Annotated in this window: 86 protein-coding genes, 1 tRNA gene and 8 pseudogenes (2 of these 95 running past the window's edge); 50 read left to right on the forward strand and 45 right to left on the reverse strand. The window is 71.5% G+C overall.

All coding sequences use genetic code 11. From position 1 onward, the window contains the following. The 3 genes from Sfr03f_RS07025 to Sfr03f_RS07035 all read left to right on the forward strand — a co-directional run. On the forward strand, positions 1-1000 hold the 3' portion of the coding sequence (locus Sfr03f_RS07025) for a LacI family DNA-binding transcriptional regulator (protein ID WP_108952796.1). The gene continues 113 nt to the left of window position 1, outside the view; only the last 1000 of its 1113 coding nucleotides appear in the window; the start codon falls outside the window, past its left edge; its stop codon occupies positions 998-1000. 242 nt (positions 1001-1242) lie between these two features. Beyond that, positions 1243-1761, forward strand: a complete 519-nt coding sequence (locus tag Sfr03f_RS07030; RefSeq protein ID WP_245967433.1) for a protein-tyrosine phosphatase family protein — start codon at positions 1243-1245, stop codon at positions 1759-1761. A gap of 131 nt (positions 1762-1892) precedes the next feature. Beyond that, a tRNA-Leu gene (locus tag Sfr03f_RS07035) sits at positions 1893-1977 on the forward strand. Here Sfr03f_RS07035 and Sfr03f_RS07040 read toward each other — a convergent pair. Further along, the gene (locus tag Sfr03f_RS07040; RefSeq protein ID WP_108952798.1) at positions 1942-2358 is read right to left on the reverse strand and encodes a hypothetical protein; all 417 of its coding nucleotides are present in this window, start codon (positions 2356-2358) and stop codon (positions 1942-1944) included. The two genes, Sfr03f_RS07035 and Sfr03f_RS07040, sit on opposite strands and share 36 nt — an antisense overlap. After that, complete coding sequence (locus Sfr03f_RS07045) at positions 2355-3443, reverse strand: integrase core domain-containing protein (protein ID WP_108952799.1); 1089 nt, start codon at positions 3441-3443, stop codon at positions 2355-2357. The genes Sfr03f_RS07040 and Sfr03f_RS07045 overlap by 4 nt, the downstream gene beginning before the upstream one ends. 306 nt (positions 3444-3749) lie before the next feature. Here Sfr03f_RS07045 and Sfr03f_RS07050 point away from each other — a divergent pair, with 306 nt between their 5' ends. Further along, on the forward strand, positions 3750-4067 hold the full coding sequence (locus tag Sfr03f_RS07050; protein ID WP_108952800.1) for a nuclear transport factor 2 family protein: 318 nt from the start codon (positions 3750-3752) through the stop codon (positions 4065-4067). 163 nt (positions 4068-4230) lie between these two features. Here the strand turns inward: Sfr03f_RS07050 and Sfr03f_RS30905 are convergent. Further along, positions 4231-5329: pseudogene (locus tag Sfr03f_RS30905) on the reverse strand (integrase core domain-containing protein). A 129-nt stretch (positions 5330-5458) separates the two neighbouring features. Here Sfr03f_RS30905 and Sfr03f_RS07060 point away from each other — a divergent pair. After that, positions 5459-5758 (forward strand): hypothetical protein, encoded by a 300-nt coding sequence (locus tag Sfr03f_RS07060; RefSeq protein WP_245967434.1) that lies wholly within the window; start codon positions 5459-5461, stop codon positions 5756-5758. 260 nt (positions 5759-6018) lie between these two features. Here the strand turns inward: Sfr03f_RS07060 and Sfr03f_RS07065 are convergent, their stop codons facing one another. Beyond that, on the reverse strand, positions 6019-6576 hold the full coding sequence (locus Sfr03f_RS07065) for a hypothetical protein (RefSeq protein WP_159105572.1): 558 nt from the start codon (positions 6574-6576) through the stop codon (positions 6019-6021). Between the two features lie 134 nt (positions 6577-6710). On the opposite strand from Sfr03f_RS07065, the pseudogene Sfr03f_RS07070 reads away from it, so the two are divergent. Continuing rightward, positions 6711-7520, forward strand: a pseudogene (locus tag Sfr03f_RS07070) (IS5 family transposase). Between the two features lie 211 nt (positions 7521-7731). Here the strand turns inward: Sfr03f_RS07070 and Sfr03f_RS07075 are convergent. Genes Sfr03f_RS07075 through Sfr03f_RS07090 form a run of 4 tightly spaced genes read right to left on the reverse strand, consistent with a single transcriptional unit; the run spans position 7732 to position 13842 of the window. After that, positions 7732-8043 (reverse strand): DUF6881 domain-containing protein, encoded by a 312-nt coding sequence (locus Sfr03f_RS07075; RefSeq protein ID WP_108952802.1) that lies wholly within the window; start codon positions 8041-8043, stop codon positions 7732-7734. Between the two features lie 3 nt (positions 8044-8046). Continuing rightward, a complete protein-coding gene (locus tag Sfr03f_RS07080; RefSeq protein ID WP_108952803.1) occupies positions 8047-12768 on the reverse strand; it encodes a putative T7SS-secreted protein in 4722 nt (1573 codons plus the stop codon). 2 nt (positions 12769-12770) lie between these two features. Beyond that, positions 12771-13433, reverse strand: a complete 663-nt coding sequence (locus tag Sfr03f_RS07085; RefSeq protein WP_108952804.1) for a hypothetical protein — start codon at positions 13431-13433, stop codon at positions 12771-12773. Then, entirely contained in the window at positions 13423-13842 is a 420-nt protein-coding gene (locus Sfr03f_RS07090; protein ID WP_108952805.1) for an SseB family protein, read from the reverse strand. Before Sfr03f_RS07090 ends, Sfr03f_RS07085 begins: the two co-directional genes overlap by 11 nt. 889 nt (positions 13843-14731) lie before the next feature. Between Sfr03f_RS07090 and Sfr03f_RS07095 the strand changes: the two genes are divergently transcribed. After that, on the forward strand, positions 14732-16405 hold the full coding sequence (locus Sfr03f_RS07095; RefSeq protein ID WP_108952806.1) for a DUF262 domain-containing protein: 1674 nt from the start codon (positions 14732-14734) through the stop codon (positions 16403-16405). Positions 16406-16615: 210 nt separating this feature from the next. Here Sfr03f_RS07095 and Sfr03f_RS30755 read toward each other — a convergent pair. Next, a pseudogene (locus Sfr03f_RS30755) lies at positions 16616-17707 on the reverse strand (ADP-ribosylglycohydrolase family protein); the annotation flags it as partial. 939 nt (positions 17708-18646) lie between these two features. Here Sfr03f_RS30755 and Sfr03f_RS07105 point away from each other — a divergent pair. Together Sfr03f_RS07105 and Sfr03f_RS07115 are read left to right on the forward strand one after the other, a co-directional pair. Continuing rightward, positions 18647-19705: an EcsC family protein gene (locus Sfr03f_RS07105; RefSeq protein ID WP_108952807.1), complete on the forward strand. Its 1059-nt coding sequence runs from the start codon at positions 18647-18649 to the stop codon at positions 19703-19705. Between the two features lie 461 nt (positions 19706-20166). Continuing rightward, positions 20167-21207, forward strand: coding sequence for a hypothetical protein (locus tag Sfr03f_RS07115; protein ID WP_159105573.1), 1041 nt, complete (start codon positions 20167-20169; stop codon positions 21205-21207). Between the two features lie 96 nt (positions 21208-21303). Here Sfr03f_RS07115 and Sfr03f_RS07120 read toward each other — a convergent pair whose 3' ends face one another. From Sfr03f_RS07120 to Sfr03f_RS07125, 3 genes and pseudogenes are all read right to left on the reverse strand, one after another. Beyond that, complete coding sequence (locus tag Sfr03f_RS07120) at positions 21304-23325, reverse strand: GmrSD restriction endonuclease domain-containing protein (protein WP_245967435.1); 2022 nt, start codon at positions 23323-23325, stop codon at positions 21304-21306. 29 nt (positions 23326-23354) lie between these two features. Further along, the gene (locus Sfr03f_RS31780) at positions 23355-23477 is read right to left on the reverse strand and encodes a hypothetical protein (RefSeq protein WP_435841930.1); all 123 of its coding nucleotides are present in this window, start codon (positions 23475-23477) and stop codon (positions 23355-23357) included. Then, positions 23451-23821, reverse strand: a pseudogene (locus Sfr03f_RS07125) (transposase family protein); the annotation flags it as partial. The gene Sfr03f_RS31780 and the pseudogene Sfr03f_RS07125, both read right to left, overlap by 27 nt. 164 nt (positions 23822-23985) lie before the next feature. On the opposite strand from Sfr03f_RS07125, the gene Sfr03f_RS07130 reads away from it, so the two are divergent. Next, complete coding sequence (locus tag Sfr03f_RS07130) at positions 23986-24201, forward strand: hypothetical protein (protein WP_108952810.1); 216 nt, start codon at positions 23986-23988, stop codon at positions 24199-24201. 316 nt (positions 24202-24517) lie between these two features. Here the strand turns inward: Sfr03f_RS07130 and Sfr03f_RS30180 are convergent, their stop codons facing one another. Beyond that, complete coding sequence (locus Sfr03f_RS30180) at positions 24518-24835, reverse strand: hypothetical protein (RefSeq protein ID WP_159105574.1); 318 nt, start codon at positions 24833-24835, stop codon at positions 24518-24520. A gap of 313 nt (positions 24836-25148) precedes the next feature. Here Sfr03f_RS30180 and Sfr03f_RS31090 point away from each other — a divergent pair, with 313 nt between their 5' ends. The 4 genes and pseudogenes from Sfr03f_RS31090 to Sfr03f_RS31655 form a co-directional block, all read left to right on the forward strand. Then, on the forward strand, positions 25149-25358 hold the full coding sequence (locus Sfr03f_RS31090) for a hypothetical protein (protein ID WP_245967436.1): 210 nt from the start codon (positions 25149-25151) through the stop codon (positions 25356-25358). Positions 25359-25361: 3 nt separating this feature from the next. Further along, positions 25362-26254, forward strand: a pseudogene (locus Sfr03f_RS07140) (integrase core domain-containing protein). 323 nt (positions 26255-26577) lie between these two features. Continuing rightward, positions 26578-26859: a hypothetical protein gene (locus Sfr03f_RS07145; protein WP_108952812.1), complete on the forward strand. Its 282-nt coding sequence runs from the start codon at positions 26578-26580 to the stop codon at positions 26857-26859. Positions 26860-26880: 21 nt separating this feature from the next. Then, a pseudogene (locus Sfr03f_RS31655) lies at positions 26881-27222 on the forward strand (HNH endonuclease family protein); the annotation flags it as partial. Here the strand turns inward: Sfr03f_RS31655 and Sfr03f_RS07155 are convergent. The 5 genes from Sfr03f_RS07155 to Sfr03f_RS07170 form a co-directional block, all read right to left on the reverse strand. After that, entirely contained in the window at positions 27176-27709 is a 534-nt protein-coding gene (locus tag Sfr03f_RS07155; RefSeq protein WP_108952814.1) for a hypothetical protein, read from the reverse strand. The pseudogene Sfr03f_RS31655 and the gene Sfr03f_RS07155 sit on opposite strands and share 47 nt — an antisense overlap. A gap of 61 nt (positions 27710-27770) precedes the next feature. Next, on the reverse strand, positions 27771-30059 hold the full coding sequence (locus Sfr03f_RS07160; protein ID WP_108952815.1) for a DUF6571 family protein: 2289 nt from the start codon (positions 30057-30059) through the stop codon (positions 27771-27773). Between the two features lie 24 nt (positions 30060-30083). Further along, on the reverse strand, positions 30084-30584 hold the full coding sequence (locus Sfr03f_RS07165) for a hypothetical protein (protein WP_108952816.1): 501 nt from the start codon (positions 30582-30584) through the stop codon (positions 30084-30086). Positions 30585-30871: 287 nt separating this feature from the next. Continuing rightward, the gene (locus Sfr03f_RS30185; protein ID WP_159105575.1) at positions 30872-31186 is read right to left on the reverse strand and encodes a hypothetical protein; all 315 of its coding nucleotides are present in this window, start codon (positions 31184-31186) and stop codon (positions 30872-30874) included. Positions 31187-31238: 52 nt separating this feature from the next. Next, a complete protein-coding gene (locus tag Sfr03f_RS07170) occupies positions 31239-32279 on the reverse strand; it encodes an integrase core domain-containing protein (RefSeq protein WP_245967437.1) in 1041 nt (346 codons plus the stop codon). A gap of 239 nt (positions 32280-32518) precedes the next feature. On the opposite strand from Sfr03f_RS07170, the gene Sfr03f_RS07175 reads away from it, so the two are divergent. Further along, positions 32519-33076, forward strand: coding sequence for a hypothetical protein (locus Sfr03f_RS07175; protein ID WP_159105576.1), 558 nt, complete (start codon positions 32519-32521; stop codon positions 33074-33076). 199 nt (positions 33077-33275) lie between these two features. Here the strand turns inward: Sfr03f_RS07175 and Sfr03f_RS07180 are convergent, their stop codons facing one another. From Sfr03f_RS07180 to Sfr03f_RS07230, 11 genes and pseudogenes are all read right to left on the reverse strand, one after another. Beyond that, a complete protein-coding gene (locus Sfr03f_RS07180; protein ID WP_245967438.1) occupies positions 33276-33761 on the reverse strand; it encodes an integrase core domain-containing protein in 486 nt (161 codons plus the stop codon). A 541-nt stretch (positions 33762-34302) separates the two neighbouring features. Then, positions 34303-34962 carry a Tse2 family ADP-ribosyltransferase toxin gene (locus Sfr03f_RS31095; RefSeq protein WP_245967516.1) on the reverse strand — a complete coding sequence of 220 codons (660 nt, stop codon included), beginning with the start codon at positions 34960-34962 and terminating at the stop codon, positions 34303-34305. Positions 34963-34995: 33 nt separating this feature from the next. Continuing rightward, a pseudogene (locus Sfr03f_RS31100) lies at positions 34996-35264 on the reverse strand (RHS repeat-associated core domain-containing protein); the annotation flags it as partial. Between the two features lie 43 nt (positions 35265-35307). Then, the gene (locus tag Sfr03f_RS07190) at positions 35308-36132 is read right to left on the reverse strand and encodes an alpha/beta fold hydrolase (protein ID WP_108952819.1); all 825 of its coding nucleotides are present in this window, start codon (positions 36130-36132) and stop codon (positions 35308-35310) included. Positions 36133-36292: 160 nt separating this feature from the next. Beyond that, positions 36293-39052: an ATP-binding protein gene (locus tag Sfr03f_RS07195; RefSeq protein WP_245967439.1), complete on the reverse strand. Its 2760-nt coding sequence runs from the start codon at positions 39050-39052 to the stop codon at positions 36293-36295. 319 nt (positions 39053-39371) lie between these two features. After that, positions 39372-39978: pseudogene (locus Sfr03f_RS07200) on the reverse strand (low temperature requirement protein A); the annotation flags it as partial. A gap of 55 nt (positions 39979-40033) precedes the next feature. Continuing rightward, the gene (locus tag Sfr03f_RS07205; protein WP_108952821.1) at positions 40034-40393 is read right to left on the reverse strand and encodes a putative antibiotic biosynthesis monooxygenase; all 360 of its coding nucleotides are present in this window, start codon (positions 40391-40393) and stop codon (positions 40034-40036) included. 372 nt (positions 40394-40765) lie between these two features. Next, positions 40766-42223, reverse strand: a complete 1458-nt coding sequence (locus tag Sfr03f_RS07215) for an aldehyde dehydrogenase family protein (protein ID WP_174721539.1) — start codon at positions 42221-42223, stop codon at positions 40766-40768. Between the two features lie 385 nt (positions 42224-42608). Beyond that, positions 42609-42932, reverse strand: coding sequence for a hypothetical protein (locus Sfr03f_RS30530; protein ID WP_170145021.1), 324 nt, complete (start codon positions 42930-42932; stop codon positions 42609-42611). Between the two features lie 43 nt (positions 42933-42975). Continuing rightward, positions 42976-43515, reverse strand: a complete 540-nt coding sequence (locus Sfr03f_RS07225) for a hypothetical protein (RefSeq protein ID WP_159105577.1) — start codon at positions 43513-43515, stop codon at positions 42976-42978. Positions 43516-43870: 355 nt separating this feature from the next. Then, positions 43871-45232, reverse strand: a complete 1362-nt coding sequence (locus tag Sfr03f_RS07230) for a COG1470 family protein (protein WP_245967440.1) — start codon at positions 45230-45232, stop codon at positions 43871-43873. A 215-nt stretch (positions 45233-45447) separates the two neighbouring features. Here Sfr03f_RS07230 and Sfr03f_RS07235 point away from each other — a divergent pair, with 215 nt between their 5' ends. The 4 genes from Sfr03f_RS07235 to Sfr03f_RS07250 all read left to right on the forward strand — a co-directional run bounded on the left by Sfr03f_RS07235 (position 45448) and on the right by Sfr03f_RS07250 (position 52773). Then, positions 45448-46179: a helix-turn-helix transcriptional regulator gene (locus Sfr03f_RS07235; RefSeq protein ID WP_372514283.1), complete on the forward strand. Its 732-nt coding sequence runs from the start codon at positions 45448-45450 to the stop codon at positions 46177-46179. Between the two features lie 194 nt (positions 46180-46373). After that, a complete protein-coding gene (locus Sfr03f_RS07240) occupies positions 46374-49625 on the forward strand; it encodes a DUF11 domain-containing protein (protein ID WP_108952825.1) in 3252 nt (1083 codons plus the stop codon). After that, positions 49622-50329, forward strand: coding sequence for a Pvc16 family protein (locus tag Sfr03f_RS07245; RefSeq protein WP_108952826.1), 708 nt, complete (start codon positions 49622-49624; stop codon positions 50327-50329). Before Sfr03f_RS07240 ends, Sfr03f_RS07245 begins: the two co-directional genes overlap by 4 nt. Then, the gene (locus Sfr03f_RS07250; RefSeq protein ID WP_218028128.1) at positions 50326-52773 is read left to right on the forward strand and encodes an AAA family ATPase; all 2448 of its coding nucleotides are present in this window, start codon (positions 50326-50328) and stop codon (positions 52771-52773) included. The genes Sfr03f_RS07245 and Sfr03f_RS07250 overlap by 4 nt, the downstream gene beginning before the upstream one ends. 22 nt (positions 52774-52795) lie before the next feature. On the opposite strand, the gene Sfr03f_RS30865 is transcribed toward Sfr03f_RS07250, so the two are convergent. Further along, positions 52796-54736 (reverse strand): eCIS core domain-containing protein, encoded by a 1941-nt coding sequence (locus Sfr03f_RS30865; protein WP_176586657.1) that lies wholly within the window; start codon positions 54734-54736, stop codon positions 52796-52798. A gap of 256 nt (positions 54737-54992) precedes the next feature. Here Sfr03f_RS30865 and Sfr03f_RS07260 point away from each other — a divergent pair, with 256 nt between their 5' ends. From Sfr03f_RS07260 to Sfr03f_RS30910, 13 genes are all read left to right on the forward strand, one after another. Further along, positions 54993-56537 (forward strand): phage tail sheath family protein, encoded by a 1545-nt coding sequence (locus Sfr03f_RS07260; protein ID WP_108952827.1) that lies wholly within the window; start codon positions 54993-54995, stop codon positions 56535-56537. Positions 56538-56584: 47 nt separating this feature from the next. After that, positions 56585-57025, forward strand: coding sequence for a phage tail protein (locus Sfr03f_RS07265; protein WP_108952828.1), 441 nt, complete (start codon positions 56585-56587; stop codon positions 57023-57025). Next, positions 57022-57516: a zinc-ribbon domain-containing protein gene (locus Sfr03f_RS07270; protein WP_108952829.1), complete on the forward strand. Its 495-nt coding sequence runs from the start codon at positions 57022-57024 to the stop codon at positions 57514-57516. Before Sfr03f_RS07265 ends, Sfr03f_RS07270 begins: the two co-directional genes overlap by 4 nt. Next, positions 57513-57671 carry a DUF6760 family protein gene (locus Sfr03f_RS30535; RefSeq protein WP_164540787.1) on the forward strand — a complete coding sequence of 53 codons (159 nt, stop codon included), beginning with the start codon at positions 57513-57515 and terminating at the stop codon, positions 57669-57671. The genes Sfr03f_RS07270 and Sfr03f_RS30535 overlap by 4 nt, the downstream gene beginning before the upstream one ends. 2557 nt (positions 57672-60228) lie before the next feature. Next, entirely contained in the window at positions 60229-60684 is a 456-nt protein-coding gene (locus tag Sfr03f_RS30190; RefSeq protein WP_159105578.1) for a hypothetical protein, read from the forward strand. 110 nt (positions 60685-60794) lie between these two features. Further along, positions 60795-61220 (forward strand): phage tail protein, encoded by a 426-nt coding sequence (locus Sfr03f_RS07280; RefSeq protein ID WP_108952831.1) that lies wholly within the window; start codon positions 60795-60797, stop codon positions 61218-61220. A gap of 76 nt (positions 61221-61296) precedes the next feature. Further along, entirely contained in the window at positions 61297-62019 is a 723-nt protein-coding gene (locus Sfr03f_RS07285) for a CIS tube protein (protein WP_108952832.1), read from the forward strand. Then, positions 62016-63839 (forward strand): VgrG-related protein, encoded by a 1824-nt coding sequence (locus tag Sfr03f_RS07290; RefSeq protein WP_108952833.1) that lies wholly within the window; start codon positions 62016-62018, stop codon positions 63837-63839. The genes Sfr03f_RS07285 and Sfr03f_RS07290 overlap by 4 nt, the downstream gene beginning before the upstream one ends. A 67-nt stretch (positions 63840-63906) precedes the next feature. Then, positions 63907-64215: a PAAR domain-containing protein gene (locus Sfr03f_RS07295; RefSeq protein ID WP_108952834.1), complete on the forward strand. Its 309-nt coding sequence runs from the start codon at positions 63907-63909 to the stop codon at positions 64213-64215. Further along, the gene (locus Sfr03f_RS07300; RefSeq protein WP_108952835.1) at positions 64215-64637 is read left to right on the forward strand and encodes a GPW/gp25 family protein; all 423 of its coding nucleotides are present in this window, start codon (positions 64215-64217) and stop codon (positions 64635-64637) included. Before Sfr03f_RS07295 ends, Sfr03f_RS07300 begins: the two co-directional genes overlap by 1 nt. Beyond that, entirely contained in the window at positions 64637-66598 is a 1962-nt protein-coding gene (locus tag Sfr03f_RS07305; protein ID WP_108952836.1) for a putative baseplate assembly protein, read from the forward strand. The genes Sfr03f_RS07300 and Sfr03f_RS07305 overlap by 1 nt, the downstream gene beginning before the upstream one ends. Continuing rightward, positions 66595-67161 carry a phage tail protein gene (locus Sfr03f_RS07310; RefSeq protein ID WP_108952837.1) on the forward strand — a complete coding sequence of 189 codons (567 nt, stop codon included), beginning with the start codon at positions 66595-66597 and terminating at the stop codon, positions 67159-67161. The genes Sfr03f_RS07305 and Sfr03f_RS07310 overlap by 4 nt, the downstream gene beginning before the upstream one ends. 569 nt (positions 67162-67730) lie before the next feature. Continuing rightward, entirely contained in the window at positions 67731-68516 is a 786-nt protein-coding gene (locus Sfr03f_RS30910; RefSeq protein ID WP_245967441.1) for a zinc ribbon domain-containing protein, read from the forward strand. A 30-nt stretch (positions 68517-68546) separates the two neighbouring features. Here Sfr03f_RS30910 and Sfr03f_RS07320 read toward each other — a convergent pair whose 3' ends face one another. Next, positions 68547-69851: a phospholipase D-like domain-containing protein gene (locus Sfr03f_RS07320; protein WP_108952839.1), complete on the reverse strand. Its 1305-nt coding sequence runs from the start codon at positions 69849-69851 to the stop codon at positions 68547-68549. Between the two features lie 300 nt (positions 69852-70151). On the opposite strand from Sfr03f_RS07320, the gene Sfr03f_RS07325 reads away from it, so the two are divergent. Next, complete coding sequence (locus Sfr03f_RS07325) at positions 70152-70862, forward strand: SDR family oxidoreductase (RefSeq protein WP_108952840.1); 711 nt, start codon at positions 70152-70154, stop codon at positions 70860-70862. Between the two features lie 91 nt (positions 70863-70953). Here Sfr03f_RS07325 and mhpA read toward each other — a convergent pair whose 3' ends face one another. Genes mhpA through Sfr03f_RS07360 form a run of 7 tightly spaced genes read right to left on the reverse strand, consistent with a single transcriptional unit; the run spans position 70954 to position 77884 of the window. After that, complete coding sequence (gene mhpA / locus Sfr03f_RS07330) at positions 70954-72567, reverse strand: bifunctional 3-(3-hydroxy-phenyl)propionate/3-hydroxycinnamic acid hydroxylase MhpA (RefSeq protein ID WP_108952841.1); 1614 nt, start codon at positions 72565-72567, stop codon at positions 70954-70956. Then, the gene (locus Sfr03f_RS07335; RefSeq protein ID WP_108952842.1) at positions 72564-73352 is read right to left on the reverse strand and encodes an HpcH/HpaI aldolase family protein; all 789 of its coding nucleotides are present in this window, start codon (positions 73350-73352) and stop codon (positions 72564-72566) included. The genes mhpA and Sfr03f_RS07335 overlap by 4 nt, the downstream gene beginning before the upstream one ends. Next, complete coding sequence (locus Sfr03f_RS07340; RefSeq protein WP_245967442.1) at positions 73349-73822, reverse strand: nuclear transport factor 2 family protein; 474 nt, start codon at positions 73820-73822, stop codon at positions 73349-73351. Before Sfr03f_RS07340 ends, Sfr03f_RS07335 begins: the two co-directional genes overlap by 4 nt. A gap of 6 nt (positions 73823-73828) precedes the next feature. Beyond that, positions 73829-74623: a 2-keto-4-pentenoate hydratase gene (locus tag Sfr03f_RS07345; protein ID WP_108952843.1), complete on the reverse strand. Its 795-nt coding sequence runs from the start codon at positions 74621-74623 to the stop codon at positions 73829-73831. Further along, positions 74620-75528: an alpha/beta fold hydrolase gene (locus Sfr03f_RS07350; RefSeq protein WP_108953509.1), complete on the reverse strand. Its 909-nt coding sequence runs from the start codon at positions 75526-75528 to the stop codon at positions 74620-74622. The genes Sfr03f_RS07345 and Sfr03f_RS07350 overlap by 4 nt, the downstream gene beginning before the upstream one ends. Positions 75529-75533: 5 nt before the next feature. Beyond that, the gene (locus Sfr03f_RS07355; protein ID WP_108952844.1) at positions 75534-76469 is read right to left on the reverse strand and encodes a 3-carboxyethylcatechol 2,3-dioxygenase; all 936 of its coding nucleotides are present in this window, start codon (positions 76467-76469) and stop codon (positions 75534-75536) included. Positions 76470-76519: 50 nt separating this feature from the next. After that, positions 76520-77884 (reverse strand): MFS transporter, encoded by a 1365-nt coding sequence (locus Sfr03f_RS07360; RefSeq protein ID WP_108952845.1) that lies wholly within the window; start codon positions 77882-77884, stop codon positions 76520-76522. A 220-nt stretch (positions 77885-78104) separates the two neighbouring features. Here Sfr03f_RS07360 and Sfr03f_RS07365 point away from each other — a divergent pair, with 220 nt between their 5' ends. Then, positions 78105-78797 (forward strand): TetR family transcriptional regulator, encoded by a 693-nt coding sequence (locus Sfr03f_RS07365; protein ID WP_159105579.1) that lies wholly within the window; start codon positions 78105-78107, stop codon positions 78795-78797. Between the two features lie 64 nt (positions 78798-78861). Here Sfr03f_RS07365 and Sfr03f_RS07370 read toward each other — a convergent pair whose 3' ends face one another. The 4 genes from Sfr03f_RS07370 to Sfr03f_RS07385 form a co-directional block, all read right to left on the reverse strand. Further along, positions 78862-79386, reverse strand: coding sequence for a hypothetical protein (locus tag Sfr03f_RS07370; RefSeq protein ID WP_159105580.1), 525 nt, complete (start codon positions 79384-79386; stop codon positions 78862-78864). A 172-nt stretch (positions 79387-79558) separates the two neighbouring features. Then, entirely contained in the window at positions 79559-80989 is a 1431-nt protein-coding gene (locus Sfr03f_RS07375) for an MFS transporter (RefSeq protein WP_218028130.1), read from the reverse strand. A 335-nt stretch (positions 80990-81324) separates the two neighbouring features. Beyond that, positions 81325-81738, reverse strand: coding sequence for a hypothetical protein (locus tag Sfr03f_RS07380; protein WP_108952848.1), 414 nt, complete (start codon positions 81736-81738; stop codon positions 81325-81327). 326 nt (positions 81739-82064) lie between these two features. Further along, positions 82065-82643, reverse strand: a complete 579-nt coding sequence (locus Sfr03f_RS07385) for a TetR/AcrR family transcriptional regulator (protein WP_108952849.1) — start codon at positions 82641-82643, stop codon at positions 82065-82067. 93 nt (positions 82644-82736) lie between these two features. Here Sfr03f_RS07385 and Sfr03f_RS07390 point away from each other — a divergent pair, with 93 nt between their 5' ends. Then, positions 82737-83345, forward strand: coding sequence for an NAD(P)H-dependent oxidoreductase (locus Sfr03f_RS07390; protein WP_108952850.1), 609 nt, complete (start codon positions 82737-82739; stop codon positions 83343-83345). 207 nt (positions 83346-83552) lie between these two features. Here Sfr03f_RS07390 and Sfr03f_RS07395 read toward each other — a convergent pair whose 3' ends face one another. After that, a complete protein-coding gene (locus tag Sfr03f_RS07395) occupies positions 83553-83963 on the reverse strand; it encodes a RidA family protein (protein WP_108952851.1) in 411 nt (136 codons plus the stop codon). A 78-nt stretch (positions 83964-84041) separates the two neighbouring features. On the opposite strand from Sfr03f_RS07395, the gene Sfr03f_RS07400 reads away from it, so the two are divergent. From Sfr03f_RS07400 to Sfr03f_RS07435, 8 genes are all read left to right on the forward strand, one after another. Continuing rightward, positions 84042-84422, forward strand: coding sequence for a winged helix-turn-helix transcriptional regulator (locus tag Sfr03f_RS07400; protein WP_108952852.1), 381 nt, complete (start codon positions 84042-84044; stop codon positions 84420-84422). 304 nt (positions 84423-84726) lie between these two features. Beyond that, positions 84727-87297 (forward strand): FG-GAP repeat domain-containing protein, encoded by a 2571-nt coding sequence (locus tag Sfr03f_RS07405; RefSeq protein WP_159105581.1) that lies wholly within the window; start codon positions 84727-84729, stop codon positions 87295-87297. 182 nt (positions 87298-87479) lie between these two features. Then, positions 87480-87794 (forward strand): DUF7336 domain-containing protein, encoded by a 315-nt coding sequence (locus Sfr03f_RS07410; protein ID WP_108952854.1) that lies wholly within the window; start codon positions 87480-87482, stop codon positions 87792-87794. Positions 87795-88051: 257 nt separating this feature from the next. Then, positions 88052-88789, forward strand: a complete 738-nt coding sequence (locus Sfr03f_RS07415; RefSeq protein ID WP_108952855.1) for an ABC transporter ATP-binding protein — start codon at positions 88052-88054, stop codon at positions 88787-88789. Beyond that, positions 88786-89613 carry a hypothetical protein gene (locus tag Sfr03f_RS07420; protein ID WP_108952856.1) on the forward strand — a complete coding sequence of 276 codons (828 nt, stop codon included), beginning with the start codon at positions 88786-88788 and terminating at the stop codon, positions 89611-89613. The genes Sfr03f_RS07415 and Sfr03f_RS07420 overlap by 4 nt, the downstream gene beginning before the upstream one ends. Continuing rightward, complete coding sequence (locus tag Sfr03f_RS07425; RefSeq protein WP_108952857.1) at positions 89610-90398, forward strand: hypothetical protein; 789 nt, start codon at positions 89610-89612, stop codon at positions 90396-90398. Before Sfr03f_RS07420 ends, Sfr03f_RS07425 begins: the two co-directional genes overlap by 4 nt. A 17-nt stretch (positions 90399-90415) precedes the next feature. Then, on the forward strand, positions 90416-91792 hold the full coding sequence (locus Sfr03f_RS07430; RefSeq protein WP_108952858.1) for a sensor histidine kinase: 1377 nt from the start codon (positions 90416-90418) through the stop codon (positions 91790-91792). Further along, positions 91789-92466 carry a response regulator gene (locus Sfr03f_RS07435; RefSeq protein WP_108952859.1) on the forward strand — a complete coding sequence of 226 codons (678 nt, stop codon included), beginning with the start codon at positions 91789-91791 and terminating at the stop codon, positions 92464-92466. The genes Sfr03f_RS07430 and Sfr03f_RS07435 overlap by 4 nt, the downstream gene beginning before the upstream one ends. Positions 92467-92646: 180 nt before the next feature. Here the strand turns inward: Sfr03f_RS07435 and Sfr03f_RS07440 are convergent, their stop codons facing one another. Then, on the reverse strand, positions 92647-93273 hold the full coding sequence (locus tag Sfr03f_RS07440; protein WP_108952860.1) for a transglycosylase SLT domain-containing protein: 627 nt from the start codon (positions 93271-93273) through the stop codon (positions 92647-92649). 636 nt (positions 93274-93909) lie between these two features. On the opposite strand from Sfr03f_RS07440, the gene Sfr03f_RS07445 reads away from it, so the two are divergent. The 7 genes from Sfr03f_RS07445 to Sfr03f_RS07475 all read left to right on the forward strand — a co-directional run bounded on the left by Sfr03f_RS07445 (position 93910) and on the right by Sfr03f_RS07475 (position 115207). Continuing rightward, on the forward strand, positions 93910-96531 hold the full coding sequence (locus tag Sfr03f_RS07445) for a metallophosphoesterase family protein (RefSeq protein WP_108952861.1): 2622 nt from the start codon (positions 93910-93912) through the stop codon (positions 96529-96531). Then, entirely contained in the window at positions 96528-100346 is a 3819-nt protein-coding gene (locus Sfr03f_RS07450) for a DUF6603 domain-containing protein (protein WP_108952862.1), read from the forward strand. The genes Sfr03f_RS07445 and Sfr03f_RS07450 overlap by 4 nt, the downstream gene beginning before the upstream one ends. Then, positions 100343-105583, forward strand: a complete 5241-nt coding sequence (locus Sfr03f_RS31485; RefSeq protein WP_108952863.1) for a DUF3892 domain-containing protein — start codon at positions 100343-100345, stop codon at positions 105581-105583. The genes Sfr03f_RS07450 and Sfr03f_RS31485 overlap by 4 nt, the downstream gene beginning before the upstream one ends. Positions 105584-105867: 284 nt before the next feature. Beyond that, positions 105868-110712, forward strand: a complete 4845-nt coding sequence (locus Sfr03f_RS31490; protein ID WP_108952864.1) for a hypothetical protein — start codon at positions 105868-105870, stop codon at positions 110710-110712. A gap of 79 nt (positions 110713-110791) precedes the next feature. Next, positions 110792-112462 carry a hypothetical protein gene (locus tag Sfr03f_RS07465; RefSeq protein ID WP_108952865.1) on the forward strand — a complete coding sequence of 557 codons (1671 nt, stop codon included), beginning with the start codon at positions 110792-110794 and terminating at the stop codon, positions 112460-112462. Positions 112463-112678: 216 nt separating this feature from the next. Further along, positions 112679-113509 carry a DUF4097 family beta strand repeat-containing protein gene (locus Sfr03f_RS07470; protein WP_108953511.1) on the forward strand — a complete coding sequence of 277 codons (831 nt, stop codon included), beginning with the start codon at positions 112679-112681 and terminating at the stop codon, positions 113507-113509. A gap of 57 nt (positions 113510-113566) precedes the next feature. Next, entirely contained in the window at positions 113567-115207 is a 1641-nt protein-coding gene (locus Sfr03f_RS07475) for an ABC-F family ATP-binding cassette domain-containing protein (RefSeq protein ID WP_108952866.1), read from the forward strand. 59 nt (positions 115208-115266) lie between these two features. On the opposite strand, the gene Sfr03f_RS31785 is transcribed toward Sfr03f_RS07475, so the two are convergent. After that, a protein-coding gene (locus tag Sfr03f_RS31785; RefSeq protein ID WP_372514310.1) for a pectate lyase crosses the window boundary here: on the reverse strand, positions 115267-115343 show its 3' portion. 721 nt of this gene lie beyond the right edge of the window; only the last 77 of its 798 coding nucleotides appear in the window; the start codon falls outside the window, past its right edge; it ends in the stop codon at positions 115267-115269.

Genomic DNA, 115343 nt, shown 5'->3' on the forward strand with positions numbered 1-115343 from the left:
CGAGATCAAGCGGATTGCCCGGGAGATCGGGTGGCGGCCCAACAGTGCGGCCCGCGCCCTCACCCGGGCCAGGGCCGACGCCGTCGGGCTGGTCTCCTCCCGGCCCGCCCAGCTCCTGGGAGCGGAACCGTTCTTCATGGGCCTGATCAGCGGCATGCAGGACGAACTCGCCGCCCAGGGCAAGGCGCTGACCCTGCAGTTCGTCGCCGACGCCGGGCAGGAGATGGAGGTCCACCGCCGCTGGTGGGGTGAGGGCCGGATCGACGGCGTGCTCCTGACCGACCTGCGCACCGACGACCCCAGGATCGCGCTGATCCGCGAACTCGGCCTGCCCGCCGTGGCGATCGGCCACCCGGACGCGGCCGGCGGGCTGCCGGCGGTGTGGTCCGACGACGCCGCCGCGCTCGGCCAGACCCTGCGGTACCTGCACACGCTCGGGCACCGCTCGGTCGCCCGCGTCGCCGGACTGCGCGACCTCGACCACACGGCACGCCGGGACCGCGCCCACCGGGCCGTCTGTGCCGAACTGGGCATGGGGGAGCCGGCCATCGTGCACACCGACTACTCCGGGGAGGCGGGAGCCCGGGCCGCCCGCGGCCTGCTCATCCGGCCCGACCGGCCGACGGCGATCGTCTTCGACAACGACATCATGGCGGTCGCCGGGCTGTCGGTCGCGGACGAACTGGGGCTGAGCGTCCCCGGCGAACTGTCCCTGGTCGCCTGGGACGACTCCCAGCTCACCCGGGTCGTCCGCCCGGGGATCACCGCGCTCAACCGGGACATCCCCGCCTACGGCAGGCACGCGGTCCGCACCCTCCTCACGCTGGTCGAGGAGGGGTGGGCCGAGTGCCTCGAGGACGGGCCCGCGCGACTGTTGCCGCGGGGCAGCACGGGGCCGGTGGTGGGGGCGGTGGGGGGCGTGGCGGGTGCCGGGGCCTCCGCGGCCGTCGCGACCTCCGTGGCCGTCCGCCCCGAGCGGGTGACCGCGGATCCGGCGTGACCTGGCGGTGCGGTAGGGAGTGGGGGGAGTGGGGGAGTCCTGGCCCGCCCCGGTCCGTCCCCGAGCCCTCTTTTTCCCGCCGCCCCCGGCCTGTCCTCGTCGCGCACCGTCGTCGTCCTCGTGCTCGTGGCCCCTTGTCACCCCTGGTCGCGCCCTCGTCCTCGTCGCTCCCCGTTGCCCCTTGTGGCCCGCTCCGGGAACGGGGACCGGACTCCGCCCGTTGTCCACGCAAGGGGGAACGGATGAAGAAGACACGCCAGAGGGACCGTGACATGCCGGGGCCGGACTCGCCCTGGAACGAGATCCGCCCGGGGCTGTGGATGGGCGGCCACCACTGGACCGACCACAGGGGTGACCTGATCCCCGCCGTCCCGGACCGCGAGTTCGACCTGGTCGTCAGCCTCTTCACACTGCCGGGCCACGGCCCGCACCCATCCGTCGAGCACGTGATCGCCGAGGTCCCGGACGGCCCTCTCACCCCGGAGCAGATCCACTCCGTCCAGCTGGCCGCCGACCACGCCGTACGTGCCGTCAAGGCCGACAGGACGGTCCTGGTCCGCTGCCACTCCGGCTACAACCGGTCCGGCCTGGTCACCGCCCAGGCGCTGATGGACCTCGACCGCCACAGCCCCGCCGCCGCCATCGACCTCGTCCGCACCAGACGATCACCCTGGGCCTTCACCAACGAGACCTTCGTCCAGTACCTCACCGCCGGCCTCGACACCGCCCGCCTCCTCACCGGCCTCCAGGCCCCCACCTGACCGACTCACTCTCCGTGCCCCTCCCGCTGCACCCCGCCCACCAGCGGATACGCAGGTGAAACCCACCCCGGATCCTTGGTATGGTTATCCACGTCGCCGAGGGGAACGCCCCGAACGCGACGCAACACCTGGTCCGGGTGGCGGAATGGCAGACGCGCTAGCTTGAGGTGCTAGTGCCCTTTATCGGGCGTGGGGGTTCAAGTCCCCCCTCGGACACACACTCCAACGATACGCATGCGAGGGCCTCGACCTGACGGTCGCGGTCCTCGTTGCGTTTTCGTAGCGGACAGTGACGCCCAAGGCCTCGTAGAGCGCTGCTTTGGCCGTGGCTTCCGCGCTCTGTAGGCGTCGTGCGACATCTCCGAGGCTCTTGGCGATCTCGATGATCTCTTTCTCCGTGAGTGGCTTCTCGACCCTCAGGTTCTTGTTGGCCCCGCCGGCTGCGCTCGTCTGCGGTTTTTCGGCTTCTTCGAGTCTCGCGAGGGCGGTGCGTTTGTCGTTCTGGGCGTCGTTGATCCATTGGGTGACGACGGTGGGGTCGGCTCCGGCGGCGAGTGCGGCCCTGTAGGTGCCGAGAACCACGTCCATCCAGGTCACGCGGCATTTCGGTATTCATGGAGAATGCCGCCGAGACGGTCGCGTCTGCGGATGTCGAGGTGGACGAGTGCGTCGGGTTCGAGTGGTTCCGGGAGTGGGCGTAGGGGAGCGGCGGCTGTGAGGGACCGGTGGGGTCGGTGCTGGTTGTAGAACTCCTCGTACTCGCCCAAGGCGTGTACGAGGTGGGCTTGGTTCCAGATGAGCGTGCGGTCGAGGAGTTCGCTTCTGCAGGATCGGATCCATCGCTCCATGAGCGCGTTCATGCGGGGCATCCTCACTCCGGTTTGATCGACCTCAATGCCCTCGCCGGCGAGCACGGCGTCGAACCCTGCCGGGTAACGCGCGTCGCGGTCCCGGATCAGGTATTTGATCTCCACTCCGGCGTCCTTGAGGTCCATGACGAGATTCCGGGCGACCTGAGTGACCCAGGCCGCGGAGGGGTGAGCGGTGACCCCGAGGATGCGGACGCGTCGGGTGGCGTGTTCGATCACCGCCAGTACGGTCAGGGTCGTGCCGGAGAGGGTCTTGGTTTCGAAGAAGTCGGCGGCCAGGATGGCTTCTGCTTGGGAGCGGAGGAAGGTGGCCCAGGTGGTGTGCTGCCGGTCTGGTACGGGTGGGATGCCGTGTTCCTTGAGGATGCTCCATACGGTGGAGGCAGCGACCTTGATACCGAGGGCGGCGAGTTCGCCGTGTACGCGCCTGTATCCCCAGTCGGGGTTTTCCCTCACGAGGCGTAGGACCAGGACGCGAATGGAACGGATGGTGCGGGGCCGTCCCGGGTGCTTGGGGCGGGATGCCCTGGCGTGTCGGCGACGCAGGAGTTCGCGGTGCCAGCGCAGCAGGGTGTCGGGGGAGACGACCAGGTGGAGCCGGTGAAGCCGTGCCCGAGGCAGGCGGTGCAGCAGCGCGGCGAGTATTGCCCGGTCGGGCCAGGTCAGCCGGGGCTTGTCCGCCTGACGCTGCAGTACGGCGAGTTGGTGGCGGAGGGCGAGGATCTCCAGACTCTTCGCCCGCGCACTTATGGGCAACAGGCGCATGAGGCTGAAGAGAGTCGACCTGGCGAGGTAGAGCAGTCGTATCACCACAACCTGACATCCTCTCAGCGGACCGAAGCTGCTCCAACCAGTCCTTCCCGTGTGCTACGGGACGGTTGGCTGACTGTGGATCGCTTACCTCCTATCGGGCTGTGAGCAGCGCGGATGCAATATCCGGCACGCACAACGCCCACCGCACCTGAGAAACTGATGGCGAGCCGAACCCCGGAGCCAACTATGCGTAGAAGCCAGGCATTTGCGGTCACACTGGCAGCCGCAACACTCGTTGCCGCCTCGGCGTGCGGAGCCTCGGACGCGGGATCTTCCAGCAGTCCACCGCCGGGCGCGTCGGACACCGTGCGGAGCTATGTCAAGGCCCTCAACGACCGTGATCCGAAGGCCCTGATCGCGGTGGGCGCCGCTCCCGACAAGCCGTGGTCGCGCCGGCAGGCGAGCAAGATCATTGATACCAAGGGAGGGAAGGGCCTCACCATCAGGAAGGCGCCCATCGAGTACGAGCAGATGGGCGACTACACGGGCAAGGCGACACTGACCGCCTCCGACAAGGGTGGGAAGACCGTGCGCGAAACGGTGGAGCTCATCCACGAGGACGGCCACTGGCACGTAATCCTCTTCGAGTGGCCGCAGAGCGACAAGGCCACCTCCGCGCCGTAGCCCTGCCGCAAACGCATCGCCCGACCCTCGTCACTGAGGGTCGGGCGATATTCGTTCCCCGGCCCGGGGCGCAGGGTCATTGCGTGTAGTCGGTCTGTCCGGGTTGATCAACTGATCCCCAGGGCCGTGAGGGTGTGCCTGCCGAAAACTTCATCCGCGGAGGTCAAGCGGCATGGTGGTATTCGTGGAGGATGCCGCCGAGGCGGTCGCGCCGTCGGATGTTGAGGTGGGTGATCTGTTCTGGATCGCTGATCGGGGTCGGTAGCGGCTGGAGTGGTCGTGCGTTGGCGATGCCTTGGTGGGGGCGGTGCGAGTTGTAGAAGTCCTCGAACTCGCGCAGGGCGCGGAGGAGGTGCTGCTGGTTCCAGATGATGGTGTGGTCCAGCAGTTCGCGTCGGCAGGTCTGCACCCAGCGTTCCATGATCGAGTTCATCCTCGGCATCCGAACGCCACTGAGCATGACTTCGATCCCTGCGTCCTTCCGGATTGGCGTCGAACAACGCGGGGAACTTGCCGTCCCGGTCCCGGATGATGAAGCGAGCCTGGCAGCCTGCGTCCTCGAGGTCCATGACCAGATTCTTGGCGACTTGCGCCATCCAGCGCGTGGTGGGGTGCGCGGTGGCCCCAGGACACGGACCCGACGGTTCGCGTGCTCGATCACCGCGAAGACATACAGCCGTGCTCCGGACTGGGGTGACCGTTTCGAAGAAGTCGCAGGCCAGCAGGGCGTCGGCCTGGGAGCGTCGAAAGGCCGCCCAGGTAGTGGGGCTAGGTTCGGGTGCCGGCTCGATCCCGGCCTGTTGCAGGATCTCCCACACGGTGGAGGCGGCGACCTTGATGCCCAGAGTGAGCAGTTCGCCGTGTATGCGCCGGTAGCCCCAGGTGCTGTTCTCCCGTGCGAGGCGGAGTACGAGGACGCGTATGGAGTGCACGGTCCGCGGGCGACCAGGGCGCCTGGGTCGAGACCGTACGGCATGTTTCCGGGCGACCAGGTCACGATGCCAGCGCATGACCGTCTCGGGGCGCACCAAGAGCCGCAGCCGGCGCAACCCGTCCATCGGGAGCCGGTGCAGCAACGCCGCCAGGAACGCCCGGTCGGGCACACCGAATCGCGGCCGACCGGCGCCCAGTTGTCGCTCGAGCACCGTGATCTGATGCCGCAGGGCCAGGATCTCGATGTCCTTGGCCCGCTCGCTCATGGGTAGGAGGCGTAGTAGCGCCAGCGCATTGCTCACGCCGAGGTAGGCCAGTCGCAGGAGCACGAGGGTTAGGTTGCCGTCCCGCTCAAGTGCAGTGGAAGGTCTTGCCCCGGCACCGACCGTGAAGTTCCGTGGGGCGAGCCATCGGTCTCCTACCTGGGCGGATGAGGTTTTCGGCAAGGGCAGATCCACATGCTCAGCGAGTCAATCCGGCTGCAGTTCGCCGGCACCTCGGTCAAGGTCGTGGAACTCGTGCCGCCGGCCGTGCGCACCGCTCTGCGGCCGGGACATGAGGACAACGAACTCGCCATGCCACTGGCCGAGTTCGTGGCCGAGACCGTCGCTCTGCTGGAAACGCACCCCGACGCGAAGGAGATCCAGGTCGAGCGGGTGAAGTTCCTGCGCTACGGCGAGGCCCGCGGCGACTACGACCAGGTCGTCGCGACGATCAACGCCTCCGAGCCGCACGGCAAGCAGCCCGGCGGGGTCTGACCTCCGACATCCCCGGCCTTCGGCCGAGTCACCCGCCAGGACCACGGGCTCACGGGCCCGGTCCACCCGGTGTGGTACGCGCAGCCCACCGAACGAGGCAACTCCGCCTTCCCGTGGCGGTCTTGGCGGACCGCGAGGCGTCCGCCGTACGGACGGTGCCCACGCCCGTCCGTACAGCGGTCACGCCTGCGTACGGCAAGCCGCCACATCACAGGCCACGAGGGCTGTGGCGGCCGCTGCAGGAAACCGGTGGGCGATCGTCAGACGACGGGAGTCTTGGTGATCCTCAGGTCGTAGGCGAGGGCGTTGTCGCACTGAAGGGGTGCCCTCTCGCCGAAGGCCTTGATGGTGAGGCGAGTGCTGATGTCCTGATGTGTCCCTGTCGTGACGATGCGATATCCCGCGTCGTACATCTCGTCGCTGTACGGCGTCGGTTCGCCAACAGGAGCGTAGCGACCGTGGACGACGGCACTGCTGGCGGACTCGACACGCCCGTCGACAGGCGAGATGGGCACCACGGTCCGGATCGCGCCATGATTGAAAAGCTTCTCGGGCTGGGCAGCGCCCGCGTACTCCGACTCGGCGCTGCTGATCACCACTTGGGTGTGGTTGCCGTGCACGGAGTTGCTGTACAGCGACACATATACGGTGCCGTACCGCTCCAGCTGCGCGGTGCACTCCACCACATGCCCCTTTTCGTAAGTGGTCACCGGCTCGGTGCCTGAAGCCTGCGGTGCTGCTTGTGCGGCCCCCGTGAGGCCGAGCGAGAGGAGCGTCGCGCACGCCCCAGCCACTGCACGCATCCGGCTTCTGGTCATGAGCAACTCCCCCATAGTGTTCAACGCTTCACCCAGGTAGACGATCGGCGGGCCGTGAAGTTGTAGAGCAATGAGATCTCAACTTTGGAGCACGGCAGTTACAGGCATCTCATTTGGCCGAGTAGGCTGCTGCCGTGGCGGGGATTGTTGAGCGGCTGGTGCCGGATGAGCTGTTGGAGTTGTTCCTGCGGGTGGTGCCGGAGGTGCCGTCGCGGCCGCAGGGTGGCGGCCGGCGTCGTCACGGCGACCGAAAGGTCCTGGCGGCGATCGTGTTCGTGGCGACATCGGGCTGCACGTGGCAGCAGCTGCCCGCAGCGTCGTTCGGTCCGTCCGGTGCAACGGCCCACCGCCGGTTCACCGAATGGACCAAGGTCCGGGTGTGGGCCAAACTCCACCGCCTGGTCATCGACGAACTCGGCTCCCGCGGCGACCTGGACTGGTCCCGTTGCGCGATCGACTCGGTCAACATGCGGGCCCTGAAAAGAGGGACCTGACAGGTCCGAATCCTGTCGACCGGGGCAAGTACGGATCGAAGATCCATCTGATCACCGAGCGGACCGGTCTGCCCCTGTCCGTCGGCATCTCCGGCGCCAACGTCCACGACAGCCAGGCCCTGATCCCGCTCGTGAAGGGCATACCCCCGATCCGATCCCGCCGAGGACCCCGCCGCCGCAAGCCCGGCAAGCTCCACGGCGACAAGGGCTACGACTACCGCCACCTGCGGCAATGGCTGGCACGGCGAGGCATCCGGCACCGCATCGCCCGCAAGGGCGTCGAGACCTCACAGCGTGCTGGGCCGACACCGCTGGACGATCGAGCGGACCATGGCGTGGCTCGCCGGCTGCCGCCGACTTCACCGCCGCTAGGAACGCAAGGCCGAGCACTTCCTCGCCTTCACCAGCCTCGCCTGCACCCTCATCTGCTACCGCCGACTCGCCAAATGAGATGACTTGTTAGGAGCTGACGTTGCTGAACGCGGCCGACGCGGCTATCGCCCGCAGCCGGCGCACCGGCCGCGGTGTCCTCCTCGTTCCCCAAGGGACGAGGTTCCCGACGAGCAACACCCAGGGCAAGTGGGCCAGTAATACCCGGATCAAGCTGTGAGCAGCGCGGACGCATTCGGCACCCACTAGGTTGGAGAGAGCTCCTGGAGTGCTAGTTACTCCTGGCGGGACCAGCTGCATGTGGGGTCGACCAGACTGCGTCGCGCCAAGCCTGCTCGAATTCTTCCTCGTCGATGACGTGTGCGGCGAACTCCGGTTGCGCCGCTACATCCTCGATGTTGCCCATGGGGATCTCGCTCAGACCGATCTCGCCGGTCTCGTGGAATGCGTCAGCTTTCAATTGCCGACCATCCCGGTAGTGTTGGATCTTGCGGACCTCGTATCCGGTGTCGTCGATCTCGCTGTACAACCTAGTGGGTTCCTCCTGAAAGTCGTGCAGCCAGTCAACTTTCCAGTGCTTCATTTCTCAGTTCTTTCCGTGGTTCACGATGCGTCCCGTCAGGTCGAGCGACCCATCATTGGGGATCAGGAAGACGTCGGGGCGCTCAACTCCTCGCAGTACTTCAAGCCCTCTGACGTCGATTTCGATGAAATGGGTGTATTTGTGGCCCGCGTAGGGGACTCGAAGGAAGGCGTACGAAAGCTGGCCAGCAGTTTTAGTTCCTGGCTGAATATCGGAGAGGTATTGACCGTCTCCAAAACGCGCATCCTTCGGATTCTCAGCTTTGAGTGACGCGTATAGCTCATTGCTTTCGAGTATCTTCTCGTACGAGCTTTCTCTTGTGTAATGGTACAAGGTGCCCAGTTCTTCTTCGGGCACGCGTTGCACGCGGTAGGGGCACTCGTTCGGTGCCAGGCCGAGCGGATCGCTCCACGTGTTCGGGTTGTCCACGTAGGTGACTGGGTTCGGTGCGGGTGCGAGGCCTAGCGGGTCGGGAGTCGCGTAGCGGCCTGTCTCCGGGTCGTAATGACGAAACAGGTTGTAATGAAGGCCGCTTTCGGGGTCGTAATACTGACCGGGGAAACGGAGAGGGGTGTAGGCGCTACTGTCCCGGGTCCAAGCGGTGGCACCCCAGAGGGTCGAGCAGGTGCGCCAAACTATGCCTCCAGACTCGTCGATGAGTTCTGTCGGAGCGCCGACCAGATCGGTGGCTATGGCGAAGAACCGTCGGTCGATCTCCTCCTGCCTGCTGTCGGAGGTCAAGAGGCGTTCGGTCTGAGTCAGGGGTGCGAGGCCCTGATGGTCCCACGTGAGTGCGACTGTGTGCGGGATATCAAGACGTTGTTCCGTCTGTTCGCACAGAGTGAGGCCGTCCCAGGTGAACCGCACCTCATCCACCACTGTCGTGCCGTCGTCCGCGAGGCGTTGCTTTGCGGTGCGGCGGCCCAACGGGTCGTATCGATAACGCCAACGCGTTCCGTCGGGGGTTATGACGCATGTCAGGCGGTTCTCGGTATCCCACTCGTAGCGCCAGGTGTCCGGTTTGCGGGACAGGCGGGTCTTCTGCCTCAGGATGATGCGGCCGAGGGCGTCATGTTCGAATCGGACGCCTCCTGCATGGGTGATGGTGGTGCCGCTGTAGTTGCGGGAACCAGTGGCCTCGCTGGAGGGGTGCCATTGCGGCCAGGATGCAGAGGTCTGGTTGCCCGTGCTGTCGTACGCGTAGTGCTCCGTCCAGCCCGGGGCCCGGACGGCAGTTACCCGGCCAAGAGGATCGAGGTCGAAGGCGCGGGGACCGTTCAGCCCATCCGTGACGGAGAGTAGATGTCCGTCGGCGCGGTAGGCGTAGGAACGGCTGTTGACGGTGTGCCCCTCGGAGGTTATGCACCGCATGACGAGCCGCCCGGTCTCGTCCCAGGCGGACGTCATCTGGATTGCGTTCCCAAAGGCGCGGACGACTTCTCGGCCCTCGGCGTCGTAGGAGAAGTCGATCTCCCTGTCGCCCGTGATCAGTTGTCTGGTAAGTCCGTCTGGGGCGTACGTGTACCGAGTGATGTGGCCGGTGGGAGTGATACGGCGGGTTCGTCGCCCGAGCTTGTCGTACGAATAGGTCAGAGGGCGCCCGTCCACCAGTTCAGTCTTGACCTGCCCTGCACGGTCGTACTGGTAGCGGAGCTGAGAATCCGGACCGAGCGCCTCCACGAGCCGGCCCGCGCGGTCGTAGCCGAAGATCGTGACCTGACCTCCGGCCTCCTTACGAATGACCCGGCCGAGTTGATCGTGTTCGAAGGCGACGGTGGCGCCGAGGGCGTCGGCCCGGGTGGTCAGTTGTCCGGCCGCGTCGAGACGGTAGCTGATGGTGCGTCCGTCGAAGTCGGTCTCGGAGGTGAGTCGGCCTGCAGCGTCGTAGTCGTAGGTCCAGGTGAGCCCCTGCGGGTCGGTGACCTGGGTGAGGCGCAGGTCGGAGTTGTGCCGGAACTGATAGCGGGCACCGTCCGGACCGGTACGGGCCGTGAGCAGGTCGAAGTGGGTGTATTCGAAACGTGCGACACCGCCGTTCGAGTCGGTGTGTGTGAGGCAGTTGCCCTCGCCGTCGTAGGTCCATGACTCGGTGGTTCCGGAGGGATTGGTCCGGCTCACCAATTGGCCGTCGGCGCTCCACGTGAGACGGGTGGTGCCTCCCACGGGATCGGTGACGCGGAGCGGGCGGCCGAGTGCGTCGCGTTCCAGGCGGCTGGTGCTGCCGACCGGGTCGGTGACCTCCATGGGCAGACCGAGTGGGTTGCAGCGCACAGTGGTGGTGGCGCCGAGTGCATCGGTGACCGAGGTGAGGCAGCCGGCGCGGTCGTAGGTGTAGCGCGTCGTGGAGCCGACCGGGTCGGTGACGGACGTGCGGTTTCCGTGGTTGTCGAACGACTGCTGGATGCGGGCTCCGTCCGGGGCGGTGATCTCCACGGGCAAACCGAGCGAGTCGCGCAACGTGCGGAGCTCGCTTCCGTCTGGTCGGGTGACACCGACCGGCCGGCCCTCCTCGTCGTAGTTGAAGGTAGTGGTCCGGCCCAGGGGGTCGGTGCGACTGAGTAGCTTGCCGTGGTCGTCGTAAACGAAGCGCGTGGTATGGCCGAGGGGGTCGGTGGTGGCGATCACCCGGCATCGGTGGTCGATCAGGTGGCGGGTGGTGTGGCCTTCGGCGGTGGTGAGCCTGGTGGTGCGGTGGCCGGTGTCGGGGTCGGGCTCGGTGTAGGCCAACGTGACCTGGAGATGGCCACCACTGCCGCCTTCGGCGACGACGCGGTCGTGGTCGTCGTAGGTGTAGTCGTAGCGGCTGTTGTTGGAGTCGATCCAGGCGGTGACGCGGCGTCGGTCGTCATAGAGGAAGGTGGTGGTGGCGCCGGAGGGCTTGGTGACGGCGGTGAGGTTGCCGTCGGGGTCGTAGCCGTAGGACATGAGCGGCAGGTCGGAGCCGTCCTGCCCGGCTCCGGCGAGGGTGAGGGCGGTGATCCGGCCGTCGGCCAGGGCCAGCTTGACGTGGTAGCCGCCGGAGTGGACCAGGGCGAGGGGGAGACCGTCGTCGGTGCGGTCGATGGTGATGGTGTGGCTGTTGCGGTCGGTGAGGGAGGTCAGCCAGGCGGTGCCGTCGCCGCCGGGCTCGCTGTCGTGCGGGGCGGTGAAGCGGCGGACCAGGCCGGTGTCGGGGTCGGTGAGCGTGTAGTCGCCGTCGCCTTCGCGTTCCAGCAGGGTGCGGGCCGTGCCGGAGTCCGGGCGGGTGGGGGAGCCGGGGACGGGGTGGGGGTAGGTGATCAGCAGGCCGTCCGGGGTGGCGTGGACGACACCGATCGCGTCGACCGTCAGGCTTTCGTCGGCGGTGCAGGTCCATGCGGGGCCGAGGAAGCGGCCTGACGGGTTGCCGGACTCGGTGCGGCGGGTGAACGTCAGGGGCAGGATGCCGGGCAGTGCGACGTCGGTCTGCGGGAGGAACATCCGGCCCGAGGCGAGGTCGACGGGGTCGGTGCCGTCGGTGGTCCGTGAGTGGTCGGGGCGGTTGTGGGTGCCGTCGGGGACGTCGTCGAGCAGCCGGCGCAGCCGCGCGGCCTTCGAGGCGTCCGCGGCTATGCGCACGCCCTTGACCGCCGCGCCTCCACCGCCGGTCGCTGCGGTGAGCGCCAGGTCGGGTATGAGCCTGCCGAAGCCCTCCGAAGGGTCCTTCATGAAGTCGCTGACCATCTGCTTGCCGGTGCCGACGGGGTCGTTGACGGCGACCACGAGACCGGCGGCCAGACTGTTCAGATTGGTGGTGTACTCGGCGGGGTGGGTGATGTTGTACGGGTCGAGCGGGTTGATGCCGCGGACGAAGTTCACCAGCCCGGCGGTGCCCTTGATGATGCCACCGCCGACGTGGTCGCCCATGATCTGCATCTCCTGCAGACCGGACAGCGCCTGCTCCGCGTAGGACGGCTTCTGCGGGGCGGTGTCCCGGGCGGCGCGGACGGCACTGCGGGCCGTCTCTGCGGCGGTGTTCCGCTGCTTGCGGGCGTCGGCGAGGATGTCCTGCGCGTCCTGCATCAGCTTCTTGCCCGGATCGGCAAACGTCGGCGAGGGGCGCGGGGGCAGGCCGCCGGCCGGGTACTTCTCCGGGTCGGCGTTGTGACGGTCGACGGCCTTGTTGAAGTCGTCGATCTTCTTGCGGTGGGCGTCGGCCGCTTCTTCGGAGGCTTTGACGCCTTCCTTCCACTTGTCGATCGCGGTCTGCGCCTGCCCCTGTGCCCAGGTGACGGTCCCGGCGAACGCCTCGAGTGCGGCGGCGGCCTTCTCGCAGGCGTCCGCGCCGGTGAACCACTTCGGCGGCTGCGTGCTCACCGCCTTGCGCAGCGCCTCGGCCGCCTCGCCCTTCAGCTTGGAGGAGTCCAGGCCGCGCAGGCCCTCGCCGGCGTTGTCGAACGCGCTCTGGAAGCCGCGCAGCTTCTCGGCCGTGGAGCGGATCTTGTCGGCGCTGCCGTAGATGAGCTTGGTCTTGTCCTCACTCTGTCCGAGGTCCATCTCGTCGACCTCGGCGCCCATCCGGTTGGCCACCGAACGCGACTGCTCACGCACCCAGTCCGCACCGGACTCCCAGCCGACGTCGTCGAGCCGGTCGGCGGTCCAGTCGCCCGCGCCCTCGATCTTGTTGCCGGCCCACTCGACGCCGTCCTCGACGGCGTCCTCCACCGAGTCCGGCGTGATGTCCCTGATGAAGTCGCCGAAACCCATGCTCAGTTCCCCCCGTGCTCACCGCTCTGCTGCTGTTGTTGCTGCTGGGCGCGTTCCTCGGGCGACGGCCCGAACGTGTCGTCGAGTGCCTGGTTCCACTGGTCGTCGGTGATGCCGAGCGCCTGGTTGAGCATGTCCGCCTGGCGGCCGCCCTGCCCCTCCGTCATCACCGTGCGGCCGGTGTCCTTCCAGGTCTGCTCGATGTCCTGACCGGCTTGCTCGAAGGACTCCTTGCTCCAGTCCGGATCCAGGTAGTCGGGCGTGAAGACCTCGCCCCAATCCTGCTGGGCGATCTCCTCCTCCGTGGCGTGAGGATTGCCGCCCGCCAGCGCGTTCACCCCCACCTTGAGCGTGCCCTCGACGTACTGGTCGTGCTCCCACTGCGTGCCCGCCGCCAGGCCCAGACGGTTGGCGATCGCGGACGCGTCGCTCACCAGGGCCCGCACACCCCACTCCCACCGCTCGCAGAAGTCCTCGAAATCGACGGACAGGCCGTGGTGGCCGGCCTCCATGCCGGTCATCGCCAGCGACGAGAAACCCTTGCCCATCACCGACCCGGTGGCCCCGCCGAGGTCGCCGAGCTGGTCGATGGTCGCGCCCACGCCCTGCGTGAACTTGGCCACCGACGCCTTGTCGAAATTGAGGTCCATGCCGTCACCGCCCACGGCCGTCCTCCTCCGCATTGGTGTCCACGGCTGCGGCGTCGGGGACGATGCCGGTCACCGGCGGAAAGAACATCGACCCGTCCTGCGTCGCGATGTCGACCGCCAGCCCGGCCGGCTCACCCAGGCCCGGCACGATCTCGTCCACGATCCGCGCACCCAGCAACGCCGCGTACTCCAACGGCCGGTCACCCGCACCGCGTTCCCGCGCGAACCGCGCCAGCGCCTCCTCATCGGTGAAGGCACAGATCCACCGCACACCACCCGAATGCGCCGACCACAAACCGCCACCGCCGTCGGACGGCACCAGCAGAACCGACCGGCGCATCTCGCCGACCAAGGCCCGCGGATTCCCGGCACCCGCTCTGTGCTCCGCGATCCGCTCGGCGAGCGCCGTCCTCGCCTGCTCCATGGCCCCTCCCACGTCCTGGATCACTGCTGGCACCGTAGAACAGGACGCATGTTCGGAAGAGCCGGTTCGGTGCTGCAGTCGGAGTTGTCTCAATCTCGATTCCCGCAGTGGCTAATCGGAATGAGGCCCGCAGGTCAACAAGTGCTGCGAGCCGTCTGCCTTTGAGGCACGCCTGCCATCTCTCATCCCTCCGCAGTGGTGAGCCCGGAACGCTCACGGCGATCCGCTTGGCGTATTCGCTGCTTCGCCTCGTTGGGCGGAATCCTGACCTGGGGGTCGGGCGTCCGTCAAAGTCGCCATGACGACGTCCGCCCCGCTGTCTGTTGCGGCGCGTCAGCCCTTCTTTGGCAGGGGGGAACGTCTGTAGGCCCTCCCGCCGTTGCTTGAGTCGGCGCGCTCACTTACAGAAGAAGCTGTCGCTGGGCGACCACGAGCGTATCGTTGGCGGGCGACTCACCCCTCGGACACACACTCCAACGATACGCATGCGAGGGCCTCGACCTGACGGTCGCGGTCCTCGTCGCGTTTTCGTAGCTGACGGTGACTCCCAGGGCTTCGTAGAGCGCCGCTTTGCCTCGGGATCGGCGCTGGCGCTCTGCAGTCGGTGTGCGACCTCTCCGAGGTTCTTGGTGATCTCGGTGATCCTTCTCCGTGAGCGGCCTCTCGATTTCGCGCGCAGCTTTGTCCCCGGTGGCGGTGATCCTCTGAGCTCCGCCTTTGTGAGACTCGTGAGGGAGGCGAGCGCTTTCTTGTGTCCTTGCCGGTTGGCAGGGCCGATCGTCTTCGCTGGGGGAGGACGGCGGTGGCCGACCGCCGGCACTGCAGGATCTTCGGGCAGTTGACGTGATCGAGTGACGCGAAGTGCCGTTATTCAGACATCATCGACTGTATGCAGAAGCTCGAAGCGCACGAGATGCCCTTGCACAAGGTGTTCAGCAGTGACTACGACTTCCAGATCCCCGATTATCAGCGTCCATACGCATGGCAGGAGGAGCAAGCGGTACAGCTGCTGACGGACCTGCGGGAAGCTCTGGACAGGAAGCCGGACGAGCCGTACTTTCTCGGGTCCATCGTGCTCGTCAAGAGCAGTGGAGTCCCCAAGGCTGACGTCATTGACGGCCAGCAGCGCCTCACAACATTGACGATCGTTCTTTCGGTCTTGCGTGACCTCACAGAGGAGCCCGAACTCCGCGACGAGTTGGACCGATTGGTCATGGAGCCTGGCGCCAAGATCCGCGGACTGGCCCCGAGGCCCCGACTCACCCTGCGCAGTCGCGACGCCGACTTCTTCGAGAAGTACGTTCAGACCAAGGGCGCGGTGGGCACCCTGCTCACCCTGAAGGAGGAGGCCTTGCGCACGGATGCGCAGAAGGCCATCCTCCGTAACACCACCGTTCTGCACCGCAGTCTCACCGAGCTGACCGAGGAAGAGCGCCTGGAGTTGGCGCAGATGCTCGCAGGCCGGACCTTCTTGGTTGTCGTCAGTACTCCCGACCTCGAGAGCGCGCACCGCATCTTCAGCGTGATGAACTCGCGCGGCTTGGACCTGTCGCCGACGGACATCTTCAAGTCACAGATCATCGGAGATCTTGACGCCGAAGCGTCCGAAGCGTGCGCCATCGTATGGGAGGACGCCGAGGAGATGCTGGGGCGGGACGGCTTCGCCGAACTCTTCCTGCACCTGCGGATGATTTACGCCAAGAAGCGAGGAGAGCAGGAACTGCTGAAGGAGTTCCCCGACCAGGTGCTCAGCCGCTACCTGCCCGACAGGGCCGAGGTCTTCGTCAACGAGGTGCTCCAGCCCTACGCAGAGGCATACGCTCAGATCCGGGAGGCTCGCTATGAAGTCGCCGCCGGCGCCGAGTCCGTGAACGCTTGGTTCAGGAGGCTCCTGCAGCTGGACAACAACGACTGGCGCCCTCCGGCTCTGTGGGCACTGCGTCACCACGAGGGTGACGTTGAGTGGCTCAACGCCTTCATGCGTGCCCTGGAGCGGTTGGCCGCCAGTATGTTCGTCCGCCGCGTCTACACGACACCCCGCGTCACACGCTACGCGGAGCTGCTCCGCCAACTCGATGACCGCCAGGGCCTGGACTCCCCGGCTCTTGAGTTGAAGGACGACGAGAAGAGGGACACCAAGGCAAGGCTTGACGGTGATCTCTATCTGGTCGGCAAGATCCGCAAGTACGTCCTGCTCCGTCTCGACGAGTTGCTGGCTCGTGGCCAGGGTGTGAGGTACGACCATCCCCTCATCACCGTTGAACACGTCCTGCCGCAGAACCCGAGGGAGAACTCGCAGTGGATCGAGCTGTTCGACGAGGACCAGCGTGCACACTGGACACACCGCTTGGGGAACCTCGTACTGCTCAACCGCGCCAAGAATTCAGCGGCGCAGAATTACGATTTCGCCCTCAAGAAGGCCAAGTACTTCACCGGTCGTGGGGGAGTGGTCCCGTTCGCTCTGACCAGCCAGGTACTCCAGCACAGTGAATGGACCCCCGCAGTACTCAAGGCCAGGCAGGACGAACTGATGGGGGTGCTGTCCAAGGAGTGGTGCTTGTGATATCCGGACGGTACCCGGCTGGGTTCGGGAGCGTCCTGGCCGCGCGTGCTCGACACGGTGTTGTCTGGTGATGGCGCACCAACCGGGATAGCGCTCGGACCAGTAAGGGTCCCACCCCGAGCTGTACTCGTAGCCGGCGGGCGAGTCGGCGAACTGGGTGAAAAGGTCGCCGGCCATCCGATGCAGGACCCAGGCCAGTTCGTGGCGGCTGACCAGGTCGACAGGCAGTGCCTCGAAGCCGTGTGCCGCGCCGAGCAGTGCGCCGGTCACACAGGCGACGGAGTCCCCGTCCGGTGCTCTGGCGGCGAAGCGCAGGGCGGCGGCGACCTGGTCCCGGCCGGGGAAGGACGCGGCCACGTAGAGGCCCCCGAGCAGGGCCGACGGGGCGGTCACGTCCGGGGCGAGCTTCGCGAGCCGTCCCGGCTCGACGGGATGGGCCTCGGCACTCTGCAGCGCGGTCTCGAGCTGGTCCAGCTCATGGCCGGTCAGGCGGCCGTCGGACTTGACGAGCGCTCGGATGCCTGCCCGCAGCGCTTCCCGCGCTCCGCCCCGCCGGTTGTGAGCCGATTCATCGGCGTGGGTCAGGCAGTGACCGACCAGCACGACCGCGTGAACGGTGGCGGACTGAGCGGCCTGGTCCCCGTGGGTCAGGCCGGCGATCTCCCGAGCCAGTTCAGCCGACGTACCCAGGCCCTCGGCGGCATGGACGACGGCGACGGGGAGAGTACGGGTGAGCGCGTGACACCCGCGACTGGCCGTCGGACTACCCTGCTCGATCTTGGACAGCGCCTTCACGGTCGACGGTGCCGAGCCGCGCCGCTCGGCCAACGCGGGCACCCGGGCGAGCCATCCGTCCGGCCATAGCTCCGCGCTGTCGGCCCACCGCTTCCGCATCCGCTCGACCTCGAGCCCCTGCAGAGCCATCCACCGGCTGCAGGCGTGCCACACCACCGACGGCGGGTGACAGACGCCTCGCAGCTGCCCGCGTACCCACGCCCGGATGGTGCCCTCGGCGGTGAAGCAGGCCAGCTGGGTGCTCACCCCGGCCTGCAGCGGTCCCTCGTCCGGCAGCTTGCCGCCCGCAGCGCCCAGCGTGTCGCCCAGCGCCAGCCCGAGCATCATTCCGCGGACCCGGGACACCGCGTCCTTCCGCCGCACGAACTGCGTCGGTTCCACCGGCTCTGAATCCAGCAGCTCCTGCCGCTGCCCGGCAGCGGTGTCCTGCGAGGGGACGGCCCGCTCGCTCGCCGCTCGCCCGGGCGCGGCGTATCCGGCGGTCAACTCGTGCACCGCCTCCTGCATCTCCGGGTGGTACGGCAGTGTCCAGCCGGCGTGCAGCGCCTCGCGCAGGTCGTTCAGCGCGGACGCGGACGCGGAGTCGGTGCCGGTGGCCAGGCAGCTGTAGAGCGCAGCCACGGCCGGCGTCCGGCTCTGCCCGGCGAGACGGTGGAGCAGGACCCGCTTACCCTCCTCGCGCAGCCGCAGCACCTGACGGGCGGCCTGATCCAGGACGTAGTGGGGGTTGGCGTTCTCTCCCTGACTGTCGACCAGCCAGACACGGACGTGCTCGATGTCGTTGCCGGGCAGGACCGGGTCGGTGCCGACGCGGCACAGCGAGTCCACGGCGTCGACCGAGACCGGCTCGGACCCCTGGGCCAGGGCCAAAGGTTCCCCAGCACCACCCGGGATCGTGCGGGTGCGGGACCGCGAAAGCGGTATGAGCACCCTCGGGCATCCGCGACACCGAGGGCCACCCCTGCGGGTCGTCTGCGCCGCCCCTGGCGGTGCGGACCGCGAGTCCGACCAGGTCGGGCGCGGTGAGGCCGGGCCATCCGCTCACGTCCTGCTGCCACTGCAGCGGAATGCCCGAGCAGCCCCAGCGCGCGCCGAGCAGGGCGCCCGCGATCGCGGGATGGCCATGTGCCATGCCTAGCACGCACGCGGGCATCTTGCGGGCCCCTGACCGCCCGGTTTCTCGGCGAGCCGCTCAGGAACCGCCCCGGAAACCTCCACCGGGCGCGCCGTCTGCGTATTCTGCAACGCGGTGAAGCTCCCCCAGGGGGCAGCCGGCACCACATGTCGTGCCGGCTGTACGGGGGATCAGCGGCACCACCGTTGCACCGCGACTCGCCGGGTGGCGAAGCTCTCGGCGCACCACCGACCACAGTCCCGCGTCCGGCACAAACGAGCAGCCGCAACGTACGGGATGGCTCACGACATACCCAGACTGGGGGCAACGACATGACTCTCTCTGCTTACGAACAGAAGGAGTGGGACCGGCTGCAGAACCGGAAGGAGGACGCTCTGGGCAAGCAGGCGCGGCAGCTCATTCCGCAGCAGGCCAGGGAACGCTTCGCCGCGCTCGGGGAGAAGGCCAAGAACGTCCCGGGAGCCGACAAAGTGACGGCCGCGTACCACGGAGCGGCGAGAGGGGTCGGCAAGGCCGTCGGAGACACCGCGAGCCGGACGGTGAGCAAGAAGCGCGTCATCGCCCAGTACCAGCGAGCCGGGCACGAGATCACCGAGCTGGACGAGATCCGGCGTCTGGATCTCCGTGTGGTCGACGCCGTGGCGAAGCAGAACCTGGTGCGCTACGGCCATGCCCTCTCGGCTGCCGCGACCGGCCTCACCTCCGGCGCCGTCGTGACCGGTGGGGAACTGCTTGCCGGAGCCGGGTCGGTGGCCGGAGCCGGTGTGGCGGCCGCGCCGGGAATCGGCACGGTGGCGGGTGCGATGGCCGCGGACGCGACGCTCATGCTCGGTCTCTCGACGCGGACAGTCTCTTCGACCGCACTCTGCTACGGCTATGACCCGCGCGATCCCGAAGAGGAAGTCTTCGTGATGTCCGTGATCGCCCTCGGGCTCTCCGTGGGCACGTCGGCGAAGGCCGCCGCCTACGCGGAACTCTCGCAGCTCACCCAGATGCTGGTGAGGAACGTGCCGTGGGCCAAGCTGAACGAGAAGGTGCTCGTCAAGATCGCCCAACGCTTCGCGGAGAAGTTCGGGCATAACTTGGTCAAGAGGAAGCTGGGTCAGTTCGTCCCCGTCGCGGGCATGATCGTCGGCGCGGGCCTGAGCTACAGGCTGATCGACCAGATCGCCGTCGCGGCGCGTGACGCGTACCGCGAACGCTTCCTTGTGGAGAAGTCGGGTGGCGACCTGATCGTCGACCTCGATTTCGACAAGGCCCGCGACGCCGAGGACGACCAGGAGATTCGCGTGATCCAGCTGCTCCGTGAGGAGGACGCACTGCCGACCTCTTCGCCGTCGCCCGACGACCAGGATGAGTCGCTTGCCTGAGCCGCGTACACCGCCACCGGATGCCGCTCTTCGGCTTCGGCGGCGGTGCGCAACGCTGCCTTGCGCGTCTCCCTCTGTCCGGCGGCGAGAGCCCGGGGGCGGGCGTCCGCCCAGGAGGAGCACAGGAGTGCGAGGGGCCCTGGGCGTGTAGACCGTACGGTCATGGGGGATTCAACGGGTCTGGTGACTGGCCACGAGGATGCGGTCAGGTGGGGGGGATTATGAAGGCACACGCTTCAGTGCCATGGGGGACCAAGATTCTGGAACGTCGGCCCGCACGCTCCGGTTGGGCGCTGCTTCGGCTTGCAGCCCCCTTCTCATTTGTCTGCGAGCGGTGCCGACGACAAAGCGCCGATACCACGGTTGCGGTTGAGTCCGGAGCCGGCGCCGACAGCCGTGTGTGCTGTCTGCGCTGCTACGAACTGGGCGACGCCGGGGTACCAAATGTCGAACAGGACCGAGTGGCAAAGGTACCTGAGCGACTGAATAAGGCGAACGAAGTCCCGGACATCCGTGGAGAGTTCGAGGGTGATCCTCCTGGCCAGGACGACGTCTTGCTGATCGAGGGATGTGACCCCGGGGAGCCGCACGATGTACTCGAAACCCGGTCCGGGATCAGGTGGACGTTCGTGCTCCGCGAGCACCACCTGGAGCATGCCGTGTGCCCACTGCCTCCAGAGGCGGCACCGCACCTCCGGAAGGCCACGGTAGTCCGCGTCCACGACGGCCGGGCATGGCCCACGGTCCTGCTGGACGTACGTCGTAAGAAGGCGGTGCAGGAGAGCATCTCCGGCGTGCGCTGGCCCCGGGCGCAGGTCATGCCCGGAACCAGGATCATGGCAGAGTTGAGCAACGGGCAGGTCGAGCTGCGCGTGACACCGTTGGAACGACCCGTCTTCATCGCGCGGAGGAAGTTCCTCCACGCGTACGACCCTCAGGTCGTCGTACGTGAGCTTCCCATGTCTTCGAAGAGCGCCCTTGACGCTCCCCTGGACAGAGCAGTGCTGGAGACGATTCGCAAGTTGGGGTATCTGGACGAGAACGGTCGAGCACTCCTGCCGATGTCCAACCTGATCGCCAATGTCGGACGGCTGCACGGCCACGGACGGCCGGTGCCGGGTGATGCCGTCCGAGCGGTCGTTGACAGGCTGGTGATAAGTAAGCGCCTGACATGGCAGACCGGCAGTCGGAGCCCTGAAGGAATCCTCGCCTTCCCCGCACGGCAGGGTGAGAAAAAGGTCCGACTCGTGTGTTATCGACCGTTCGAACTACCCAGGGGCGACGGCGATCAGAAGTCGCAGCGGGTCATTCACCTGCCCGGTCCCTCCTCGCGGCATGGAGTGTCCGGCCACCTGATGAAGATCGACCACTTGGGCAAGGAGGCCAGCGAAGAGGCCCGAGCGGCATATGCGGATGCCCACCGACGTGCCGGCCTCGCGGGGAGTCACAAGCTGCCGAAGGGCCATACCTACGTCAGACCTCACGACCGTGGAGGGAGATAACCGGGACGTGCCTCGCGAAGGCACGGCAGTCCTGCTCAGAGGTGATGGCTTTCACGGGCTGGCCGCATGCCCGCAGCCGGGCGCGACGAGTCGACCTCACCGGATGCTTTGCAGGAGCGCTCCCGTTGCCGTGACGGTCCAGAACGACCACCCGTTGCGGTTCGGGTTGACGTGTGGGTTGAGGGCTCGTACCACGGCTACCGCCGCCCCGCTGGGGGACTCGTACACGCCGCGGCCCGGGCCGGAGGGGACCGTCACCGTGCGGGACGGCGGGTCGTAGTAGGCGGTGGTGCGCCGACCTTCATAGATGGCGTGCAACTCGACGCCCTGCTCCGTACGCAGCGCTTGAACGTCTGCCTTCACCAGCGCGGGCGCGGAGGTATCCTCTGCGATCACGGACTCGTCAGCGGGAAGCTCGTCGGCTTCCTGGCGAGTGCTCTTCCCGTCGTAGGTGGGCAGCCCCAGGAGCCCGTTAAGGACGTTGGCCAGCAAGTTCCGGCGCGCAGCCAGGAAGTCCGGGAAGCGGTCGAGGGACCGCAGCTCCGAGTCGCTTGGGATCCACTGTTCAGCCAGGCGTTCCGGCGCGACGCCCTCCATGTATTCGGCGGGCAGCCTGGAAGAGATCATCTTGTTGGTCTGGCCGGTGACGAAGGCCAGATTGGCGAGGCTGTTCCACTCCTCCTTCGCATACGTGCCCTGGACTTGGGCGCGAGGGAACACGTGGTGGAACTCGATCCTGGAGCCGCTGTTCATCGGCTGATCGTTGATGGCGATGTTGGTCGCCCAGTCCCGCGCCCTGCCCCGCAGCGCGGCGATGTAGAGCAACTTGAAGAACGCGTGCGTGGAGTACTTCTGCTCGAGGTCCCTTGGATGGAGGGCGCTGTCCAGGGAGCGAGGGCCGGAGGCTCGGCGAATGAGCTCGGCGAACAGGTCCTCCCCGGAACGGGACCTGATCAGCCGAGCCTCCGCGTCGAGCTTGCCCTCGACCTGCAATGAGTAATGGCTGAAGGCCATCGCCGTGTAGACCCAGCGACGCAGCAGTTGCGCCTCTCCCGGACGCAGCTTGCCGCTCCGGTGGTGTAGCAGCAGAGCAGGCACGATCGTGACGTTCGGCGAGGAGAGAATCTCGGACCTGGGGATCGAGCACTCGCCCTTCAGAAAGTCGATGGCGAAGCGCAGGGCCTTTTCGGTGGCATGCCACGCCTCCTTCAGCGCGGTCTCGTCCACCTCCGCTCCGATGAGCTTGATGTGCTGGGCGCCGGTGCCCGCGAGGAGGCTCATGAGGCGCAGGACCGCTTCCCTGTTCAGGTCGAAGTCGCTGTCCCGCAGTTCCTGGTGGAAGGCATCCATGGTGTCCAAGCCGGCGTTCCAGCGGGCCGCGATCGCGCTGTACACGAGATCGCCCTTGGACAGTCGGCGGCCGCCCTTGTTCAGTCGGGCGAAGAGCTCGGCGACCTCCTCATAGTCGTCGGACTCGTAGGTGATGACGGCGATCTGGTGCTGCCGAATGTTGTTCACCTTCTGCAGCCGCTGGGTCCATATGTCGAAGTTCGGATCGTCGTACGGCACCCCGGCCTTGTGGAGGACCTGATAGAACTGGGCGTTCTCCTGGAGAAGCGTCGACACCGGAATCAGCAGCGGATCCTTGCGTTGCACGGCGCTCGGGGTGACGAACTCCTCGGTGCGCACGTTGAAGCGGAGGTCGATGAGCCGACCATCGGCCTTCGACTCCGGTCGGTAGACCCAGGCAAGGGAGGTCAGCCGCTGCTGCCCGTCCAGTAGATAGAGAGGCTTATGTGTCGTCTTGTCGGTCTGCACGACGGCGGCAGTTTTGAACGGGACGTTCAGGCCGGTCTTCCAGAGCAGCAGGGCGCCGACCGGATAGCCCCGGTAGAGGGAGTCGAAAAGGTCACGTACGTCAGGCCGCATCCAGACGAAGTCGCGCTGGATGGAGGGAATGACGACCCTACCCCGCAGCAGGTCCTCCACCTGAGAAATGATCTTTTCGTTCGCCAGTCCCATGCCGCCCCCAGCATCCGCGTGATCCGCCACATCCACGGTAACCGCCATCCGGATGCGGTCGGCCGGTTTCGGATCTTTGCGTTTGGTGACCCCCACTGTCGGCTTCAGACCTTGAGCTCTTTCCATCATCGGCCTGAGCTGGCCAGATGCAGGGTCAGGACGGCCCGGACCAGGCTGGTGATGCGGGTGGTCGAGCACCACCGTTCGCGGAGGAGTCGCTTGGGCAGCAGGGTGCAGTCCAGCAGCACGAACGCCTTCGTTGATGCCGCTCGGGCCCTTCCACAAGGGTCGGGGCGAGTGTGGCTAGAAGGTCGACGGCCTCGGCGACGTACCGGTAGGTGGTCGTCGTGCCGATGCCGATGACGAATCCGACCGCGAGCTGGGCGCAGGGGCGGCTGTTGCGGAGGTGGGCGCTTGTGAGCAGGGCCTGTTGCCCGTGACTCAGGCACTGCCACCAAGTGCCGAGCTCCCGGCGGTGCCGGCGGAGCTTGGCGGATAGAAAGCGCAGGGCAGAGCTGGACACGGCGACGCCGGAAGGGTGACAACCCACGAAGCCTCTGGTGGAGATGGGCTTTCTTGGTCGAAAGCCCATCTACCAAGGGCTTCACCTATCTGTCAGGTTAACCTGGCCTACCTGGCGACAGGTTGGAGCGGGTTCACTGCCGCCCGACACCGAGATTGGCGTCCGCAGCTAACCCATCGACCACCGGCCCGCCCGCACCAGGGCGGGCCCGCTCACCGACCAAGGAGCATCCCATGGCAGACGCCTGCCAGAGCATCCTCATCTCCCCGTCCGGCTACGCCCACCACCCCGGCTGCCACCACATCGCTCCCGAGTACTTGGACAACCCGGAGTGGGCGCGCCTCGCCCTCCACGGGGTGTCTTTCCCACCCGTCGACGAGGATCGCCCGCTGACCGTACAGATCGGAGACCGCACCTGGACGGCCAAGCGTCGCTGTCCCGACTGCTGACTCCCTCCCGTCTGCCGCTGTAGGGACCTCCCGGAGGGGGAGAGGCGTGCGCCGGCGTCGCGCGGGGGTGCGGCGTCCTGGCCAGATGCTCAATCCGAGTCATGCCGCGTATCGAGTGCCCGTCGCCGGCAGCTGGAGCACCCGGCATGTTCCGCCTGTCTCGGCACGACGGGCCTGGGCGGCCGGCCACGATCAACGGGCTCCTGTCGTGCGTCGGCTCCCTCGCTGTGACGCCCCGCCCGGAGGGGGTCGAGGCGCCCTCCCCTGTCCTGATCCTTCGTGACGTCACCACCTCCGAGAGTGTGGGTGCCGAGAATCATGTCCGAGCACGCAGTATGTTGGAGCGCACGGACCATGCCGCCGAAGTAGTCGCGTCTGCGGAGATCCATTGGGTGACGACGGTGGGGTCGGCTCCGGCGGCGAGTGCGGCCCGGTAGCGGGCGAGGCGCTTGTCGCACTCCTTCAGTGTTCGCCGTGCCTGGTCCTCATCGGGGGTGCCGGCGGCAGCGGCCTTAGCTGCCGCTGCGGTGGCGTGGGCCAGCGCGGTGAGAGTGGTGGTGAGCCGGTCGGGGGTGAAGGCGTGGGCGATCCACCGGTCGAGGCGCGGGGTGATGGTGTCTTCGCGGAGGTACACGGTGCGCGGGTGGTCGAGGTCGAGTGCCTGAAATCCGTCTCGCGGAACTCGCACCGGTAGTAGACGTTGTCGCGGATGACGGCGGGCTGCATCTTCCTCCCGCACAGTGCGCACCGGATCCTCCGCGCAGGGTGTAGGGCCGGTTGCCGGTGGCGGTGTCGCGTTCGGGGCGGCCGCCGTGCCGGAGGGAGCGTTCGCGGCGGGCTTTCTGCGCTTCTTCGAAGAGGCGGGTAGTGATGATCGGCTCGTGGGCGGGCTCGTTGGACCTGTGGGCTCGTAAAGTCATAGCCGGAGGTCAGGGCATAGAGCCCTCTTGGCTGGGATTATGTCCGCCGTGATCCTCTCGATGCTGTACAAGGTGACCCGCGGGCTGCTGTCCGTCCCCGGTGTGCTGCTCCGCCGCAACACCGCCAGGGACGCAGAGTTGCTCGTGCTCCGCCACGAGAGCGCGGTGCTGCGCCGTCAGATCACCGGCCCAGTTCGCTACGAGTCCGCAGATCGGTTCTGGCTGGCTTCACTCTAGAGCCTGATACCCCGGCGCCGCTGGCGCGAGGTCTTCCCGATCACGCCGGGGACCCCATTGGCGTGGCACCGCAGGTTCATCGCCGCGAAGTGGGACTACAGCGCCCGGCGCGCCCGCACGGGACGGCCTCCGACCAAGGCAGCACTCAAGAAGCTGATCCTCCAGCTCGCTCGCGAGAACGCACAGTGGGGTCACCGGCGGATCCAGAGCGAGCTCGCCCGACTCGGGCACCCCATCGCCGCCTCCACAGTTTGGGAGATTCTCCACGCGGCCGGCATCGATCCAGCCCCGCGCCGTACCGGCCCGACCTGGAAAGAGCTCCTCGCCAACCAGGCCCAAGGCATCGTCGCCGTCGACTTCTTTCACCTCGACACCGCCCTCGGACGCAGGCTGTACGCAATGGCGTTCATCGAACATGCCACCCGACGCCTGCACATCACCGGCGTCACCGCCAACCCCACCCGCGAATGGGCGGTACAGCAGGCCAGGAACCTCGCCGCCGATCTGGGCGCGCGCATAGAGTCCCTGTGCTTCCTGCTGCGTGACCGCGACGGCAAGTACGGCCAGCCCTTCGACGCTGTCTTCGAAGCCGAGGAGATCGAGGTCCTCAAGAGTGCGCCGCGGGCTCCTCGGATGAACGCCCACTGCGAGCGAGTGATCGGCACCATACGGCGCGAGGCCCTGGACCATGTCCTCATCATGGGCGAGGCCCACGCCCGACACGTCCTGGCCACCTACGAGCGGCACTACAACGAGCACCGCCCCCACCGGGCCCGCAACCAACTACCGCCAGACGCAGGCCAACAACCCGTCGCCGTACACGAATCCGCAGGCCGCGAACTCCTACGCACCGAATTCTGGGCGGCGTCATCAACGAGTACCGATATGCGGCTTGACCTGCAGCGACGAATTTCCGAGCTCCACACGCTTCACCGAGATGTGTGGTCGCACCTGGAGACGCCGCATTGGCGTCGGGAGGTGCGACAGGGGCGGTTGAAGCGCCCGGCGTTGGATGTCTTCCTCACCTGTGAACTCGCGGAGGAGGTACAGGCTCCCGAGCTCTTCCTGACGTTCCGCAGGCTCCTTCGTGAGACCGGAACGGGCTTGCCTGTGCTGGTGCGCCACATGGTGGACCAAGCCGCGGTGTATCAGCGGTGTATGGCTGACCGCCGAAGAGCAGGCAGAGACGCCCGAGGGACGCTTCCTGAGCGTCCTGCGTGTGCTGGACGCCAACACCATCATTCCTGTCCGCATGTGGCTGGTGACCAGGTACAGCGAGGACGATCGTGCTGAGGCGATAGCCGCTCTGGACTCCTACCTGGTTCGGCGCATGGTCAGTCGACTGACGACGAAGAACTACAACCGGCTATTTCTTGACCTGCTGCAGGAGCTCAAGACCAAGGACGATCCGGGAGCAGTGGGGGCGTTCCTGCTTCGGCAGGACGCGGAATCCGGATTCTGGCCTCGGGACGAGGACGTGCGATACGTCCTGCGCACGTAGCCCCTCTACAAGCAACTCACCAGGGCGCGTCTACGACTCGTGCTTGCCAAACTGGAGAGCACGTCGTACACGGGCCGGACCGAGCGTGTCGTCCACCACGGCAAGCTGACCATCGAACACCTGATGCCGCAAAGCTGGGAAGAGCACTGGGCAATGCCTGACGGCCATGACCGCACCGAAGCAAGGGAACTGCGACAGGCACTGCTCCATACGGCGGGCAACCTGACCTTGCTCACCCGAGTACTCAACCTGGAGGGTATCGCCCGCCGGCGTCACTCCCGCTGCCGGGCTGTGAGAGTTGCCGGCCGTCGCTCGGTCAGTCGCACTCCTCGGAGGCCTCGACCGCTTTGGTGTACGCGGTGACCAGCTTCTCCACGGCGGCCGGATCCGCCCTGTCCGGATCGAACACCTGGATTGCCGCGTACAGGTTTTGCTCGGGGTGCTCGGCGGACGTGCAGGAGGAGGTCTTGCCGACCCCGCCGGTGCCCGAGTGAACGAAGCGGGCGTCGTCGGACATCTTGGCGCCCTTCATCCCCCAAAATCCACGCGCCACCGAAGAGGCAGACTCCCCGCGCGCCCACCAGGTACGGGTCTGGCGCAGAACGGGGTCGCCGTCGACGAGTACGCTGCACTGCGTTGTTCCGCTGTTCGGAGCCGTCTCCTTCGTGGTCAGGACCTTGCCACCGGGAAGGAAAGGCTCCAGGTACTTGGGGTCGAGCGCTATCCCGCACAGCGCACCCGGAACCTCGTATGCCCGCTTCCCAACGGTGCCGTCCCCATCGGAGCAAGCTGTGAGGGCGAGGGCGCCGAGAAGGACGGTCACTGTGGTGAATGCGAAGGTGCGGTACACGGGGGAAGTCCTTCAGTGAGGGGTGGTCGGGAGACCGGGAGAACGGCTTGGGAACGGAAGGTCACTCGATCTCGGTCTTGAGATGGGGGGCCATGAAGAGGACGTCGGTGCCTCCGTTCCTGAACCCCTGCTGCGAGGCCGTGCGGGCAGTCTCGTCGATGCCCATGTCCTGGAGGTCTGTGCGATGGTGGGCTTGGGCGGCGAGTTCCGCGGCCTTCTCGGTGTATGCGGAGTTCTTGAACAGCCCTTCCTCCCACGCCGCTGCCGACTTGGGACCGGCCTCCTCCAGGTCGGTGGGCTCGAACTGCTGGAAGAACATCTCCACGATCGCCCCGCTGATGGTGCCCGCGGCACCGCCTGCCACCGCGCCGACGGCCGGGGTGGCGGCGAACGAGGTGCCGACCCCGATGCCCGTACCGATCACCCCGCTGGTCACGCCCTTCCACACGTCCACCGAGTTCTTGAAGTCCTCGGCCTTCTGGTGGGCGGGACCCACGATGGCCTCCTGCTGGCCGACCGAGAGCATGCCCGATATCTGACCGGAACCCTCCGCAATATTCGTGACGGTCTGTACGAGATTCTTGGAGTACTCCGGCGGAGTGTCCGGATTCAAGTGGTAGTCCATCAGGTTGGCCATGTACGCCTTGTTGGCCACCTCGATAGCCGCGTAGCCCTCCGGGTTTTGGCCCACGGAGACCATGAGCGCCGCCACGTCCGCGTGCTTGAGGTCGGCCGCCGTGCCCGCGACAGGGAAGAGCGCGTCGACGTCCCCGTCCGAGTCGTTGGCGACCGCGCGGTTGATGTCCGGCAGGTACTCTGAGGTGATCTGCCCCAAGCTGTCGCCCATGACCTGGTGGTTGGTGAGCAGCTCGGGCTTCTCGGCGATGGAGGTGACCATCCTCTCCATCAGGCGTGCCTGGTCGGCGGTGTGCGGAGGAGCCTCCGAGGCCACGGGCAGCTCGCCCGCCGGGTGCCCGGTGATCGCGGCCTCCAGGGCCAGACCCAGGTTGTTCCTGGCGCCGACGATCTCCTTGTTGTCGGTGCTCTCCTCGGGCCACCGCTCCCCGAAGATGTAGTCGAAGTTGGAGAGCGCGACGTTGCTCTTCTTACCGTCCTCGCCCTCCTTCTCGAAGGGCGAGTCCTCCTTGGAGACGAACTCCTGGTGGAAGAAGTCGGTGGCCGCATCGGGACTGTTGGAGAGGGCCTTGAGGTAGCCGGAGAGCGGGTCGCGGCCGCTCTCCTCGCCGAGGTGGTTGAGCCAAGGGCCGTCGCCGACGTGCGCCCAGGCCAACTCGGACTGGTCGCCGTTCCCGGACCGCTCGCGTTCGGTCCGCATCAGGGCGGTGCCGTAGCTCTTCAGGAAGTCGTCGTCGTAGTCGCCCGTGCGCAGCAGGTTTCCCATGACCTGGAAGCCCATGTACTGACGGCCCGAGCCGACGAAGTCGTCACCCATGGCGACCATGCGGCCCTTCCAGGACGCCATGTCGGCCGACTGGCTCTGGGTGGCCTCCGCCAGCGTCATGCCGAGGTTGCGCTGCAGGTCGTCGAGCTTGTCCTCACGTTCGTACAGCAGTCGGCCGGTCTGGTTGGAGTCGTGGAGACCGGTCCAGAAGTCCATCAGTCCCTTGGGACCGAGCGAGGTGGTGAACCGTTCGGCGAAGAGCGGGTCGTCGGAGTACTGGACGAGGCTCTTGTTGAGTCGGTCGATGTCGGCGGTGGTGAGGTCGGTCGGCTTCTTCTTCGCGATGGCGGCGAGTTCCTCGGCCTCCTTCAGGGCCGCGGCTGCGGCGTCACGGTCCTTGTAGGTCCGGTCGGAGAAGCCGTAGGCGGTCTGCTTGGCGAGTGAGCTGAGGACCTTGCTCGCGGAGTTGTCGCTCTCCGTGGCAGCGGTGAGGATGTCCGTGACCTCCTTGCACAGTGCGGTCACGTCACTCTGGCTGTGGGAAGGCGGCGTGTATCCCTCCGCGGCCCGGTCGGGATGGATGTTCATGGTGACGGTGAATGTGCCGTTCCCGGTGTCCATCACGGTCAGGTTCTTCTTCAGGCCGTTGTCTATCGCGGTCTTCAGCTTCGTTTGACTGGACCGGAGCTCTGCGGCCGTGTCGCTCAGAATGGCGTGTATGGACTTGGCCTGCGTGTGCGCGTCCTGGATCTCGCCTGACGTCTTGTAGATGAAGGCCTTGGTGACCTTGTGGTTCTCGCCGGCCCAGTTGGCCTTGGTGGCCGCTTGGTGCAGGCCCTTGTCGGCATCCTCGGCCAGCTCCTTGAGGCTGCGCACGATCAAGTCCCAGTCCTCGACCGCCTCATCGAGGAGTTTGAAGTTGGCGAATCGCAGTGCGTCGAGATCCATCGGTCGGCCGCCCCCGTGACGTGGTTACTTCTTCTTGTCGCCGTAGATCGGATTCTGCCCGCCGGGCGGGCCGGACCGCTCGTCGAAGCCGGCGTCCAGAGTGTCGATGCTGCTCATCTGCCGGTAGATGTACGCCTCGTCCCCGGCATGGATTTTCTTGGTGACCTGCATGTGGTTGGAGATCTGGGCACAGGCGTCGAGCACCGAATCCAGCTGCTTGGACCACTGGTTGTACACCTCTTGCAGCCCGGAGCCCAGGGCGAAGCCCTGGGTGCTCAGGTCACCCGCAGCTTTGCCGACACTGGTGTTGTCGAGCCTGGCCCGGTCCCACAACTGGTTGTGGAGGGTGTGGGCGTGACTGCCGATCTTGGCCAGGTCCTGTTGCGTGACCTTGAGGTCACCGGTCTCGCTGGGTAACGGGGGCGCTCCGCCCGGCCCGGCATCGGCTGGATACTGGTTGAGCTGCATGCCCTGCTGGCGCTCCAGCGCTTCGCCCTTGAGCTGGTCCCACTCTTCCCACGCCACCGTCCTGCTCCTTCCCGGGGTGCATCTACGACCGGCCGAGCCGATGGTAGCCACTCGAACCGGTGTACAGGCTTTCTGCGCGAACTCTTTGCGAGACGCGACGGCGCCGATGTCAGTTGCGTGTTACCGCGATAAGGACGGTCGCGTCTGCGGACATCGAGGAGACGAGCGGGTCGGGTTGCCAGCGCCGGAAGGAGAACAAGGGGCGCCCGTGACGGACCGATGAGGCGGCGCCGGCTGCAGACCTTCGCGTGTGCGCGCAGACCTCCGGTTCGCCCGGAGTTGGATCACCGCAGCGTGGAACCGGCTGCCGTTGGTTTGAGGTCGAGATGTCCTTGTACGACCGCGAGCGTATCGTTGGCGCGCAACTCAGACCTCGGACACGTACTCCAACGATACGCATGCGAGGGCCTCGACCTGACGGTCGCGGTCCTCGTGGCGTTTTCGTAGCGGACAGTGACGCCCAGGGTTTCGTAGAGGGTTGCTTTGGCCTTGGATTCGGCGCTCTGTAGCCGTTGTGCGACGTCTCCGAGGTTCTTCGCGATCTCGACGATCTCTTTGTCCGTGAGCGGCTTCTCGGCCCTCAGGTTCTTGTAGGCCACCGTACTGCTGCAAAACCGCCGCACAGGCTTGACCAGCGGCTTTATCGAGTGGTCAGCCTGCCCGGCGGTACTCGTTGATGAGGCCGCCGACGGTCTGTTTGCGCTGGATCCGGGGCGTGGGTAGAGGTATGGCGTTGGGGTCGTCGAGCGGTGCGAGCTGGCCGCGGCCTTGGTGGGGCCGGTGTTGGTTGAAGTGCCGGGCGTACTCGCGCAGCAGCTTTTCGGCGTGGCCGCGGCCGTAGATCAGCAGCCGGTTGGTGCACTCCTGGCGTACGGAGCGTATGAACCGTTCGGCGTGTGGGTTGCAGTTGGGGCTGCGTGGAGGAGTCTTGGTCACGGTGATGCCCTCGCTGGTGAAGACGGCGTCGAAGGCGGGAGTGTACTTCGTGTCCCTGTCGCGGATCAGGTAGGTGAATCGGTCCGCTCGGTGACCGAGGTGCCGCATGAGCTGCCGGGCCTGCTGTGTGGTCCATGCGGCGGTGGGATGAGCGGTGACGCCGAGGATGTGCACGGTGCGGGTGCGGACCTCCATGACGAACAGGGCGTACAGGCGTTGCAGGCCGATGGTGTCGAGGTGGAAGAAGTCCGTCGCCAACAGGCCACGAGCCTGGGACTTGAGGAACTGGCTCCACTCGCGTCGGGCGGGATGGCGGCGTGGTGCGGGGCCGAGGCCGGCTTCGCGCAGAACCCGGCGGACAGCCGCGGCGCTGACCTTGTGTCCGAGGCGGCGCACCTCGCCATGCACGCGGTGTGAGCCCCAGCGAGCGTTCTCGCTACCGAGCTGGATGATCAGGTTGCGGAGCTCGGCGGAGATGGGCGGGCGCCCTGGCGTCGCTGGGTGCGTCCACTTCTTCTCGACCAAGCGCTGGTGCCAGGCGAGCAGGGTGCGTGGGGAGACGATGCGATGCTCACGCAGTTCTCGGGGGAGTAGGCGGGTGAGTGCGGAGAGAAGGGCTCGCTCCGGCCAGCTCGGTTTCGGAACTGCGATCTGTCGGCGCAGCAGTGCGACCTCGTGCCGGAGGAGCAGGATCTCCGTGTTCTTCGCGGCCGAGGTCCGACACATCAGGGCCAACCACGCGAGGACGTGAGTCAAGGCCAGCGGTGGTGAAGGAGTTTTGAAGCACTACGGGCATACCTGTGTCAGGCCTCACGGGCGTGGAGGGAAGTAGCCGGGACAGGCCCCGGGAGAGGCACAGCATTTCCGTTCTGAGTCGACGGCCAACTGGAGTACTAACTGCCGCGTTACACAGTTGAGATCTCATTGCTCTACAACTTCACGGCCCGCCGATCGTCTACCTGGGTGAAGCGTTGAACACTATGGGGGAGTTGCTCATGACCAGAAGCCGGATGCGTGCAGTGGCTGGGGCGTGCGCGACGCTCCTCTCGCTCGGCCTCACGGGGGCCGCACAAGCAGCGCCGCAGGCTTCGGGCACCGAGCCGGTGACCACTTACGAAAAGGGGCATGTGGTGGAGTGCACCGCGCAGCTGGAGCGGTACGACACCGTATATGTGTCGCTGTACAGCAACTCCGTGCACGGCAACCACACCCAAGTGGTGATCAGCAGCGCCGAGTCGGAGTACGCGGGCGCTGCCCAGCCCGAGAAGCTTTTCAGTCATGGCGCGATCCGGACCGTGGTGCCCATCTCGCCTGTCGACGGGCGTGTCGAGTCCGCCAGCAGTGCCGTCGTCCACGGTCGCTACGCCCTTGTTGGCGAACCGACGCCGTACAGCGACGAGATGTACGACGCGGGGTATCGCATCGTCACGACAGGGACTCATCAGGACATCAGCACTCGCCTCACCATCAAGGCCTTCGGCGAGAGGGCACCCCTTCAGTGCGACAACGCCCTCGCCTACGACCTGAGAATCACCAAGACTCCCGTCGTCTGACGATCGCCCACCGGTTTCCTGCAGCGGCTGCCACAGCCCTCGTGGCCTGTGATGTGGCGGCTTGCCGTACGCAGGTGTGCCCGCTGTACGGACGGGCGTGGGCACCGTCCGTACAGCGGACGCCTCGCGGTCCGTCAAAACCGCCTGTACTGCCGCAAAAACCGCTTCACATGTCTTGACCAGGAGCTTTACCGAGTGGTCAGCCTGCCCGGCGGCACTCGTTGATGAGGCCGCCGACGGTCTGTTTGTGCTGGATGCAAGGCGTGGGTAGAGGTATGACGTTGGGGTCGTCGAGCGGTGCGAGCTGGCCGCGGCCTTGGTGGGGCTGGTGTTCGTTGAAGTGCCGGGCATACTCGCGCAACAGCTTCTCGGCGTGGCCGCGGCCATGGATCAGCAGCCGGTTGGTGCACTCCTGGCGTGCGGAGCGTAGGAACCGTTCGGCGTGCGGGTTGCAGTTGGGGCTGCGCCGCGGGATCTTGATCACGGCGATCCCTTCGTCGGCGAATATGGCGTCGAAGGCGGCCGTGAACTTGGTGTCTCTGTCCCGGATCAGGTAGGAGAAGCGCTCCGCCCGGTCGCCGAGGTGCCACATGAGCTGGCTGACCTGCTGGGTGGTCCAGGCAGCGGTGGGGTGAGCGGTGACGCCGAGGATGTGCACGGTGCGGGTGCGGACCTCCATGATCATTGCGGACGCTAGACGGGCTCATTCCTGGAGGCCAGAGCTGGTCAAGGAGTTTGTACCGCTATGGGCGAATTGGTGACGGAGTGCTAGGATCTCCATATCTTTCGCCTGATCCCTTGTGGGCAACAGTCGTCTGAGGCCGAAGAGGGTCGATACGGTCAGGTAGAGCAGTCGGAACACCACAACCCGACATCTTCGCAGCCGACCGAAGCAGCTCCATCCAGTTCTTCTCTATGTGCTAGGGGACTGGTTGGCCGGCTGGGGACCGCTGACCTCCGACCGGGCTGTGAGCAGCGCGGATGCAATATCCGGCACCTACAGGGTCAGCCCAAGCGTCTTGGTGTCAGCGCCGACCGTGAAGTCTGCGGGGGTGAGCCATTGCCCTCTCACCCGGGCGGATGAGATCAACGGCAAGGACAGCACTACGGGGTCTTCCGAGTGGCCAGTCTGGCTCTACGAGAGGCCGAGAGAGTCACGGCGGACATGGTTCCAGCCGAGAGCGGTCTACGTCCCAATCCGCGGTGATGACGTGCGCCCTCACAGGTCATGGAAAATCATTCAGGAGGGACGAGGCAGCCCAGCGGAACTGCTCATCGTCGTCGCGGGATTCGATGAGGCCCGCCTCAACGAGTGCGAGGAGAGCGGCATGGAGACCGCGCGAGACGGGTCCCTCCGTCCAGAAAAGGCTCTTGCTCTCCGAAAACGGGACGTCTGGGGAGAGCGCCCCCAGACTCACGCCCAGGAGATAGGCGGCCTGGTCCCAATCCACCCAGTCCGCCATCGTCCGGGACAGCGGTAGCCGCTCGCTCACGTTTTCCTTCTCCATGGTCGCTCCGTGCCACTCAGTCTGGACAACTCGACTCCACAGTCCTCGAGTCGAGGACAGGAGTTCTTCGAATTCTTCGAGCATCTCGCGGGCCGGCCGGATGGTCACGTGAGCGCCGTGGTCCACCACTGCCCTGAGTCCCTCGGGGAGGTCGCGCGGGTTGATGGACCACATGTCCATGTTCTTGCCGGTGCCGCCGAAGGCGACCGGTCGGCGGTGCTGCGGAAGTCCTTCGGGATTGTGGGCGGCCGACATGCACTCGCCCGGCTTGACGGTGCCTTCGGGAGTCACGTGCACGTCTGGGTCTCCCTCGAGTCGGACGGCGAGCTGCTTCGCACTGCGCCCCTCGACCGGCAGGCCGTCCTCACCCATCTGCATGCCCCGATAGGCACGACCAGGTACGTCACCCGGCTGGTAGGGCGACAGCCCGCGCGGGTCGCACAGGGCTAGCGGGTTATGCACGTACGTCTCGGGATTCGGGGCCGGAGCGAGGCCGAGTGGATCCGGAGAGGTGTAGCGGCCGGTCTCCGGATCGTAGTGACGATGGAGGTCGTAGTGCAGCCGGTCTCGGAGTCGAAGTACTGCCTGGGGAAGCGGAGCGGCGTGTAGGTGGTGCTGTCGCGAGACCAGGCGGTGGCACCCCAGAGAGTGGTGCGAGTACGCCACGCGGTCCGGCCCGATTAGTCCCGTGCTGACGGGTTGTGTGTCGGTACCGGCCCGGTGTCAGCTCTCGATGAAGTCGAGGAGGTCGGCATTGACGGTGTCGGCGTTCACGGTGCACATGCCGTGGGACAGCCCCGGGTAGGCCTTCAGGCGTGCGTTCTTGACCACCGTGACCGCGATCTCGGCGGAGTTGGCGATCGGGACGATCTGGTCGTCGTCGCCGTGCATGAAGAGCGTGGGCACGTCGATCGCCCGGAGGTCGTCGGTGTAGTCGGTCTCCGAGAACGCCTTGATCCCCTCGTAGTGCGCCTGCGCGCTGCCGGTCATTCCCTGGCGCCACCAGTTCTGGATGACGCCCTGGGAGATGTCCGCGCCCGGGCGGTTGAACCCGTAGAACGGCCCGGAGGCGAGGTCGAGGTAGAACTGGGAGCGGTTGGTGGCCACGGCCTCGCGGAAGCCGTCGAAGACCTCGACCGGCAGCCCTCCCGGGTTCGATTCGGTCTGGACCATGAGCGGCGGGACCGCTCCGATGAGGACGGCCTTGGCGACCCGCTCGGCACCGTGCCTGGCGACGTACCGGGCGACCTCTCCACCACCGGTGGAGTGGCCGACGTGGACTACGTCGCGCAGGCCGAGGTGCGCCGCCACGGCGGCGGCGTCCGCCGCGTAGTGGTCCATGTCGTGCCCGTGGCCGACCTGGGCGGAACGCCCGTGCCCGCGGCGGTCGTGGGCGATGACACGGTAGCCGTGCTGGACGAGGAACAGCAGCTGGGCGTCCCAGTCGTCCGAGCTCAGCGGCCAGCCGTGGTGGAACATGACCGGTCGGCCCGAGCCCCAGTCCTTGTAGAAGATTTCGGTTCCGTCGCCGGCGGTGACGAACGGCATGGTCTGCTCCTCGTGGTCTCGCCCGGGTACCGGGCGGTTTCGATGTCTCCACGAGAATGGCTCGGCCACCGTGTCGGCAACCTCCGTCAGCTGACTGACATCCGGCCGACGGCTCGCCTACGTCAGTACCGGGGCAGTGCTGGGACCCGACCGGTGGCTCTCACAGCCGGGTGGCCGAAGGCTCGGGAGGCAGCGCCTCCAGTGCGTCGCGGAGCTCGGCCCGCGACGTGATCCCCAGCTTCGGGAACACACGGTAGAGATGCGACGACACGGTCCGCGGCGAAAGGAACAGACGCGACGCGATCTGCGGGTTGGACAGCCCCGTCGCCGCCAGCCTGGCGACCTGCAGCTCCTGCGGGGTGAGGGCCTCACCGGCCTTGCCCCGGCCGGTCCGCGTCATGCCGGTGGCGCGGAGCTCCGCCGCGGCCCGGGCCTCCCACGAACGGGCCCCGAGTTCCTCGAAGCGGTCGCGGGCGGCGGCCAGCTGCACCCGGGCGTCACGGTTGAGCCCTTGACGGCGCAGCCTCTCGCCGTACGCCAGACGAGCATGGCCGACCTCGAAGGGCCACTGCTCGACGCCCGGCAGCGCGAGTGCCTCTTCGAAGCACCGGACCATGTCCCCGGCAGCCGATGTCATCGCCGTGACCGTGGCCGTGCTCAGCGCGAGCCGCGACGAGAGGTGGCCGACACCGGCGTCGCGCAGCGCGTCCGCGTGCCGCCGCGCCTCCGCGTGCCGCCCGGTGCGCACGGCGGCCTCGACGAGGTCCGGCGCGGACCACACGGCCTCGGGGTTGAACGGCGGCAGCACACCTGGGGCGCAGATCGCCGTGGCGTGCCTGAAGGCCGTCTCGAAGTCGGCGGCGCCGAGGGCAGCCCGGGCCGCCGCCTGGTGGGCGCAGTTCTCCAGCCGCCGCAGTCCCCTGGGCCCTGACCACCCCCAGACGGCCTCGCAGTGGCGGCGGCACGCGTCGAGGTCGCCGCGCTGGGCCGCGGCCATCGCGGCGATGTAGTGCCCAACCTGGGCGAACAAGTGGTATCCCGTCTCCTCGGACAGTGCGATGAGCTCGTCCGCGGCGTCGGCCGACGGCTGCCACCGGCCGGTGTAGAGGTCGTCCAGGGCGACGAACATCAGGGCCGGCATGCTCGACCCCACCGCGCCGCCGTCACGTATCACCCGGGACACGGCCTCGCGACAGCCCGGAAGCCGGTCGAGGTAGGAGGCGGTCAGGGCGGTGCGGATGACCACGTCGGCGTTGCTCTGGTCCCTCAGTCGCGCGATCTCCTCCTCCAGGCGGCGCAGCATGCCGTCGGTGACGGAGCCGAGGTCGTGGTGGACACGCCCCAGGGACGCCGCGGCGGCGGGCGACGCCGCGGGAAGCTGTGCAAGGACCTTGAACAGAGGGTGCCAGTGCTCGGGCCGGCCCGAGTACTGGCTGGCGAGCGTGAGGGTGAAGAGCGCGGTCTCCAGCTCGCCGGACGGCGGACCGGGTGACATCGGCGCCTGCTCGATGGCCTCCATCAGCAGCGTGTGGGCGGTGTCGGCGTCCCCTTCCGTGACGAGCACGAGGAAGCCGGCCGTCGCGGCCGCCGAGAGCGACCGGGCAGCCGGATCGCCCTCGACCTCACGCATGATCTCGTGGCTGACCTCCAGATGGCCCGCGACCCAGGCGGCGACGTAGGCGGCCTGTGACAGGCGGCGTCTACGGGCTGCTCGGTCGGGGCTCAGCTCGGCCGCGCGCCGCAGCCTCGCGATCGCGCCGTCGGCGTCACCGCGTCGCAGGCTGCTGCGGGCCGCCGACTCCACGACGGCGGCGACCACCTCGTCGGGCGCCGTCGTGGCTCTCGCGAGGTGGTCACCGCGCCGCTCGGGCTGGTCGCCCAGCGCGTCGGCCAGCCGACGGTGGGCGGTGCGCCGCTGCTCGCCGGTGGAACCGTCGACCACCGCGGACCTGACCAGCGGGTGCCTGAAGCGCACCGTGCGGCCGTTCTCCGCGACCATGACCAGGTGGTCGCGCTCTGCGGGAGCGAGTCCGTCGAGCCCGCCCGCTCCGCCGGCCGCCTCGACAATGCCGAGGTCGCCGGAGCCCTCGAGAGCCGCGAGCAGCAGTACCTCGCGCGTTCTCTGCGGTAGCCGTCCGACGCGGGCGCTGTACAGAGCGCGCACGTCCCGTCCCTGGCCGCTCACCCACCCCGCCCCCTGGCCGTGCTGGCCGTCGGACGCTGCGGTGGACCCGGCGAACTCGAGCAGAGCCAGGGGGTTTCCCTGTGCCTCGTGCGCCAAGGTCGAAAGGACCCGGCGGGGGAGGTGGGCGAAGCGCCGGGACAGCAGTCGCAGGGCGTCCGCGTCGTCCAGCGGCGCGATCTCGAGCTCCGGCAGACCGGTGGACCGGAAGGATTCGTCGGACTCCTCTCGCCGTGCTCCGAGCAGCCCGATGCGGCGACCGCCCAGTCTTCTGGCGACGAAACCCACTGCGGCCCGGCTCGCCCGGTCGACGGCATGAAGGTCATCGACCACGAGGAGCAACGGTCGCTCCTTCGCGGCCTCGTCGAACAGGGACAGTGCCCCATTGAGGACGGCGATCCGGCTCGGCACGGGGCCGGCGCCGAGACCGAGGGCGACCTCGAGGGCCTCCCGTGTGGAATGCGGCAGACGACCGAGCTCGTCCGGCAGCGAGCCGACGAGCTGATGGAGTCCCGCGAAGCTGATGTCCGTCTCGTACTCGTCGCCGCTCCCGCGGACGACCCGCATTCCCTTCGCCACCGCCAGCTCGGCGGTCGCGTCCAGAAGTGCCGTCTTGCCCACGCCCGGATCGCCGGTGAGCAGCAGGGCGGCTCCGTTCATCCCGGCCGTGTCCAGGAGCGCCGCGAGCTCGGCGAGCTCACCCTCCCGGCCGACCAGTCCGGTCGGGCCGACGCCCATGTCTGTCCTTGACCTCGCCCACATCCGCCGTGTCCCCCGCTATGCCTCGCGAGGCAGTCGAACCTTCAGCCACGCACTTGACCAGCAATTGTTGCACCCACCGGCGAACGGAGCCTGGAGCCATCTGCTTCGCCGGCACCCGCAGCTCCCGGAGGAAGAGCATGCAGAACACCAGCCGGGCGCTGTGGCCGCACCGCAACAACAGCACGAAGGTCACGTGGATCACCGTGCCGGTCGTCCCCCGCCCGGCGAAGAGAGCTGGCCGTAGGCGTACCGGAGAAAGTCGCCCTGGGCCTCGCCGTGCAGGCTGGCGCCCGGTTCACAGAACTGGCACCGCGACGCCTTCCTCTTCCTCGCCCATCCCGCGCTCCGGGCTCGCCTCGAGCGCCGTCAGCGTCACCCCGGTTGCCACCGCCACCGCCAGCGCCACCCCGCCGCGAGCACCGCCCAGTGACCCAGGAACATACAGACGACCACCAGCAGCGCCGTGGCCGGCAGGACCGACTGCTGGGCGATCCCCACCTTGTGGAAGCGCGAGTGCAGCGCCCACACCATGAGGAGGAACAGCGCTGCCGGCAGCGTCACCGCTGCCGACGCCGACAGCGCCGAAAGGTGCGTCCCGCCCACCGCCTGCTCCACCGCGGCCTCCAGGCCGGCCCCGATCGCGGCACCCGAGGCGAAGATCAGGTAATGGCCGTAGCCCCAGAGGAAGGACCGCCGGTTGGATCGGAGGTGCCCGTGGATGGGAACCGCGGAGTGCACCCACCAGGCGGCGAAGACGATCAGTAGGGGTGGGCCCGCTCCGCATACAGCGGCACGGCCATCTCCAGCAACGCCATCACCAGGAAGACCCACGGGCGGCCGGCCTCCGGCAGGGCCAGGAGCCCCAGCCAGCCGATCCGGCACTCGCGCCGTGAGCCTGCGTAGTGGTCTGTGGTGCGGGCACCGCGGAGCACACCGGCGGCGGAGCCGGGCTGCTTGTCATCTGGTGAGCCAAGCTCCGAAATGCCGCTGCAGTCGGGGATTGATCTGCCAGACCATCGCTGCTGCCGCCGCCGGGACGAGTACAGCGAGTCGCACCGGCAGGTACAGATCCTCCAGAACAGGATTCGTGGCCAGGCCCAGCAGGACGATGGTGGGGTAGATAGCGCACACGGTGAGGAGCCACAGCTTCCAACGCCGGACGGCGGCCGGAACGGTGGGGACAAGCCGAGGTTCGGCGTTCGCGTACGCGTTCCGACTCTGCGCCCGGAGCGTGTGCCGGATGTCTGTCACTGCCGGTGGACTCGGCAGTCCAGGATCGTCGGCACCGTAGGCATCGGAAACAGTTCTCTCGTTCATGGACCACTCCCAATCGACATGCGGCGTATCGTTTTGCTTCCATCGGTTCCTGCGCGACCGAGGCGATGTTGGCGCTGCGTGGTGGGCGGCCCGAGCGCAACAGCGGCATCCGTTGCCGGGTGGGCAGCGCAGGGCCCAGATGGCTCACCGCCAGCCGCTGCTGGTATCCGTTTGCCGGCATGCTTCGGATGGTGCCGTTCCGAGCGGGTAGGCCGGCGATGCATTGGCCGGCCCCGAAGCGTTGCGCGACCGGCACCCGTCGCAGCGGGTTACGACCGTGCGGCAACAACTGGTGCCTGGCTCCCGCAAGCTCCTCAGCCAGAGGAGGGCTACCCGGCGCCCAGTTGGGCGCCGGGCCAGGCGATGATCTGATCAGTGCGCGGACTGGGTGTGGTCCTGCTCCACGTACACCTTGAGGGCCTGGAACTCCTCGATCGCTCGCGGGCCGCACAGGTAGCCGTAACCGCTTCCCTTGACGCCGCCCTCCTCGAAGTCCTCGCTGATGGCTCCCCAGGTGTTGATCCACACCGTGCCGGTGCGGATGCGCCGGGCGATCCGGCGGGCCTTCATCGAGTCCGAGCTGAACACCGAGGCGGCCAGGCCGTAGATGGTGGCATTCGCCTTGGTCACCGCGTCGTCCTCGTCGTCGAAGATCTCGAACGTCTGGACCGGACCGAAGACCTCCTCCTGCACGATCCGGACGTCGGTGCGGTCGACCTCGATCAGGCTCGGCCGGTAGAACGCGCCGGCGGCCAGCGGGCCGTCGGTGACCACACCGCCGCGCAGCAGCACCGTGCCGTACGAGGTGGCTTCCTCGACGATCGCGTCCACCCGCTGGGCGGACGCCCGGTCGATCACCGGGCCGAGCTGGGCCTTCTCGTCGTCGCCCGACCCGAGCCGCACCTGCGCGAGTGCGGCGGTGAGCCGAGTGCGCACCTGGTCGGCGATGTCCCGGTGAACCAGTACACGGGAGCCGGTGCAGCAGAACTGCCCGTTCATCAGCACCAGCGACTGCACCACGGTGGGGATCACCATGTCCAGATCGGCGTCGGGAAAGATCACCATGGGCGCCTTGCCGCCCAGTTCCAGACCGATCCGCTTGAGTGTGGTGGAGGCCGCGGCCGCGATACGGCGCCCGACCGGCGTACTGCCGGTGTAGTTGATCACGTCGACCTTGTCCGAGGAGACCAGGAACGGGGCCCCGGTGTTGCCGGACTCGGTGAAAACGCTGACCACACCCGCCGGGATCTCCGGAACCGAGGCCAGGACCTGCGCGAAAAGCTCATTGGTCAGTGCCGTCTGAGCCGGAAGCTTGACCACGACGGTGCAGCCGGCGGCCAGCGCCGGGCCCAGTGCCCGCACGGTCAGCATGATGGGAGAGTTCCAGGGAGAGATGATCCCGGCGACACCGAGCGGCTCGGGCACCGAGTGGGTGTACTGGCCGGGTGCCGTCTCGGCGGCGCGCCCGGCGGTCTGGGTGCGCGTAGAGGCCGCCGCGTACCGCAGCCACCCGACCGCACCGCTGACCTCCCACGTGGTCTCACCCAGCAGCTTGCCGTTCTCCCGGGACAACATGGCCGCGACCTCGGGTACCCGGGCCTCGAGGGCGTCGGCCAGCCTGCTGAGTGCTGTCGACCGGAGCGAGGGAGTGCGCGCCCATTCGGTGGTCGTGAACGCGGCGGCGGCTGCGTCCACGGCGGCCGAGGCCTCTGCCTCGCCACCGTCGTAGAACGAGCCGACGACGGTGCCGTCGGCCGGGTTGATCGATTCCAGAACCGAGCCGGAGCCGGTCCACTGTCCGTTGATCCAGTGCTGCGCGATGGTGTTCATGGTCCGCTCCTCGTGGACCCGCCCAGGTACCGGGCGGTTTCGATGTCTCCACGAGAATGGCTCGGCGGCCGCGACGACAGCCTCCGTCAGCTGACTGACATCCGGCCGACGGCAGGCTTGGTACTCCAGTCAGAATCAGTGTCCTGAGCTGGTTCTTCTTCGGTAGTGGCATCGCCGGGCGGTGGCTTGGTGGCGGCGTCGCCAGGACCCGGTGCTCGCGCAGTACGTCAACGACCGGCCCTACGCGGCCTCGTCGCTGGTGACGGTCGCGCTGAGCGCGTCCGGGCGAAACCGGTTGCGTCCACTTCTTCTCGACCAGGCAGGGGTGCCGGGCGAGCAGCGCTCGGGGAGACGGTCGGAAGAAGGAGGAGGCCGGCGGGAAGGGTCAGCCCTCCACCTCGGTCTTGGGACGCGGTGCCATGAAGAGGACGTCGGTGCCCCCGTGATACGCCTGGGCGGCAAGTTCCGCGGCCTTCTCCGTGTAGGCGGAGTCCTTCTCCATTGCAGTCCGCCCGTGCCGCGCCCGGTTTCGGACCGGCCAGTGTCCACGGCCGGGGTGGCCGCGAACGGTGCCGACGCCGATGCCGGTACCGATTACTCCACCGGTCACGCCCTTCCACACGTCCACCGAGTTCTTGAAGTCCTCGGCCCTCTGTTGGGCGGGGCCCACGATGGCCTCCTGCAGGCCGACCGTGAGCGTGCCCGACATCTGACCGGAACCATGCGCGATGTTCGTGATCCGCAACGGACACTCAGTTCGGTGACGCCTCGGCCGATCCCTTGAGGGCGACAGCGGCGCACTTTCTGTCGATGCCCGTCAGCACCAGTCCGGCGAATCCCTGGGCTGTGTCGGCCGTCGGGTCATCGGGTTGGGTGGCGGCCAATTCCTCCGCTGTCATCACGCCCGTCATGACGTCCAGTGTCCACTCGCCCTGCTGCAGGTACCAGAAGGCGCCGAAGTCTCCCGAGTGTCCACCGGTCTTGCGCCACCCGCTCTCCTTCAGCGCGGCGACGACCGCCTCGGCGGCAGACTGGTCCGGCTCGTCCGCCGTTCGGATCTTGGCGTTCACCACGCAGTGGCCAGTGGGGTCCGACGGCGGCAGCTTCGCGAACTGCGGCCGTGCGAAGCCTCCGGCGTCGACGGCCCTGCGGATGTCACGAGTGACAGCCGCAGGAGTGAGTTCCGCGGTCCTTGCGGCGGCAGAGGTCTTTCCGGCCTCGCCGCCCGGCGCCTGATCGGCCTTACTGCTGCCGGTGCCGCAGGCAGCCAGCATGGAGGCTGCGACGAACACCGTCAGAACTGTCCCCACCCTGCGCAACGCTTCTCCACTGGTCCGTAGTCGTGTCGGCGCAGTCTCGCACGAAGGTGCGAGTCGCGGAGAGATCAACAGTGCCGTCCATCTCACCTGTGCCCTTGCGTCCCGATAAGCCGGTCGGCCGGCAGAAGAGCCTAGAGGTGCAGGCGCAAAGAACCGGGGACGGCGAGGTCGCCACTTGGGAGTGCGAACCGGACAGGCATCGCCCCCTGGCCGGGGGTCGAGGTGTCGCTTTCCGGACCCATGCTGATTGTTTCCGGTCGGAACAAGAGTCAACTCTTGAGAGCTAGAGGGCAATTCGTCCGACAATGCTTGAGGGGTGGGACCGGAGTCACTGTGTGATGCGGCTGAGTACGCCGCTCACGTTCAGAACCTCGTGGCACTCCTTCGCCTGTCGGCCGGACGCCGGTGTCCCGGGCTTCCCGCAGGTCACTTCGATGGTCACGGTCTCGTTCTCGGCGATCTTGATGGGGGTCACCCAGTGGTAGTCCTGGTTGCGGAAGGTCTCCAGCGCGATCGTGGTGATCTTGCGATCGCCGAAGGTGATCGTCAGCAGCCCCTCGTCGCCCTGGAAGTTGGCGACAACGATGTCCGTCACTCCGAGGACACTGCCCGCGGGAACCTGGTAGGTACCGGTCTTGGTCTCCCCGCCGGCCGTCTGCACGTCGATGGTCTCGGAGATCTGGGGGCCGCCGGTGACCGCGGCGCCGTTCTCGACCGAGGCGCCATCGCCTGCTCCGGCGGACGCCCCCGTCCCCTGGCCCTTGGCGTCGGTGCCCGACCCGGAGGCGGCGCCGGCGCCCTGGGGCTGTCCTTCCGCTCCCTGCTCCCCGGCGGCCGAGGGGTTCGGTGCGACTGCCTCGGCGGCGGCCTCCTTGGCCGCGCTGCGTACCGCCGGGCGGACCAGTGTGAACCAGGCGAGCAACAGGGCGAGCAGCGCCGCGAGCACCACGAGCAGCCACCGTGGGAACACCGGGATCTGGACGAACTCGGCGTCCAACGGCGTCCGGACGACCGCTTCGTCGGGCCGGGGCTCCTGGTCGCCGGACTTCGCGGTGGCCGTGGACGTGGTGTCCGTGGTGTCGACGGTGAACGGCCACACCACGGGGGCGCCGAACCACACCGGGGTGCCGATGCGGACACGCAGGCCGATCTCCGCCGACTCGCCCGGATCGAGCTTGCGATCCGCCGGAGTGAAGGCGAAGCCCAGCTCCTCGCCGGCCTGGGCGGCGGTGAAGCCCACCTCCACCGGCGAGTTGCCCCGGTTCTGCACGGCCAGCCGGTAGCGGCCGCGCAGCCAGCCGCGGCGACGCCGGGGGGCCAGCTCACTGTGCAGCTCCCGGAACTCCTCCACGTGCACGGTGGTTTCGAGCACCCGCACCGCGTCGGGATGTTCGGCGGGAAGGACCCGCACGCCGAGGGGCATCTCGCCGGCCCGGACCTCCGAGGAACGCGGCGGGGCGAGCCGGACGGTCACCGTTTCGGACGTGCCGGGATAGAGCGAGACCCGAGCGGGTTCCACAGTGGTCCAGGAGGCGCAGTCCCCGACGATCTCCAGGCTGTACGCCTCGACGATGTCGCTGTCGTTGCGGACGGTGAGACTGGTCGTGGCGGTGTCACCCGGTGCCACGGTCACTTCCGGGATGTCGAGACCGGGAGCGCCGGAACGGGAAGAGGCTGCAGAAGGCGTCACGCCGCCACGCTAGGGCCGTGCCCGGGCCGTCACGACGGGCGCGGGGGCAGACCCCGGGCAGTCACGGTGCCCCGGCGGTCACGCACGTCCCGCGGCAGGAGTCGGCGGCCGTCGCCACGGTCGGGTAGCTCGCGGGCGCCGCCTTCCCTCACACGCCCCCACCACCCCGCACCGCCGCACGACTTCACCCCCCTCACGTCAGACAGGTAGCCGTCATGCCCACCACTGTGAAGGCCGCACCGGCCGACTCGGCCCCCACGCCCGCCCCGACACGTATGCCCACGCAGGCCTGGACCACGCGGAGCGCGCCCCGCCCCGAACGCCCCGAGCGCGTGACCGTGGGCGTCTACGCCGCGGACCCGGTCCTGCGCCTGGGCGTCGTCCAGCAGTTGCGCCAGCGCCCCGAGGTCGATCTGGTCGCCGACCTGGACGCCGAACTGGCGGAGGTGTCGCTGGTGGTCGTGGACCACGTCGACGACGAGGTGGCCGCCCTGCTGGACAAGCTGCGGCACAACTCCCGCACCCGTACCGGCCTGGTGGTCGCGACCCTCGGCCCCGGCTCGCTGCAGCGCGTCATCGAGTGCGGTGTGGCGGCCGTGCTGCGGCGCGCCGAAGCCGACCAGGATCAGCTCCTGCGCCTGGTCATGGCCATAGCCAACGGCGAGGGGGTGCTGCCCGGCGACCTGCTCGGGAAGCTGCTCACCCACGTCGGCAGTCTCCAGCGCTCGGCGCTCGACCCGCGGGGGGTGTCCCTGTCCACGCTGACCGCGCGGGAGGCGGACATGCTGCGCATGGTGTCGGAGGGCCTGGACACCACGGAGATCGCCCGCAAGACCGCCTACTCCGAGCGGACCGTCAAGAACGTCCTGCACGAGATCATCACGCGGCTGCAACTGCGCAACCGGGCCCACGCGGTCGGCTACGCGCTGCGCAACGGCCTGATCTGACGGCCCCGGCACGTCCGGCCCGGCACGTCCGGCCCAGCACCTCCGGCACGTCCGGCCCGGGAACGGGTGCTGCCCGAAAGCGCACTGCGCGCTTCCCCCGGGTATGGCCCCGCCGCCCTGCCACCGCGCGCGCGAGGTGACGCAGGGTGGCGGGGGCACGTCCGGATGCCGCGCAGACTGCTAGGGAGACCGTGATGAGAACCGCTGGCCCCGGCAGGCGGTACCGCCTGGGGCGGTTCGGTGTGGTGTCGTTGTTGCTGCTCCCGCTGCTGGGGGTGACCGCGGCGTCCGGGCAGGACGACGCGGCGTCCGCGTCGCGGGTGGCCGCGGCCGCTGCCACCCGCGACGCCGCTGCCACCCGGGTCGCCTACGCCGGCACCCGGCATCGCAGCCTCGGTGAGGTGGCCACCACCACCTCCAGCGTCCCCCTGTCCGACCCGGGACCGGCCCACTTCGACGCGCAGCCGTCCGCCCTGGGCGACCGGCTGGTCTTCACGAGCCGCCGCGACGAGAAGAACCCGCAGGTCTATCTGCGGTCCGCCGACGGCTCCGCACTCCGCCTCACCCACGGCATGAACGCGGCACACCCGCGGCTGACGCCGGACGGCGGGTCCGTGGTCTTCGACTCGGCCGGACCCGGCGGCGCGGACGGCGGGAGCCAGCGCGACCTGTGGCTGGTGCGCACCGACGGCACCGGACTGGTGCAGCTGACCGACACCCCCGCCGACGAGGAGTGGCCGACGGTCTCCCCGGGCTCCCCAGGCTCCCCGGGCTCCCCGGGCTCCCCGGACCGGCGGCGCCTGGCGTACTCCACGGACAGCGACCCCTCGGCCGGCCGGCAGATCCACGTGCGGCCCCTGGCCGGCGGGGACGCCGTGCGGGTCACCGACCCCGCGAGGGGGACGGCCACCGAACCGGTGTGGAACCCGGTCGACGACGACGAGCACCGGGACCTCATCGCCTACACCTCCACCCCCGCCGGATACGGGCAGAACGGCACCCGGCTGCGGGTGACCGACGGGACCGACGGGTCCACCGACAAGCCGCTGCTCGGCGGCGCACGGGCCGAGTGGCGGGCCCACGGACCCGCGTGGCTGCCCGGCGGGGACGAGGTGCTGTTCCTGAGTCCGGAGATCACCTGCGAGTGCGAGGGCGACTGGGACCACGTGTTCCGGACGCCAGCCTACTCCGCCGCCACTCCGGCGCTGGTGCTCGACGAGGACCGCGAGGTCCTCTCGCCCACCTGGCTCGGCCCGCTGGACGGGGGCCGCGCGGTCGTGGAGCGCACCACGGCATCCGGACCGCACGTGGCGACGCTGCAGGACGTGCGGCTCGACGGGGCCGATCCACGGGACCTGGGGCAGACGATCCTGACGGAGGACCCGGAGGCGGACACGAACACCGACCCCGCCAAGGACCCGCTGTTCCGGCCGAGAGCCGGATACGACCCGTGGACCGAGCGGCAGAGCTACACGCCCGACGGCCGCCGGATCGTGTTCACCCGGTTCGAAGGCGCCGGGGACCGCCGGACCGAGCGGATCCGCATCGTGGACGCGGACGGCGCGAAGCCGGGCTACCTGCCGCTCCAGGAACGCGGCCCGGACGACTGGGACACCGACCCGGCGTTCTCGCCGGACGGAAAGCGGCTCGCCTTCACCCGGGTGTCGCCGGGCGGCGTCGGCGAGGCCGCGGGGACCAGCCGCATCCTCATAGCGGACGCGGCGAGCGGCGATATCACCGGCAGGATCACCCCGCCCGGGGACTTCAAGGGCCAAGACGCCCAGCCCACCTGGTCCCCCGACGGCACCACCCTGGCCTTCACCCGTGACCACGTGATCGGCGGACGCGGCGGCAGCAAGCACATCTGGACCGTGCCCGTGGCCGACCCGGGCAAGCAGCACGACCTGAGCGACGAGATCTGCCCGGGCGACTGCGAGGTCATCGACGACAGCCCCGCCTTCTCCCCGGACGGGCGCAGCATCGCCTTCAACCGGAAGAGCGGCGGCGGCCGGATCGACGAGCGCAACGGCATCCTCGTGACGACCGTGTCGGGCGACGCGTGTCGGGTCCTGCTGCCCGCCGCCGCCCGCGACCAGGCCGGCGCCTGCGGCCGGGACCTGCCGGACACCACCGACACCGGCCCGCACCAGCCGCGCGACGCCGCCTGGACGGCCGACGGCGCGGGCCTGGTGTTCAGCGCCCGCGCCCGGGTCGCCGCCAACAGCCCCGAGAGCATCAAGTTCCTGGACATCGCCTCCGGCGACCTCGTCTCCCTGACCGGCGCCCTCCCGGGCCGCCAGAAGGAGCCGAGCGTCCAGCAGTCCGTGGACCTCGCGGTCCGGGCGCCCGACGGCACCGGGGAGGTCACCGTCGGCCGTTCCACCACGGTCCGCGTCGACGTGGTGAACAACGGCCCCGCCGCCTCGCCCGGCACCCGGCTGACCGTCGCGCCGCCGGCCGGCGTCCAGATCACTGCGATGACCTGGCCCGGGGACGACTGCGACGCCGCCTCCCTCCAGTGCGACCTCGGTGTGGTGCCGCCCGGCACGACGGTGCCGGTCGACGTCACCCTCACCGGGCTCGTCCCCGGCGACGCGCAGGTCGGCTGGTCGGTCACCGGCACCGTCCTCGACCCGCGGCCCGACGACAACGCGGGCCGGACCGTGGTGCCGGTGCGTGAGGCCCCGCCGACGCCGACCCCGTCGCCCACCCCCACGCCCACGCCGACCGCGCCGCCCACCACCCCGCCCCCCACCACCGCGCCGCCGGCCACCGTGCCCCCGGAGCCGCCCGCGCCCGCGGCCGGGCCCGGGGTGCGGGTCACCGCACAGCCGAACCCCGGCTACGTCGGCGGGCGGGTCGTGGTGACGTACACCGTGCGCAACGGCCGCAACGCGCTGGCGACCGGACTGCGGCTGCGCGTCGGACTGCCCGCGGGCATCCCGGCCGGCAAGCGGCCGCCCGGCTGCGACGCCTCATGGTCGTGCGCGCTGCCGGACCTGGAGCCGGGCGCGAGCACCGTCGTCCGGGTCGTCCTGCGCCCCGACAAGGCGCTGACCGGCCGGGTCACCGGCGAACTCACCACCACCGGGACGGACGCCGACCGCGGTGACAACACCGCCCGGCAGCGGCTGCGCATCCTCCAGCCGCGCATCGTCGCGGTGCCGGACATCGGCAAGCCCGGTTTCGTCACCTCGGTGCGCGGCGAGGACTTCCCGCCGGGAGCGCCGGTGCGGTTCGCCTGGAAGCCGGGCATCACCGCGGCGGCCGCGCCCACCGTGCCGAAGCCGGACGGCACGTTCACCGGCCAGTTGCTCGTTCTCGCCAAGGACCGGACCGGTCCGCGGGTCATCACGGCCCGGGGCCCCGGCTTCTCCCCGGTGAGGACCGACTTCCTGGTGGTCACCGGCAGCGTGCAGCCGCCCGACGAGGTGACCCGCCGGTGATCCACGAGGTCGACGAGGGACTGCGCCGGCTGCTGGGGGAGTCGGGCCTGGAGGCGTCGGGCGTCGAGGTGGTCTTCGACGCGCCCACCCGGGACTGGGCAGCGCGGCGCAGCGCACCGACGGTCTGCGTCTTCCTGTACGACATCCGCGAGGACGCCGTCCGGCGCGGCAGCGGCGCCGGCGAGGTGTACGACGCGGACGGGCACCTCGTGGCGCGACGCACGCCGCCCCGGTGGTTCGAGCTGACGTACCTCGTCACGGCGTGGGCGAGCCGCCCGCAGGACGAGCACCGGCTGCTCTCGGAGGTGCTCACCTGCCTGGTGGCCACCGACACCCTCCCCACGCGGCTGCTCACCGGCACGCTCGCGGAGCTGGGCCTGACCGTCGCCCTCGACACCGCGGGGGCGGCGGCCGACGTACCGGCCGCCGCCGACGTGTGGTCGGCGCTCGGCGGGGAGCTGAAGGCCTCCCTCGGAGTGCGGGTGCGGGCGCCGCTCGCCGGGGCGACCACGGCCACCGCCCCGCCGGTCACCGAGGGACTCGTCGTGCGGTCCGCCGCGCGGCACGGGGGCGGGGAGACGGAGCCCGGGCGCCGGCTGCGCTACCTGGAGACGGGCGATCCCGGTCCGGAGGGCTTCGCCGGCCCCCGCGAGCGGGGAGCCGCGCCCGCCCGGCGCCGCCGCCGGGGGGACCGCCAGCCATGACGCACGCCGCCGACCCGCCGCCGTGCGACCACCCCGACGCCCAGGCCACGACCGAGCCGGCGATCGGGACCGTGCCGGGGAGCGGGACGGAGCCGGGCACCGCGACCGAGCCCGGGACCGGGACCGGGCCGGGCACCGCGACCGAGCCCGGGACCGGGACGGAGCCGGGCACCGCGACCGAGTCCGGGACCGCGAACGAGCAGGGGACCGAGCCGGGAACCGGGCCCGTGACCGGCCCGGGGGCCGGGAACGCCGTCCGGGCCCGGTCCACCACCCGACGTGCCGACCGGGCGGCCGACGCCGGTCCGTCCGTCGCCCGGTCCGGTGCGGCAGTCGCCGGTACGTCGCCCGCCGACCCGGACGGCGAAGGTGAACCCGCGGCCGGCGCCGACCCGCTGTGGGCCCGGCTGCGCGCCGTCGAGGAACGGGTGCGGCACGCGGTGGCGGTACGGCGCGCCGCCGACCCCGACCCCGGCGACCCGTACCGCGGGCAGTACCTCACCCCCGAGGCGGTGGCCCGCATCCTGGACGAGCCGGGCGGTCTGGGCGTGCCCGGCCACGAGCCCTGGCAGCCGCCGGCCGGTTCCGTCCTCGGCGGGCTCGCCGCGCGGTTCGGGCTGTCGCCGCTGGAACTGGACCTGCTCCTGGTCGCGGTGGCGCCCGACCTGGACGCGCGGTTCGAGCCGCTCTACGGCTACCTCAACGACGACCTGACGCGCCGCAGGCCCACGGTCGGGCTCGCCCTGGAACTGTGCGGGCTCTCCTCCGCGGGGCCCGGCAGGTTCCGGCTCGCCGCAGGAGCGCCGCTGGTCGACGGCGGTCTGCTGACGGTCACCGAGCCGGAACGGCCGCCGCTCTCCCGTGTCCTGGCCGTCCCCGACCGGGTCACCGCGCACCTCCTCGGCGCGGCGCGGCCCGACGCCCGGCTCGCCGGCCTGCTCGGCGAGGCGTACGAGGACCCGGCCGCCGACCCCGCGGAGGTCCACCGGGCCGCGGCCGCCGCGGGCACCGGCAGCGGTCTCGTCCACCTGCGCAGCCGGGGCGGCGACGCGGAGGGCCTGGCCGTCGCGGCCCTGCGCGCGGCCGGGCTGCGCCCGCTCGTCCTGGACGCGGCAGCGCTCGCCCGGCGCCCCGGCGACGTGCCCGAGGTGGCGCGGCTCGCCGCGCTGGAGAGCCGTCTGACGGGGGGCGGTGTCGTCCTCGGCCCGCTGGAGGCGCTGGCCGGGGAGCCCGCCGACCGGGCGCGGACGCTGCGGGCGGTGTGCGGCGCGCTGCGCGGCCTTCCCCTCCTGACGCACGGCTCCGGCGGCTGGGACCCGCTCTGGGCACCCGACAGCCCCGTCGTGCTGACCGCGCCGGCCCCCTCACCCGAACGGCAGGCCGAGCGCTGGCGCCACGTCCTGGACCGGGTCGCGGCCTCCAGCACCGGCACCGGCACCGGCGGTGCCGTCGGCGTCGACGAGCTGGCCCGGGCGGTGGCCGCCCACCGGCTGGACTCCGCGCAGTTGCGCCGCGCGGCCGACGTCGCGGTGCGCACCGCCACCCTGGCGGGCCGTCCGGTCGGCCCCGACGACCTGCGCGCCGCCGTGCGCGCGCAGAACGGCGCGGGACTCGACCGTCTGGCCCGCCGGGTCGAACCGGGGGTCGGCTGGGACGACCTGGTCCTCCCGCCGACGACCCACCGCCGCCTGCGCGAACTCGCGCTGCGCGCCCGCCACCGCGACCAGGTGCTCGGGCAGTGGGGCATGCGGCCCGGCGGCGGGCGGGGACGCGGCGTGATCGCGTTGTTCGCGGGGGAGTCCGGCACCGGCAAGACCATGTCGGCCGAGGTCGTCGCGGCGGACCTCGGCATGGACCTGTACGTCGTCGACCTGTCCACCGTGGTCGACAAGTACATCGGGGAGACCGAGAAGAACCTGGAGCGGATCTTCACGGAGGCCTCCGCGGTCAACGCCGTGCTCCTCTTCGACGAGGCCGACGCGATCTTCGGCAAGCGCTCCGAGGTGAAGGACGCGCGCGACCGGCACGCCAACATCGAGTCCGCGTACCTGCTCCAGCGCATGGAGTCCTTCGACGGCATCGCCGTGCTGACCACCAACCTGCGGGCCAACCTCGACGAGGCGTTCACCCGCCGCCTGGACGTGGTGGCCGACTTCCCGGTGCCGGACCCCGGCCAGCGCCTCGCCCTCTGGGACCGCTGCCTGGGCGACCGCCTGCCCCGGGCCGACGACCTCGACCTCGCCTTCTGCGCGGACCGCTTCGAGCTGGCCGGCGGGTCCATCCGCTCCTGCGCGGTGACGGCGGCCTACCTCGCGGCGGAGACCGGCATCGCGCTGACCATGCGCCAGCTGATCACCGCGATCGCCCAGGAGTACCGGAAGCTGGGCCGCCTGATCCTGCCCAGCGAGTTCGGACCCCACCTGGCGGCAGCCACCGAGGCCTGACGGCCCGTCCTCCCCGGGGTGGTCAGGCGTACTCGATGTGCCGTTCCTCCACGTGGACCGGGCCCGGCACCATGGCCTGGGGGCGGATCACGTCCTTGAGGAGGAAGAGCAGCAGGTCCCGCGCGTTCTTGGCGCGCAGCACCTGCCCCGCCTTGGGATCGACCTCGTCGATCCGGTGCACCTCGGCGAGGGCGCGTTCGACCAGGCCGGGGACGATGTCCCGGCCGACCAGCAGGTTTTGGTGCAGCAGTTCGGGGCGCTCCACCTTGGCGGCCGGCTCCCTCCCGACCTTGGGGCCGGTGTACACCTGCCTGCCCTTGGCCTCGTCGGCCAGCTGGCCTCGCACCTTGTTCCACTCTGTGCGGCGTTCCTGGGTCACGTCCTGCGGGGCCGGCGTCCCGCCGATCCCGTCGCGCTTGTGCTCGCGCAGTCTGGCGAAGCCCTTGTTGTTCTTGATGAAGTGGTTGACGTTCTTCGAGACGCTCTGCAGCTCGACGGCCGGGTCGCGCTTCGCGAGCAAGGTCGGGAACTCCCGTGCCGAGAAGTCGCTGAGCATGATCCAGCCCTTGCTGAGCAGGCCCGACTCCTCCAGGCCCAAGGTGATGCGGGTCTTGCGCCCCTCGTCGCCACCCGCGCCGGGCCCGGTGAAGCGGGATTCGCGGAACGCGGCGTCGGGCGCCTCGAGGTAGAAGAAGACGAAGCCCGTGTTGGCCAGGACGTGGACGTCGTAGGGGTCCGTGTTGTTCTCGCCGCCCCCGTGATACGCCTCGAGGCCTGCCCGGGACTGCATGCCGTCGCCGAGGAGGCCCTTGACCCTCTTCTCCGGGGTGTAGTGGCGGACGACGAAGGTGCGCAGCTCCTGCTCCAGTTGACCGCGCATCCGCCCGTACCACTCGGCGTCCGCCGGGCTCGCGTTCTCCGCCTGCAGACCTTCCAGGTTCATCGCCGACAGCGCCTCGAAATAGGGCCGCCCGGTCCGTTCCATGGCACCCGTGTTGTACGGGAAGGCCTCCTCCGTCCAGAGCAGCCCCTGCTGCGTCATCAGGTCGTAGGCGCCGTCCTCCCCCTGCAGGGTCGTCCGGAGGGTCTCCAGCTCGCCGGTGACGAACCGCAGCTCGGCGGCCACCGTGTCCCGCACCGGACCGGGTGCGTCGGGGAGCAGCGCCTGGATCGCCCGCAGTTCCTGGATCTGCAGCTGCAGGTCGAAATCCTTGAGCTTGTCGTAGCGCGCCACGGCGGTGGACACGTCGGCCGTGACTGCCTCGTCACCGATCTGGTCGGCCAGCGGGGTCGCGGAACGGCGCTGGACGGCGGGATCGGCACCGGCGGTCGCCGTCGGCGCGGCCCCGTCGTGCGACGACGGGGCCTGCGGTGCCGGGCCGGCCATCACCCGGTGCGCGTTCGCCTCGGCCTCGCGTTCGAAGCGGTCCGACGGGTCGGACACGGCAAGGCCCGCGCCGTTGTCCGTGCCGGAGACCGGGCCCTGACGCTGCTGGACGACGTGGGTGAGCTCATGGGCGAGGGTGTGCCGGTCACTGCCACCGTCACCGATCACCACATGGCTGCCCGAGGTGTAGGCGCGGGCGCCGATGGCGCGGGCCGAGCGTGCGGCGGCGTGGCCGGTGTGCATGCGGACGTCGGAGAAGTCGGTGCCGAACCGCGACTCCATGTCCTGGCGCACCGGCGCGGCCAACGGCTTGCCGGGCGAGCGCAGGATGTCGTGCACCCCGTGGTCACCCACCCCGTGGTCGTGCTCCTCCTCGGCCGTCCCCGGGCGGGCCCGGCGGGCGATCATCGCGGTCACCGCGGCGTTGCCCGCGCCGCGCTGGGCGGCGTGGAGGGAGCCGGCGGTGAGCGGGGGCGGTACGGCGGCGCCGCCCGGGGACGCCTTACGGCCGGCTGCCGGACCGGCGGCCGGCCGCTCGTTGCCCTCCTGCTCGGCGCGCGACCTGGACGTCCGCATCTGCTGCCTCCTCGTCGACGCACCCCGGGTGCGGCCTCCAGTGGAACGCGCGGATCCCCGGGACGTCCATGCCCCGAGGGGCAGAGCGGGGGCACACCCGAGGGGCGACCGGGCGGTCGTCGCGTGCGGCCAGGGGCAGCGGCGCTGCCTCCGGCCAGGTCCGCACGGCCCTGTCACCTGGTGGTTCCGCCCCGCAGACTCGGCCTGGACACAGGTGACAGAACCGCCAGGAACCGCAGGACCCGAAGGAGCGAGCATGCCGACGTACCTCACCCCGGGCGTGTACGTGGAGGAGGTGCAGTCCGGTGCCCGGCCCATCGAGGGGGTGGGCACCGCGGTCGCCGCGTTCGTGGGGTTCGCCGAGACCGGCCCGTTCCACACGCCGACGCTGGTCACCAGCTGGGACCAGTACACCCGGACCTTCGGCGGCTTCACCGAGGGCACCTACCTCGCCCACTCCGTCCACGGCTACTTCGCCAACGGCGGCGGCACCGCGTACGTCGTGCGTGTCGGCGGCTCCCCGGACGACGCCTCCGCCCCGGCGGCGCAGGCGACCGAGGCGGCCCGGCCGGCCGAACTGGGCGGCTTCCTGGTCGCGGCCCGGCCGGGCGTCACCGGCGTGTCGGTGGAGATCGCCGACGCGGACGGCGAGAACCCGCCGGAGGACCGCTTCAGGTTCCTGGTCCGCCGGGGCGACCAGGTGGCGGAGACGTACGAGGTCTCCACCCGGAAGAACGTCAAGGGGTACCTGGTCAACCAGGCGCGCGCCTCCAAGCTCGTCGAGGTCACCGAACAGCAGGGCGCCCCGCAGACCAGGCCCGCCAACCAGACCGTGGCGCTGACCGACGCGCCGGCCGCGCCCGCGTCCTCCGGCTCCGGCGAGGTGGCCCGCCTCGGCGCGGCCGAGTACGTCGGCGACGCCGGTGACCGCACCGGCTTCGGCGGCCTGGAGGCCATCGACGAGATCACCATGGTCGCGGTGCCGGACCTGATGAGCGCCCACCAGCGCGGCGACATCGACGCCGAGGGCGTGCGCACCGTGCAGCTCGCCGTGATCTCGCACTGCGAGCAGATGGGCGACCGGGTGGCCGTCCTGGACACCCCGCCCGGGCTGACCGCCCAGCAGGTGCGGACCTGGCGCAACGACGAGGCGGGCTACGACTCCCGTTACGCCGCCCTGTACTACCCGTGGGTGCGGGTCTTCGACCCGGCCGCCGGCCGCAACACCACCGTCCCGCCGAGCGGTCACATCGCCGGCGTGTGGGCCCGCAGCGACGCCGAGCGCGGCGTGCACAAGGCGCCCGCGAACGAGGTGATCCGCGGCGCGGTCGACCTGGAGCTGCGGCTCAGCAAGGGCGAGCAGGACCTGCTGAACCCGATCGGCGTGAACTGCGTCCGCGCCTTCCCCGGCCGGGGCATCCGCATCTGGGGCGCCCGCACCCTCTCCTCGGACCCGGCCTGGCGCTACCTGAACGTGCGCCGGCTCTTCAACTACCTGGAGGAGTCGATCCTCCTGGGCACCCAGTGGGTGGTCTTCGAGCCGAACGACGACCGGCTCTGGTCGAGCATCCGGCGCAACGTCACGGCGTTCCTCACCGAGGAGTGGCGCCGGGGCGCGCTGTTCGGCCGCACCGCCGAAGAGGCGTTCTACGTGAAGTGCGACCGCGACAACAACCCGCAGGAGTCCATCGACCAGGGCCGCGTCGTCTGCGAGATCGGCGTCTCGCCGGTCAAGCCCGCGGAGTTCGTGGTGTTCCGGCTGGCCCAGTTCTCCGACAGCACCAGCCTCATCGACGAGTGATCCCGGGGACCGGGCAACGGCTCCGCAAGGAAAGGTGACAGACAGTCATGGCAACGGGCGATGCGCTCTCCACCCACGTCTTCGGCGTGCAACTCGGTGGCTACCTGGTCGAGTCGATCCAGGAGATCAGCGGGCTGACCGTCGAGGAGGACGTCGTCGAGATCAAGCAGGTCAGCGCCGAGGGCAAGCAGATCATCCGCAAGCAGCCCGGCGGCCGGCAGGCGGGTGAGATCACCATCACCCGGGGACTCGACCAGAGCAGCGAGTTCACCAACTGGATCAAGGAGACCCTGAACAACGGCGCGGTCAACGCCGCGCGCCAGAACATCACCATCGAGATCAAGGACACCGAGGGCAGCACGGTCCGCCGCATCCAGCTGATGCAGGGCTGGGCCTCCAAGTGGGAGGGCCCGTCCCTGAAGGCGGGGGAGTCCTCCCACGCCACCGAGACCGTCACCATCGTGTTCGAGGAGATCGTCGTCGAATGAGGCGCCGTACGGTGACGGCGGGCAACCTGGAGGAGATCCTCCAGGTGACGGCACCCGCCCAGGCGACCGAGCAGCCGGCGGCACCGCCCGCCGCCGCCCCGCCGCCGAGGGAGGACCACGGGCTGCGCACCGAGTTCGAGTTCGAGCTGCCGCGCGGCTACGTCGACGAGGCGGGCACCGTCCACCGGCACGGCGCGATGCGCCTGGCCACCGCCCGGGACGAACTGCGGCCGCAGATCGACCTGCGGGTCAAGGAGAACCCCGCATACCTGAGCGTGGTGCTGCTGAGCCAGGTGATCACCCGGATCGGCTCCGTCACCGACGTGCACGCCGGGATCGTGGAGAGGATGTACGCCACCGACGTGGCCTTCCTCCAGGACTTCTACCGCCGCGTCAACAGCGAGGGGCACACCCGGGCGGCGGTGACCTGCCCGCACTGCGAGGGCGGCTTCGAGGTCGACCTCTCGGGCGGGCGCCTGGGGGAATCGTGACGTACGCCCTTCCCCGGCTCCGGGAGGAGATCGCGTACGTCGCCTATCACTTCCACTGGCCCCGCGAGGAGATCCTCGACCTGACCCACGACGAGCGCCGTCAGTGGGTGGCCGAGATCGCCCGCATCAACACCCGTGTGAACGAAGGCGGTTGAGCACATGGCATGGCGGGACAGGTTGCGCCGCCGGGCCGCCGGACCGACCGCCGCGGACCCCGCGCGGCGCACCGAACGCTCCGTGGCCGCAGCGGGCGGCCCGTCCGGCGAGGGCCCGGACCGGAGCGCGCCCGACGCCGGGATCTACTCCGTGCCCGGCGACTGGGACGGCGGCTGGCGCCGGACCCCACCGCCGCGGCTCACCGTCTCCCGGGCCCCGCTCGGTGTCAGTGACGGCCTCGCCTTCCGGGCCGACCTCGCCGCCTGGCAGAATCCCTCGTTCGACTCCGGCCTCGGTCACGCCGTGCTGCCCACGGCACCGACCGGCCTGGTGCGCGGCGTCACCCGCCCGGCCGCTCCGCAGGTCACCCGCACCGGCGGGGGGCCGCTGTTGCTGCGGTCGCTGCGGGCTGAGGGGGCCGACGGGCAGCACGGCGGCGCGGCGGACCCGGGGGTGGTGGACGCCCCTGCGTCGGACGCCCGCGTGCGTGGTGCCGGGGCTGCGGGGGGCGCGGCACGGTCGTCGGCCGACCGGGCTCCGCGGGTCGCGCGACGGACGGGGCCGGGAGCGCGGGCTTCCGACTCGGCGTCGTCCGGTGCGGCCACGGCCTCGTCCGGTGCGGCGGCTGGGTCCGGTGCGGCCTCGCCCGGTCCGGTTCCGGCCGGTGCGGAGTCCGTGGTGGCGCGTCCGGGAAGTGCCGGCGCCACCGGCGGCGGAGGTACGGGCGACGCTCCGCGCGAGCGCGGTCTGACGTCCGGGTCCTCGCCCGCCGTGCTCTCCGCCCGGACGTCCTCAGCGCCTCACGCCGTCCAGCGGGAGGCGGAGCCGGGCACCGGACCGGTCGTGCCGCCCGTCGACGCCGGCCGTGGGGCGACCCTGCCGGAGATCCCGCTGGTGCGGCGTGTGGTACCGGTCCCGAGCGTCGCCTCCGACGGTGTCCCGGTCCGGCCCGCAGCCGACGGCCCTGCCCCGCGGACTCGGTCCGGTGCGCCCCGGACGGACTCCGCGCGTGTGTCCCGGTCCCCCTCCGGTACCGGTGGGCGTGCGCCGCGGAGCGCGGACGGCCCGGACGCCGCCGCCGCGCCCCGTCCCTCCGTCCGGCTCCACCCGGCCGGGCCCTCCCTGACCGTCGCCCGGCGCCCGGCCGGACCGGTGCGCCGCGTGCCCGCCCTGCGGCCCGTCACCCTCCCGGACGCCGGCACCCGCACCGCCACGACCGCGCCGGCCGGGCCGGAAGCGCGCCCGGCCACCCCGGTGCGGGGCGCGGTCAACCGCGCGCCGCTCGGCGCGCCGCTCAGTGAACTCCCGCCCACCGCAGTGCCGTTGGCCCAGAATGCCGCCGTCCCGCCGCCCGTCCCCGGCGGCCGGGGCGTGTCCGGTCCCGCGCTGCCCGTCGTCCAGCGCCGCGCGGACGGCGCGAGCGGTGGCGAGGGCTCCTCGCCCAGCAGTGGCCCCAGCAGTGGGCCCAGGAGTGGGGGGACGGACACGCCGGCCCGCGGCGGCCTCCCGGACGGCGCCGTCGCACCGCCCGGTACGTCGCACCGGCCTTCGGCCCGCACCGGCGCACGCGCGCGCGGCGGCCTGGGCGCACCGCTGCCCGCGCTGCCGCCGAGCGCCGACGTGACGGGTGCCTCCGCCCCCGGGGCGGTGCCGGGCACGGCACACGGCGGGAGGACGCCCACCGGTCCCGCTTCCCGCCCGACGGCGGCCGCGCCGCTGCTGGGCAGGGGCGGCGTGCAGCGCAGCCTCACGGCCGGCTCCTCGGACCCGAGCACCACGCGGCCCGGCACCGCGCACCAAGGAGAGGGCCCCGCCACGCCCCTGGTCTCGCCGCCTCCGCCCGCCACCGTGACCGGAAGTCCCGTGCAGGCGACCGCCGTCACCGCGCCGGGCCCCGCGCCCGCAGCACAGCGGCAGCACGGCACGGCATCCCCGGGTGGGCCGCGTTCCGTCGCCGGGCAGTCCCACGGAGCCCCGGCCGGCTCGGCGGGCCCGGTCCCGCTCGTCGCCGCCCGGCGGGTGGCCGAGGACGTCCCGCCGGCCCCCGGCGGCGGGGGACGCCGGCCGCCGGGCGTGGTCGGGACGCGGCCGCTCCCCGTGTCGCGCAGCCTCTCCCTGCTCGCCGCCCGCCCGCTCCCGTTGAACACCGGGCTCCCGGAGGGCGCCCTCCCGCCCCCGACCCGGGCGGGCAGCCGACCCGTGGTCGCGGCGCGCTGGGCCACCACCCCGGATGCCGCCGCACCGGTTGCCACCACCCCGGATGCCTCCGCCCGCGCCATGTCGGCCCGGTCTGCCGCCGCTTCGGCCGCGGGCGGGACCGTCCCGGGCCGCACGCCCCTGTCCCACTCCGGTGGCGCACCGCCCACCCCCGCCGGGCCGCCGAACCTGCGTGCCGCGACCGGCGGTCCCGCACCGGTCGGCGCGGCTGCGCGGTCCACCGGTGGCCCGGCCCCCGTCCAGCGCGTCCCCGTCGTACGACCCGCGCCGCCCTCCTCCGGGGCCCCCGGGCCCGGTGCGCCCGCGCCGTCCGCCGCCGTACCGGCGCGGACCCTGCCGGTGACCGCACCGCAGGCCGCGCCCCCCGCGGGGCTCCCGGCCGCGACGTCGGCGACCCCGGTGCCGGCGGGCGACGTACCTGTCGTCCGCTGGAGGCGCACCGGATCCGACGGCGGCAGCGGCGGCGCGGCCCCCGCCGTCCAGCGCACCGGCCCGGGCATCGGAGCAGGCCCCACCACCGCTGCCGGTAACCGTCCACCACAGGGCGGGCCCGCCAAGGCGGGACCGGCGGGTGGCCGGCCCCGGTCGGCGTCCGCGCCCGTCACGGCGCACACCACGGGCTCCGCCTCCGCCCCCGCCGGCAGCAGGGCCCGCGGTGCCGATCCGGCACAGGATCCCGGCCTCGACCTCGACGACCTGGCGCGCCGCCTGCTCGATCCGGTCGCCCGGTTGCTCCGCGCCGAACTGCGGCGCGGCCGGGAACGCACCGGCCGCCCGCACGACGGACGCCGCTGAGACCACGGCGGCGGCAAGGGCCGCGGCAGGCGCGGTCACGGAACGAACAGGCCCGGTGGAACGGAACAGGGCCAGGAAGCGGACGAGGTCAGGGAACGGATGGCGGACGGATGACGGACAGCATCTTCGCGACGAGCGTGTTCTTCCGGCTCGCGATCGGCGGTGACGACCTGGGCGCGTTCCACACCTGCTCCGGCATGGGCGCCGAGGTCGAGATGGAGAGCTACGCCGAGGGCGGCAACAACGGCTTCACCTGGCACCTGCCCGGACGCGTCACCTGGTCGAACATCACCCTCACCCGGCCGGTCACCGCCGACTCGGCGAAGATCGGGCGCTGGCTCGACGAGACGCTGAAGCGGGTGGAGCCCAAGGACGGCGAGATCGTGGCCCTGAGGCCGGACCTGACCCCGATCGTGAGCTGGCAGGTGTTCGGGATCGTCCCGGTGCGCTGGCAGGGGCCGTCCTTCGACCCCTCGAACCCGGCGGCGGCCGTCGAAAGCCTGGAGATCGCCCACGAAGGCCTGCGCTGGTCCTGACACGACCACCCGCCGGCCCGCCGCACCCCGCCCGCCCCACCCACCACCCACCCGCCGCACGGAAAGGAGGCACCGGATGTCCCCAGCGGTCCGCTCCAGCAGGGCCAGGGCCCAGCTGACGCTGAAGGAGCCCCCGGCCTCGGTCGGCGCCAAGCCGGGCGGCACGATCGCGCGGCTCGACCTGCAGTTCAACCCCTCCACCCTGGAACTGCGCAAGAGCACCGAGTGGCGGCGCTCCCCGTCCCGGATGGCGGAGCAGTCGGCGCTGCCCGAGTTCGTCGGCAGCGGCCCCCGCGAGCTGAGCCTGCAGGTGTTCCTGGACGCCACCGCCACCCACGACAACTCCGTAGAACAGGCGGTGGAAAAGCTGATGAAGGCGTGCGTGCCGACCCCGGCCAGCCTGGGCCGGAAGAAGCCCGCCAGCCCGTGGGTGCGGTTCGAGTGGGGGAGCGCGCGGACCACCTCGTTCGACGGGGTCCTCACCAGCCTCTCGGTGAGCTACACGCTGTTCGACGTGGACGGCAAGCCGCTGCGGGCCACCTGCTCCCTGTCCATCGAGGAGGCGAGCGTCGACCCGCCGGGCCAGAACCCGACGTCGGGCGCGCGCACGGCCCGCAGCACGCACACCGTGGTGGCCGGCGACAGCCTTGCCCTGCTGGCCTGGCGGGAGTACGGGGACGCGACGGCCTGGCGGGTCATCGCGGAGGCGAACGGAATCGACGACCCGATGGCGCTGGCGCCCGGCACCCAACTGGTGGTGCCGGGCCTGCGCGACGCGGGCGGTGAGGAGGAACGGTGAGCCCATCCGGAGCACAGGGCGGCCGGTCGTTCGCGGCGGACCCGGTCATCGAGACGCCCGGCGAACTGCCGCCCGTCTGGGCCGCCCAGCTGGTGAGCTGCGTGGTGGACGAGAACGTGGGGCTGCCCGACGCGGCACAGCTCACCTTCCGCGACCCCGACCACGAGTTCCTGCGGGCCGTCGGCATCACCATCGGCACCCCGCTCAGGGTCTCGGTGGTGACCGTGTCGGGACAGGCCCGTGAACGGCTCTTCGACGGCGAGGTGACCGCCCTCGAGGTGGACCGGGACCGCACGGGCTCGTTCACGGTGGTGCGCGCCTTCTCCAAGGCCCACCGCCTCCAGCGGGGCCGCAAGGTGGTCGCCTACCGGAACATGACCGCGGCGGCGATCGTCCGCAAGGTGGCCGCCGGGGCCGGGCTGGCCTGCGGGACCGTGGAGGCGGCGCCGGTCACCTACCGGCAGCTCTCCCAGGCGAACGTGTCCGACTGGGACTTCCTCCAGCACCTGGCGGCCGAGAGCGGCGCGCAGGTCCGCGTCGACGAGAAGGGCCTGCTCCAGTTCACCAAGCCGCGCAAGGCGTCCGGGGCGCCCGCGCCGTCGACCTCGGCCGCCCGGAACCCGATGGTGCTGGAGTACGGCCGCAACCTGCTGGCGCTGCGCGCCTCGCTGTCGGCCGCGGACGGTGCCGCGCAGGTGGAGGTGCGCGGCTGGGACGTGACCACGAAGCGGCCGCTGGTGGCCCGGCAGCCGTCGGTGGACAGCGACACGGTGGTGCCGGGCCTGAGCCCGGCGTTCGCGGCCCGGTTCGGCAGGTCGTCGAAGCTGACGGTCACCGACACCCCGTACCGCACCCAGGCGGAGACGACGGCGGCGGCCGCCGCCACGGCCGCCCAGGTCAGCGCCGGTTTCGGCGAGCTGGAGGCGGTGGCCGAGGGCAACCCGCGGCTGAGGGCGGGCAAGCCGGTGGCGCTCGGCAACGTCGGGCAGGCGTTCTCGGGCAGGTACACGGCGACGGCCGTCCAGCACGTCCTGGAACCGCACGGCGGATACCGGACGACGGTGTGGGTGAGCGCCAGCCCGGACCGCTCCCTGACCGGCCTGGTCACCGGCGCCAACGCGCCGGGCCGCGGGCCGCGCATGCCGGGACTCGCGATCGGCGTGGTGACGGACGTCCGCGAGCCGGGCGGCGCCGAGACCGGTGCCGTGAAGCTGCGCTTCCCCTGGCTGGACGACACGTACACCACCGACTGGGTGCGCACCGTGCAGTGGGGCGGCAAGGGTGGCGGAGGCGTGGTGAGTCCCGAGGTCAACGACGAGGTGCTGGTGGGCTTCGAACAGGGCCTGCTGGACAGTCCGTACGTCATCGGAGGCCTCTACAACGGGGTCGACAAGCCGTCACCGCACGACGTCCCGCTGGTCGACGGGACCACCGGCAAGGTCAACCGCCGTTCCTTCGTGTCGCGTTCGGGGCACCGGGTGGAGCTGCTGGATGCCCGGGCGCCAGGCCCCTCCGGTCTCCGGCTCACCACCGGGGACGGGCGTCTCGAGGTCTTCCTGGACGACCGGCGCGACCGGATCGAGCTCACGGTCTTCGCCAAGGGCCGGCGGCCCCTCACCTCCGTCCTGCTCGACAAGCAGGGCATCACCCTGGACGCGGGGCGCGGCAACGTGAGCGTGTCGGGCCGCAACGTGGACATCCAGGGCCGGGTCGGGGTGAAGGTCGGCGGCCGCTCGGTGAACGTCACCGGCAGCCAGGACGTCACCGTCGACGGCGGCCTGCTGGGCATCCTGAAGGCGAAGCTCATCCGCATCAACTGACCATGTCACGCACCCTGTCGACCCGTTCCCGTCCAGACCCCCGACGCCGACGCCCGAGGAGCAACGCATGCCGGCCGCAGCCCGAACCGGTGACCCCACCGCCCACGGCGGGGTGATCGCCACGCCGCCGCCCGCCGCCGCCGCGACCGTGGCCCGCGTGCTGATCGGCGGCCGGCCCGCCGCCGTCGTGGGCAGCCTCCACACCTGTCCCGTACCGCCGCACGCGGCCACGGGCCCGGCCAACGTGATCCTGCCCAACCCGGTCGCCGCCACCGTGCTGATCGGCGGCCTGCCCGCCGCGCGGGCGCGCGACCGGACCGTGTGCGGCGCGGTGATCCTGACCGGCGCCCCGAACGTCCTGATCGGGGGAGTGTGATGAGCGAACGGTTCATCGGACGCGGCTGGGCCTTCCCGCTGCGGGTCGGGCCGACCGGCGGCATCGCCCTGGTCGACCGCGGCCGGGAGATCGAGGAGGCGATCCGCCTGGTGCTCGGCACCGCACCGGGCGAGCGCCCGATGCGCCCCGAGTTCGGCTGCGGCATCCACGACTACGTCTTCGCCCCCGGCGACGGCGCCACCGCCGGACGCATCGCCCAGCAGGTGCGTGAGGCCCTCGAACGCTGGGAGCCGCGCATCACGGTGGACGACGTGGTGGTCGCCTTCGACGCCGTCGAGGACGGCACCCTCTACATCGACGTGCGCTACACCGTGCGGTCCACCAACGACCGCCGCAACCTGGTCTTTCCCTTCTACACGATCCCCTCCGAGGAGGGGGCCGAGGAATTGGTCGCCGACTGATGGCCCTGCCCTCCCCGAACCTGGACGACCGGCGCTTCCAGCAACTCGTCGACGAGGCGAAGCGGTACGTGCAGCAGCGCGCCCCGGAATGGACCGACCACAACGTCTCCGACCCGGGCGTCACCCTGATCGAGACGTTCGCGTACCTGGTGGACCAGCTGCTGTACCGGCTGAACCGGGTGCCGGACAAGAACTACATCGCCTTCCTCGACCTGCTCGGCATCCGCCTCTTCCCGCCGGCCGCGGCCGTGGCCGACGTCGACTTCTGGCTCTCGGCGCCGCAGCCCGACACGGTGACGCTGCCCGCGGGCACCGAGGTGACCACCGCACCCGGTGAGGCGGAGGAGTCCGTGGTCTTCACGACCACGGGGGACCTGCACATCCTGCCCAGCGAGCTGACCCGCCTGGTGACCGCCCACCGCGGCGGTGAGCAGACCGACCGGACCGGGACGCTCGCCGAAGGACGCGACATCCCCTGCTTCCAGGCCGCGCCGGAGCCGGGCGACGCCCTGCTGTTCGGCCTGCCGACGGCGGTGCCCGGCTGCATCGTCGCAGTGCGCCTGGACAGCCGGGTGGAGGGCGTCGGCGTCGACCCGCGTCAGCCGCCGCTCGCCTGGGAGGCGTGGGACGGCGGCGGCTGGCGGGCCTGCGAGACCGGCCCGGACACCACCGGAGGGCTGAACAGACCCGGCGAGGTCGTCGTGTACGTGCCCGCCGGCCACACGGCGTCGGTGATCGGCGGCACCCGGGCGGGCTGGCTGCGCTGCCGCGTCACCGAGGCCGAGCCGGGCCAGCCGTTCTACTCGGAGTCGCCCACGGTGCGCGAGGCGGCGGTGTTCACCGTGGGCGGCACCATGTCCGTCGAACACGCCGAGACCGTGACCGACGTGCCGCTCGGCACCTCCGAGGGGGTCGCCGGACAGTCGTTCCGGCTCGGCCGCCCGCCCGTCCTGCTCGACGGCGAGCCGCCCGTGGTGGAGGTGTCCACGGACGAGGGCTGGCAACGCTGGGACGTGGTCGAGCACTTCGGCCGCTCGGGTCCCGACGACCGGCACGTGCGGGTGGACGCCACCGCCGGGGAGTTCGGCTTCCCGCCGGTGCTGCGCGAGCCGGACGGCACGCTGCGGCAGTGCGGCGCCGTCCCGCCCAAGGGAGCCCAGGTGCGGGTGGCCCGCTACCGCACCGGCGGCGGCCCCGAGGGCAACGTCGCCCGTGGCGCCATCTCCGTGCTGCGCTCCTCCGTCCCGTACGTCGCCCGGGTCGTCAACCGGGAGGCGGCGCGCGGCGGCGTCGCGGGGGAGACCGTGGAGAACGCCGGACTGCGCGCGCCGCGGGCGCTGCGGACGCAGGAGCGGGCGGTGACCGCCGAGGACTACGAGGTCATCAGCCGTCAGGCGGCGCCCTCGGCGCGCCGCGTCCGCTGCCTGCCCGCCGAGGACACAGCGGGCGCGGTCCGGGTCCTGGTGGTGCCGGACGCGGTGGCCGACGAGGGCGACGACCGGCTCCGCTTCGAGCAGCTGATCCCCTCCGACCAGGTCCTGCGGGCGATCACCGAGAGCCTCGACGAGCGGCGCCTGATCGGCACCCGCCTGGTGGTCGAACCGCCGGTCTACCAGGGCGTCACCGTGGTCGCGCGGCTCACTGCGGCGCCGGGCGACGTCGACCGGGTGCGCGAGGCGTCGCTCGACGCCCTGTTCCGGCACCTCAACCCGCTGCACGGCGGCCTGGACGGCACCGGGTGGCCGTTCGGACGGCCGGTGCAGTACGGCGAGGTCTTCGGCGTGCTGCAGCGCGCCGCGGGCGACGCCCTCGTGGAGGACATCCGGCTCTTCCCCGCCGACCCGATCACCGGCCGGCGCGGCACGCCGACGGACCGCATCGACGTCGCCGAGGGCGCGCTGGTCTTCTCCTACCAGCACCAGGTGGTCGTCACCTCCTCCCGGCCGGAGGCGGGAGCATGAGCCGCGCCGCCGTCCCCGGCCTGCCGAGCCGGTACCCGATCGGCGCCCAGCTGCCCGCCCTGTACGCCGACGACGACTTCGCGCAGCGGTTCACGGCCGGCCTCGACACCGTGCTCGCCCCGGTGTTCGCGACCCTGGACAACCTGGCCGCCTACCTCGACCCCCAGGTGGCCCCGGACGACTTCCTGGCCTGGCTGGCGTCCTGGGTCGGTGTCGTCGACGACCCGCGGCGGCCACTGCAACTGCGGCGTGAGGCGGTGTCCCGCGCCGTGGAGCTGCACCGGTGGCGCGGTACGGCGCGCGGGCTGGTCGAGGGCCTGCGGCTCGCGCTGGGCGTGGACGCCGAGGTGACCGGGGGCGGCGGCGCGGCCTGGTCCGCGACTCCCGGAGCCGCCCTGCCTGCCCACGAGCCCGCCGGGCCCCTGGTCCGCGTCCGGCCGGGCCGCGACGAGGCACGGATCGACCCGGACCGGGTCCACCGGATCGTCCGGGCCATGTGCCCGGTGCACACCGTCTGCCGGGTGGAGATCCTCCCCGGCCCACCCACCGACGAAGAGAGGTGACGCCCATGCGCGCGTGTCCCTCGTGCGGGGCGCTCAACGGCCCCACGGACGACTTCTGCGGCAACTGCGGCGCCTACCTGGGCTGGTCGGACCCGACGCCTGCCCCGGGCGGGTCCCCCGCGGCGTCGGAACCGCCCACCGCGCCGCCGGAAGCCGTTCCGTCCGCCCCTGTGCCGTCGTCCGCCCCGGGGCCCTCGGCTGCTCCCGAATCCCCGGCGGCCCCTGCGCCGCCGGGGGCGGTCGAGCCGTCCGCGTCCCCTGAGCCGTCGGGGGCGGTCGAGCCGTCAGCCGCTCCTGAGCCGTCCGCCGCCACACCGGCGGACGCGGCCGCGCGGCCTCCCGCACACCCTCCCGCCGCCGGCGACGGCGAGACTCCCAGCCCCCGCACGACTCCCTCCGCCACGCCGCCGCAGCCCTCAGCCTCCCGTCCTGCCGCATCCACCACTGGATCACGGCCCCCGTCCGTCCCGTCTGCCCCCTCCGCGCCGGCGGCCGGCGCCCCCGGCGCGACGACGCCCGATGCTGTTCCACCCGTGGCCCCCGTGGCCCGCGTTGCGCCCGTTGCCCCCGTGCCGCCGCCCATCCGGCCCGTCCGCCCCGCGAAGGCCGTGGCCCCGCGCCCCGCCGTACGCCCGGTGGCGGCGGCGGACGCGGAGGAAGGCGCGCCCTGCCCCGCGTGCGGCGCGCTCAACGCGCCCGGCCGCCGGTTCTGCCGCCGCTGCGCGACGCTGCTGAACCCCGCGGAAAAGCCCGTTCCGTTGCCGTGGTGGCGGACCGTGTGGCCGCTGCGCCGCCGGGTGCGAGCCGGCTCGGGCCGGATGGCACGCCTCCTGGTCGTCCTGGCCGTGGTGTCGGCCCTGTGCGCGGGCGGCTTCCTGCTGCTGCCCGCCGGACGGGCCCTCGTCGAGGACACCCGGGACAAGCTCGGCAAGTCCAAGCCCGTGACCCCCGTGACCGTCGAGGCGGACGCCGAGACGGCCCGGCACCCGGCGACCAACACCACCGACGGGCTGAGCAACCGCTACTGGGGCGCGCCGGCCCCCGGTTCCTCGGTGACCTACACCTTCCGCAAGCCCTTCCGCTTCGTCGACCTGATCGTCACCAACGGCCCGTCCAAGAACCCGGAGTCCTACCCGCGGCAGGCCCGCGCGCTCCGGCTGGACCTGGAGGTGACGACGAAGGACGGTGAGCGGCACCACAAGGAACTCACCCTCAGTGACAAGCCGGGCCCGCAGACCTTCCCCGTCCGCGTCAGCGATACGAAGAAGGTCCGCCTCACCCTGCGTTCACCCGTCGGCCTGACCGAGGGCCGCCACCTCGCCCTGGCGGAGGTGGAGTTCTTCGCCCGAAGCTGATCCCGGCCGTGCGCTGCGGGCCGGGAACGCCTATTCCAGGGCCTGCCTCGGATCGATCGGAATCTCGCGTGCCGTGTTCTCGGCGCGCTGCTCGGCGCCCGACTCCCGTGCCACGGTCCCACAGCACCGGTCGTACTGCTTCTGCCAGTCCGCCATGAACGCGTCGTAACTGGACCGGCCGACCAGCTTCAGGTCCGACTCGTCGTTGTGCCAGACGCCGTTGCTCGTCCAGTTCGCGGAGCCGACGAACACGATCCGGGAGTCGACCGCACCCGCGTAACCGCCGCTGACCATCATGTACTTGTCGTGCGTGTAGTGCAGGGCGTTGCCGTTGGCGTCGGTGCCGCGGGTGGTGTCGTGCACCTCGATGTTCGGCCGGTCCTTCAGGTAGTTCTGCACGCTGCTGTCGACCTGGCCGGCGGTGAGGAGTATGCGGATCCTGACGCCGGTTCGTGCCAGGCTCACCAGCTTCTTCGGCAGCTCCAGATAGTTCCGGTCACCCGGCTGCCCGTGAGAGGTCCACTGGAACATGGCGATGTTGATCGTGGCAGGTGACTCGACGTTGTTCAGGAAGTCGACCCAGGTGTCGCTGCCGGTACGCGCCTTGGGCCACTGGTAGGAGGGTGGGCTCAGTGTCCTGGCGGACCGGCCGCTGGTGGAGTTGTAGTAGTCGGGCGCCAGCGGGCCCGGGCCGTTGAGCGCCCCCCTGGCCATGGCGGTGAAGTAGCGGACGTAGGAGTTGTACAGGTCGACGTTGCCCTTGACGGTGGCGCTGCTGTTCCACGCGGTATGCGCCTGGGCGGGGGTGGGGTTGGCGCTGCTGACGGTCACGGTCCTGTTCGCGTCGCTCCCGCCGCTGAGCATGTAGAACTTCGCGTGCAGGGAGGAGCCGGAATAGTGGGTCAGGCAGCCGCCCGGGCACAGCGCGGCGAAGCTGGAGGCTCGCGGGTCGTTGCCCAACTCGGTGACCATCGACTGCCAGACCGCGTTGTCGCTGTGATGGTCCATCAGTGCCTTGACGACGACGCCGCGCCGGTGCGCGGCGATCAGGGCGTTGGCGAACTCCGGGCCGGGCTGCGTGCTGCCGATCGAGTACATGGCGACGCGTATGGTCTGCCCGCAACCAGCGCTGTTGATCGATTCGATGATCGGGCCCATGACGTTCATCCGGGCGTCGGGGTCCTCCGGGTCGTTGAAGCGAGGTCCGGGGCTCGAGGTGAACGTCCGGGACTCGCAGCTGAGCGGAGTCCTGGCCTTCTTGACCGCCGCGTGTGCCGTTGTCGGCGACAACGCGGTGACGACCAGCGCGGTGATCAACGCGAGCGTTCGCTTCATCCATGGACCTTTCTCCGGGCTTCTCCACGACGGCGAGTCGGGGTGCTTGACGTTCTACCCACAGTTGGCGGTGTTCGCCCCGAACGTCGGGTGGGCGTCGTGCGCGGCCCGGCTCCGCCGAGTGAGGGGGCACTTGCCCCAGGCGGCGGCTCGCCACCGGGTCGTTGACGTGCGGCGGGGGCCCGGATAGGTTCGACTGGAACAATAATTCTAGAGTGGTCGCTCCAGTGCTGGAACCGCGCAGACGTCGGCCACGTCGGCGGCCCGGCCGGACCCACCCCGAGTGCAGGAGCAGGCAGCATGACCGACGTGTCCCCCACAGCCCTCGTGATCGCCGGCAGCAGCGGCATCGGTGCCGCCTCGGCGCGGGAACTGGCCGGCCGCGGGCACCGCGTGGCGGTGCTCGCCCGTGGTGAGGGGGCCGCCGAGTTGGCCGCGGAGCTCGGCGGCCTCGCCCTCCGGGGCGACTACACCGAGGCCGGGGTGATCGAGGCGGCCGTCGCGCAGGTGGTCTCCGCCTGGGGCCGCTTGGACGTGCTGGTCAACAGCGCGGGCCACGGCCCCAAAGGACGGCTCGAGGACCTGACCGAGCAGGACCTCGCCGTCGGATTCGACCTGTACTTCTACAACGTGGTGCGGGCCTGTCGCGCCGCGCTGGCACCGATGCGTGCGCAGGGCGGCGGCAGCATCGTCAACATCTCCTCCGCAAGTCCCGGTGAGCCCTCGCCACGCTTCCCCACGTCGATGGTGGCCCGGGCGGCGATGACGACCTGGACGAAGCTGTGGGCGGACGAGGTCGCCGCGGACGGCATCCGGGTCAACAACGTGCTCCCCGGATACACCGTCGCCGACCCGCACTCCGTTCCGGCCGAGTGGACCTTCGGGATCCCGCTCGGCAGGGCCGCCTCCCACCAGGAGGTGGCCCGGACGGTGGCCTTCGTGGCTTGCGACGCCACGTACACCACCGGGCAGAACCTGCGCGTCGACGGCGGACTCACCCGCGGCGTCTGAGACGCCGGAGCGCCGGAACGCCCGCGCGGCCTCACCTGGCTTGGAAGGGCCGGTGAGGCCGCGCGGGCGTTCGGCCCGGTGCGGGTCGGGGTCAGAGCACCTGAGCGACCTCGAGCAGTCGGGCGACGACGTCGTCGAGTTCCTGGGCCAGGCACTCCGCGGCGATCACGTGGTCGGGGCGGACGACGACCGCGCCGACCGGGCGGGCGTCGAACCATGCCTGCAGGCCCGACTCGCCGCCCAGGTCGCCGACGACGACGACGCCGGCCGCGGCCCGCTTGCCCGCCCACGGCAGTTGCGCCTTCGGCACCACCTGCACCAGCCGCGCGCCGAGCCGGTCGAGCGCGGCGCGCCGCGGGGCCGACAGGAAGGCCGTCGGGTCGTTGTTCCAGGTGAGGACGCGCCAGCCCTGCCCGGTCGCGTCGTCCAGCAGCATCGTGACGCCGTCGGCGTCGGTGGCCGTCGGCTGCGGGAAGATCGTGCCGGCCAGACGCGGCACGTCGCGGGCCGGCAGCGACTTGGACACCGGCAGCGGGGTGTGCACCAGCACGCCCTCGTCGAACTTCGGCTGCGGCTTGAACGCCTGCCGCTTCTGCGCCTCCCGCTCCTCGGGCGTGCGGTTGGCGGCGATCCGGTCGCGCTCGGCGGCCTTGACCGGGTCGTGGTCGGTCATCTCCTTCGCCATGCCGAGGGAGACGGCCACCATCTGCCGTACGTGGCCCAGCCGTTCGGTCTCGTAGGTGTCGAGCAGGCCGTCGTCGGACAGGCCCTTGACGACGGCGGCCAGTTTCCAGCCGAGGTTGAAGGCGTCGCGGATGCCCGAGTTCCAGCCCTGTCCGCCGACGACCGGCATGACGTGGGCGGCGTCGCCGGCGAGGAAGATCCGGCCGTGGCGGAAGCGCCCCGCGACACGGGCGTGGTGGCGGTAGACGCGGCTGCGGATGATGTCCAGCCTGGACGGGTCGGGCACGTGCGGCGCCAGCAGGCCCAGGACGAAGTCCCTGTTCCCGGCGTCGGCCTCGGTCTCGTGCTCGAAGAGGGTGAACTCCCAGCGGCGGATCCCGTGGGGCAGCGCGATGGAGGCGTAGCTGCGGGCCGGGTCCCCGCCGAAGACGGCGTGCGGGGTGCCGATCGGGTCGTTCGCGACGTCGATCACCAGGCCGTCGGTGGGCCGGGTCTCGCCCTCGAAGGAGATGCCCAGACGCTTGCGGGTGGGGGAGGCCCCGCCCTCGGCGGCGACCACGTAACGGGCGCGCAGCGTCTCGCCACCGGCGAGGGTGGCCACCACGCCCCCGGCGTCCTCGGCCAGGTCGGTGACCTCGGCGCCGAAACGGGCGGTCGCGTTGGGGAAGCGGTCCAGTCCCCCGAGCAGCACCCGGTCGACCAGCGGCTGCACGAAGCCGTTCCGGCGCGGCCAGCCGAACTCCCGGGTCGTCGGGTTGACTTCGGACAGGATCGTCCGGTCCCCGTTGACCATGTAGATCTTCTGGTCGGGGATCGTGTGGGGGAGGACCTGGTCGACGAGACCGGCGGTCTGCATGGTGCGCAGCGCCTCGTCGTCGATGCCCACGGCCCGCGGGTAGTCGATGAGTTCGTGCTCCCGCTCGACGACGAGGACGTTCACGCCCTGCTGCCCGAGCAGGTTGGCCAGGGTGAGGCCGACGGGGCCGGCGCCGACGACGAGAACGTCGCACGTGACGGTCATGAGGTGCTCCCAGTGGATCGTGCCGACTCCAGTGCGGCGATGGTGTCCGCGAACGCGCGGTTCAGCAGGACGAGGTCGATGCCGAGTGCGACGTAGTCGACGAGGCCGTCGGCGAGCAGCGCGGCCGTGTGGTCCGGCCGGCCGGAGTAGATGCCGAGGGTGACGCCGTGCGCGGTGGTCACCTCGCGCAGGTGGGCCATCGCCTCGCGGACGGGGCCGTCCTCCCAGTCGCCGCGGCCGGGCAGGCCGAAGGAGACGGCCAGGTCGGCCGGGCCGATGTAGACCGAGTCCAGGCCCTCGGTGGCGATGATCTCCTCGGCGCGGTCGAGGCCTGCCCTGGTCTCGATCTGGGCGACGGCGGACACCGCCCGGTTGCCGGCCGCGGTGTACGAGTCGCCCGGGTCGTCGGCGTCGACCGGGTACAGGGCTGGCCGGGACGGGCCCAGGCTGCGGTTGCCGAGCGGCGGGTACTTGACGGCGGCGACCAGGGCCTCGGCCTGGGACCGGGACTCGACGGTGGGGGCGACGATGCCGCGGGCCCCGCTGTCGAGCAGCCGCAGGATCGGGGACGGATCCAGCGAGCCGACGCGCGCGTACGCGTACGCGTTGTCGCGGGGGATCGAGCGGAGGATCCCGCAGGCCGCCTCGAGCCCGAGTTCGCCGTGCTGGAGGTCGAGGACCACCCCGTCGTACCCGGCGGCCGCGGCCCACTCGGGCAGGGAGAACGAGGGCACCGACTGGTGGTACAGAACGGGACCGCGCCCGCCCAGGGCCGACTGCTTCATCGCGCCGTCCCCTCCCGTCCGGCCAGCCGCGCGGCGTGCGCGGCGGCCGCCCGGCCGCCGAAGACGGGTACGACCTCGCGGCGGGCGAACAGCCAACGGCCGTCGACCCTGCGGTAGCGCTCGCGGAACTCGCCGACGGAGGCGGGCTGCGTCTGCGGCTCGTTGGTGTCGCGGAAGGTGACGTACTGGACGGTGCCCTCGACCTCGTCGCCGTCCCGCACCAGGCGGATCCCGCCGATGTGGTGGCGGCCGACGATGTCGGTCTGCCGGGCCCGTCGTGCGCCCCACTCCTTCATCGCCTCGCGGTCCATGTCGCCCATCGGGCCGACGGAGACGCCGTCCTCGGTGTACAGCTCCCAGGTGGTGTCTGCCCGGTCGTGGTCCAGGCGGTACAGCATCTCGGCGATGAGCTGCTCGATCTCGACGCGGGTGGCCACGTCGACGGGGCGGTGTTCGCGGTGGTCGCTCACGGCCACTCAGCCTTTCGAGTCCGCGGTCGCGACGACGCGACCGAGTCCGGTGATGGTGGCGACGCACTCGACGTCGGCGGGCCACGGCTCGATGAAGCCGATGGACCCGGACAGCAGCACTTCGCCGGCCCGCAGCGGCTCGCCCGTGCCGATGGCGGTCCCGGCGAGCCAGACGATGGCGTTGACCGGGTCGCCGAGCACGTTGCTGCCGACGCCGCGGGTGATCTCCTTGCCGGCGCCGGTGATGACCAGTTCGGCCTGGGCCAGGTCGACCTCGCCGTAGGCGTGCCGTTCCTCGCCGAGGACGACGCCGCTGCAGCCGGCGTTGTCGGCGATGGTGTCGACGATCTGCCCGACCGACCCGCCGTAGCGGAAGTCGACCACCTCGAACGCGGGGGTCACGTAGTCGACGGCCGCCTCGACGCACTCGCGGGTGGCCTCGAGGACGTCGCTCCTGAGGACGAAGGCGACCTCGGCCTCGATGAGCAGGTTGTTGTACCGCGACAGCGGCAGGCGGACGCCCGAGGCGTGCACCATGTCGTCGTGGATGATCCCGTAGTCGGGCTCGTCGATGCCGACGCGCTGCTGGACGAGGGCGTTGGTCAGCCCGACCTTGCGGCCGACCCGCCGGACGCCCAGCTCCCGCTCGCGCAGCGCGGCGAACTCGGCGGAGATCGCGTAGGCGGCACCGAGGTCGCGCTCGGGGAGCCGGGGACTCACGTACGGCACGGTGCGGACGTCGCGCTGTGCCTCGAACAACTCGCGCGCGATCCGGGCGACGGTCTCCTGGTCGACGCTCACCGGTTCTCCCCTCCTCGGTCGGGTTCGTTCGCGGCGTGCCGGCTCAGGAAGGCGACCGCCGCGGCGTTGAACTCGGCCGCGCCCTCCCACTGGGGCCAGTGCGCCGCGCCGCGGATCAGCAGGTACTCGCCGTCCGGGATGAGGGAGCACAGGCGTGCGCCCTCGGCCTCGTCGCCGGTCGGCTCGTTGTCGGTCCACACCATGAGGGCGGGGACGGGGACGGCCGCGAAGTCGTCGTCGGTCACCTGGTTGCGACGGCGCCGCTCGGGCTCGCGCAGGGCGGACACGTGGGCCATGCTGAAGCCCGCGCGGGAGTAGACGGCCTGGCGGACGCGGACGAGTTCGTCGGTGATGTTCTCCGGGTCGTGGATGACGACCTGCAGCCGCCTGCGCACGTTCTCGAACGTCGGTTCGTCGACCGCCCGGGCGCTGACCGACTGCGTCCGGTCCATCCGGGACTCCCCGACGATCCGGCCGCCCGGGGCCGAAAGGATCACCGTGCGGAGCCTCTCGGGGTGCCTGGGCGCGAACTTCAGCGCGAGCCAGCCGCCGAGGGACTCGCCCGCCAGGTGCACGCGCCGCAGCTCCAGGGCGTCGAGGAGGGCGAGCAGGTGTTCCTCGTAGTCGCGGATCTCCAGCGGGTGGTCGGCGAGCGAGGTGTACCCGTGGCCCGGGTAGTCGTAGCCGACGACCCGGAAGCCGGCCTGAACGAAGGCGCGGACGTTCTGCGTCCACGCCTCGATGTGGCCGCTGGTGCCGCTGGCGAGCACGACGGTCTGCGCGTCGGGGTGCGCCCCGGGGAAGTCGAGGACCCGGGTGCGGTAACCGCCCGCGTCCACGTACCGCAGGGTGTGCTCGAGGTCCGCGATCTCCTCCCAGAGGGTCGCGAGGCGGGTTTCCCTCACGGGGCTCACGCGGTCACCGCCGCCTGGATCGCGAATCCCGCGCCCCACGTCTCCACCGGCCAGTAGCGGTCGACGGCGAAACGGTAGGGGCCGGCGGTCGACAGGGCGGCGTAGGCGGCGATCCAGCTGCGCATCTCGTGCGCGGCCGAGCCGCCCTCGGCCATGAACCAGCCGTTCTCCCAGCCGTCGACCACGGAGAGGTCACCGGAGCGGAGCACGTCGAGGACGAGGGTGTCCCACTCCTCGTTCAGCGGGTCGCTGGGCGCCTTGCCGTCGGCGATGGCCTGGATGCCCTTGACGATCATCTGCTCGCGCTCGTGGCGCTCCTCGGGCGAGGGCGCGTACGAGACGAGCCGCTCGTGGACGGTGCCGGGGGCGCCGTCCCAGCGCGGGATGGGCGGGCTGTGGGAGATGCCGCCGGAGGCGAGGAACAGAATCTTCTTGTCCATCGTCCCGGCGGCCAGGCCGAACGCCTCGCCCATCAGCCGCACCCGTCGCATCGGGGAGAGCGGCAGGCCGATCGCGTTCACGAACACCGGCACGATCGGCTGGCTGAAACCCTTGCCGAAGACGAAGTCCAGCGGCTGGACGATGCCGTGGTCGACCGTCATCCGCTCGCTGCGGCCGATGTCGACGCCCTTCGCCAGCACGGCCGCGTGGAACGCGCGGGCGGCGTCACCGTCGACGGGCAGCGGCCCGGAGGTGGTGCCGTAGTCGCCGACCCCCTCGGCGACGGCGCCTATCACCCAGGGAGTGATCAGGGAGTAGAGCTGGCCGTTGAAGTGATCGGGCCCGAACACCACGACCAGGTCGGGGTCGTACTCGGTGACGAATTCCCTGACCTCGTCGATGGCTGCATTGATCTCGGCGAACGTCTCCCCGCCCGGGTCGACGTTGCCGAAGGACGGCGCGTGGGAGAGCGCTGCGACGGCCAGCGGCATGGCGGATCTTCCTTCTGGGAGTGCTTTTTCGGTACGTGTGGGCCGGGCGCCTACGCGGAGGCGCCGGCGAGCCCGGGCTGCGGCTCGGCGGCCGGCGCGTTCTCGGAGCGCCGCAGGCCCACGTGCAGGGCCACGACGCAGATTCCGGCGACGAGCATCGGCAGCGCGAAGACGGTGAAGGCCGCCCCCATGCCCAGCCCGGCGTCGAAGGCCGCGCCGCCGACGATCGGCGCCGCGATGCCGCCGAACCGGCCGACGCCGATGACCACGCCGAAGCCGGTCGAGCGGGCCAGCGTCGGGTACAGCGCCGGGACGATCGCGTAGAAGGCCGCGGTGCCCGCGCAGACGAAGAACGAGGCCAGGAAGAGCGTCCACCAGGCGGTCGGCATCCCCGGGCCGGCCAGGCCGAACAGCGCCAGAGTGACGGTGGCCAGGACCAGGAAGACCGGGGTGAGGAGACGGACGTCGAACCGGTTGCCCAGGAAGCCGAAGAGCACGTTGCCGGCGATGCCGCCGATGCTGAACGCGGCGACCATCTGCGGGGCGAGCGCCGGGTCGTGGTTGGCGGACGCGACGGCGCTGGGCGCCCAGTTCGTCATGAAGTAGAAGCTGAGCATGTACGCCAGGTAGCCGACGATCATCAGCAGCGTCCACAGGCCGGTGCGGCCGGTGAACACGGTGCGCAGCGAGCCGTTGGCCTTGACGCCCGCGGAGTCCGACTCCGGGAGCGCGTCGAGCGCGGGGCGGCGCATCTTCGTGAGGAGTGCGTTGAGGCGCTGCAGGGAGTCCGCGCGGCGGCCCTCGGAGAGCCAGGCGAGCGACTCGGGGAGGAACACGAAGGTGGCCACGGCGGCGAGCGCACTCAGGACGAAGCCGACCCACCAGCCGAACTGCCAGCCGCGCTCACCGAGCATCGGGCCCACGATCACTGAGCCGAGCAGTCCACCGATGTTGATCGCCGCCGCGTAGACGGCCATCACCAGCGCGTACACGCGCTTGCCGGTGTACTCCGCGAGGATGACGCCGACGACGGCGACCAGGGCGCCGATGCCGACGCCGGTGACGATCCGGCTGACCACGAGGGGCCAGGTGCCGGTTTCGGGGGTCGCGAACGGGCCGATGAACATGCCCAGCGCGATCGTCGTCGTGGAGATGACGCCCATCCTGCGCCGGCCGATGCGGTCGGCGAGCGGCGCGACGACGATCGAGCCCATCAGCATGCCGATCAGGGCGCCGGACATGACCAGCCCGAGTTCGGCCTTGGACACCCCAAAGCCCTCCTCGATGTACGGCGCGGCGAACGACGTGAGGGCGACGTCGTAGCCGTCGAGCACGACCAGGCCGATGGCGACGAGGACGGCGCGGATCTGCAGGCCGCTCATTCTTTCGTGAGCGATGTGGTCGGTGATCCTCATGGAGGTCTCCCTGTCTCGGGAACGAGGGATCGAGCGGTCCGTGCCAGGGCAGCGGCCCGCCAGGAGGGGGCCGCGCACGGGTCGCGTTCCGTCGGCGGCTCTAGAAGCGACGTTCTAGAATGGTCATTACGATGACGAGCGTCTCGCGCTGATGTCAAGGGATGGCGTGGATTTGGTAGAACAGCAGTCCGCACAGTTCCGCAGATCAGCGAGGGGACCGATGGCCGCGAGGCGCAAGACCCACCAGGCGTCCGAGATGTCGAAGCGGGCGATCCTCGAGGCCGTGCTCGCGCGTGCGGTCGAGGCCGGGTACGAGGGGACGACCATGGCCGACGTCGCCCGCGCGTCCGGCCTGCCGATCGGGTCCGTGTACTGGCACTTCCAGAACAAGGAGCAGCTCTTCGTCGAACTGCTCGACCACTGCTTCGACGTCTGGCGGCGGACCCATGCCTCCGCGGGTGACATACGCGAACTGCTGCGGCGCAGCATCAGCGACTCCGCGGCCGCTTCGGCGAGTCTCACCGACCCGGCTGCGGCGTTCTGGAGCATCGGACTCGTCTTCGCCTTCGAGCGGAGGCTGGAGGACAACCTCGCCCGGCAGCGGTACCTCGCCATCCGCCGGGAGATGTTCCAGTTCATGGCGTCCCGGCTGCGCGACTCCTACACGGACGTGCCGGACGAGGTCGCGGAAGAACTGGCCCACGACATGGCCGTCATGGGGCGGGCACTCACCGACGGCTTCCGGGTGGCAGCGGCCGCGGGCGACGACACCGATTTCGCGCGGTACGCCGAGCTGGCGGCCGACGCGCTCGAGTCCCTGGTCTCCGCCCGCCTGCGGAGCCGGACCGGGGGCGCGACGGACCAGGGGCCGGGCCGGCCCGCCCGCTCACTTCCGCGGGGAGAAGCGGGGTGAGGAACCGTGCTCGTGTGGGGCAGAGCCCGGACCTTGAGCGGGAGTCCGGGCCCGGCCCTGCTCCTCAGCAGCCGGAAGCGGTCACCGTGAACGGTGCAACGTCGATGTCGACGTTGCTCGCGTCGTTGTCGTACACCTCGACGTGGATGTCGTGGAGGGTCAGGCTGTAGACGCCGTTGCCGCGGCAGGCGTAGAAGTCCACGTACGTGTTTCCGCCACTGTCCGCGGCGACGTTGAAGGCGCGGTCCTCGGTCCACGCCTCGACGCCGTCCTTCTTCAGGGTGAGCTTCGACGTCACCCGGCACGGCTTGGAGTCCCAGAACCCACCCGAACCCCGGTTGCCCGAACACCTGGCCCACACGGTGTCCGTCGGCTCGTTCGGCCAGACCTTCCCACCGACAAGGTGCTTGTCGCGCTGGGTGAAGCAGACCTCCATCTTCACCCAGCCCCCTCCGTTCCTCGTGTACGCCTCGACGGTTTTGCAGCCCTTGGGCGGCGTCGGGGCCGCTGCCGGTGCAGCGCCCGCGACGGCCGACGGGAGGAGAGCTGCGATGGCCGCGCAGGCCACCAGCCATGAGCCACGCTTCATGATCCTCATGTTCGGCACAACGATCACCCTCGCCGTCCGACACGGCTGGTACACCACACACGCGACGATGCGATTGCCGCACTTGTCGGCGATCCTCAGTGGTTCTGCGCGCGCGGTCGACCGGGCCGGGTCCACTTGTGGGCCTCGCCGAGCGGACCTCACGTGGCTGGAGTCAATCACCGCCCGGGAGCAGTCCCGCGCTCCGACGGCGGCTCAGGCGCAGGTCCGTCAGGGCGATGGTGACGGCCGAGGCGACCACGACCGCGTTGAGGCACAGGGCGAGGCGCGGGCCGATGCCGACCAGGGTGCCCGCCAACGCGGTGCCGGCCGATCCCGCGGCCATCTTCAGCCCGGCCATGGTCATGAACACCTGCGCCCGGGCGTTGGGCGGGGAGTGCACCGACCGCACGGCCAGGGTGGCGGTGAACAGGACGGCGCTCGTCGCTCCCGCCAGCGCGAAGGCCGCCAGAGCGAGCCCGTAGCCGGGCGCCAGTGCGCAGAGGCCGACGGCCACGGCGTTCGCGGCGATCAGCCGCAGCACCCAGCGCTCCGGTTCCCCGGTGAGGGGGAACACGCCGGTCGCCAACGCGCCGCAGAGGTTGCCGACCCCGTAGGCGGCGCCGAGGGCGGCGCCCGCCCCCGCCGATCCCTGCAGGTCGCGGCCCAGGACCACCGCGATCACCATCACGCCGCCGGTGCTGACCGCAGTGATCATCGTGGCGATCATGACGCGGCGCAGCGGGCCCCGCCGCACGATCACGCGCAGGGTCTCCCGCACGGGCATCGACCGCTGCCTCTCGGCGGCCGACCGGTGCTCCTTCGGCAGCGCGACCATCAGCAGGCCGCCCACCACCCCGGCCCCGCCCAACGCGACGACCGCGGTCAGCGCCCCGGACAGGGCGGTGACCGCGGCCACCACGGCCGGGCCGATGATGTTGCTGGTCCCGTACGTCGCCGAGTCCCACCCCTCGGCCCGGCGCTGCGCGCGGGCGTCCTCTCCGACGATCAGCGCGAGCCGGCTGCTGAGGCCTCCTGTCATCAGCGGATCGCACAGACCGCCGACGACGACGAGCAGCCCGACCAGGAGGACGGGCGCGCGGCCCAGTGTCAGGCCGGTCCCGGCGAGCATCAGTCCGAAGACGGCGAACGCGGTCGCCAGCCGCATCCTCGGGTCGCGGGCCTCCTCCAGCCACCGCGCCATCCACGGCCCGGCGACGTTGGGCAGTGTGAGCAGGGCCGCGAGGACGCCGCCGAGGGCGGCCCCGCCGTGGCCGGGCGACGCCAGCGCCAGTGCGACGAGCGCGACGGGGGCTCCGCCGCTCGCCGAGCGCACGAGGGTCGCCGCGGTGAGGTACACGGCGAGCGAGAGGCCCCGCCGCGGCCGTAACGCCTTGCGGGCGTCCTGTTTCCGCGCCGTCGGCGGGCCGCCGTGCCGGTCGGTATCGGGCGTCACGGGAGCCGGTTCCTGCGCCTGCGGCACAGCTGCCCGTTCCTTCGACAGGGTGACCTGGTCCCGTCCCTTCGGCATGGTGACCGGGGCGGTCGCCCGCAGGGTGCCGGGCGTCCCCTCGCCGTCGTGGGGGCGCCTGGGGCGGTCGGGCATGTCGTCTCCGTCTCGCGAGGTCCGGGCGCGGTGTCCGGACGGGCTGTCGCCGTTCGTGCCCGCAGCGGTCCGCCGACCGCCGTCGCCTCGTGCGGCCGAGGCATCGCGGCCCTTCCTCGCCGCACGGCGGCGGCAGTTCGATCCGCAGCGGATGCGGGATGCGGGATGCGGGATGCGGCGGGACATGACAACTGTTCCCTCTGCGCGGATTTCATGCCGCCCGGCACGGACCGCCTACCGCCCCGCCAGTTGCCCACGACCCTTTCCGACGCGGCATCGCGGGGGAGTGGGGCCGCGGGTTCCAGCGATAGGCCTTCGGGAGACGAGGCCCCGGTTCAGCGGCCACCGGCCTCCTGCAGTGCCTTGTGGACGCCGTAAGCCTCGATGAAGGCTTGGATCGGCTGCAGGTTGCTCGAGAACGACTTCGAGCGCCACTTCTCCTTCCTGCCGTCGAGATGGATGAGTTCCACCCAGACGTCAAGGGTCGCGAAGGAACTGGTGGAAGAGGTGGTCGCATCGGCTTTCAGTGCCGCCTCGGCCAGATCGGAGAAGGTGACGACGCTCAACGGCTTGTGATCGTCCTTGTATTCGACGACCACTTCGGGAGTGATCACCAGGAGCGGATCGGGATCGTCCGACGTTCCCCGCAGGAAGCCCGAGACCTTCCCTCGCTTCTTGGTGAACACACGCCAGCCGGAGGGCGCCGGCCCTTCACGCGCGTGCGCGAGGACCGCTCGCGGGTCCGCCATGTCAACTCCTGAGGTTCTACAGTTTTGAGCACGGGCATCGCGCGGCGGACTTCTGCGCTTCCGTAACGCATCCGACGAGGACCTCGCCGGTTCCACCAGGGAACGCGACGCCGGCCTCCGTTTCGGCCCTTTCCGTCCGCGGAGCCGGTGGGCGGCGCGCCGGGCTCTCCGGGGCCCGTCCCCCACGCCCCTCCCTCCATGACGCCACCACCCGCGCACCCTCGCAAGACGTGCCGGCCGGTACGCCCCAGGACGACGGTGGTGCACGCCACCGCCGGGCAGGTATGCCGCGCCGTGCGCACCGCGCACCACACCGAGGCGTGCTTTCAGTCAGGGGCGTCGAGGAGGCTGAGCAGCACGGTGGTGATGGTCGAACGGGCGACGTCCGGGTGGATCGTGCCACGGGCGGCCGCATGGCCGAGGGCGTCCGCGGCGCCTACGAACGCGATCGCCGCTTCCTCGCTGAGGTCTGCACCGCCTTCGGCGGTTCGTATGGCCTGCCGGCAGATGTCCACGTAGCGGCGTTCGGATTCCTGCCGGGCCCGCTCGAGGGCTGGTGTGCCGGCCAGCGCGGCCACCACTCCACTGAGTTCGACGCCCTGGGAGACGACACACGCGACGTGAGCCGCCGCGATCGCCTCGACCCGCTGCCGCAGACCCGGCGGGGTGCGTGCCGTCGCGGCACGCAGGTCGGCGAGGTGCCGCTGGTCGAAGTCCTGGTACAGCGAGAGGAGAAGCTCCGAGCGGGAGGGGAAGTGATCGTAGACGAGGGGCTTGGAGACCCCTGCTCTGCTCGCCAGGTAAGCGAGCGTGAGCGCGTCGGTGCCTTCGGTGGCGATCACGTCGCGGGCAATCGAGACGAGCTGGGCTCGCCGCTCGGTGCTGGAGAGTCGTCGCACGGCCATGCGTAGCAGTCTCTCACCTACCAACCGTAACCTACTACTAGTAACTTACTGATGGTAGGTTTCCTTCGATGAGCTGAGAGAACGGAGCTGTCGATGCACGCCCTGCTGGTCACCGCGAACCCGGACCCCCAGTCGCTGACCCATCACGTGCTGCAAAAGCTCGAGGCGGCACTCCACCCGATGTCGGTCGAGGTCGCCGACCTGTTCCAGGAGGGGTTCAACCCGACGTTCACGCCGGCGGACCGCCGGGCGTACCAAGAGGGTGGCGACCTTCCCGCCGACATCGTCGGTGAGCACCGTCGCCTCGAGCGCGCCACCGATCTCGTCCTGGTCTTCCCCGTGTACTGGTGGTCGATGCCGGCGCTGCTGAAGGGGTGGATGGACCGTGTCTTCGTCAACGGGTGGGCCTTCGAGTACTCCCCGACTGCAGGCCTCCAACCCAAACTGGGGGGACTCACCACACACCTTCTGCCCATCGCCGGTGATGACTCCGGCGCGTACGAGCGCCACGGGTACGCGGAAGCGCTGCGGACGCAGATCGAGCACGGAATCGTTGACTACTGCGGCAGCCGGCGCGGTGCCACGGCCTTCGTCCACGAGTCCGAGCAGGCTTCCTTCGCGGCCACGGCGCAGAGCGTCGACCGCGCGGTGCGCATCATCAGTGGAGCCATCCACGCCCGCTCGCGGACGTTGCCGCAGTGAGGTGCCCCTTCGAGGAAGGGTTCCTCGGAATGTCCTCGAGGCATGGGACCGCGCGCACCCTCTCGCCCCCGGCTCCCAGCCTTCGGTCGGCTTCCGAGGAAGGCGCAGGAGCAGGCGAGAGGGAGGCGCGCCTCGGGGGTCGTGCCGTGTCCCCGTGGTACCTGGTGGCGCAGAGCGGTGAAGGCGTGAACGGCGCCGTCACCGGCCTCAGTCGAGGATGGCCGTCGCCTCCACCTCGACCAGCACGTCGGGTTCGAAGAGGTGATCGACGCCGATGAGGGACGCGGGCGGGAGGGGCATCGTCAGGCCGATCTCCTCGGCGACCTCCTCGACCCCCGCCATGAACGGGCCGATCTTCTCGGGTGCCCAGTCGGTGACGTAGAAGGTCAGGCGCAGGACGTCTGCGAAGGAGGCGCCCGCGCCGCGCAGGCCGCGTGCCGTGCCCCGGAGCGCGTGGGCGACCTGGCCGGCGAGGTCCCCCGGAGCGAGCGGAGTGCCGTCGGCGGCGCGGGCGATCTGTCCGCTGACGTGGACGTGACGGGTGCCCGTCCCCACGGCGACGTGCTCGTACGGGGTGGGCTGCAGCATGCCTTCGGGCGTGAAACGGCGGACGGCCACGGGGTCTCCTCGTGTCGAAACGATAGGTATACCTTTGATACTTGGTGGTCGAAGGACACTTCAAGGAGACCAGGTATCGTGCCGGAAACCGAAGACGGCGGCGCCGAGGGCGAGTTGAGGATCGAGACCGCACATCGCGAGCTGCTCGACCAGGTGCTGGACAAGTGGTCGCTCAGCGTCCTCAACGAACTCTGCGAGCGGCCCTGCCGGTTCAACGACCTGCGCCGCGCCATTCCCGCGGTGACCCAGAAGTCGCTCACCGCGACCCTGCGCCGGCTCGAACGCAACGGCATCGTCGAGCGCGAGGTCATCAGCTCCCGCCCCGTCGCCGTCGAGTACCGCATCACCCCGCTGGGCAAGACCATGCGGCGCCCGGTCGAGGTGCTCCTGGAGTGGGCCGCGACCCACATGCCCGAGATCGAACGGGCCCGCCGCACCTTCGACTTCGACCTCGAGTGAGTGCGACAAGGTGTGACCTGCGCGGCCCCGCGGTCGTCATCGTCGTCCTGGTCGAGCGGAGCGGCTCGCGTTCCCGTCGCAGTTCGCCATCGGCTGTCCACGGCGCGGGGGCGACTCGGGCCGGGCGCGGGCACGCTCGCGGTGGTGGCGGCCGAGGAAGTGCCCTACGTCATCGGCTCGTCAGTGGCACGTCAGGGGTTCTCGGCATCCTGTCGGGGTCTGCCTGGGAGTGGTGGGCAGGACGTCCACGCCGAACGCCTTCGTGTGCCGGCGCGGGGTGAGCGGCATGCGGGGAGAAGTGTCCATGGTGATGAGGAACGACGGATCGCGGGGGCGTGGCCGGAGTTCCGTGCTCGCCCTCGTCCTGCTGCTGACGCTCTCCCTTCTCGGGGCAGGTCTGGCCATCGCCGCGACGGCGCCCGACCCGGCTGCCGGTGAGGCGGGCCGGGGCGTCGAGGTGTCGGCGCTGGCGAGGGCGAAGTCCTCCGGGAAACCGGTGGAGATCGTGGAGAAGCGGACCGAGACGTCCGAGGCGTACGTCAATCCGTCGGGGACGCTGACGGTGACGACGCACCTGTCGCCGGTGCGGGTGCGCCAAGGCGGCAAGTGGGTGGGGATCGACACCGACCTGGTGGCCGACAAGAACGGTGTGCGGCCGAAGGCCGCGGCGGCGGGTATCGAGCTGTCCGACGGCGGGTCGGGTCCGCTGGTGCGGCTGAACGACGACAGGCACGTGCTGGAGTACAGCTGGCCGGGCAAGCTGCCGAAGCCGGAGCTGGACGGCCCGGTGGCCACGTACCCGGAGGTGATGCCCGGGGTGGACCTGAGGGTGGAGGTCGAGGCGGAAGGCTTCCGGCAGATGCTGGTGGTCAAGGACGCCGAGGCCGCGAAGAACCCCGAGTTGCGAACACTCACCTACGGCATCACGTCGAACGGTCTGAAGGTGACCGCCGACGGGAAGCGGGGCGTGAAGGCGGCTGACGCCAAGGGGCGCGTGGTGTTCTCCGGGCCGGTGCCCCGCATGTGGGACAGCGGGAAGGGCGGGAAGAAGAAGCAGGCGTCCATGGAGACGACGGCCACCGCAGGGGGCCGCCTCAAGGTGGTCCCCGACCAGGAGCTGCTGACCGGCACCGACACCACCTACCCGGTCTACGTGGGCCCGTCGTTCAGTGCGCAGCCGCCCGGTGCGTACGTGGTGTACGACAACGGGCAAACGCGGTGGGACACCTACGCCTTCGAGGTGGGGACCACAACGTACTCGAACAACAAGTACGGGCGTATCCGCTCGTTCTTCCAGGTGAACGTGCCCTATCTGGCCGGGCGGCAGGTGCTGAAGGCGTCCATGTCCCTCGAGGACAGCACGGTCGGCTATGAGGACTGTTCCCTCTTCCCCGTGGAACTGTGGGAGACGGGCCCGGCCGGCGCCACGACGACGTGGAACAACCAGCCGGTGTGGAAGACGAAGAACTCCTCCTTCGCCTGCCCATGGGGCAGCCGGATGTCCCTCGACGCGACGAGCGCGGCGCAGGCCGCCTCCCAGAGAGGCACGAACCTGGTGGACCTGGGAGTGCGGACCTCCCTCACCGGAGAGAGCGCCAAAGCCGAAGGATGGCGGTACTTCCTCCTGGAGCAGGCGAAGTTCACCGTGGAGATCAAGAACAACGGCGAGTGCTGGTTGTTCTCGGACGTGTCCCACAAGGATCCCGACGGCGTCTCGTTCACCAAGGACGTGAACTGCGACAGTCTGGCGACCGTCGTGAAGGCCGAGCCGTACGCCGCGGCGCAGACGACCGGGGAGCTGCTGGCGGGCCCGCACAGTTTCGTGTGCTGGCGCAGCGGTGACAGGAACGGCGCGGGCAATCGCATCTGGTACTACGTCAAGGGCGATACCGCGTCGGGGTGGACGGGCTGGCAGGGCTGGGGTTTCGTGCCGGCCGACAAGGTCGTGGGTGTGGGCGCGGAGCCCTTCCCCGGACTGCCGGCCTGCGACGTCCACCACGTCACGCCTGGCATCACCCCGCCGCAGGACTTCACCTCCGACGGAATCTCCGATGTCGTGGCCCTTGAGGCGGACGGTGACCTCGCCCTCTTCCCCGGCCTCGGCAACGGCACCCTGGGCAGCAAGCGGATGCTGTGGTCCGACGGCCGCGGTAGCGCGTACACCAACGTCATGGCCGGTGACTTCAACGGGGACGGTCTCGGTGACATCGGGGCCTTCGACGGCTTGCGGGTGTGGTGGTGGGCCGGGAACGGCGACGGCGGGGTCGGTGCGACGGCTCAGCCGCTGATGGACAACCGGAACGACACGCAGGCCTTCTTCGACCCGGGCCTTCGTGATCCGTGCCGGGCCGCCTTCGCAGCCGACCTGAACATGGACGGGAAGACGGACATCGCGGCTGTCTGCGGCTATGGCGACCTCGAGGACGGGGTCACGTCCGGCGACTCCGTCTGGTGGTGGCCCGGTGACGCGGACGGCGGCATCAACGCCACCTTGCCCCCGGCTTCCGGCGACGGCTACGAGTACATCCACATAGGCGCCACGCCGACCGAGTTCTTCCCGGTGGACCTGACCGGTGACGGCCGGATGGACATCGCGAGGATGACCACCCCGACGGTGGTGGTGCTGAACCCGGGGCCGTCCTCGGGGAACCGCCCCTACAACAACTCCTACCTCGCCTGGCCGCCGAGCGGCTTCAGTGGCACGGTCACCAAGGTGTTCGCGGGCGACTTCAACGGCGACCGGTACGGCGACATGGCCGGCGTGGACGGCAGCGGCCAGCTGTGGCAGTGGCCGGGCAAGGGCGACGGCACCCTCGGCACGCCGGCGAGGATGACGTTCGCCACCGACTGGGGTGCCTACACGGACATCTTGTGACCCGGCGCTGACACCGGGGGGCGGGAGGCGGGGGCCGCGGGCCGGCCGGGTATGCGCCGTGACGCGGATGCCCCGGACGGCGAAGGGCCGTGCACGGCCGCCGTGGGCGAGGGGGACCGGTGCACGCAGGCTGCCGCGAGACCGTCCGAGTGCGTACTCGTGCCCGGAGGTAGCCTGTATCGGTGATCGTCTCTCTGCTGTGGCACATCGGACATCGGAATGAAGCCGGTGCGGATCGGGCCACCCTGCACACCGATGGCGACAGCGTGTTCATCAGCGAGCGGGACGGTGACGACGCCAAGCTGCTCGGCGTCTACTCCTCGCACGCCAAGGCCGAGGAGCGCATGCGCGAAGCGAGCCTCCTGCCGGGCTTCGCCGACGAGCCGGAGTGCTTCGTCATCGATGACTACGTACTCGACGAGGACGAGTGGACCGACGGCTTCGAGTCCGATGGCCCCTCGACCCGAGTCACCCCACCGCCGAGCTCACCGCGCTGATCCCATGAGGACGCTGCCGCTCGGCTTCTGCGCGCCGTAGGCGGTGCCCGAGCTGGTCGGCCCGGGACGGGCCCGAGTGCGCCCCGGCGTACGGCGACGGCGGCCTGGGTGGGGCGTTCGGGGCCGGGCCTCCTCCTGAAGGAGGAGGTGGGCCGGGAGTTGATCTCGTTCGCGGGCAGGTGCTGGCGGCTGGGCTCGGATTCCTACCGTCGAGGTCGGCCGGAGGAAGCAGAGCTCCGGCAGGACTGGGAGGTCACATGATCCAGGTGCAGCTGCTCACGAAACGGTACGGGCCGCACACCGCCGTGGACGGGCTGACGTTCACGGCCCCACCGGGGGCCGTCACCGGGTTCCTCGGCCCGAACGGTGCCGGCAAGTCGACCACGATGCGGATGATCGTCGGACTGGAACGGCCCACGTCGGGCACCGCGACGGTGAACGGCGTCCGCTACGCGGACCTGAGCGCTCCGCTGCGCTCCGTGGGAACGATGCTCGACGCCCGCTCGGTGCACCCCGGACGCACGGCGTTCCGGCACCTGATGGCGATGGCGCGTACGCACGGCATCCCGCGGTCCCGCGTGGAGGAGGTCGTCGGACTGACCGGCCTGGAGTCGGTGGCCGGGCGCCGTGCCGGGACGTTCTCCCTGGGCATGGGGCAGCGGCTCGGCATCGCCGGCGCGCTGCTCGGTGACCCGGGCACGCTGATCCTGGACGAGCCGGTCAACGGACTCGACCCGGACGGCGTCCTGTGGGTGCGTCACCTCGTCAAGGGCCTCGCCGCCGAGGGGCGTACCGTGCTGCTCTCCTCGCACCTGGTGCACGAGCTCGCGCTGTGTGCCGACCGTGTCGTCGTCATCGGCAGAGGCCGCCTGCTGGCCGAAGCCGCCCTGGGGGACCCCGCACTCGGCGCCGGGTCGCTCGAGGACGCCTACCTGCGGCTGACCGCCGGCTCGGTCGAGTACCGGGCCGGCGCTGTCGACGGAGGGACCCGATGAGCGCGCGCGGTCCTGGTGCGACCCTGCCGCGTGTCGTCGCCGCGGAGTGGACGAAGCTGACGAGCCTGCGTTCCACCTGGTGGGCCGCCCTCGCCTCGGTGGTGGTGTCCGGGGCGCTGACGTACCTGTCGGCCGACGCCGCGTCGGGGGACCCGGGGTACGACCCGCTGGGCGAACTGACCGCCGGGCTCCTGCTCACGCAGCTCGGACCGCTGGTGCTCGGCGTCCTGGCCGGGACCGGCGAGTACAGCACGGGAGGTTTCCGCACGACCTTCGTCGCCGTGCCGCGGCGCTGGCCGGTGCTCGCCGCCCAGGCGGTCGCCGTCGCCGGATTCGCGCTGCTCGTGGCCGTGGCCTCGGTCGTCGCGGCCGTCCTCGCGATCCTTCCCGCGGCGTCGTCCCGGGACCTGCCGGTGAACCTGACCGAGGGGTCGACCCCGTGGACACTGGCCGGGATGGTGGTGTTCCTCACCGGGGCGGCCGTGTTCGGGCTCGCCGTCGGGGCGCTGGTTCGCCGCGTGGTCCCCGCGCTCGTCACCGTCATCGGCCTGACGCTCGTCCTGCCCGTGGTGCTGACGCTGGCCGTCGAGTCCAGCGGCACCACGTTCGTCGAGGGTGTCACGCCGCAGGAGAGGGCGGTGAACACGATCACGACGCTGCTGCCCTCGGGCGCGGGCGGGCTCCTGGTGACGTCGTCCGACGCCTCCACGGTGCCCGGCACGCCGGACCTCGGCGCCGTCGGCGGCGGGCTCGTGCTCGCCGCCTGGGCCCTTGTCCCGCTCGTCGCCGCCGGTGTGCGCCTGCGTCTGAAGGACGTGAAGTGACGAGTTCGCCCGTGACCTTCCCGCGCGTGCTCGCCTCGGAGGCCGACAAGATCACCAGCGTGCGGACACCTTGGTGGACGGTGCTGGGGTGTGTGGCCGTGGCGGCGGGGACGGCCTTCGGGCTGGGTCTGTTCGCCCGGCCGGGCGGCGGCGCCACCGGTGCGTCGCTGGTGGTCGCGGGGTACGTGCTCGCCCAGTTGGGCTTCCTCGTCCTGGGCGTGACGGTCGGCTCCGAGGAGTTCCGCACCGAACTGGCCGACGTGACGTTCGTGGCCGTGCCGCGCAGGCTTCCGGTGCTCGCCGCCCAGGCGGTGGTGACGACGGTGTCGGCCCTCGCCACTGCCGCTCTCGCACTGGTGGCGTCGATCGCCGCGACGGCCGCACAGCGTGACGCCCTGGGACTGCCGTTGAGCCTCGCCGACGCCGAGACCGTGCGGATGCTGGTCGGGTTCGTGCTGTACCAGACGGCGATCGCGCTGGTGGGTCTGGGGCTCGGGGCCCTGCTGCGTCGCCCCGCGGGGGCGCTCGTGACCGCGGTGACCGGCGTCGTCGTGCTCGACCAGTTCCTCGCCATGAACCCCGGCAGGTTCACCGACACCGTGCGGGCGTTCCTGCCCGGCACCGGGACGCGCCTGCTGACCGGTGACGACCGGCTCGCCGCGCTCGACGCCGCGTCGTCGGGACCGCATCCGGGAAGCTGGGCGGCGGGGCTCCTGGTGTCCGGGTGGGCGACAATTCTGCTGGTGGCGGCAGCGGCTCGGCTTCGCCGGGGGGACTTCGCGTGAGGGGAGAGGTGGGGGCCATGGTCACATCGCCGGCGATCTCGCCGTCCGCCGCGGATCACACCCTGCTGGGTGGGATGCAGGTGCGGCGGATCGGACCGGTGCGCAGGTTCTGGACCGCGCACCCACGCCTCGGGGACGTGGCCCTGGTCCTCGCGCTCGTCGCGTTCGGCATCTTCGGCGCCGCCGTGGTCAAGGACACCGTCAGAGGCATCGTCGCCGTCGGCTACTACCCGCCCGACGCCCCGGAGCGCTGGACGGTCCCGGCCGTCTGGCTCGCCGGCGCCGTCCTGGGGTCGGGTCTGCTGCTCCTGCGGCGACGACGGCCGGTCACCGTCCTGGTCGCGCTGACCGTCGTCGCCGTGTCCTCGCTCATGACGGCGGGTGTCATGGGCGCCCTCGGGCTCTACCTGGGCTTCTCCGCGGCCGCGGTCGCGTCGTCCCGGGGCGCACGGACCACCTGGCTACTCGTCACGGCCGTCGCCGTGACGACCTCGGCGGCCCTGTGGTGGCTGCAGGAGATCGGCATCCTCGAGATGTTCGTGTGGACCGGGTACTACGCCGACGACGCGTACTGGCAGCTGACGGAGCCCCCGTTCTCGCCGGAACGCCGGATCGTGTCGATCGTCCTGCTGCTGGTCATGCTGCTGGCCGGGGTGCTGGCCGGCTTCGCCGCCCGGGACCGCCGCCAGCACGCCCGCGACATCGAGGAGCGGTACCGGGCGGTCGCCCGGGAGCGCGACACGTCAGCGGTGCTCGCCCGCACGGCGGAGCGCGAACGCCTCGCCCGTGAGATGCACGACGTCGTCGCGCACTCCGTGTCCGTGATGATCGCGCTCTCCGACGGTGCGGCAGCCGCCTTCGACCGGGCACCGGACGCCTCACGCGAGGCGCTGGGCGAACTGTCCCGCACCGGCCGGGAGGCCCTCGCCGACATGCAACGCGTGCTCGGCGCCCTCGACCCCGCCGACGCCACCCCGCAGGGGGCGGGTCTCGACGCCGTCGTGCGCCGCTTCCGCACCGCGGGGATGCCGGTGTCGGCCACCGGGCTCGACACGCCCCTGCCGCCGGACACGGCACTGCGGCTGGCCGTGACGCGCATCGTCACGGAGGCGCTCACGAACGTGCTGCGACACGCGCCCGACACGCCTGCCGTGACGGTCGCGGTGCGGCGCACCCCGTCGACGGTCGAGGTCGACGTCGTCAACGAAGCCGGCACCGGCCCGGGCATGGGCAGCGGCACGGAACGCGGCATCGTCGGCATGCGGGAGCGGGCTGCCCTGCTGGGCGGCCATATGATGGTGGGCCCGCGCGCCGCGGGCGGCTGGCAGGTGCACGTGGAGCTGCCGTGCCCCGACGCGGTGCCCGGCACTGCCGCGGAGGAGACCCGCCGATGATCACGGTCCTGCTGGTGGACGACCAGCCGCTCCTGCGCATGGGCTTCCGGCTCGCGATCGATTCCGAGCCCGACCTCACCGTCGTCGGCGAGGCCGCGGACGGCAAGGTGGCACTCGAACAGGTCGCCGCCCTCGCCCCCGACGTCGTCGTCATGGACGTGCGGATGCCGGGCATGGACGGCATCGAGGCCACCCGCAGGATCGCGGCGGAGCACCCCGCGACCCGCGTGCTGGTGGTCACCACGTTCGACGTCGACGAGTACGCGTTCGCCGCGCTGCGCGGCGGCGCGAGCGGGTTCCTGATCAAGAGCGCCCGGCCCGAGGAGCTCGCCGAGGCGATCCGCACCGTCGCGTCGGGCAGCTCGGTGGTCGCGCCGCGTGTCGTACGGCGCATGCTCGACCTCTTCGCACACCACTTGCCCCACACCGCCGACGCGGACCCGCGTGACGACGCCGTCGACCCGAGGCTGCGTGCCCTCACCCCGCGTGAGACCGATGTGCTGCGCGGGGTCGCGGACGGGCTGTCCAACGGGGAGATCGCGGAGCGTCTCGTGCTGTCGGTGACGACGGTCAAGACGCACGTCGGCAACGTCCTCGCGAAGCTGGGGGTGCGCGACCGCGTCCAGGCCGTCATCGTCGCCTACGAGAGCGGGCTGGTCGGGTCCCGCCGCTGAGGATCGTCGCCGGAGGCGGTGCGCGGCAGTCGGCGGGCCATCCGCTCGTCGTCGTCGCGTCGTCGCGTCGTCGCGTCGTCGAAGCCGGAGGCTCCCGGCGTGCCGAAGGGCGGCGCCCCTGGTGGGGGCGCCGCCCTTCGGTCTCGCGTGGTCCCTCGTCGGCAGAGGTGTGGTGTCCGCTCAGTACGCGCTGTTGACGTTGTCGATGGAGCCGTACTTGTCGGCCGCGTAGTTGGCGGCGGCGGTGATGTTGGAGACCGGGTTCCAGATGTCGTGGGGGGTGCCTTCGACGTGGTAGGCCTCGAAGGTCGGCGGGATCACCTGGAGCAGGCCCTTGGACGGGATGCCGTTGATGGCGTTGATGTCCCAGTCGTTGATGGCCTTCGGGTTGCCCGAGGACTCACGGATGATGTTCTTGTGCAGCCCGTGGTAGGTGCCCGGGATGCCCTTCTCGTGCATGATGTCGAGCGACTCGCGGATCCAGCCGTCGAGGTTGTCCGGGTAGACCTTCTTCTCGGTCTTCTGCGACGACACCGGCTTCTTGTAGGCCACCTGCTGGACCTCGACGCGGTCCGCGGAGCGGCTCACGGAGTCGGCGGTGCGCTCCCCGGCGGCCTTGTCCGTGACGGCGGACAGGGAAGTGGTCGCGGCAACGGGCGCGGGCTTGGCGGCGGCCTGGGCCGGCTGCTGGTCCGCGGTCGCGGCGAGACCGAAGGTGGTGGTCGCGGCGAGCGCGGCGAAACCGCCGGCGACAGCCATCTTCTGGATCTTGGCGGGAGCAGGGGCGGTGAAGGTGAAGCTACGCATGGGGCACCTCTTCGACTTGGCGCGGGAGTCGCTCCTCGGTCGGTGTCCGCTCGCTGCGGACCGGGGGTGCCCTCATTGGCACGGGGGTGCCGCGGTCGGAAGACGCGGCTCGCTGAGCGACGAGTGCAATTCTTAGCGGCGGTGAAATCGCAAAGCAAAGATGTGATCTACGAAGCCGGGTCGTAGACAACTGCCGTCCGTTTCCCCGTGAGGGCATGTTTTCGCTGGTCAAAAGGTTCTGGTGAACCGCTCGCGTCTTCTGGCGTCGTTCGTACGTGACGCGCGCCCCATGCGCGCCCTCACAACAGCGAAGCCTTCTCGTCGCGCGGAGTCGCCGAAGCGATGCTCTCCGTCAGGGCTGTGTGCGGCGGTGTGCGGGCGAGGGGTGTATCAACTCGCGCCGGGCGCGCTCCCCATGGTGCGGACGTGAAGTTGGCGTGAAGCAGCTGTGGCGGAGTGGGGATCGCATTCGTGCAACTCTCTTGCCACGCGCCCCCTTCGTCGTGACGATTGCGTGAAGAAGGTCTTCACGTCGCGTTTGCCTGAAGTGCGTGACGTGTGCTGATCCGCCGTGTCCGACCACCCGGCGGTGCTCCGGCGCGGGGGGATTCCGCCGTGCCCTGAAGCGGAGGAATCATGGGGGATTCGGGGGTCGGCGGCAGCGTGCCCGCACTGCCGTCGCTGGACGTCGAGAAGCTGCCGCTGGTGCTGGCCGGCCCGATGGTCCGACGGGTGGACGAGGCGGGCGTGACCGTCTTCTTCGTGCTCAAGGCCGCCCGCAAGGTGACGCTGGAGGTGTTCACCGGGAGCAGCGGACCGCTGCCGGAGCCGGTGGCCCGCGGCACCGCCGTCACCGCGCGGATCGGCGAGCACCTGCACGTCGTGGCGGTCACCGCCCGCCCCGCGTCCGCCGGCGCGCTCCGGCCGGGGACCGTGCACCGGTACACCGCGCGGTTCTCCGCGGACACCGCCGCCCCGGACACGCCGGTCCCGGCCGGTGCGCCCGGTCTGTTCAGCGACGGCGTCGTCCACGCCAAGGGTGACCAGGCGCGCGGACGCCTGCTCTACGGTGACGGCGCGCCCGACCAGCCGAGCTTCGTCACCCCGCCCGACCACCCCTCGAAGCTGCGCTTCTTCCACGCCTCCTGCCGCAAACCGCACGGTCCGGGGCTGGACGCCCTGGCCGTCCTCGACCAGGTCCTCGCGGCCGACATCGGCAAGCCCGCCCACCGTCCGCAGCAGCTCTTCCTCACCGGCGACCAGATCTACGCCGACGACGTCGCCGAGGTCCTGCTGCACATGTGCACGCAGTACGGCCGTGTCCTGCTCGGCCGGGACGAGACCTTCCCGACCCTGCCCCGGGAGCACCGGCTGCTGCTGATGAAGCCCGGCAAGCGGCAGCAGCTCACCGTCGAGGACTTCCACCTCACCAGCGACGTCGGGCACTCGCACCTGCTCACCCTCGGTGAGTTCTATGTCATGTACCTGCTGTGCTGGTCGGACGCCCTGTGGCCCGAGGGATTCGACCTGCGCCTGCTCTTCCCGGAGTTCTACGAGGACGACCACCGGACCATCGGCAGCCCGCACCCGGACGAGGCCGACAAGCTCTGGTTCGTGTACTCCTTCCGCAAGAAGTCGCTGGGCGTCTACAAGGACTTCCTCGACCGGTGCGGCAACGTCAGGAACTTCCGCGAGACCCTCCCCGACGTGCGGAGGGCGCTCGCCAACACCGCGACCTACATGATGTTCGACGACCACGAGATCACCGACGACTGGTACATCGCCTCCTCCTGGGTCGACGACGTCTGCTCCACCGACCACGGCCGGCGGTTCCTCGCCAACGGTCTGGCCGCCTACGCGGTCTTCCAGCACTGGGGCAACGTCCCGGCGGCCTTCGGGCCGGGACCCGAGGGGGAGGCCGGACGTGAGCTGCTGACCGCCCTGGCCCAGCCCGACCACACCGCGCCCGGCCCGGCCGCCGTGATCGCCCGCCGCACCGGGGTGCCCAGCGGCACCGCCTCCGGCCGCATGGTGCGGCAGGACGGCTCCCTGCCCTGGCACTACGGCGTCGACTGGCCCGCCCACCAGCTCGTCGCCGTGGACACCCGCACCCAGCGCGTCTTCCGCGGCGGCCCCAAGGACTCGCCGGCGCTCATCTGGTCCGACGCGTCATACGAGGCCATGCTGGAGTCCGCGCCCGACCGGGGCACGGAGAAGGTCACCGTGCTGCTGTCGCCCTGCCCGGTGCTCGGCCACCCGCTGATCGAGGAGATCGCCCAGCCGGCCATCCGGAAGTACATGGAGACCGGCTACCTCTGGCAGGACGTCGAGGCCTGGAGCCACGACGAGGACGCCTTCCAGAAGTTCGTCGCCCGCCTCCTCGGCCAGGCCGCACCCGGTCCCGACGGCGTCCGCCGGCGCCGGGTGATCTCCCTCGGCGGCGACGTGCACTACGGATTCGCCGTCCGCATGCGCTACGGGGCCACCCACGCCTACAAGGCGCCCGAGGGCAAGGTGCGCGGCGTCCTGGCCCAGCTCACCGCCAGCTCCCTCAAGAACGAGGCGGGCGGCACCAGGTTCCTGCAGAACCTCGGCTACGCCCTCACCTCGCCCCGGGCCACCCACCTCGGCTGGAACGTACCGCCGGGCGGAAGGATCGCCGTCGACGTGGAAGGGCTGCCCGGTGACCCCCCGCAGCGCACGCTCCTCACCAGGTCGCCCGGCATCGTCAAACCGCCGCGCGGACGGAAGGTGCTGAGCCCCGACCCCCACTGGGAGTGCCTGTACGAGTACTTCCAGCACGACGACCCCATGGCCGAACCCCGCCCCCGCGCGACGATCCCCGTCGCGTTCCCGCCCGACGATCCGAGCCAGGCCGTCGCCGACTACGCCGCCGCCTCCGGCAACCACTTCTCCTACCTGGTGAAGGGCACCGGGCGGGCGATCGTCGGACACAACAACATCGGCGAGGTCACCTTCACCTGGGGCGCCGGCGACGACAAGTCCGTGCGCCAGACCCTGTGGTGGCGGTTCGACGGGCAGAGGACGGCCGCCCCGCTCACCCGCTTCGTCCTCCCGCTGCCCCTCGGACCCGACACTGCCCCGCTCACCCCGGACGCCCCCGCCCCCGGCGCCCACGGCACCGCCCCGGAGGCCGCGCCGTCGACCGGCCCGGAACCGGCGCCGCCGACCGGCCAGGAAGCCGCGCCGTCGGCCGGCCCGGAGAGCCTCCTCGCGAACGAAGGGACGCAGGCATGACCACCCCGCAGGAGAACCCTCCCGCCTCCCAGGAACAGCCCGCCGAGGTCACCGACGGCCAGTCCGCCCTGGTGGAGGAGGTGCTGCGGCTGATCGAGCCGCTCACCGACGCCGCCGCCAACCCGATGGCGCTGGCCCGCCTCCTCGCCGCCACCGGCTGGCGGCCCGAGGCCGCCGGGGACGACGCCGGGGAACAGGTGGCCGGCTGGCTCGAGGACGTCGCCGGGGTGGTCGGCTCCCTCCAGCAGGCCGTGGAGAACCCGCCGCAGGACCTCGACGGTCTCAAGGAGCTGCTCGAGACGGTGGGCCGAGCCGTCCAGGTGGTGCGCACCGTCCCGCCCGCGCTCGGCGACCTCGACCCCGGCCGGTTCGCCGAGGACGTCGTCCAGCACCTGGTCACCGACTGGCTCCGGCTCCACCACCCCCTGCTGCGCTCCGTCCTCCTGCTGCTCGGCGTGCTCGTCGAGGAGGACCCCGCCTCCGGTGGAGCGGCGGGGGAGACCGTGACCGGCGCCGAGGGCGCCGCCGTCCGCGTCCCCGTCGCCCGGGACAGACTGCGCCCGGAACGGCTCGTGGAACTGGTCCGCGACCCGGTCGGAGTGCTCCGCGCCGCCTACCTGCCGGACGGACCGCTCGACGAGGAGGGCGCCGACGCCCTCGCCGCGCTCCTGCTGCCCCGCCTCGCCGACCTGCTGCGCGCGCTCGGCGTCGGCGACGTGCTGGCCGGACTCGGCGACACCACCCACACCGATCTGACGCCCGCCTCGGTGGCCCTCGGCCGCCGGATGCTCACCTTCCAGCTCCCGGTGCAGCCCTCCGGCCCGGTCACCGGCACGGCCGCCACCCTCGGTGCCACCCTCGGCATCGGCTCCGCGACCACCGGCGACCTCGGCGTCGTCCTCGTGCCGCGCGGATCCGCCACCCTCCAGCGGCAGTTCGGGGAGTGGGTGCTGCGCGCGGACCTGGCGGGGGCGGGCCCGGCCGTCGCGCTCGGCCCGGGCGGCGTCACCTTCTCCGGGGGCGCTCCCACCGGCGGACGCGCCGAACTCTGCCTGGAGCTGCGCAAGGGAGACCCCTCGGGCGGCGGCCAGGAGCCGCCCGCCCTGCTGCTGGGCAGCGCCGACGGCACCCGGCTGGAGATCGGCGCCTTCCGTGCCTGGATACGCGCCGTCCTCGAACAGGGCCGACCCGGGGAGCCCGACCCCTCCGACGTCGAGATCGGCGTCGGAGCCGACAAGGCCGCCGTGGTCGTCGCCGGCGGCGACGGCGACGGATTCCTCGCCTCCGTCCTGCCCGCCGACGGACTGCGCACCGAGTTCGCCCTCGGCCTGCGCTGGTCCCGCCGCAGAGGCCTGACCTTCACCGGATCCGGCGGCCTGGACGCCGTCCTGCCGGTCAACGCCCGCCTCGGTCCCGTCGAACTCGTCTCCGTCCAGCTCGAGTTGCATGCCGACGCGGAGGACGAGGAACTCACCGCGCGGGTCGGCGCGACCGCACGGATCACCCTGGGCCCGGTCACCGCCACCGTGGAAGGGATCGGGCTGGAGGCCGGCCTGTCCGCCCGGGACGGCAACCTCGGCCCGGTCGGCCTCGGCGCCGGCTTCGCCCCGCCCAAGGGCGCCGCGCTCAAGGTCGCCGCCGGCCCCGTCACCGGCGGCGGCTACCTCTTCTTCGACCGGGCCAAGGAGGAGTACGCGGGCGTCCTCGCCCTCCAGCTGGAGAGCATCGCGCTGACCGCCGTCGGCCTGCTCACCACCCGGATGCCCGACGGGACGGACGGCTTCTCGCTGCTCATCCTGGTGTGCGCCGAATTCACCCCGATCCAGCTCGGGTTCGGCTTCACCCTCAACGGCGTCGGCGGCCTGATCGGCGTCAACCGCTCCGTCTCGGTGGACACCCTGCGGGCCGGCGTCCGCACCAAGGCACTCGATTCCGTCCTCTTCCCGCACGACCCGCTGGCCCGCGCCCCCGAGATCGCCGCCACCCTCGGCGCCGTCTTCCCGCCCACCCCCGGCCGGCACGTCGTCGGCCCGATGGCGCGGATCGGCTGGGGCACGCCCACACTGCTCACCCTCGACCTCGCCCTGCTGCTCGAACTGCCCACGCCGGTACGGCTGGTGCTGCTCGGCAGGCTGCGGATGGCGCTGCCCACCGAGGAACGGGCCGTGGTGGTCGTCAACATGGACGTCCTCGGAGTGATCGACTTCGAGCGGGGCGAGGCGTCCGTCGACGCCACCCTGTACGACTCGCGGATCGCCGCCTTCGCGCTCACCGGCGACATGGCGATGCGGGCCCGCTGGAAGGGCGAGAGCAACTTCGCGCTGTCGGCCGGCGGGTTCCATCCGCGCTTCCAGCGCCCGGAGGGGTTCCCGGAGCTGCGCCGCCTGGCGATCTCCCTGCTGAACGGCGACAACCCCCGGCTGCGGCTGGAGGCGTACTTCGCGCTCACCTCCAACACCGTGCAGTTCGGCGCCCGCCTGGAGCTCTACGCGGCCGCGCTCGGCTTCAGCATCGACGGGATGCTGTCCTTCGACGCCCTGGTGCAGCTCGAACCGTTCGGCTTCCAGGTCGACATCGGCGGACGCCTCACCCTCAAACGGGGCAGCCGCACCCTGATGGGCGTCGGCGTGGAGGTCGCGCTGACCGGTCCCACCCCCTGGCACGTGCGCGGCAAGGCCCGCTTCGAGATCCTCTTCTTCAGCGGTGAGATCAGCTTCGACCGCACCTTCGGCGCGCGGGGCACTCCCGCGGCACTGCCCGCGGCGGTCGACGTGGCCGCCAAGGTCGAGGAGGCGATGGCCGACCCGCGCAACTGGACCGCCCAGCTCACCGGGCCCGGCCGCACCGTCGTCACCCTCCGGCAACTTCCGGACGCCGACCAGCAGTTGATCGTGCACCCGCTCGGCGGGCTGTCGTTCACCCAGCGGATCGCCCCGCTCGGGCTCACCCTGCAGCGGTTCGGCGGGGCGCCCGTGACGGGCGCCCGCCGACTCGACCTCGACCCCGAGCTCACCGTCGAGGACGCCGACCCCGCCACGGCCACCGCGCCGGTCCCGCTGCGGCTCACCCCCACCCGGGACCACTTCGCGCCCGCCCAGTTCCTCGACCTGACCGACGAGGAGAAGCTCTCCGCGCCCTCCTTCGAACGACTGGTGGCCGGCGGCACCGCCGAGGGGGCGCTCGCCGCCGACCGGGAGCACGACGGGGTGCACGGTTCCGTGCTCGGCTACGAGGAGGTCGTGGTGGACGGCCCGCACCGCACCGCCACCACCACCGTGGCGGCCGCGTTCGCGAGGAGCGGGTCGGCAGGACCTCTGACCGGAGCCGACCCCCTGACCGGAGCCGGGCCCTCGACCGGTGCCGAGCCCCTGACCGCGGCCGCCCTGCGCACCGCGGCCTCCCCGGCCGCCCGCGCCGCCACCCGCCGCACCGGACGGCAGGGCTTCGCCGCCCGCCCCCGGGTCCTCGGCGTGCGCGACACCGGATGGGCGGTCCTCGCAGCGGACGCCGCCGTCCCGGCCGCCCGCACGGCCCGCGCCACCGGGGCACCGGCCCCGGTCCGTGCCGCCACCTGGGCGGAGGCCGCCGAACTGCGCCGTGACCTCCGCCGGTCCGGTGGCCACGACCTGCGGCTCGTCCCCGACACGCCGGACTTCGCCGCCCCGGACCTCACGGCCCCGGACCTCACGGCCCCGGACCTCACGGCGGTCGACGACCGCGGTACCCGGACCGCCGCCGGGCGGACCCCCAGGGGCGCGAAGACCGCAGAGCCTCACCACAAGACCGACGAGAACCCCGCCGGAGGCACCCGTTGAGCGGCCTTACCTTCCTTTCCTGGGTCCGCGAAGGACTCGCCGCCGCCGGCGGGGCGCCCGACGCCGGGGCCGGTGACATGGACGCGCGCAACCACGTCGTCCTGCGGCCCCGGCTCACCGGCCGGGCCCCGGTGGACGTGCCCGCCCGCCTGCTCGGCCCCGGGGACGTCACCGGCGTCGACGCCGCACAGGTCCTGCGGACCTTCCCCGCGCCCGACGCCTCCGACGCGGAGCCGCACCTGTTCCCCGCCGTCGAGTTCGACCGCCCCGACCTGCCGTGGATGTTCACCCCGGCCGGAGCGGGCGAGCAGGACCGGCTGCGGCCCTGGCTCGTGCTGGTCGTGGTGGAGGCGGACCGGGCCGCCCTGCTGCCCGCGGCCGCCACCCTGCCCGTGCTGCGCTGCGAGGTCGACCGGCTGCCCGACCTCGCCCAGTCCTGGGCCTGGGCCCACGCCCAGGTCACCACGGAGGACGGCGACGGCCCGGAGGAGGTGGACCGGCTGCTCGCCGAGGAACCGGAACGCACCCTCTCGCGGCTGGTCTGCCCACGCCGGCTGCTCCCGCACACCCGGTACCTGGCCGCCGTGGTCCCCGCCTTCGAGGCCGGACGCCTCGCGGGCCTGGGCCTGCCCGTCCCCGAGGGCCCCCTCACCCCGGCCTGGCCGGCCACCGACGCGTCGGCGGCGGGCGAGCCGGCCGAGATCGACCTGCCCGTCTACCACCACTGGAGCTTCGGCACCGGCCAGGACGGGGACTTCGAGTCCCTGGTCCGCGCCCTGACCCCGCGCGCCCTCCCCGGCGACGTCGGCACCCGCCCCATGGACGTCGGAGCCGCCGGACACGGCCTGCCCGCCCTCCCCGGCAAGCACCCCGGCCGCGTCCTCGACCTGGAGGGGGCCCTGCGCGGCGCCGGCACCGACGCCCGGCCCTGGGACAAGGACACCGCCGCGGCCTTCCGCACCGCCTACACCGACGTGCTCGACACCGGTCCCGACGGGGCGGAACTCACCCCGCCCGTCTACGGCTCCGCCCAGGCCGGCCGCAAGGAGCTGCCCTCCCCGCAGGCCGGGCCGACCTGGCTGCGGGAACTCAACCTCGACCCCCGGCACCGCGCCGCGGCCGCGCTCGGCGCCGAGGTGGTGCGCCGTCACCAGGAGGACCTGGTCGCCGCGGCCTGGGACCAGGCGGCCGAGCTGCGGCGCGCCAACGAGACCCTGCGGCTGGGCCAGCTGGCCCGCACCGTCAGCGACCGGCTGCACCGCCGGCTCCCCGGCGCCGAACCTCTCGGCACCCCGGCCGCCGACGACGCGGCCGACGCGCGGCTCCTGCAGATGACCGCCGCCGCCCGCGCCGCCGTGCGGTTCGGCTCCGGCACCGCCGCCGGCGAACTGGCCCGCAACCAGGAGGCCGCCGCCGCCCTCGACCCCGCCCTGCGGCGCCTGCTGCGCCCCGGTGGCCCGGTCGCCCGCCGCGCCGCCGCCGCCGGGTCCCGTCCCGCGGGCGCCGACACCGCCGTCACCGGCCTGGCAGCCGCGCTGGCCCGCCGCACCGAGCGGGCGGTGCCGGAACTGGCCACCCCGCCGGGACTCAGCGGAGTGGACGACCTGCCCGGCGAGGAGGACTTCGACTCGCTCACCGAGGACCGCCTCACCACCCGCTGGTGGGAGGAGAACCCGACCACTCCGAGGGAGGGCGTCGACCCCGTCACCCCGGTGATCCGCTGGGTCGGGGCCGGCCTGAGCAACAGGGTCTTCGTGGTCACCACCGACGGCCGGCTGATGTCCCGGGTCACCCAGGGCGGCAGCCCCGGCTGGGTCGACCACGGCCCACCGCCCGGCACCACCGCCTCGTCGGCCCCGGTCGCCTGCCAGGACCTGCACATCTTCGTCACCGGCGCCGACGGCACCCTGCGCCAGCTCTTCTGGGACGGCGACCGCTGGGTGTGGCTCGACCACGGCAGGCGCGGCACCGCCCCGCTGAACGGCGGTGACGGCGCGCTCGCGGCCGTCGTCCGCCGCAACCCTCCCAGCGGCCCGAGCAACAACCAGTACCTCAACCAGACGGTCTACTGCACGGACACCGACGGCTTCCTGCACGCCCTCAAGGGCAAGGGATCGAGCTGGACCTGGGAGGCCGCCCGCAAGCCCGGGGAACGGAACATCCGCGGCGTCCGGGTGGTGGGCCCCTGGGCGCTCAACCTGCTCGACACCGACGGCAGGCTGTCGCGGTGGGCGGACGAGGGATCCGGCTGGGCCGCCACCCCCGTCAGCGGCTTCCCGCTGCCCCCCGTCTTCGACGTCTGGCGGGGCGTGCCCGACGGCACCGGCGCCGAGAGGAACATGGGCGCTGGCGTGGACGGAGTCCTCCAGATCTGCAGCAAGCACCCCCTGTTCGGGCTCCTCGTCTGGCAGCCCGTCCAGGGCGCGCCGAGCGTCGCCGGGCTGCCCGGCCGCACCAAGGACAACCGGACCCTGGTCTGCACCACCGACGCGCGCATCCTTGCCGTGGCCTTCTCCCACACCCTCGACAGCGTCACCGTCGGCGGCGGCCGCCTCCCGGGCGTGCCCGACCAGGGCCTGATCGCCACCGTCTCGGGCAACGTCGTCCACGCCGTCGCCGGCGGGGAGCTGTGGCACGCCGACCTCGGCGGCGACAACACCTGGCGCAACCTCGGCCGCCCCGTCTTCGGCGGCAAGGGCGCCATGGAGGCCGCCCCGCCGCAGGACATCCGCTGGCGGCCCCAGCTCGGCTTCTTCTCCAACCTCCTGGTCGGACACGTCGACGCCCCGGCCGGCGCCAACACGCCCTACCTGCGGGTGGGCAAGGCCACCGACTTCGACGCCACGGTCCGCGGCGGATGGTCCCTGAAGACCGGACTGGGCGGATGGATGACCCACGAGGTCACCCAGGGCTTCGGCGTCGCCGCCGCCGACATGAACAAGCCGAAGAACGGCCGCCCCGACGTGGTGCTCTTCTGGATCGAGGAGACCCGCAACGGGAGCACCGACGGCAACTTCGGCCGCTACGCCATCGGCCGCGACCTCGACGCCAACGGCGACCCGACCCGATGGGTGGGTCCGGTCGCCATGCCCAGCCCGATGTCCACCCCCACCGGCTCGGGCGGCGCGCTCACCGAGTACGTGCACGTCGGCGGCGGAAGCTGCGCCCTCGCCGACCTCGACGGCGACGGCAACCAGGAACTGATCGTCGTCTACCTCGGCGGGTTCACCGGCAACCGCCGCCTCTTCCTGCGGATCGGATGGAACATCGACCCCGACACCGGCCTCGCCCGGGGCGGCTGGGAGGACTCCGTCGAGATCCCCTGGCCTGGCCGGCCCTCGGACACCGCGCCGCGGGTGCGCGCCGTGGACGTCGCGGTCGCCGACCTCGACCACGACCTGCGCCCCGAGCTGATCGTGATGCTGATGGAGGAGAACGGGAGCCAGGTCACCGGCTCCTACCGGGTCGGCTGGAAGATCAACGCCCGCGGCAGGGTCACCGGCGGCTGGAGCAACCCGCGCGCCATACCCGGCAGTTGGCCGGCCATCGCCGGAGCCGGCATCGCCGTCGCCGACTTCTCGGGCAGCGAGAAGCCCGACCTGGCCGTCCTGGTCGTGGAGGACGGCCCCACCGAGAACTCCGCCACCTACCGCGTCGGCTGGGACGTCGAGGGCGCCGCCGGACCCCGTGCCTGGTCCGACGCCATGCCCGCCCACCAGGGCGCCTGGTACGGCTGGCTCAACGAGGGCGCCGGCCTGGCCGTCGTCGACCTGCCCGGCTCCACCGCCCAGCGACGCTCCACCATCACCTCCAACTTCCGCACCGCCGCCAAGGCCCACCAGCGCGCCCTGCTCGCCGCCCAGGCCCGCGCCGTCCGCGGCGACGAGCCCGCCGTGCCGCTCAGCGGCGTCGCCGACGCGGTCCGCGCCGCCACCGACCCGGAGCGGGCCGTCACCGGCCGGGTCGCGGCCCGGATCGACGGGGCGGACCTCCTCGGCGGCGCCCTGCCCGACCCGCTCGGCCCGCTCCTCGCCCCGCCCTCGTTCGACCGGCCGATGGCCGAACTCCTCACCGAGCTCGGCGCCGACCACCTGCTGCCCGGAGCGGAGAACGTCCCGCCCGAGACGGTCACCCTGCTGCGCGCCAACGGGCCCTTCATCGAGGCGTTCCTGGCCGGGGCCAACCACGAGCTCGGCCGGGAGCTGCTGTGGCGGGAGTTCCCCACCGACCGCACCGCCACCTCCTTCCGCCACTTCTGGGACGCCCGCGGCCTGTACGAACCCGGGCAGGAGCCGCCGGACGTCCCGCCGATGCGGTCCTGGCAGCGGTTCGCCCGCCTCGGCGAGACGCTGCGGCGCCCGCCCGGCGGGGACGACGCCGTGGTGCTGCTGATCCGCGGCGAACTGGTGCGGCGCTTCCCGTCCCTCGGCGTGCACGCGCGCCGGGCGCTGGCTCCCCTGACTCCCGGCGGACCGCGCCGCCTCGCCCAGGACCGGACCGACCCCGTCTTCTGGGGCGCCGTCGGCGAGGACGTGCTGTTCCTGGGCTTCCCGTTCACCGCCGCCGACGCGCTGGGGGAGCACGACGACGGCGAGGGCTTCTTCTTCGTCTTCGAGGAGCACCCCGGGGCGCCCTCCTTCGGCCTGGACGTCCCGTCCGCCGACGCGGCCTGGGGAGTGCCCCCGGCCGCCTGGCAGGACGCCGGCTGGGCGGCGCTCGCCGGTTCGCGGGAGCAGCTCGACACGCTCCGGCACGTCGACACCACCGCGCTGGACGCCACCCCCAGGCCGGTACGCCCCGGTGAGCCCACGCCGCCGCAGGTCTGGGGACGCAACGCCGCCGCGATGGCCCGGATCACCCTGCAGCGGCCGGTCCGGGTCGCCTACCACGCCTCCGCCCTGCTGCCCGCCCACGGACCCGGCCTGCGCGTCACCCACGTCCGCAAGCGGATCCCCGGCAGCGACCAGGTCTTCGTCCGCGAGATCGCGGGCCGGTACCCCGACGGCGGCTGGTGGACCCTGTCCGCGGTCGAGGCGCTGGACGCCCTCGACGCCCGGCAGTCCTTCTACGTGGAGACCGGACCCGGCCACCGCGTCGCGCTCACCTCGGTCTCCGACGGCTCCGGCGGCCGGTACCTGCGCACCGCCTCCGACGAGGACACCGCCGACAACCTCCTCTCCCTGCCGCCCATCCCCGAAGAGGCCTACCGGCCCCGCCCCGCCCGCCCGTCCCGCTGACCCCCGGACGCGGGCCCCGCCCGGGCGCCCCGCCCGCCGACGGCCCGCGCACCGGCCCGTCGACCGCCCGCGCACCGACGCACCGGACCGCCGACCGATCCCGCCCGCGTCCCGTCGCCCGAGGTCCCGCGGGCCGGAAGCACACCGGCCGCAACCCCGTCGACCGCTCGCCGCGCCCTGCCCGTGCCCGTCACGCGTACGGGCGCGGGGAGCCGGGCGGGGAGCCCACGCCGCCGCCGCGCCCACCGACCCGACCACCACCCACGCCACCTGGACGGACGCCGATGACCACACCGACGCCCCCGGCCTGGACCCTCACCACCGCGCTGCCCGTGGTGCTGCTCCCGGTCCGGCTGGAGACCCGCTTCACCGCCACCGAACTCCTCGTCCGCATCTACCCGGACGAGATCCACGTCGACACCCACGAGGCCCCGCTCACCGAGGACGAGGACCTCCACGGCCGCCGGTACTGGCGGACCGTCTGGGAGGCCCGCGGCGACGCGCCCACCGAGGAGGCCGCCTGGACGGAGCTCGCCGGGCGGTTCGGGGCCGAGCGCGCCGGATGGATCGCCCGCGTCCTGGAACCCGTCAACCCGCTCGAACGCCCCGAGCCCGGCGACGGCGCCGCCGCGGCCCCGCGGTTCCCCGGCCCCGGCCCGCTCCGGGAGGCCGCGTGGACCCGGCGGGCCGTGGCCCGCGCGCTGCCCACCCGCTGGTACGTCGTCGGACGGCCCAGGGAGGCCGGCGCGCCCGCCGTCACCCGGGTCACCCGCCCCGTCGCGGGCCCGTCCGGCGGCCCCCTGCCCGTCGGCCCCGCGCCCACCGCCGTCCTGGAGGACCTCGACCCCGCCGCGCCGCCCACCGACGAGGCCACCCGCTGGCTGGTCGACTTCGCCGCCGCCGAGGCCGTCGGCATGGCGGTCCGCCTGCCACGCGGCACCGGGTACGCGCAGGTCCTCGCCTACGGCGTGCACGAGGGCGGCTCGGAGACCGCCACCGCCGAACTGTCCGCCCTCCTCGAGGCGCAGTACCACACCCGCGGGCTGGGCTACGTCCCGCCCGGCGCCCCCTCCAACAACACCGCCACCGCGACCTCCCGGTACGGCCGCGACGACCAGGAGAACCGCGACGCCTACCGCGTCCGCATCGCCGACCAGGCGCCGGCCGACCCGGAGAGCAACGCCAGGACGACCTGCCGGGCCCTGGGCCTGCAGCCCGTCACCGACCTCGACGGCGTCAAGGGCCCCGACGGCATGAACCGCCCCGCCCCGCTGTCCCGCGCCCGCGACGCCCACCGCCGCGACCAGGCCGCCGCCCGCCACATGGCCACCGCCCTGTGGGAGGCGACCTGGGGCTACTACCTCGCCCAGTTCGGCGAGGGCCACTTCACCGACGCGCAGATCCGCGGCGCCCGCGAACACGCCCGGCGCTTCCTGCGCCCCGGCGGCCCGCTGCCCGCCCTGCGCGTCGGCGCCCAGCCCTACGGCCTGCTGCCCGTGCTGGCGCTGGACCGCTGGACCGACCTGGAGGGCACCGGCCTCGGCACGCCACCGCTGCCGCCGGCCGTCACCGCCTTCCTGCGCACCCTGCGGGACCGGGTCTGGGCCCCGTCCGCCGCCGACCCGGCGGCCGTCCCCCGCATCACCCGCGGCGCGGCCGGTCGGCACACCGTGGCCGAGATCCTCGGCATGGCCCCCACCGCCCGGCGCGTCCACGCCCGCAGCGGCCTGGGCGCCGACTACGTCACCGCCCTCTGGCGGTTCGGCCCGCTCGCCCTCAACGACCAGTGGCGCACCGGCCTGGCCTCCCAGACCGCCTCGCTCTCCGCCCGGCTCGGGCTGCCCCGCTGGGAACTCGGCCCCGGACGCCTGCTGTTCGCCAAGGAGTCCTGGCCGCTCGACAACCCCTGGACCGACGCACCCGCCGGCACCCCCGGAGGAACCCCCGCCGAATACCTCGCCGCCCTCGCCACCCCGGTCCACCCGGCGCCCGCGTGGGCGAGCGTCCCGTCCGTCCAGGACCGCGGCAACCTGCCCTGGGCCCGCTGGTGGCACGACCTCGGCAGCGGCCCCGCCGCGGCCACGGCCACCCCGCTCCTGTACCGCCTGGTCCGGCACTCGCTGCTCGCCGAGTACGCCCGCGCCGTGGACATCGTGCTGGGCACCGGCACCGCCGGCCGGCGCGAACCGGAGGTGGTGGACACCGACCCGGAGGCGCTCACCGCCACCGTCTGGAACCGGGCCCGGCGCGCCGTCCCCGGCACCGGGCTGAGCGCCGACACCTACCTGTGGACCGACGCCGCCCGGCAGCGGCCCGAACTCGCCCCGCTGTACCAGGCACTGGAGTCCGCCCGCGCGCTCGCGGCGCTGCCCTCCGGCGAACTCGAGCTGCTGCTCGCCCAGACCCTGGACGCCACCTCCCACCGACTGGACGCCTGGATCACCTCCCTGGCCACCCGCCGTCTGGAACACCTGCGCACCCGCGTCTCCACCGGCAGCCACCTCGGCGGCTACGGCTGGCTGCTGGACGTGGTGCCCCGCTCCACCGCACCCACCCAGGTCCCCCCGGAGCGCCGGCCGGAGGGGGAGAGGACCGACCCCCTAGCGGCACCCGGCGACAGCAGGCCGTGGACCCTGTTCGCCGCCGACAACACCGCGGGCCCCGTCCACGCGCCCTCGCTCGCCCAGGCCACCACCGCGGCCCTGCTGCGCGCCGCGCAGCGCGCCCACGGCGACCGGCCGGACACCCCCACCGCCGTCGACCTCACCTCCACCAGGGCCCGCACCGCCGCCTGGCTGATCGACGGCGTCCGCCAGGGCCGCCCGCTCGGCTCCCTGCTCGGCTACCGCTTCGAACGCGCCCTGCAGGACCACCCGTCGGGCACCCTCGCCTCCTGGACCGACCGCTTCCGGGAACTCGCCCCCACCACCGCCACCCATGTCGCGCACGACGGGACGGTCGAGGAGCGCGTGGTCGCCGAGGACGTCACCGACGGTCTGCGGCTGCACCGCCGCCGCGCCGCCGGCCGCCTCGACCTGGTCCGCACCGTCGGCGTCCCGGCCGGCTCCACCGCCGAGATCGCCGCGCTCACCGAGGTGCTCGACGACCTGGACGACGCCGTGGACGCCGTCGCCGACACCCTGCTCGTCGAGGGCGTCCACCAGGCCGCCCAGGGCAACCCCGTGCGGGCCGGCGCCACCGTCGACGCCATGGGCAACGGCGAGGCCCCGCCCCCGGAACTCGAGTCCCTGCGCACCCCCCGTCCCGGCGACGCCGTCACCCACCGGGTGATCGTCCTGCTGCCCGACCCGGCGGCCACGCCGGCCGCCGCAGGGCTGCGCGCGCCGGCCGAGGACCCCGGCGGCGGGGCGGGGGAGACCCCGCCGATCCACGTGCCGCGGCCGCCGGAGGACGACGGTTCGCTCCCCGGCGGCGGCATCGCGGTTCCGCTCCCGGAGGAGAACCCGGGCCCCGTGCCGCCCGGCGACCCGGTCCCGCTCCCCGACGACGGCCCCGGCGGCCTGCCGGGAGGCGGCGACGGTCCCGGCGGCCCCGGCGGCGGATCCGGCGGCCAGGACCCGGTCCCGGCGCCCGCCGGATCCGTGTGGCCCGCCGACCCGGCCACCCAGAGCCGCGCCCTGGCCGAACCCGCCCTCGACGCCTGGCTGGCCGGACTGCTTCCCGACCCGGCCGGCCTCACCCTCACCGTCCGGCTGACCGACGGCGGCACCCGTACCGTTCCCCTCGCCGGGCTGCCGCTCTCCCCGCTCGACCTGCTCGCCCTCGGCCTCTCCCCGGACGCCCTCCCCGGCTCCGACCTCGAACGCCATCTGCTGCAGCACGCCGACACCCGGCTCGCCGCCGAGCGGACGGCCGCCCGCCCGGTCGCCGTGGTCGCCGACGAGGACGGACTCGGCCTGCTGCTGGAGACCGCCCGAGCCGCCCGGGAACTCCTGCGCACCGCAAGGCCGTTGCGTCCTACCGACCTGGCCGCCCCGGAGGCCGTGGCCCCAGGCGCGGACGGCACCGGACCGGACGGCGACGACCCGGCCGACCCGGCCCTGACCGCCCGCGCCCTGGCCGTCCGCGCCGTCGTCGACCAGGCCGCGGCCGACCTCGCCACCCCGGCCGCCGTCCCCGCCGCCCTCCGGATCGACGCGCACCACCGCGGCCTCACCACGGCGAGCCTGCTCGGCGTGCCCGCGGCGGCGCCCCCGCTGCGGCCCCGCCCCGGCACCCCGGCCGACCGGCTGGCCGAGCACGCCGCCCTGCTGGGCTCCCTCGCCGCCACCGTCGCCCCGGAACTGGAGCGCCGCCGCGCCCGCGCGGACCTGCTGGCCGCCGCCCGCACCGCCGGCACCGTCACCGCCCGGCAGTGGGCGGAAGGGACCCTCACCGCCCTCCTGGGCGCCGACCTCGTCCTGCTGCCGTCCTTCGACGCCCCATCGCCCGGCGACCTGAGCGACTCCCTCGCCCACGCCGACACCCTCCTCGACGGAGACCCGCACGCCCCCGTCGGCTGGCTCACCCGGCTCGGCCGGGTCCGCCGCGGCGTGGAACGCCTGGTCACCACCCTCGGCTACGCCGAGGCGCTGGAAACGGGCGACGCCCTCACCGCGGTCGTCGCCCAGACCCCGTACACGCCCCCCGGCCCGGACCCGGACCGCGTGGAACGCTGGGCCGCCCTGCCCTCCGCCACCGGCGGAAGCCCCGGCGCCCGGCTCTCCCTCGTCCTGCACATCCCCGGCGCGCCCGCACCCGAGGAACTGCTCACCGGCCGCCTGCGCGGGCTGGTCGTCGACGAATGGACCGAGGTGGTGCCCCGCACCGAGCAGACCACCGGCCTCGCCCTGCACGTCGACGCCCCGGACGCGGCGCCGCCGCAGGCCGTCCTGCTCGCCGTGCCCCCGGACGCCTCGCCGACCTGGACGCCCGAACTGCTGGGCGCCACCGTCGAGTCGGCCCTCGAACTGACCAGGCTGCGCGCCGTCGACCACGAGGCGCTGCACCCCGACAGCCCCACCGCCGTCGCCGACATCGGGCAGCTCGCGCCCGCCGCCGTCCTCGCCACCAACGTCGCCCACCGGGACGCCGTCGCCACCGACTTCACCCGAGGCCTGCCGCAGTAGCCCCGGACAGCCGGGCGGTCCGGCAGTGCCGGACCGCCCGGCCCGATCCGGGAGTTCCCGGAGACAGGAGCGTCACCCCATGCCCTCCATCACCAGCTGGACGCGGCTCGAACCCCGCGCCCGCACCGGCGACCTGCGGCCCTCCCTGGAGGCCCAGGTCCACGATCCCGCCTGGATGCTCGCCCGCCAGTGGCAGCTCGGCGAGTTCCTCGGCGACGACGCGGGCAGCCCCGTCTGGGTGCGGGTCCGCGGCCACGCCGACCGCGTCACCCGCTACCGCCCCGGCCCCGCTGCCGGCCCCGGCGTCCCCTACGACGGGGCCGCCCCGCTCGAGGCACTCGCCGAGGCCGAACCCGGCGGTCCTCGCTCCACCGCCGCCGACCTGCGGGCGGGCGCCGAGAGCGGCCAGCACCTGCTGCGCCTGCTGCGCGCCGCCGACCTGCCGGCCGACGCCGTCGCCGACGCCGTCACCCTGCTCCTCGACGACTACCCGCTCGGCCTCACCGGCCAGGAAGGAGCCGCCGACGAGGCCACCGCGCGCTACCTGACCGTGCTGCGCGGCCGCGTCCCGGACGGCAACGCGGTCGCCTTCACCCTGCACGCCTCCCCGCCCACCCCCGCCGAGCCGGTGTGGGGACTGCCGCCCGAGGCGGCCCCCGTCCTCGAGGCCTGGCTCGCCTGGTACGACGAACGCCACCTGACCGCCCCGGTCACGGGCCCCGACACCTGGGACCCGCAGCGCCTGGAGTACCGCTTCTCCGTCGGCCTGGCCGAGGGGACCGCCGAGACGACCCTGACCGCCGAGGCGTACCAGGGCGGCACCCTCGACTGGACGGACTTCACCGCGGCGGGGGCGACGGGACTGGCCCCCGCACCGGCCCGCACCCCCCTGCTGTCGACGACCTTCCCCGCCCCCGTCCGCTTCCCCGGCATGCCCGCCCGCCGCTTCTGGGAGTTCGAGGACGCCCGGGTCGCCCTCGGCCAGGTGGAGGCCGCGCCGTCCGACCTGGCCCGGATGCTGGTCGCCGAGTTCGCCACCGTCTACGGCAACGACTGGTACATGGTCCCGCTGGACGTCCCCTCCGGCTCCCTCACCACGATCACCTCCGTGGTCGTGGGCGACACCTTCAGCTCCGAACTCGGCGGCCCCACCCTGCTGCCGCTGCCCGGGGCCGGAGCCGGCGACGCCCACTGGTCCCTCTACAGCCTCGGCACCGCCACCGGCGGCCGCCGCACCGGGCTGTTCGTCCCACCCGTCACCGCGGGCTCCCTGGAGAGCGAACCGCTCGAGGAGGTGCTGCTGGTGCGCGACGAGGACGCCAACCTCGCCTGGGCCGTCGAACGCCGCGTCCCCACACCGCACGGCACCACCCTGGACCGCGCCGGCGCCACCCCGCCCGCCGAGGCGCCCGCACCCCCGCCCGCCGGAACCCTGGCCTACCGGCTGCGCACCGAGGTCCCGGCCAACTGGCTGCCCCTGGTCCCCGTCGAACCCCGCCCCGGCTCCTACCGCCTGCGCCTGTCCCACCTCGACGGGGCGACACCCCTCGGCCGTCTGCTCCGCCCCGGGCTCCCCGGCGCCTACGAGCTGTTCGCCGAGGAGGTGCCCAGGGAGGGCCTCACCGTGACCCGGACCCACCAGTACGCCCGCGGTTCGGACGGCCGCGGCGTCCTGTGGACCGCCCGCCGCACCCGTCCCGGCCGCGGGGGAGCGGCCTCGGGCCTGCGCTTCGACGTCGTGGAGGAGTGACCGGCGCGCGGGAGTGACCGGCCCGCGGGAGGGACCGCTGGTGCCGGCCGCCGGCCGCCGGCCGCCGGCCGCGCGCCCGCCGTGGCCGGCGGCGGCGACCGTGCCGTGGAACGGATCACCCGGCGTCCTGGCCGGCCCCGTGCGGCCCGGCAGGTCGTCGCCGTGGCCGGCACGGACGGTGTGTGCCGCTCGGCCGTCGCGGGCATACGCGCCCCCATGACAGCATCGCCGAGCAGAGTGCGCCGCTCCCGCGGAGGGCAGGGTCCCCGCCACGGCGGTCGCGCGGCCTGGGCCGGATGCGCGTTCGCCCTGCTCCTCACCCTGACGGCGTGTGACCGCGACGGTGCCGGGCCGTGGCCCGGGGCCGCCGGGAGCGCACGGGGAGACCTGTTCGAGAGCGCCTCCCTGGCGGACGGCAGCCGTCTCCTGGTCACCACCGAGGGCGGCGTGCGGATCGTCGGGACGGACGACGAGAGCGTGACGGTCGACGAGGCGACCCCCGCCCGCTGGGACGCGGACGCCGCCACCCCCACGCTCGACCTGCTCTGCGACCACGGCGACGAGCGCACCCAGGACAACTGCGGCGGCATGCCGCTCGTCCACGTGCCCGCCGGCGTCACGCTCACCGTGCGGGCCCGCAACGCCGGCATCGAGGTCGACGGGGTGCGCGGCGCACTGACCCTGAACACCGTCAACGGCGACGTCACCGTGCACGACGCGGGCACCAAGGACGCCCGCCAGCACCTGGTGACCCGCAACGGCTCCGTCCGCGCCGACGGCCTCGCCGCCCGCGACGTCAGCGTCGAGACGGTCAACGGCGACGTCGACCTGCTGTGCACGACCTCGCCGGGAACACTCGACGGCGTGACGCGCAACGGCTCCGTGCGGGTGACCCTCCCGGCCGGCGGCCCGCCCTACGAGACCGACGCGAGCACCGTCAACGGGCGGACGGTCGTGGACGTCCCCACTCCGGCCGCGGACTCCGCGGACCGGCGCCGGCTGACCCTGCGCACCGTGAACGGCGACACCGAGGTACGCCGGGGCTGAGAGGGGAGGGACCGTCGGCCGGGGGCCGTCCCGCCCTTCGTTAGGATCGGCACCCTGATGACTGCCACCCTCGTCGCCAAGGACCTCGCCGCCGGACACGGTGACCGCACCCTCTTCACCGGTCTCGACCTCGTCGTCGCGCCCGGAGACGTGATCGGTCTCGTGGGAGCCAACGGGGCCGGCAAGTCCTCGCTGCTCCGCCTGCTCGCCGGACTCGACCGGCCCGAGGAGGGCGAACTCCGGCTCTCCCCGCCCACCGCCACCGTCGGCCACCTCCCGCAGGAACCCGAACGCCGCGCCGGGGAGTCGGTGCGGGAGTTCCTCGCCCGCCGCACGGGCGTCGCCGACGCGCAGACCGCGATGGACGCCGCGACGCAGGCGCTGGTCGACGGGGCACCCGGTGCCGACGACGCCTACGCGGAGGCCCTGGAGCGCTGGCTCGCGCTCGGCGGCGCCGATCTGGACGAGCGGGCCGAGGAGGTCGCGGCCGACCTCGGCCTGACCGTCGGCCTCGACCTTCCGATGACCGCCCTCTCCGGCGGCCAGGCCGCCCGCGCGGGACTGGCCTCGCTGCTCCTCTCGCGCTACGACGTCTTCCTCCTCGACGAGCCCACCAACGACCTCGACCTCGACGGACTGGAACGCCTGGAGCGCTTCGTCACCGGGCTGCGGGCCGGCACCGTGGTGGTCAGCCACGACCGCGAGTTCCTGCTGCGCACGGTCACCAAGGTCCTGGAGCTGGACCTCGCCCAGCAGCAGATCAACCTCTACGGCGGCGGGTACGCCTCCTACCTGGAGGAACGCGAACGCGCCCGCCTCCACGCCCGCGAGGAGTACGAGGAGTACGCCGACAAGCGCTCCGCCCTCGAAAGCCGTGCCCAGACGCAGCGGGGATGGATGGACAAGGGCGTCAAGAACGCCCGTCGCAAGGCCGGCGACAACGACAAGATCGGCCGCAAGTTCCGCAGCGAGGCCAGCGAGAAGCAGGCGGCCAAGGCCAGGCAGACGCAGCGCATGATCGAGCGCCTCGACGTCGTCGAGGAGCCCCGCAAGGAGTGGGAGCTGCGGATGGAGATCGCCTCCGCGCCGCGCTCCGGCGCCGTGGTGGCCACCCTTCGCGACGCCGTCGTCGCCCGGGGCGGCTTCTCCTTCGGGCCGGCCACCCTGCAGATCGACTGGGCCGACCGGGTCGCCATCACCGGCGCCAACGGTGCGGGCAAGTCCACGCTGCTCGCCGCCCTGCTCGGCAGGCTGCCGCTGGACTCCGGCCACGCCTCGCTCGGCTCGGGCGTCGTGGTGGGCGAGGTGGACCAGGCGCGCAAGCTCTTCCACGGCACGCAGAGCCTGCTGGAGGCCTTCTGCGCCGCCGTCCCCGAGACCGAGCCCGCCGAGGTGCGCACGCTCCTCGCCAAGTTCGGTCTGCGCGCCGCTCACGTGCTGAGGCCCGCGACCACGCTCTCGCCCGGCGAGCGCACCCGCGCGGGTCTCGCCCTGCTCCAGGGCAAGGGGGTCAACCTGCTGGTCCTGGACGAGCCGACCAACCACCTCGACCTGCCGGCCATCGAGCAGCTGGAGTCGGCGCTGGAGGCGTACACGGGGACGCTGCTGCTGGTCACCCACGACCGTCGGATGCTGGAGGCGGTGCGCACGACGCGCCGGGTCGAGGTAGCCGACGGCAAGGTCATCGAGGCGGGCTGAACCCGAAGGGCCCGCCCCTCCCGGCGGGGAGGGGCGGGCCCGGGCGGACGCTCCGTGTCTCAGTCGACGTACCTGATCGCCGACGGGGTGTAGATGCAGTGGGTGCCGTCCGCGCCCGAGCCGATCTCGCTCGGCT

The organism is Streptomyces fragilis (assembly GCF_003112515.1).
GTDB classification, from domain to species: Bacteria; Actinomycetota; Actinomycetes; order Streptomycetales; family Streptomycetaceae; genus Streptomyces; species Streptomyces fragilis.

Bases quoted from the DNA above. Each gene is read 5' to 3' on its own strand.
- Sfr03f_RS07280 (WP_108952831.1), top strand. From the start codon at position 60,795: ATGACGGACAGCATCTTCGCGACGAGCGTGTTCTTCCGGCTCGCGATC.
- Sfr03f_RS07240 (WP_108952825.1), top strand. From the start codon at position 46,374: ATGAGAACCGCTGGCCCCGGCAGGCGGTACCGCCTGGGGCGGTTCGGT.
- Sfr03f_RS07370 (WP_159105580.1), bottom strand. From the start codon at position 79,386: ATGAAGCGTGGCTCATGGCTGGTGGCCTGCGCGGCCATCGCAGCTCTC.
- Sfr03f_RS07375 (WP_218028130.1), bottom strand. From the start codon at position 80,989: ATGCCCGACCGCCCCAGGCGCCCCCACGACGGCGAGGGGACGCCCGGC.
- Sfr03f_RS07450 (WP_108952862.1), top strand. From the start codon at position 96,528: ATGACCACCCCGCAGGAGAACCCTCCCGCCTCCCAGGAACAGCCCGCC.
- Sfr03f_RS07305 (WP_108952836.1), top strand. From the start codon at position 64,637: ATGGCCCTGCCCTCCCCGAACCTGGACGACCGGCGCTTCCAGCAACTC.
- Sfr03f_RS07365 (WP_159105579.1), top strand. From the start codon at position 78,105: ATGGCCGCGAGGCGCAAGACCCACCAGGCGTCCGAGATGTCGAAGCGG.
- Sfr03f_RS07250 (WP_218028128.1), top strand. From the start codon at position 50,326: ATGACGCACGCCGCCGACCCGCCGCCGTGCGACCACCCCGACGCCCAG.
- Sfr03f_RS07475 (WP_108952866.1), top strand. From the start codon at position 113,567: ATGACTGCCACCCTCGTCGCCAAGGACCTCGCCGCCGGACACGGTGAC.
- Sfr03f_RS07215 (WP_174721539.1), bottom strand. From the start codon at position 42,223: ATGAACACCATCGCGCAGCACTGGATCAACGGACAGTGGACCGGCTCC.
- Sfr03f_RS07415 (WP_108952855.1), top strand. From the start codon at position 88,052: ATGATCCAGGTGCAGCTGCTCACGAAACGGTACGGGCCGCACACCGCC.
- Sfr03f_RS07260 (WP_108952827.1), top strand. From the start codon at position 54,993: ATGCCGACGTACCTCACCCCGGGCGTGTACGTGGAGGAGGTGCAGTCC.
- Sfr03f_RS30865 (WP_176586657.1), bottom strand. From the start codon at position 54,736: ATGCGGACGTCCAGGTCGCGCGCCGAGCAGGAGGGCAACGAGCGGCCG.
- Sfr03f_RS07325 (WP_108952840.1), top strand. From the start codon at position 70,152: ATGACCGACGTGTCCCCCACAGCCCTCGTGATCGCCGGCAGCAGCGGC.
- Sfr03f_RS07355 (WP_108952844.1), bottom strand. From the start codon at position 76,469: ATGCCGCTGGCCGTCGCAGCGCTCTCCCACGCGCCGTCCTTCGGCAAC.
- Sfr03f_RS07295 (WP_108952834.1), top strand. From the start codon at position 63,907: ATGCCGGCCGCAGCCCGAACCGGTGACCCCACCGCCCACGGCGGGGTG.
- Sfr03f_RS07090 (WP_108952805.1), bottom strand. From the start codon at position 13,842: ATGGAGCAGGCGAGGACGGCGCTCGCCGAGCGGATCGCGGAGCACAGA.
- Sfr03f_RS07310 (WP_108952837.1), top strand. From the start codon at position 66,595: ATGAGCCGCGCCGCCGTCCCCGGCCTGCCGAGCCGGTACCCGATCGGC.
- Sfr03f_RS07190 (WP_108952819.1), bottom strand. From the start codon at position 36,132: ATGCCGTTCGTCACCGCCGGCGACGGAACCGAAATCTTCTACAAGGAC.
- Sfr03f_RS07270 (WP_108952829.1), top strand. From the start codon at position 57,022: ATGAGGCGCCGTACGGTGACGGCGGGCAACCTGGAGGAGATCCTCCAG.
- Sfr03f_RS07160 (WP_108952815.1), bottom strand. From the start codon at position 30,059: ATGGATCTCGACGCACTGCGATTCGCCAACTTCAAACTCCTCGATGAG.
- Sfr03f_RS07470 (WP_108953511.1), top strand. From the start codon at position 112,679: ATGACAGCATCGCCGAGCAGAGTGCGCCGCTCCCGCGGAGGGCAGGGT.
- Sfr03f_RS07175 (WP_159105576.1), top strand. From the start codon at position 32,519: ATGACCAGAAGCCGGATGCGTGCAGTGGCTGGGGCGTGCGCGACGCTC.
- Sfr03f_RS07390 (WP_108952850.1), top strand. From the start codon at position 82,737: ATGCACGCCCTGCTGGTCACCGCGAACCCGGACCCCCAGTCGCTGACC.
- Sfr03f_RS07285 (WP_108952832.1), top strand. From the start codon at position 61,297: ATGTCCCCAGCGGTCCGCTCCAGCAGGGCCAGGGCCCAGCTGACGCTG.
- Sfr03f_RS07060 (WP_245967434.1), top strand. From the start codon at position 5,459: ATGCTCAGCGAGTCAATCCGGCTGCAGTTCGCCGGCACCTCGGTCAAG.
- Sfr03f_RS07205 (WP_108952821.1), bottom strand. From the start codon at position 40,393: ATGAACGAGAGAACTGTTTCCGATGCCTACGGTGCCGACGATCCTGGA.
- Sfr03f_RS07320 (WP_108952839.1), bottom strand. From the start codon at position 69,851: ATGAAGCGAACGCTCGCGTTGATCACCGCGCTGGTCGTCACCGCGTTG.
- Sfr03f_RS07335 (WP_108952842.1), bottom strand. From the start codon at position 73,352: ATGAAGCAGTCGGCCCTGGGCGGGCGCGGTCCCGTTCTGTACCACCAG.
- Sfr03f_RS07360 (WP_108952845.1), bottom strand. From the start codon at position 77,884: ATGAGGATCACCGACCACATCGCTCACGAAAGAATGAGCGGCCTGCAG.
- Sfr03f_RS07385 (WP_108952849.1), bottom strand. From the start codon at position 82,643: ATGGCCGTGCGACGACTCTCCAGCACCGAGCGGCGAGCCCAGCTCGTC.
- Sfr03f_RS07380 (WP_108952848.1), bottom strand. From the start codon at position 81,738: ATGGCGGACCCGCGAGCGGTCCTCGCGCACGCGCGTGAAGGGCCGGCG.
- Sfr03f_RS07235 (WP_372514283.1), top strand. From the start codon at position 45,448: ATGCCCACCACTGTGAAGGCCGCACCGGCCGACTCGGCCCCCACGCCC.
- Sfr03f_RS07405 (WP_159105581.1), top strand. From the start codon at position 84,727: ATGGTGATGAGGAACGACGGATCGCGGGGGCGTGGCCGGAGTTCCGTG.
- Sfr03f_RS07105 (WP_108952807.1), top strand. From the start codon at position 18,647: ATGACTCTCTCTGCTTACGAACAGAAGGAGTGGGACCGGCTGCAGAAC.
- Sfr03f_RS07130 (WP_108952810.1), top strand. From the start codon at position 23,986: ATGGCAGACGCCTGCCAGAGCATCCTCATCTCCCCGTCCGGCTACGCC.
- Sfr03f_RS07065 (WP_159105572.1), bottom strand. From the start codon at position 6,576: ATGACCAGAAGCCGGATGCGTGCAGTGGCTGGGGCGTGCGCGACGCTC.
- Sfr03f_RS07445 (WP_108952861.1), top strand. From the start codon at position 93,910: ATGGGGGATTCGGGGGTCGGCGGCAGCGTGCCCGCACTGCCGTCGCTG.
- Sfr03f_RS07420 (WP_108952856.1), top strand. From the start codon at position 88,786: ATGAGCGCGCGCGGTCCTGGTGCGACCCTGCCGCGTGTCGTCGCCGCG.
- Sfr03f_RS07180 (WP_245967438.1), bottom strand. From the start codon at position 33,761: ATGATCATGGAGGTCCGCACCCGCACCGTGCACATCCTCGGCGTCACC.
- Sfr03f_RS07195 (WP_245967439.1), bottom strand. From the start codon at position 39,052: ATGGGCGTCGGCCCGACCGGACTGGTCGGCCGGGAGGGTGAGCTCGCC.
- Sfr03f_RS31095 (WP_245967516.1), bottom strand. From the start codon at position 34,962: ATGCAGATGGGTGAGGACGGCCTGCCGGTCGAGGGGCGCAGTGCGAAG.
- Sfr03f_RS07080 (WP_108952803.1), bottom strand. From the start codon at position 12,768: ATGGGTTTCGGCGACTTCATCAGGGACATCACGCCGGACTCGGTGGAG.
- Sfr03f_RS07300 (WP_108952835.1), top strand. From the start codon at position 64,215: ATGAGCGAACGGTTCATCGGACGCGGCTGGGCCTTCCCGCTGCGGGTC.
- mhpA (WP_108952841.1), bottom strand. From the start codon at position 72,567: ATGACCGTCACGTGCGACGTTCTCGTCGTCGGCGCCGGCCCCGTCGGC.
- Sfr03f_RS30530 (WP_170145021.1), bottom strand. From the start codon at position 42,932: ATGTCGGGCACGCTCACGGTCGGCCTGCAGGAGGCCATCGTGGGCCCC.
- Sfr03f_RS07030 (WP_245967433.1), top strand. From the start codon at position 1,243: ATGAAGAAGACACGCCAGAGGGACCGTGACATGCCGGGGCCGGACTCG.
- Sfr03f_RS07440 (WP_108952860.1), bottom strand. From the start codon at position 93,273: ATGCGTAGCTTCACCTTCACCGCCCCTGCTCCCGCCAAGATCCAGAAG.
- Sfr03f_RS07435 (WP_108952859.1), top strand. From the start codon at position 91,789: ATGATCACGGTCCTGCTGGTGGACGACCAGCCGCTCCTGCGCATGGGC.
- Sfr03f_RS07430 (WP_108952858.1), top strand. From the start codon at position 90,416: ATGGTCACATCGCCGGCGATCTCGCCGTCCGCCGCGGATCACACCCTG.
- Sfr03f_RS31490 (WP_108952864.1), top strand. From the start codon at position 105,868: ATGACCACACCGACGCCCCCGGCCTGGACCCTCACCACCGCGCTGCCC.
- Sfr03f_RS07095 (WP_108952806.1), top strand. From the start codon at position 14,732: ATGCAGAAGCTCGAAGCGCACGAGATGCCCTTGCACAAGGTGTTCAGC.
- Sfr03f_RS07075 (WP_108952802.1), bottom strand. From the start codon at position 8,043: ATGAAGCACTGGAAAGTTGACTGGCTGCACGACTTTCAGGAGGAACCC.
- Sfr03f_RS07265 (WP_108952828.1), top strand. From the start codon at position 56,585: ATGGCAACGGGCGATGCGCTCTCCACCCACGTCTTCGGCGTGCAACTC.
- Sfr03f_RS07465 (WP_108952865.1), top strand. From the start codon at position 110,792: ATGCCCTCCATCACCAGCTGGACGCGGCTCGAACCCCGCGCCCGCACC.